The following is a 115,343-nucleotide window of genomic DNA, read 5'->3' on the forward strand; positions in this document are numbered from 1 at the left end:
CTGGTTGGGATTGGTCTGGGCACTCTGTTCTCCCGCTCCGTGCTGGCCTTTGAGGTGCTGAAATGGGCCGGGGCGGCGTATCTGATTTGGCTCGGCATTCAGCAGTGGCGCGCAGCAGGCTCCATTAACCTGAATACGCTCGCGCAGACGCAAAACCGCGGCCATCTGTTTAAGCGCGCGGTGTTCGTCAACCTGACCAACCCGAAGAGTATCGTGTTCCTCGCCGCCCTGTTCCCGCAGTTTATCGTGCCGCACCAGCCCCAGGTGATGCAGTACGTGGTGCTGGGCGCGACCACCATTATCGTCGATATCATCGTGATGATTGGTTACGCGACGCTGGCGCAGCGGATTGCGGCTTGGATTAAAGGGCCTAAGCAGATGAAGGCCCTGAATAAAGTCTTTGGCTCGCTGTTTATGCTGGTTGGCGCGCTGCTTGCGTCAGCGCGCCATGCTTAGCGAGAAATGATGAGATGAATGCCGAAGCCGGCGAACAGCGCGCCGGCGAAGCCATCAATCCACTTAGCGATACGCTGGTAGCCGCGGCGCATCGCCGGTAAGGCGAACAGGCTGGCCACGATGGTAAACCAGGCGAAGGTTTCAACAACGATCAGCAGGAAGATGCCCCAGCGTGCGCCCGCACCGACGCTATCACCGACAAACAGCGAGAACACCGAGCCGAAATAGATAATCGCTTTTGGGTTTGCCAGATTGGTCAGCAGCCCTTTTACAAAGCTGCGGCCGCCCGTTGCCAGCTCCACCTTTGGCTCTTCCGGTTTTTTCTGCTCTTTCTTCAGCGCCCCGCGCAGCATCTGGTAGCCCATCCAGCACAGGTACAGCCCGCCGCCAACCATAATGATGTTATGCAGCCAGGCCATCTTCGCCAGGATCAGGTTCAGACCGAGCAGCGCAACGGCCGCCCAGACCATAACGCCCATGGTGATACCGAGCACGCCCATCATCGCCTCTTTGCGGGAGCGGCTGACGGCCGTTTGTGACACGAAGAAAAAGTCCGGTCCCGGGCTCATCAGCGCAACAATGTGCACTAACGCCACGGTGAGAAATAGCATCAACATAATTAACTCGCGGGGAAATAATTCAGTGAGTCATCATCCTGGCACTTTTTCGCCCGGCTGACTACTCCTCATCATCACCATCGGCGTGAGAGCGGATGAGCGCCATAAACTCTTTACCAAAGCGCTCCAGTTTGCGCGTCCCCACGCCGTTGACGCTGAGCATCTCGCTGGCGCTGAGCGGCATCTGCTCGGCCATCTCAATGAGCGTCGCGTCGTTGAACACCACGTAAGGCGGGATGTTCTCTTCGTCGGCGATGGCCTTACGCAGCTTACGCAGTTTGGCAAACAGCTTGCGGTCGTAATTGCCGCCGTAGGATTTCTGCATCACGCGTGGCTTCAGTGCGATGACGCGCGGCACGGCGAGCTTGAGCTCAACGTCACCGCGCAGCACCGGACGCGCGGCCTCCGTGAGCTGAAGCGCGGAGTGCTGGGCAATGTTCTGCGTGGCAAAGCCGAGGTGAATGAGCTGGCGAATGATGCTCACCCAGTGCTCGTGGCTCTGGTCCTTGCCAATACCGTAGACAGGCAGCTTGTCGTGGCCCATATCGCGGATACGCTGGTTGTTGGCACCGCGCAGCACTTCCACCACGTAGCCCATCCCGAAGCGTTGATTCACACGGTAAATGGTCGAGAGCGCCTTACGCGCGTCCATCAGACCATCGTACTGTTTCGGCGGATCCAGGCAGATATCGCAGTTGCCGCAAGGCTCCTGGCGCCCTTCACCAAAATAGTTGAGCAGCACCAGACGGCGGCAGGTTTGCGCTTCAGCAAACGCGCCCATCGCGTTGAGCTTGTGGCGCTCAATATCCTGCAGCTGTCCCTGCGGTTTCTCTTCCAGACAGCGGCGCAGCCACGCCATATCGGCCGGATCGTAAAACAGCATCGCTTCCGCAGGCAGCCCGTCACGCCCGGCGCGACCGGTTTCCTGATAGTAGGATTCGATGTTGCGCGGGATGTCGAAGTGCACTACAAAGCGCACGTTCGGCTTGTTAATCCCCATCCCGAACGCCACCGTCGCAACCACGATTTGCAGGTCGTCGCGCTGGAATTTCTCCTGCACGTCGGCGCGGATGTGGTTCTCTAACCCGGCGTGATACGCGGCGGCACTAAAGCCGCGGTTTTGCAGACGCGCGGCGGTGTCTTCCACCTTCGCACGGCTGTTGCAGTAAATGATGCCGGACTTGCCGCGCTGCTCCTGGACGTAGCGCAGGAGCTGATCCAGTGGCTTGAACTTTTCCATCAGCATATAGCGGATGTTAGGGCGGTCGAAGCTGCTGACCTGAATATAGGGGTCGTTCAGCCCCAGCAGGCGAACGATATCCAGCCGCGTGGTGTCATCCGCCGTGGCGGTGAGCGCCATAAACGGCAGCTCGGGGAAGCGCTGACGCAGCTGGCCGAGGGCAGCGTATTCCGGGCGGAAATCGTGTCCCCACTGGGAGATACAGTGCGCTTCATCTACCGCCAGCAGCACCGGGTTCCAGTGCGCCAGATGATCGAGGAAGTTATCCAGCATCAGGCGTTCCGGGGCGATATACAGCAGGCGGATCTGCCCGGTGCGGCACCCGGCCATCACCTCTTGCTGCTGCTCCCGGGTTTGGGTCGAGTTAAGGCAGGCCGCCGCGACGCCGTTGGCGAGCAGCTGGTCAACCTGGTCTTTCATCAGAGAAATGAGTGGGGATACCACGACCGTCAGGCCGTTAAGCACCAGCGCGGGCACCTGATAACAGAGGGACTTACCGCCGCCGGTCGGCATCACCACCAGGCAGTCACGGCCTTCCAGCACCGTTTCAATGATGGTTTCCTGGCCGGGGCGGAACTGCTGGTAGCCAAAGGTTTCATGCAAAACCTGTTTAGCCAGCGACTCCTGATTCAATACTTCCGCCTGCGCCACGTTAACCCCATATGCCTGAAATGAAACAGGCGCTATTTTCAGCGCCTGAGAGAGAAACTTCAACGTTTAACGCAAAAACATTCGAGCAGCCTAGAGAATATCGTTCAGCATCACACCCACGCCGATGCGGGTCTGGTTGAAGTTGTAATCGATAAGCGACTCGCCGTAACCGCTGTACACCTGAGTATAGATGCGGACATGCTTCGTCATTGGATAGCTTAAGCCCACTTCCGCACCACCGTAGCCGGTGTTCCAGTTGTACTGACCTTTGGCGCTGAGCACGGCATCACCTAACTGGTAGCCGACCTTGAGCTGGTAATAGCCCATATATTTGGTGATATCCGGGTTGTCATCGGTTTCGCCCACCACATACCACGGCTTCACTTCCACCATCCAGTTACCGTTCTGCGCCATCAGACGCGTATAAGCACGGTTCCAGCTGCGCGAGGTAGGGTCAGAGCGACCGTTTGAATCGTGGTTAAAGCCCACTTCGACATCACGCAGCGTCCAACCCGCAAACTCATAATCCGTTGCAAAACCGAGGAACAGCTGCGGCTCATAGTTGGTTTCACGGAACGGTGAGGACTCTCCGCTGTTAGAGAACTGCCACCAGGATTTCTGCGTGTAAGACGCCCCGAGCACCGAGTTCGGCCCCAGAATACCGCGCCAGAACGGGAATGCCAGGCTGAGCTGGAACTTCACCTCATCTTTACGCGCATTATCAGACCAGTTATAGGAGCTTATCGCCTCTTTGTTGAGATCGCTGGTCTGGGTGTAAATCACGTAGTTGGTGTCATACGGATAGAGCGTGAACGGATTGTCATGTTCCTGAAGAAGGTTCGCGATAATGCTACCGTGAACGGCAGGTTTATCATGCACCTCTTTGATCGTCGCTTCCTGCGCATATGCTGTGAAGGGCAGCGCAACCGCCGCCAGTAACCAGGCCAGATACGTCCGCATCGGTGGTGTTCTCCTGCAAAAGAGTAAAATTACCTGAATAGTTATGTGGCGGACATTCTACAGACTTCTGCGACAACTGCTGCATCCTCGTTTCTGAAAGTGGCATTCCTTGTTGCCGCGGCATAAAATCAACATTTCGTTAACAATAAGGATGTGATGCCTCATGTCAGCCATGCTTACCGCCGAAGAAGTGTTAAAACTCGTGGGCGAGATTTTTGTTTACCATATGCCGTTTAACCGCGCGCTGGGACTGGAGCTGGAGCGTTACGAGAAAGACTTTGCCCAACTGAGCTTCAACAACCAGCCGATGATGGTGGGTAACTGGGCGCAAAGTATTTTGCACGGCGGTGTGATTGCCTCCGCACTGGACGTGGCGGCAGGTCTGGTCTGCGTGGGAAGTACGCTGACCCGCCATGACACCATCAACGAAGACGAACTTCGCCAGCGTCTGGCACGCATGGGTACTATCGACTTACGCGTCGACTATCTTCGCCCGGGGCGCGGAAATCGCTTTACCTGTACCAGCAGCCTGCTGCGCGCGGGGAATAAAGTCGCCGTGGCGCGCGTTGAGTTACACAACGAAGAACAGGTGTATATCGCCAGCGCAACCGCCACTTATATGGTGGGTTGAGGCGGCAAAATCGGGTAAAATTAATTCACTTTTTTGTAACGGATTTTCCCGATGGATGCTAAACAGACGCGGCAGGGCGTTTTACTCGCCCTTGCCGCTTATTTTATTTGGGGTATCGCCCCGGCGTATTTCAAGCTTATCGCCTACGTTCCGGCTGACGAGATCCTGACTCATCGCGTTATCTGGTCATTCTTCTTTATGATCGCGCTGATGAGCCTCAGCCGTCAGTGGTCGGGCGTCAAAACGCTGTTTAAAACCCCTAAAAAGGTCTTCCTGCTGGCGCTCTCAGCGGTGCTGATTGGCGGTAACTGGCTGCTGTTTATCTGGGCAGTGAATAACCATCACATGCTCGAAGCGAGCCTGGGGTACTTCATTAACCCGCTGGTAAACATCGTGCTGGGGATGATTTTCCTCGGCGAACGCTTCCGCCGGATGCAGTGGTTAGCGGTCCTTCTGGCCTTCTGCGGCGTACTGGTGCAGCTGTGGACCTTCGGCTCGCTGCCGATTATTGCCCTCGGCCTGGCGTTCAGCTTTGCCTTCTACGGCCTGGTGCGTAAGAAGATTGCGGTGGAAGCGCAGACGGGGATGCTGTTTGAAACCCTGTGGCTGCTGCCGGTGGCGGCGATTTATCTCTTCGGCATCGCCGACAGCGCCACCAGCCATATGGGCAGCAACCCGTGGTCGCTGAACCTGATGCTGATGGCGGCGGGCGTGGTGACCACCATTCCTCTGCTGTGCTTCACCGGTGCCGCGACGCGTCTGCGTCTCTCCACGCTGGGCTTCTTCCAGTACATTGGCCCGACGCTGATGTTCCTGCTGGCAGTGGTGTTTTACGGAGAGGTACCGGGGGCGGATAAGATGGTGACGTTCGCCTTTATCTGGGTGGCGCTGGCGATCTTTGTTGCGGATGCGATTTATACCCAACGCAGGGTGCGCAAAGGGCTGTGATGTTGCCCTCACCCTAACCCTCTCCCACAGGGAGAGGGAATTCGATCGTAGGGCGGGTAAGCGCAGCGCCACCCGCCAGATTTTTACAGCCAGTTCCGGCGTTTGAAATAGAGATACGGCGCCAGCCCCGCGAGGATCATAAAGATAATCGCCCCTGGGTAACCAAAGCTCCACTTCAGCTCCGGCATAAACTCGAAGTTCATCCCGTAGCTGGATGCCACCAGCGTCGGCGGCAGGAACACCACGGAAACCACCGAGAAGATCTTGATGATGCGGTTCTGCTCGATGTTGATAAAGCCCATCGCCGCCTGCATCAGGAAGTTGACCTTCTGGAACAGGGATTCGTTGTGCGGCAGCAGGGATTCGATATCTCGTAAGATCTCACGCGCCTGCTCCAGCTGACCGCCCGGCAGACGCGCCTTGCGCACCAGGAAGTTCAGCGCGCGCTGGGTATCCATCAGACACAAACGCACCTTCCAGCCGATATCTTCCAGCTCCGCCAGCGTGGAGAGCGCTTCGTCGTACTCATCGCCCTGATGGCCTTCCATGATCACGCGGCTCAGCTTTTCCAGATCGCTGTAGATGTTTTCAATTTCGTCCGCCAGCTGTTCAATTTTGGTCTCGAACAGATCGAGCAGCAGCTCGTACGCGTTGCCGTCCACCATCGCCTGGCTGCGGGCGCGCATGCGGTAGAGACGGAATGCCGGCAGCTCACGTTCGCGCAGGGTAAACAAACGGCCGTCGCGTATGGTAAACGCCACGGTGGAGTTACCCGCGTGGTCTTCCGCATCTTCAAAGAAGAAGAAGGAGTGAATGTGCAGACCGTCTTCGTCTTCAAAAAAACGGGCGGATGCTTCGATGTCTTCCAGTTCCGGGCGGGTTGCCAGGCTTTGCCCCAGCTCAGATTGTACGCGAAGGCGCTCATCGTCGTCCGGCTCGACCAGATCCACCCATACGGCATCAATGAGGGGCTGTGACTCTTCGGCTTCAAGCCGAGTCAGTCGGTTATTTTCGAGTTGAAATGCGCTCAACATGACCGGGACTCCCAATGCAAAAAATATCGGACAGTTCGGTGGGCACACAGAAACAAATTGGGTTTCAGACCATTAAACAGCCTGACTCAGCGCGACGGGAATAGAGCAGTCGCTGACAACCACTAAGGCCATCAGCAAGAGGAGATAGCCTTAGGAGTTGTTCCTGGATGACAGGGAATTGAGCCAGTATCTACTGGGTGTGTCCAAGGCGAATGTCCTCTTAGCGTAATCGTGCGCGCATGTTACGCCAGCTATAACTGTGGCGTCAACACGCAACGGAACGCTGAAGGGCATTAATTGACCTTCACTGTATAAGGCTAGCAGATTATTGCAAAATAATGATATTTTTCTGAATGTTAGACTGTTTCCAGCTTCGCATAGGCCGCCACCAGCCATTTGATCCCCTGCCCCTGGAACGCCACCTGCAGGCGGCTATGCTCGCCGCTGCCTTCCAGATTCACAATGGTACCTTCGCCAAACTTCGAATGGCGCACGCGCTGGCCCAGCTTGAAGCCGGTGTCGGTTTCCGCAATCGGCGAGCCCATGCGCTGATGGCTGACCGGACGGCTGATGCTCGCCCGCAGACGCACCTCCTCCACGCACTCCTCCGGCAGTTCGCCGATAAAGCGCGACGGACGGTGGTAGACCTCTTTACCGTACAGACGGCGGGTTTCGGCGTAGGTTAGCGTCAGCTTTTGCATCGCGCGCGTCACGCCCACGTAGGCCAGACGACGCTCCTCTTCCAGACGGCCGCCTTCATCCAGCGACATCTGGCTCGGGAACATCCCCTCTTCCATGCCAACGATGAACACCTGCGGGAACTCCAGACCTTTGGCGGAGTGCAGGGTCATCAGCTGAACCGCATCCTGCCAGGTGTCCGCCTGCCCTTCGCCCGCTTCCAGCGCGGCGTGGGAGAGGAACGCCTGCAGTGGCATCAGGTCTTCGTCTTCTTCGTTGTAGCTGAACTGGCGCGTCGCCGTGACCAGTTCCTCTAAGTTCTCAATACGAGTCTGGCCCTTCTCGCCTTTTTCCTGCTCGTACATGGTGCGCAGGCCGGAGTCTTTAATCACCCGGTCGGTCTGCACGTGCAGCGGCATGTCGGCGGTTTCCTGCGCCAGGGCGTCAATCAGCTCAAGGAAGCGCTGTAATGCGCTGGCGGCACGTCCGGCGAGGGCCTTTTCCTGCAGCAGCTCGCGGCACGCCTGCCACAGCGTCAGCTGGCGATCGCGCGAGGCCTGACGCACCACGTCCAGCGTGCGGTCGCCAATCCCGCGGGTCGGCGTGTTGACCACGCGCTCAAACGCCGCGTCGTCGTTACGGTTGGCAATCAGACGCAGATACGAGAGCGCATCTTTAATTTCCTGACGTTCGAAGAAGCGCATACCGCCGTAAATGCGGTACGGCATCCCCACCTGCAGCAGCGCCTCTTCCAGCACGCGCGACTGGGCGTTGCTGCGATAGAGAATGGCACACTGCTCCAGCGCGCCGCCGTTGTCCTGCCAGGTTTTGATGCGGTTGACCACGAAGCGCGCTTCGTCGAGTTCGTTAAACGCGCAGTAAATCGAAATCGGTTCACCGTCGACGCCGTCGGTCCACAGCTTTTTACCCAGACGCCCGTTGTTGTTCTCAATCAGGGCGTTGGCCGCGCTCAGAATGTTGCTGGTTGAGCGGTAGTTCTGCTCCAGACGGATAGTTTCCGCGCCGGGGAAATCGTTGAGGAAGCGCTGGATGTTCTCCACCTGCGCCCCGCGCCAGCCGTAGATCGACTGGTCATCATCGCCCACGATCATTACCTTGCCGGTATCACCGGCCAGCAGGCGGATCCACGCGTACTGGATGTTGTTGGTATCCTGGAATTCGTCCACCAGGATATTGGTGAAGCGTTCACGGTAGTGCTGCAGGATGTGCGGCTTGTTGAGCCACAGCTCGTGGGCGCGCAGCAGCAGCTCGGCAAAATCCACCAGGCCGGCGCGATCGCACGCTTCCTGATAGGCCTTGTAGACGTTCTGCCAGGTCTGCTCGACCGGGTTGCCGAAGCTCTGAATGTGGTGCGGGCGCAGCCCCTCGTCTTTCTGACCGTTGATGTACCACATCGCCTGACGCGGCGGCCACTGCTTCTCGTCGAGGTTCATCGCCTTGATCAGGCGCTTCAGCAGACGGAGCTGGTCTTCGCTGTCGAGGATCTGGAAATCCTGCGGCAGGTTGGCGTCCATGTGGTGCGCACGCAGCAGGCGGTGCGCCAGACCGTGGAAGGTGCCAACCCACATGCCACCCTGGCTGGTGCCCATCAGCTGGGCGATACGGTGGCGCATCTCCGCCGCCGCCTTGTTGGTGAACGTGACCGCCATGATGGAGTACGGTGAGCAGTTTTCCACGCTCTGCAGCCAGGCGATACGGTGAACCAGCACGCGCGTCTTACCACTGCCCGCTCCAGCCAGCACCAGCAGGTTGGTGCGCGAGGCGGCAACCGCGTCACGCTGTTTGTCATTAAGGCTGTCGAGCAGGTAAGAAACGTCCATTGGCACCGTCACGTCATGTCGGGCAGGCGAATAGCATTCGCCAAAACCCTGTTAATTTATACAGAACAATTGATGATTATATCAGCGTCGTGAGGGATGCCAACCGCGAAATTTCCACGTGCGGCAGAAGACGGCTATCGGAGGCATTCATCAGGTCAGCGTTTTCCGGCTTGATCCAGCAGGCCTGCATGCCGCAGCGAATAGCCCCGGCCACGTCCGTGGTCAGGTCATCCCCCACGTGCAGGATCTCACCCAGCGGCAGGTTAAGCTTATCTGCCGCCAGATGGTACATGTCACTGAACGGCTTCGCGCGCCCGTGAGGACCCGCACGCAGCACGAATTCAAAGTAATCACTCAGGCCAAACAGCTCGGGCTGGGCATTGCCGTTGGTGATGGCCACCAGCGGCCACTTTTCGGCAAGCTTCGCCAGCGTGTCGTGGGTTTCCTGCGGCACGTCGATACGGCTGCGCCATTTGGCGAAGTTTTCCATGGCCGCTTCGGCACCGATGGCCGCGTCCTGCACGCTCAGACCCACGTTGAGCATCGCCTGCTCTACCGCACGACGACGCCATTCGGTCACGTCGTGGTAAATATCCGGCTCGGTCTCCCGCAGGGACTGGCGCAGCTTCTGGAAATCCTTGCTCTGTATCGCCTTCAGCGCGGGATGGTAGTTCTGCACGAATGCCAGGGATTCCTGCTCGGTACGCAGGATCACCTCGCGGTTGTCATAAAGGGTGTCATCAAGGTCAAACGTCAGAGCTGAGATCTGACCGAGTGGGCGGTAAAAACGCATTATTTCCCCCGTTTGGCGCGTGGATGCGCCGCGTCATACACCGAGGCAAGGTGTTGGAAGTCTAAGTGGGTATAGATTTGAGTGGTAGACAGATTTGCGTGCCCGAGGAGCTCCTGCACGCCGCGAAGATCGCCGCTCGACTCAAGCATATGTGTTGCAAAGGAGTGGCGCAGCTTGTGCGGATGCACGTGGCTGTTCAGCCCCTGCTTAATGCCCCACTCCGCAAAGCGCTTCTGCACGTTACGCGCCGAGATCCGCTTGCCGAGTTTCGACAGGAACAGCGCATCTTCGTCAGAGCCAAACAGCCCGCGCAGGTCAAGCCAGTGCTCAATCCAGGAGACCGCATTGCGGCCAATCGGCAGGCGGCGCTCTTTGCTGCCCTTACCCATTACCCACACTTCGCCAGATTCCAGATCGAGATGCTTGAGGTCAAGGTTGACGAGTTCAGACAGACGCAGCCCGGCACCGTACATCACCTCCAGCATTGCGCGGTCGCGTACGGCAAGCGGATCGTTGAGGTCGATATCCAGCAGGCGGTTTACGTCGTCAACGTCAATATTTTTAGGCAGATGGCGCGGCGCCTTCGGCGTGGCGATCCCTTTTGCCGGGTTGGCTTTTAAGCCACCCTGACTGACCAGCCAGTCGAAGAAACTGCGCAGCGCTGAGAGCCTGAGCGCCAGGCTCGCCGGGCTGAGATTTTTTTTACGGCTACGCACGACGAACCCGCGTACCGTCGCAGCGTCACATTGTTGCCAGCTTTTCAGGCCGATCTCGTCGGCGATCTGCATGATGGCATCAAGCTGACGCTGATAGTTAAGCAGCGTAATGGGGCTGAGCTGGCGTTCCACGCCCAGATAGCGCAGAAAGCGCGAAACGTCAGTGGCGAGCAGTCCGTCCGTCATACGCGCTCAATCCAGCGCTCCAGCAGCTCGGGCAGCATCAGGGCGATCTCCTGCAGCAGGTGGGTGGCTTGCCCTTGCTCATAGTGATGCGCGTCGCGGCTGGTAAATAAGATAACGCCCAGATCGCCATCGCGCCCCATCAGCGACATCGCCACCGAGCCAATCGCTTTGGCCTCCGGCAACACCACCAGCAGCTCAGGTCCATTAAGCGGCCCCAGATAGTGGTGCTCATGGCCCAGACGCTGAATGCGCAGCGGTTCAAACGCCTGACGGCTCAGTGCCAGATGGGTAAACCCCGACGGCGCGCCAATGCGCCAGCGGTCAGGGAACAGGCGAATCGTTGCGCCTGCTAGCCCCAGCTCCCGAGCCCAGCGGTGGAAGCGGCTGAGGAACTCGTCAAGGCTGTGGGCCGACGCCAGACGCGCCTGCAGATGCAGCAGACGATAGAACAGGCTTTCGTTGGTGCTGGCCTGCTCCATCAGCAGCGTCATGTTCTCTTCAAGCTGGTTGATATGGTTGCGCGCGCGCGCCATATGCCATTCCACCAGCGACACGGTCCCGCGAACCGGATGCGGCACGCGCATCTCTTCGACAACGCGTGCATTGCGAACAAAAAACTCAGGATTGCGCAGCAGATAATCAATAACAGCTCTGTCGTCCAGTTCCGTCACTGTTTCCTGCAGTTCTTCCCCTGGTTGTTTCATAGATGGATAAACCCGTCATAGACATGTGCCGCCGGGCCAGTCATATACAGTGGATGACCCGGTCCTTTCCAGGCGATATCAAGCCGACCGCCCGGTAATTCCACGCGAACCTCTTCTGCCAGTAACCCCTGGGAGATGCCCACGGCCACCGCCGCACAGGCACCGCTTCCGCAGGCCTGAGTCTCACCCGCGCCGCGCTCGTAAACCCGCAGGCGAATGTGCTCGCGCTTCACCACCTGCATAAAACCGATGTTCGCGCGCTCCGGGAAACGTTCGTGGCTTTCCAGCACCGGGCCGAGCGTTTCGACCGCCGCGGTTTGCACATCATCAACCTGAATCACGCAGTGTGGGTTACCCATTGAGACGACGCCGCACAATACTGTCTGCTCGGCCGCACGCATAATATAGGTCTTTTCCGCTTTGTTTGCGCGAAACGGCACGACGGAGGGCTCAAAGTTAGGCTCGCCCATGTTCACGCGCACCAGTTCATCATCGGTGACGCTGAGCACCATGCGACCATTGGCCGTGCTGACGCGAATATCACGCTTGTTGGTCAGCCCTTTCAGACGGACAAAGCGGGCAAAACAGCGCGCGCCGTTGCCGCACTGGTTAACTTCGCTGCCGTCCGCGTTAAAAATACGGTAGTGGAAATCGAGGTCGGGGTCGTACGGCGGCTCAACCACCAGCAGCTGATCGAACCCCACGCCCAGATGCCGATCCGCCAGGCGACGGATCAGTTCCGGGGAGAAAAACACATTCTGCGTTACCGCGTCGACGACCATAAAATCGTTGCCAAGGCCATGCATTTTAGAGAACTGCATCATTTGCTCCATTGCGCGGGTACAGAACGTTGTCGTCAGAGATTAACCTGAGTCGGACCGCCGTTGTCGCCACGGTCGTTAGTGTTTGGCGTGGAAGACTCAATGCCGCTGTTAACCGGTTTCGTCGGCGGCGGTGCGGTTTTATCCGCAGGTGGGAAGTACAGTGGTCCCTTCAGTCCGCAGCCAGTCAGGCTAAACAGCGTGATGAGAACGGCAAGCGTTCGGAAAGCGTTTTTCATTATAAAATTGCCCGTAAGTTCAAATCTGTTTCTATCATCGCAGGAGAAGACACAAAAGCAAGAGTTTGCCGCTTTCCTGCAACGGGAATTATTTAGGGTTATACTGCCGGCATCACGAAAAACAGGAACAAAACCATGAACGACAGTGAATTCCATCGCCTTGCCGACAACCTGTGGATGACCATCGAAGAGCGTATTGACGACTGGGACGGCGACAGCGATATCGATTGTGAAATCAACGGCGGTATTCTGACCCTGAGCTTCGAAAATGGCAGCAAAATTATTATTAACCGCCAGGAGCCGCTTCACCAGGTCTGGCTGGCCGCGAAACAGGGCGGCTATCATTTCGATCTGAAAGACGGGGAATGGGTTTGCGACCGCAGCGGCGTAACGTTCTGGGATCTGCTGGAACAGGCGTCGACCGCGCAGGCGGGTGAGGCAGTGAGTTTCAGGTAGTTTTGTCGCCCGGTGGCGGCTACGCCTTACCGGGCCTACAACGGCTCGAACCGTAGGCCGGGTAAGCGTTAGCGCCACCCGGCGAAAAGACTCAGGAGAAATACTGCTGCAACAGCGGCGCGGTGTCCTGATTGGCAGGCGCGGCAGGCGTGACGGCCTGGGTCCGGAACGGGATCACCTGCGTACGACCGTCGACGTTCACAATCTGGTAGAACTGCGGCAGGTTAAAGTTGATAAAGCTTGAGCCGTAGGTGAAACGGTCATGCGAAGAGGAGTAGAAGCGGCTAACGTCGCGCACCAGCTCCTCTTTACTGCCTTCACAATGGTGATACACCTCGGCGCGGTTGGTCTCATCCAGAATGTAGATGTTGAACCCGGCATCGTCGCCCGACTCTTCAAAGAAGAACTGAATAATCCCTTCGCTGGCAAAGCCGTCCACCACCTGCGGCAGCTTAACGTGGTTGGTTTCCACCTGCACCGACAAGCCGTGCAGCTTGTTGTGCGAAATCGCGCCGTAGAATTCGATGGCGTTTTCCAGCTTCTGTACCGACACGTTCAGGCGCTCGAAGAAAAGGCCCCAGGTCTGACCGGAGACGCGCAGCGCTTTAAAGCGCCCGGTTTCCTGACGGGTACTGGAGAGACGCAGTTCGATACACTCAGAGACTAGCTGCTGCACGCGGGTACGAATCAACCCACGCAGGTGCTGGCTGTAGCAGAACACTTCCACGCTGTCCGGCGGCGCGGCATCCTGATGCATCTTGCCGAGAATGGTTTTCAGCGCTTCGATCATCGCCTGCTCGCCGTTGAAGTGCAGGGTACGCACTTCGTTCCACGAGTTGCGGTAGAGCAGGTCCACGCTGCCGACCAGACAGTTTTGCTGCTCGCCAAAGCTAAAGACGTCCAGCTTGCGGAAGTCAAAATGGACCACCTGATTGCGGAAGGCCGCCGTCGGGTCATATTCCAGGTTGACGATGATCGCCAGATGGCGAATCTCGCACGGGCTGTAGAGCGCTTTCGGCGTTGGGGCAGGCAGACGCAGCGGGAAGTGGTGCGACACATCCGCGACCATCTCCTGCAGCTTAGCGAGATCGACCACCTCGTTGCCTTTGATAAACAGGCGCGTACGCGAGGTCAGCAGGCCGTTAAACCAGGCCCAGGCCACCAGCTTGTTCAGATAGCGGTTATATTCCAGCGGCTGATGGCTGATGATTGAATCCATGCTTGGCGCACGGTTGTACAGATACCACCCGGTGCGGTTCGCGCGGCCCGGCGGTACATAGATAAAGGTCAGGTTCGGTTCTGACAGGTCAGGCGAAATCTGCGGGTTAACCAGGGTGACTTTGCCCGGCAGCGCTTCAAACGCGGCGTACAGCTTACGGGTCAATACCCCGATGTCCTGCGGGCTGGCGGAAACGCTGAGGTTGTTACGGCGCGCAAAGCGGATCAGATTACGGTAGCTTTGCATCATCGCATCGAGCAGTTCGTTATGCGCTTCGCGCACCTGATCGATTTTCCAGTTGGCCCGGTTGTCGAGCATGGACAAACGCGCTTCGTCCCATCCCCACTCTTTCACTAACTGACTGACCACTTCACGACGCCAGCCCACGCATGCGCGCTCGCGGCTCAGCTTCTCACAGACTTTGAGATAGAAACATCGACGCACCAGGTCAAGACGCGTGGTGTCATCAATGGCTTTCAGGTATTCGGTCACGCGCTCCAGCATCATGCAGTAGGCGTCCAGCCCGAAGGAGACGATTTCCCCGTCGTGCAAACGCTGCTTGATATCTTTCGCCAGCAGGCGCGGCGTAGGGTATTCCCAGGAATAGGCTTCAAGCAGCAGCGTTTTCAGCACCGCTTTGTACGGTGAGTCGATACTCTTATAGAGCTGCCAGAGGCTTGCGCCGAAATACTCTTCTGCTGACAGGGAACTCAGGCCGCCGAGATCCAGCCATTCGTTTGGCGTCAGTACGCCCTGCGCGTAAAGCGACATGACGTAATCATCGTAATGCTCTTCTTCTTCGCACGGGACCATATTCCACAAAATACGCTTCCCGGCCAGGCGCACAGCAGTACGGTAAAATTCATCCAGCAATAAGATGTGCTGAGTCGAGCCGCAGTCCTCACCACCCAGACTGCCGCTTTCGTTATGGCGGAAACGGTTTTCATCAATCAGGAAGAAGCTCACTTCCACACCGAGCGATGCCGCCCAGCTCTCCAGCAGGCTGCATTTACGCTGCAGCAGCTGACGCTCGTCGTTATCGAGCCAGGACTGATGGCAGACCCAGATGTCCAGGTCCGAAGAACAGCTTTGCCCTACCGATGAGGTGCTCCCCATTGAATAAACGCCGGTAATCGGCAGTTCACCTTTCGGGGACTCCTGTGGCGGCATGCCGCGGTAGAGTTCCAGCTCGTTCAAATAATGCTGTTGGGTTTCATCAGGCGTGAAAAGGCAAATGCCCTGGGGAACGTTACCATCAAGGTAGCCAGGCATCAGCGGGTGGTGATAGTGCAATAATGTCGGCAGCAGACTGTATACCTGCTGGAAAGCAGGGCCCATAGCAGCAAGCGCGCGATCCACACGCAGTTGATTTATGGCATCCAGTCTCTGTTTCAGAGTCTCAATATAGAGGTACAAGACGTATCGCCTGATGTTTCCGGGTGTCGCAGCTATTCAAAACACGAGTAACAGCGGACCCGCAGTATTTCAAAAAGATAACCGTTACCCTTTTTCGCCCTTATCATTTTTGGTGGTACCGACGAAAAAATGGTCTAAAACGTGATCAATTTAACACCTTGCCGGTTGACCGTAAAGAAAGATGCACTACATACAAGTGTAGCACCGTTCTGTACGTGTAAATTCCTGAATACGGCTATGGCTGGCGAATACGCCGCCTTGTCCCTCTCGCGCTTCATCAACCGTAAAACTGCCATCCCAGAGTCAACAATGTTAGGATGGTTAGCGATTGATAATGACGGTAACAAGCATGTTAGACAATGTTTTGAGAATTGCCACACGCCAAAGCCCTCTCGCGCTCTGGCAGGCACATTATGTGAAGCAGCGCCTTGAGGCCTGCCACAGTGGATTGCGCGTCGAGCTGGTGCCGATGGTCACGCGCGGTGACGTGATCCTCGATACGCCCCTGGCGAAAGTGGGCGGCAAAGGCCTGTTTGTCAAAGAACTGGAACTGGCATTGCTTGAGAACCGCGCCGATATCGCCGTACATTCGATGAAAGACGTACCCGTCGAGTTCCCGGAAGGGTTGGGGCTGGTGACCATCTGCGAGCGCGAAGATCCGCGCGATGCGTTTGTCTCTAACCACTATGACTCCCTCGACGCGCTGCCAGAAGGTAGCGTGGTTGGCACGTCCAGTTTACGCCGTCAGTGTCAGCTGGCGGAACGTCGTCCTGACCTGATCATTCGCTCGCTGCGCGGTAACGTCGGCACGCGTCTGGGCAAGCTGGATAACGGCGATTACGATGCCATTATCCTCGCCGTTGCCGGCCTGAAGCGTCTGGGGCTGGAGTCGCGCATTCGCGTGGCGTTACCGCCAGAGCTGTCGCTGCCGGCCGTGGGCCAGGGTGCCGTCGGCATCGAGTGCCGTCTGGACGATGCGCGTACCCGCGAACTGCTCGCACCGCTGAACCATGACGATACCGCTACCCGCGTAAAAGCCGAGCGTGCGATGAATACCCGCCTCGAAGGGGGATGCCAGGTTCCAATTGGCAGCTATGCTGAATTGACGAATGGCGAACTGTGGCTGCGCGCGCTGGTGGGTGCCCCTGACGGTTCGCAGATGGTGCGCGGCGAACGTCGCGGTAAAGCGCAAGATGCCGAGCAGCTTGGCGTTTCGCTGGCCGAAGAGTTACTGGATAACGGCGCCCGCGAGATTCTGGCTGACGTTTATAATGGAGAACCCCCTGCATGAGTATTCTCGTCACCCGCCCTTCTCCCGCAGGAGAGCAATTAGTGAGCCGTCTGCGCGCACTGGGGCAGGTGGCCTGGAGTTTTCCGCTCATAGAATTCTCCCCCGGTCGCGAGCTCTCTGCGCTCGCCGACCAGATGGATACCCTTCAGGACGGCGACCTGCTGTTTGCGCTGTCGCAACATGCCGTGGAATTTGCCCACGCGCAGCTGCAACAGCAGGGTTTGACCTGGCCAACCGCCCCCCGCTATTTCGCGATTGGCCGCACAACGGCCCTGGCGCTGCATACCGTAAGCAGCGCGGACGTTCGTTACCCGTTAGATCGGGAAATCAGTGAAGTCTTGCTACAATTACCTGAATTACAAACTGTTGCCGGAAAGCGTGCGCTCATTTTGCGCGGTAATGGTGGCCGCGAACTGCTGGGCGAAACGCTGCGTGAACGTGGTGCAGACGTGACGTTCATTGAGTGCTATCAGCGCTGTGCAAAACACTACGATGGCGCGGAAGAGGCGATGCGCTGGCACGCGCGCGGCATTAATACGCTGGTGGTCACCAGCGGTGAAATGTTACAACAGCTTTGGTCGCTGATACCGCTTTGGTATCGCGAAAACTGGTTACTCCGCTGTCGGCTTCTGGTCGTCAGTGAGCGTCTGGCGAACCAGGCCCGGGAACTGGGCTGGCAGGATATTCGGATCGCTGATAACGCCGACAACGATGCGCTGCTGCGCGCATTACAATAACTCTCAAATGGGAAGCCATAATGACGGAACACGACAAATCCTCCGCCGTGGTTGAAGAGACCAGGGAGACTGTGGAGACGACGCCACAGCCAGAGACGACAGAGAAAACCGCTGAGAAGAAAAACGGCAGCAACAAAACGAGCCTCACGCTGAGCGCGATTGCCATCGCCATCGCGCTGGCAGCAGGGGTTGGCCTGTACGGTCTGGTGAAACAACAGGGCGCTAACCAGACGTCCACCAGCGATGCGCTGGTGAATCAACTCACTGCCCTGCAAAAAGAGCAGGAGACGCAGAAAACCGAGCTGGAGGCCGTGATTAAGCAGCAGGCCGCTGCGCTTGCCGAAGCGAACAGCAAACAGGAAGAGTTGACCAAACAGCTGGGTGAAGTACAGCAGAAAGTCGCTACCATTTCCGGCACCGATGCCAAAACCTGGCTGCTCTCGCAGGCTGACTTCCTGGTGAAGCTCGCCGGACGTAAGCTCTGGAGCGATCAGGACGTCACCACTGCCGCGGCGCTGCTGAAAAGCGCCGATGCGAGCCTGGCAGACATGAACGATCCAAGCCTTATCACCGCCCGTCGCGCGATCACCGAAGACATCGCCAGCCTCTCCGCCGTCTCACAGGTGGACTACGACGGCATTATCCTCAAGGTGAATCAGCTTTCAAATCAGATTGATAACCTGCAGCTGGCGGATAACAACGACGACGACTCCCCGATGGATTCCGACGGTACCGAGCTGTCCAGCTCCCTGAGCGAATGGCGCATAAACCTGCAGAAAAGCTGGCAGAACTTTATGGACAGCTTCATCACTATCCGCCGTCGCGACGAAACCGCCGTGCCGCTGCTGGCACCGAACCAGGACATCTATCTGCGCGAGAACATTCGTTCCCGTCTGCTGGTGGCGGCGCAGGCCGTACCGCGTCATCAGGAAGAGACCTACAAGCAGGCGCTGGATAACGTCTCAACGTGGGTCCGCGCCTACTACAACACCGATGATGCGACGACCACCGCCTTCCTCGAAGACATTGATAAGCTGAGCCAGCAGAACATCACCATGAACGTGCCGGATAAGCTGGCCAGCCAGCCGATTCTGGAGAAACTGATGCAAACGCGCGTGCGTAATCTGCTGGCACAGCCGGGCGTACCGGCAGAGCAGACGAGCGGAGCAGCACCTGCTCCTGCGCCTGAAAGCGCGCCGCAAGGAGAGTAATGATGCTTAAAGTCCTCTTACTCTTCATCCTGCTGATCGCCGGGATCGTGCTGGGCCCCATGCTTGCGGGGCATCAGGGTTACGTCCTGATCCAGACCGATAACTACAACATCGAAACCAGCGTAACGGGCCTGACGATCATCCTGATCCTCGGCGTTGTGGTGCTGTTTGCGATCGAGTGGATCCTGCGCCGTATTTTCCGTACCGGTGCCCATACGCGCGGCTGGTTCGTTGGCCGCAAGCGCCGCCGCGCCCGTAAGCAGACCGAGCAGGCGCTGCTTAAGCTCGCAGAGGGTGATTATCAGCAGGTTGAAAAGCTGATGTCGAAAAACGCCGACCACGCCGAACAGCCGGTGGTGAACTATCTGCTGGCGGCCGAAGCAGCGCAGCAGCGCGGTGATGAAGCACGCGCCAATCAGCACCTGGAACGGGCGGCTGAGCTGGCTCACGGCGACCCGATTCCGGTGGAAATCACGCGCGTTCGTCTGCAGCTGGCACGTAATGAGAATCACGCGGCTCGCCACGGCATCGACCGCCTGCTGGAAGTCGCACCACGTCATCCGGAAGTGCTGCGCCTTGCCGAGCAGGCCTACATCCGTACCGGCGCCTGGGGCTCACTGCTGGACATCATTCCATCGATGGCGAAGGCCGAGGTGGGCGACGATGAACATCGTGACGAGCTTCAGCGTCTGGCGTGGATTGGCCTGATGGATCAGGCGCGCGCTGACCTGGGCAGCGACGGTCTGAAAACGTGGTGGAAGAATCAGAGCCGGAAAACGCGTCAGCAGGTTCCTCTGCAGGTGGCGATGGCGGAACATCTTATTGAATGTGACGATCACGACACGGCTCAGGAGATCCTCCTCGACGGTCTGAAGCGCCAGTACGACGATCGTCTGGTGATGGTGATCCCGCGCCTGAAAACCAACAATCCTGAGCAAATCGAAAAAGTGCTGCGTCAGCAAATTAAAACCGTTGGCGATCGTCCACTGCTGTGGAGCACGCTCGGCCAGTCGTTGATGAAGCACGGCGAATGGCAGGAGGCGAGCCTCGCCTTCCGTGCAGCGCTCAAGCAGCGTCCGGACGCGTTTGACTACGCATGGCTTGCCGATACGCTGGACAAGCAGCATAAGCCGGAAGAAGCGGCCGCCATGCGCCGTGATGGGCTGTTGCTGACGCTGCAAAATAACGGTACGCAGCAGTAATTAATCAGGAGGCCAGATGGCCTCCTTTTTTTATCGCCTTTCTCCTGCTACATTCTTTACACCCGCATCCGCAAACGAACCCGCCAATGTAACGATGTCTTTTCATTAACTTTTTTTCACACACGCGCACATTCTGCAGCGTGGATTAAATCGTTTTTGAAAGGAAATCGTCATGAACTCGCTTTTATATACGCTTATTGAAGCGCTGCGCGGCCACCGCTGGCTGCGCCTGCTTGCCTGTGCTTTTATCTTTTCTTCGTTGGGGAATGGCTTAACCCAGGTTGTGGTCTTCGGCTTGCTGTTAGCGTGGTCGGCCTCGCCTGCTCTGCTAACCCTTGCTTTTCTTTTCGCTACGGTACCGGGATTTATCGGCAGTACGATCGGCGAAAAGCTGTGCTCACGCTGTTCTCCAATATCCCTGCTGATACTGACCGAAGGGTTGGGCCTGCTGGCTCTGCTCTTTCCCCTGCTTGGTGTGGGTTATCACAGCGTTGCCGCATTACTCGCCGTACAATCCACCGAGGCGCTGCTCAGCGGGATGAGCTGGCCCGCGCTGACGTTGCTCTTCAAGCGCGGCCTCAGTGAAGCAGAGCTGCCTGCTGCGACCTGTCTGGAAAATGTGATTTTTGCCTCGCAGGTATTGTTAGGGACCGGCCTGGGCGTGGTGCTGTTCCAGAAGACTTCCGTGTTTACCCTGCTGACCATTGATGCCGCCAGCTTTCTCGGGTCACTGCTCATGCTATGGCTGGCTGGACGCCGGTTTTCTGCGCCATCACTCACGCCCCCCGAGGAAGAGGAAGCCCCTGCGGCATTACGCTGGCGGACGTTGACCGTTCGGCAGAAACGCAGCCTGCTCATCCTGCCGTCGCTGGCGGCCGTCGGCTCACCGGCCATGGCGCTGCTTCCGGCGCTGGCACAGCAAATCCATCCTCAGGATGCGGCGGGCCTTGCTCTGCCGCTGCTTTTCGCAAGGAGCATGGGACAACTTTGCGGCCCCATGCTGCTAAAAAAAGAGAGCCTGACGCGCTTTGCCGCTCACACGCCGCGCATCATCGTTTGTCTCGGTATCTTTCTGACCGGTTATGGTGTGCTGCCGTTTTTGTCCGGGTGGACGGCATGTGCGCTGAGCATGATCTTTATCGCGCATCTGGCCTCGAATATTCTCTTCGCAGCGGGCACGTTTGGCGTACTCAGTAGTTTTCATCTCACGCAAACCGCTTCAGCCAGCGGGAAAGCCTGGCGCTGGCAAACGCTCAGCGCCTCTCTTTTCACCGGTATTGCAGCGATGGTGGCTGTTGGGCTTGGCTCAGTGCTGGCGCTCTATACGGTCTCGTCAGTTGCCCTGCTATTGGTCGCCCTGATCATGCGCAGGTATCGGGAATAAGGCATAAAAAAACGCCTGCTATAAAAGCAGGCGTTAAAACAGGTCTGTAAGACAACATATGTGGTGCTTCACTCAACGTTATGTCCATGGTGTCTGATGAGGCCGAAGCGACATCTGTCAGTGGACGATAAGCACCGTAAATGGCTCTGCGTCATTCCTGAGTTTATGAGGCACTAAGGCGAACATAAGAGATGGAATGAGCATCTACACGCATATTATTGCACGTAACGTGCCAACATGACACCCAGAACTTTTACATGACGCAACATTTTAAGATAAAAGGAAATTATGCTGTTAAGTAACGTCTTAAGCTCTACAACGTGTCGGGAAAAGGCAGGAAGATGTCGCCAGGAGGAGACAGCAAAACCCATAAACAGTTATTTACCTAACTTTCAATGAGTTATATGTCGCTTGATTGCGACAATGAAAAAGGACGTTGTTGGGGAATGACGACAGGAATGAAGAATCACAGAAAACAAAAAACCCCGCCGAAGCGGGGTTCAAAATTGGTCGGCGAGAGAGGATTCGAACCTCCGACCCACTGGTCCCAAACCAGTTGCGCTACCAAGCTGCGCTACTCGCCGATGTACTGCTTTTTTGAATTTTTAGTTCAATTCATTTAAAAAGTCGTGGTGCGAGGGGGGGGACTCGAACCCCCACATCCAAAGGACACTAACACCTGAAGCTAGCGCGTCTACCAATTCCGCCACCTTCGCAATTCACAACTCTTTCAAATAATGGGGTGGCTAATGGGATTCGAACCCACGACAACTGGAATCACAATCCAGGGCTCTACCAACTGAGCTATAGCCACCACTGTATTCTTTCACGCGGTACTGACTACTTCTCAGACCACCGCAGCTCCAGCACCGGGTTAATGGTGCGCCCGACAGGATTCGAACCTGAGACCTCTGCCTCCGGAGGGCAGCGCTCTATCCAGCTGAGCTACGGGCGCTTAGCGCCGTTGCGGGGCTGGATATTACGTACCTCCGTCCCCGCTGTCTAGTGCTTTTTTGAAAAAAATGCGCGTTTGGTTATGGTTTGCACATTTTGCCGCTTATTCCTCCACTTTCTGCGTGGTGGCACGGCGGCCCAGGCCAAAAAGCTTATATGCAGCCGTCACAGCCGCCAGGAAGATCACCCCGACAAACAGCGACATGCGGGTATCTTCATTAAAGTACATCCCGATTAATACGCAAATCAGGAACGCCATCGTCAAATAGTTCGCATACGGGAACAGAATTGAGCGGAACGGATGGCTTTCAATCGCCTTTTTGTGCGCATGACGGAAGCGCAGCTGGCTGATGAGGATAACAAACCACGGCACCATGCCCGGCAGTACGCTGGCGCTGTAGACGTAAACGAACACGCGCTGCGGGTTAGGTATGATGTAATTCAGGCAAGAGCCAATCAGCAGGATCGCAATGGAGACCGCCACCCCCGCCACCGGCACCCCGGCACGTGAGACTTTACTCATCGCCGCAGGCAACTGGTTGTTCTTCGAGAGCGCATAGAGCATACGTCCGCAGCTGTACATCCCACTGTTACAGCCTGACAACGCTGCCGTCAGGACCACAAAGTTGATGATACCCGCCGCCGCCGTGATACCAATTTTGGCGAAGGTTAAAACAAACGGGCTGCCGGTCGTGCCAATTTCGTTCCACGGGAAGATGGTTACGATAACGAAGATTGCACCCACATAGAAAATCAGGATGCGCCACAGCACTTTGCCTACCGCGCTACGCAGTGTGACCTGCGGGTTTTTCGCTTCACCGGCGGTAATGCCGATCAGCTCCACGCCCTGATACGAGGCCACAACGATACACAGCGCCGTCAGGAAGCCCTTCCAGCCGCCAGCGAAGAAGCCGCCGTTTTCGGTCAGGTTGCCAAAGCCGATAGCGTGTCCACCGTTGCCAAAGCCGAAGAAAATCACGCCCAGGCCGACGACAATCATCACGATAATCGTGGTGACTTTGATCATTGCGAACCAGAACTCAATTTCACCGTAAAGGCGCACGGCGGCCAGGTTTGCCAGCGCCACCAGCCCCACGGCAATGAGCGCGGGTATCCACTGGACCATGTCCGGGAACCAGAACTGGACGTAGACCCCTATCGCGGTGATCTCTGAGATGCCCACCGCCATCCACATAAACCAGTATGACCAGGCCGTCAGGTAGCCAAAGAACGGGCTCATATAACGATGCGCGTAAACGGCGAACGAGCCGGTTACCGGCTCCAGGAAGAGCATTTCGCCCATGGAACGCATAATGAAGAAAACAAACAGCCCGGCAATAATATACGCCAGTAATACGGAAGGGCCTGCCCATTTGAGCGTACTTGCGGAGCCCATAAACAGGCCCACGCCGATAGTGCCGCCCAGCGCTATCAGTTCAATATGACGAGCTTCCAGTCCACGCTGTAGCTCCGGTTTTTTCTCTGCCATAGATCCTCAATTGTGTTTGCTGTTTCCCGGCTTAAGACCGGGTATTGTTTTTTAGGGGTACTAAAATACGGAGCGAATGGTTTCTTAAAATCGGCCAAATGGCAAACGATGCATTAAAAAAATGAATGCATTGCACAGATTGTCAGCAGTTTTGCAGGCGAGTTGCAGCGCGAATAGCATATCGCGCTACATTTTGATTACATTTTCCCGGTGTAATGCCAGGCGAGGTAGCGAAGCAGACGGATCTGTCGTTTAATGCGCGTCGGTTGCGATAGCAGGCGGTACAGCCACTCCAGTCCCAGATTTTGCCAGACCCTGGGCGCACGCTTAACGTGGCCGGTAAAGACGTCGTACGTACCGCCAACGCCCATGTAGAGGGCATCCGGACAGACCAGACGGCAGTCACGCATCAGGATCTCCTGGCGCGGGGACCCCATCGCCACGGTGACAATTTTCGCCCCGCTGTCACGAACGCGCTCAAACACTGCCAGCCGATCTTCCGGTTTGAAGTAACCATCCTGGCTGCCGACGATATTAACATTCCATTGACGACGCAGTTTCTCCTCCGTCTGGGCCAGTATCTCCGGCTTACCGCCAATCAGGAACACGGGCGTGTCCTGCGCACCTGCGCGGGCCATAAGCTGCTCCCAGAGATCGGCCCCCGACACGCGGGAAACATTAGCGTCAGGATACTTTTTACGGATAGAGCGGACCACGCTGATCCCATCAGCGTATTTAAATTCAGCCGCTTCAATCAGGCTTTTGACTTCCGCATTATCCTCAACCGCCAGCATTTTTTCCGCGTTGATGGCCACCAGCGTACCGGATTTCATCTGGCCGTCGGCGAACAGAAAGTCCAGCGCGTGCTGCATGTCGCGCCAGCCAATAAGCTGCAGGCCACGTAGCGCATAGCGCGGTGCAGAAATTTTATCAGTCATTACTATCCTTACTTAGACTTGCGACAGCGTTGTGCTGCCCTGCCGCTCGCGCTTGTGCACAAGCCCTGCGCTGTCAAACAGCCAGTACAGCAGTTTGGCCAGTAACAGGCAGACGCCGAAAACGACCATGAAGAACACCACGCGCGACACGAATGAATCCAACCCTTCGCGCGCCAGAACGATCATATTGAAAATGGCACCAAAGCAGAAACTGTGCAAAATGGCGGCTTTATAGCGGTTGGTCTCTTCGTTGCCCCGCACGTAAAGCCAGTCAAACCACTTGATAATCAGCCCCACGGCAACCGCCCCGGGCAGAATGAACCACGCCCCGCCCATCACCACCAGGGAACCAATCAGCGTTGGCGAGATTGCCAGACCGGAATGGTTGTTCAGCACTTCCCAGGTAAAATAGTTCGCGGTATTGAGCACCACACCAGGCCGGTCCGGCCATAGCCAGGAAGGGATAAAGACGTAGAAGTCGCGAACAATCGGCGCCAGCCCCTGGAAATCAATCTTGTCGTAGTTTTGCAGCAGTAATGCCAGGTTTTCCCACGGCGAGAACGTATCGCGCGTCAGGTAGAGGAACGTGTAAAACGCCTCATCTCCCGCCACGTTCATCCCGTAGCGCTTCAGTGCCAGCCAGAACATCCCCACTATGCCAAACACCCCTGCCGCAACCAGCATCCACAGCGAGATCCAGCCGCGAATGATGCCGATAAACAGGAAGATCGCGAAGGCGATAATAATGTTCGCGCGCGTACCGCCCACAATCATGTAGGTCAGGATGCCAAACGCGACGGTGCTGACCAGGAAGAACAGCCACGCTTTGCTGTCCTGACGCAGGAAAAAGATCACCAGCATCGCCGGAATGAAGAAGTAGAAGAAACGCTTAAGCGCCACGCCCGAGACTTCGGCCGAAAAAATCTGGCTATAGGAGTGGAGCTTAAACAGCAGGAAGCCGTTATGCATGAAGAAGATACCGACGCTGACCAGGGCGATGGTCATCAGCATCACCCACGTCAGGTGGGTCTCCACCCGATTCATGGTAAAAAGCGCCCGACGCGGGGCTGTAGCCTGCGCTGAACGCAAACGCGTTTTATAGGTAACGTAGTAGACCGCATAGAAACAGGTCGCCGCCAGAAGCGCCTGGAGCAGGATTTCCGGCGGCGCGACGCTCACGTCAAAACGGAAAACCAGAATGCTGGTGAGCGGGAAGCCGAAAAAGAAGGTCAGCAGAAACAGTAACGAGAAGAAAACGTTAAAGTTGAAGCGCACCCGGCGGAATTCAAACCAGGTAAGCGTGGCGATAAACAGGGTGCTCAGAAGCCAGACAACCAGTAAGCCGCTGAATTGCAACTGACTCATGCTTTGTCTCCTGACGCGATACGCAGCGCGCGGTGCCACGGCGTGAGGTAATTCGGGCTGAAAAAATCGATGCTATTTTTATCCACCAGCGTGAGCTGGCGCTGAGCTTCACGTACCACCTCGACATTTAGCGCATCTGAGGTAAACAGCACCGGAATATGCTGCTCGGCCATGTCCTGCCAGAACGGGTTGTCGCGGTTGAGCACGCACGGTACCCCCGCCTGAATCAGCAGACACAGCGTGCCGATTCCCTGCTGTCGGGCAAAGATGAAATAGCCAAGATCGCACTTTCTCAGCAGCGCAAGATATTCATCAAATTCCAGCTTATCGCTAAGGATGTGCAGATTTTCTGCGCTAAACAGCGCAAGTCCCTGTTGGCGAACCTCATCAATATAGGCGTCGTTGTTGGCGGGATAGCCCATCGGCACCACCACGTTCACCGTGTCGCCGAACTGCTGATGCACCGCCCTGAGCGCCGAAACGTGTTCGTTACTGCGATCGCCGGAATTCCCCACCAGGATCGTTAGCTTGCCTTCACGCACCGTGTCATTCGCCATGGTGTTCAGCGCCGGATCCATGCGGGTGGGAAAATAGAGGAGTTCGCCGCGCACGCTCGGGTGCTGTTTAGCAAAATAGTTGAGATCGCCACGGGTGGCAAACACACAGCCTACGCGCCCCTGCGCCATGCGGCGTAAGGGATAGAAAAGACGGAATTTCCAGCCGCGGGAGACTTCGTAGAGATCGGCTCCCCAGATATGCCAGCTGCACTGGGAGGGTTTAATCCCTCCGCTGAGAAGCGCCAGCCACAGGCCGGTATTAAACTGCCCGTGGAAAAAGAAACGTTGCTTACGATCCGCTTTGGCTTTGGCAACAACCGCCTTCGCCAGTGAGGCCTTATCCGGCCAGAAGCGAATAGCGAGCGCCGGAAATGCTGCGCTCAGGCCCTTATCCTGACCTGCAACCATAAACTCACGCGCATCGGGATTACCCGATGCCAGCTCGTCGTTGAAGAACCGCAAAACGGTCTGGTTATGGTGTGGGATATCCGATCCCAGGATGTGAATCAGTGCAGTCATGCGCGTTTACGCCACAATAAAAATACGCCGCAACAGGCAGCGAAATAAACGATATAGGTTGCCATGTAGGCCTGAGCCGCCCCCAGCGCACCGTATGCGGGTATCAGCCAGTGCGAGAACGAGGTCAGCAATGCAAACTGGCTAATTTCCGCCAGGATATACAGCCGCAGGGACGCCTTTGCAATCACCAGATAGCCGAAAACGTAAGCACCCACTTTCAGCACATCGCCCACCAGCTGCCAGGCAAACAGATCGCGCATGGCGGTGAACTTCGCCGAGAACAGCAGCCAGATGGCAACATCGCGCAATAACCAGACGGTAAAGCTGGCAACTGCAACCGCCGGCAATACAAAGCGCAGCGATCGGAAAATCTCACGGGTAATATCCTGCCTGGATGTCAGACGCGATAATGTTGGCAGCAAATAAACGCTAAAGGAAGCCGTAATAAACTGGAGGTAGGCGTCGGAAATGCTGCTTACGCCCTGCCAGATCCCCACTTCATCCCAGCTATAATGCGCCGCCAGCAGGTTTCGCATCATCACGTAGGCCACCGGCAGCGTGACGGAGGTAATGAGCGCCATCAGGGTAAATTTACCCAACTGACTGGCAAGCACTTTATCCCATTGCGGTTTCAGGTAGCTCAGCGGGATGACGCCCCGACGCATCAGCATAAGCGCCGCAGGCACAACAACCAGAGCCGGGACCAGCGCCAGTCCGAGCAGTGCGCCTTCATAGCCTCCCAGGCGATAGCAGAAGTAGTAGGCAATCACGCCGATGACGCTGCCCAGAATTAAGGCAAGCGCGTTCCCGGCAGCATCACGAAACCCTTTCATCAGCGCCAGCAGCAGGTTAGCCCAGGCAATGCCCATCTGAACCAACGCCACCAGACGCACCAGCCCCTGGTAATGGGTGTGTCCGAACAAGCCCTGGCTGATAGGGGCCGCTGCCAGCAGAAAGATAATCGCCATCAGGGTCGAAAAACCCGTGACCATCGCCGAAGAGGTGCCCACGACTCTGCGAAGCTGAGCCGCATCATCATGGTACTGCGCAACGTATTTGGTCACGCCGTTAAAAATACCGGCACCGGCCAGCACCCCAAGGACGGTGACAAGCTGGCGGAAATTACCCGCTAGTCCCACACCAGAGGGGCCAAATGAGACCGCCAGCAGCTTGACGACCAGCAGCCCGGCACCAATTTTTACAAGCGTGGACGCGGCGGTCCACACCGATGCTTTTGCCAGAGACATATCAGCCGAAATAACTCAGGAGGGTATTAATCACCGTACGCTGGTTAACTGGCGCGAGGTTGTAGAATAGTGGCAGACGAAGCAAACGCTCACTTTCTTTGGTGGTGTAACGGTCTTCACCCGCGAACACCCCAAACGTTTCACCCGCCGGGCTGGAGTGCAGCGGGATATAGTGGAATACCGCCATAATTTCGGCTTCTTTCAGCCAGGCAATGAGCTGGCTGCGGTCGTCGTTATCGCGTAGCTTGATGTAGAACATATGCGCGTTGTGGACGCAATCAGCCGGAATGGTTGGCAGCTCAATACGCCCGGCTTTGGCCAGAGGCTCAAGGGCATCGTAATAGGTTTGCCACAGGGAGAGACGCTGCAGGTTGATACGTTCCGCCGCTTCCAGCTGCGCCCACAGGTACGCCGCCTGCAGATCCGCCATCAGATAGCTTGAACCAATATCGCGCCAGGTGTATTTGTCCACCTGGCCGCGGAAGAACTGGCTGCGGTTGGTGCCTTTTTCGCGGATCACTTCCGCACGCTCCACGAGCGCCCGGTCGTTAATCAGCGTCGCGCCACCTTCTCCGCCTGCCGTGTAGTTTTTGGTTTCGTGGAAGCTAAAGCAGCCGATGTGGCCGATCGTACCCAGCGCGCGTCCCTTGTAGGTAGACATCACGCCCTGCGCGGCATCTTCCACCACAAACAGATTATGTTTTTTGGCGATGGCCATGATGGTGTCCATTTCACAGGCCACGCCCGCGTAGTGAACCGGCACGATCGCGCGTGTTTTATCGGTAATCGCCGCTTCAATCAGCGTCTCATCAATGTTCATGGTATCCGGTCGGATATCCACAAAAACGATTTTCGCCCCGCGCAGAACAAACGCGTTCGCGGTGGAAACGAAGGTATAGCTCGGCATGATCACTTCATCACCGGGCTGGATATCCAGCAGCAGTGCTGCCATTTCCAGCGATGCCGTACAGGACGGGGTCAGCAGCACTTTGGCGCTGCGAAAACGCTGTTCCATCCACTGCTGACAGCGACGGGTAAAACCACCGTCACCGCAGAGTTTGCCGCTGCCCATGGCAGACTGCATATAGTCGAGTTCAGTTCCGACGACGGGTGGTGCGTTAAATGGAATCATCTTGTCACCTGTATAACCAGTAGGCGGTGGCGTCGATGTTGGCACCACTCGCAATATAACGTTTAAGCGCGGCGGTGTTGCCCAGTTGGGTCGCGACCCGCAGCGTCACAAGCTGTTGCTCCTGCGCCCAGTGCAGCGCCGCCTGCATGAGTTTCTCACCCATGCCGCGCCCGGCTAATAAGCCGATACGCGCCTCGCGCTCGTTGAGCTTACGCAGCGAGACGAACCCCTGGATTTGACCGTCCCCTGCACGGAAAACCAGGCAGACGTGGTCAAAGGTGCCTTTGACGGCATTCTCTATCCACTGGGCATAGAAACGCCCGCTATCGTCAGGTGCATACCAGGGCGCACGAAAGCGGCTCTGCGCAAACGCCCGGGCCGCCATCCGACGCAGCACGGGGATATCCTGTTCCGTTGCAATTTCCGCGCCGGACGCATCGTGCCGGGTGAGGGTAATGGAAAGATCGACCTCACCTTCAACCAGCTGAAAGCCGTGCTGCTGGAGCGCGTCAAGCAGATCGACGCGCTCCGCCGGGATCTTCGCCTGCACCCGTTGCCAGGCGATAAAATTCGATTCAGCCAGTACCGGCGCGTCATCGCGCAGACGCACGATGGCCGACGGCAGGCCGAAAAAGGCACTCTCCCACTGCAGGGGCTCGAGTACCCCATTCAGGCTATTCAACGCCAGACACCTTTGGTATCCACAATATACTGCTGACGAACGGCATCGCCGGACGTCGCTTTAAACTCTTTATGATCTACCAGCAGCACCAGCACGTCCGCCGCCACCAGCGCGTCATCCAGCGCCGTCAGCGTGCAGTGCCCCGCCAGTTTTGCCGGTAATTCATGGATATTCGGCTCAACCACCAGCGTTTCGCCCTTGTGCCATTCGGCAATCATCTCGGCAATTTCCATCGCCGGGCTTTCACGCAGATCGTCAATATTGGGTTTAAATGCCAGACCAAAGCAGGCAATTTTCAGCTCGCTGGCGCGCTTGCCGCTCTCTGCCAGACAATCCGCTACCGTCGCTTTAACCTGATTGAGCACCCAGTGAGGCTTGCTGTCGTTCACTTCACGCGCGGTGCGAATCAGGCGCGCCTGCGCCGGATTCTGCGCCACGATAAACCACGGATCGACGGCGATACAGTGTCCGCCTACTCCCGGGCCTGGCTGGAGAATGTTGACGCGCGGATGGCGATTCGCCAGGCTAATCAGCTCCCAGACGTTAATCCCCTGATCGGCGCAGATCAGCGACAGTTCATTCGCAAAAGCGATATTGACGTCGCGGAAGCTGTTTTCCGTCAGTTTACACATCTCGGCGGTGCGGGAGTTGGTCACCACACACTCACCTTCCAGGAAAATCTTGTACAGCGCGCTGGCACGTTCGGAACAGACGGGCGTCATACCGCCAATGACGCGGTCGTTTTTAATCAGTTCGACCATCACCTGGCCCGGGAGTACGCGCTCCGGGCAGTAGGCGATATTGATATCTGCCTGCTCCCCCGCCTGTTGCGGGAAACGTAAATCAGGGCGCGCGTCGGCCAGCCACTGTGCCATCTGCTCGGTAGCACCAACCGGAGAGGTCGATTCCAGGATCACCAGTGCCCCTTTCTTCAGCACAGGTGCAATGGATTTTGCCGCCGCCTCGACAAAAGCCATGTCGGGCTCGTGGTCACCTTTAAAGGGTGTTGGAACGGCAATCAGGTAGGCATCTGCTTCCACAGGGGTCGTGCTGGCACACAGGAAGCCTCCGTCCACAGCCTCTTTCACCACGCGGTCAAGTTCGGGCTCGACAATATGAATTTCGCCACGGTTAATGGTTTCCACCGCGCGTGGGTTGATATCCACACCGACAACCTGTTTTTGACGAGAGGCAAACGCCGCCGCGGTGGGCAAGCCAATGTAGCCAAGACCAATGACAGAGATGGTAGTAAAACTCATAGCGATACCTGATTGTGTTTAAGTGCCTGCAAAATACGACCACAAGCCTGCCCGTCGCCATACGGATTATGGGCCCGGCTCATCGCCTGATACGCTTCATCGTCGTGCAGCAGGCGCGTGACCTCTTCGACGATGAGCTGTGCGTTGGTGCCGACCAGACGCACCGTACCGGCTTTGACGGCTTCCGGACGTTCGGTCGTTTCACGCATCACCAGAACCGGTTTGCCAAGGGAAGGTGCTTCCTCCTGAATACCGCCGGAATCGGTGAGGATCAGCCAGGCATGGTTCATCAGCCAGACAAACGGCATGTAGTCCTGCGGTTCGATCAGCAGAACGTTTTCGACGTGGCCCAGAATACGATTGACCGGCTCGCTGACGTTAGGGTTAAGGTGTACTGGATAGACAATTTGCACATCGTCGTTCTGCGCGGCGATTTCAGCCAGCGCATGGCAGATTTGCTCAAAACCCCGGCCAAAGCTTTCGCGTCGATGACCAGTGACCAGAATGGTTTTTTTGCCGTTGTGGAGGAACGGATAGCGGGCTGCGAGCTCTTTCTGAAGATCGCTATTTGCCAGGACGCGGTCACGTACCCAAATTAACGCGTCAATGACCGTATTGCCGGTCACAACGATTTTATTATCGGCGATATTTTCACGCAGCAGGTTTTGACGAGAGTTTTCCGTTGGCGCAAAGTGGTACATCGCCAGATGGCCCGTTAACGTGCGGTTGGCCTCTTCCGGCCACGGCGAATAAAGATTGCCAGTACGCAGCCCCGCCTCAACATGTCCCACGGGAATTCGCTGGTAGAACGCGGCCAGGCTTGTCGCCACGGTAGTGGTAGTGTCGCCATGTACCAGTACCACGTCAGGCTTGAATGACTCCAGGATCGGCTTGAGATCTTGCAGTATGCGGCAGGTTATTTCCGTCAAACCTTGCCCCGGTTTCATAATATTAAGGTCGTAATCCGGGACGATGGAAAAGAGCGTTAAGACCTGGTCGAGCATCTCCCGGTGCTGGGCCGTGACGCACACTTTTGCTTCAATATCAGGATCGCTGGCCAGCGCATGAACCAGAGGCGCCATCTTAATGGCCTCCGGCCTGGTGCCAAATACGGTAAGTACTTTCACATCGATTCTCTTCGATTAGACGATGAAGGCTGCAGCCTTCATCGTAGACGGCGTTCTTAGTTTGTACGACGACGCGTTAACGCCACGCCAGTACCAACGAGTGCGCCCACAATTCCCCACATGATCATCAGGAATGCGCGGCGCGGACTGTCGCGTTTTACAGGTTCTTCAGGCGTTCGCAAATAACGATAGGTCTGAAAACGCGGATCCAGGGATGGACCGACATTAAGCGTGTTAAGCATCGCGCGATTTTGATCGTAATCGAGGTCAAAATCAGGCCCAACGGCCTTCAGGTTTTCCAGACGCGCCTGCAGCATAGGGCGACCAAGGAGGAACATCTCTGAATCAGGCAGTTCATCAGCCGGTACGTCCGTCTCAGTACGGGAAATATTGTGCTGTTCCGCAATTTTCAGCGCCTGCTCAATATTGTGTACACGACGAGCAAAAATGGCTTTAGCCACCTCTTCCTGACGTTTCACCTGCGCTTTCATCTGGATGGTACGAGCCGCCCAGGCGCCTTTAAGCTCTTCGTTAAGATGGCTTGCGGCACGCTGGCTGGCAAACGCAACATACTGACGCAACAGGTTGTTGGCATCCGGCGCAGTTTCTGCAATCAGCTTGACGCTGTCATTCACGTTACGCAGCGCATCGCCCGGCATAAACTGGATATTGTTAATCAGATCGTCCAGCAGGGCGGCATCGGCTTTGGTGTTATCAACCCGACGCTGCTTGTAGTAATCCGTCTGGGACCAGAAATCGCGGCGGGTATCCCACGAAGCCAGCTGCATCACAAACTCTTTATAGGCTTCATCCATAACGGAGGCCTGGTCTGGCGTTGCAAGACTGGCTTTGATATCCAGATTTCGCAGGAATTGCTGCTGGGAATAGTATCCCCCGAGCATGTTAACCGTTGGTTTGTCCGTGATTGCCGTGGCGCTCCACTCTTGTTTTGCAAAGAATGTATAGGCCAGCGCTAACAGTGCAAACCCCAGCGCGATCCCGGCAATCCAAAGTTTGCCTGCCCATAACACGCGAAACAAACCCCGAATATCCAGTTCATTCTCAGTTACCACTGATTTCGCTCCCGCCAACGGTTGAGTCATCATAGTCCCGGTTTTATTTAGTTAATGTTGTATTTTTGCCACTGTTACGACGCATCCTGCGTTTAAGACGTTTAATAAATCGCGCCACTTTCCATGCGCGCTTAATGCAGTAGCCGTACAGGAAAAATGCCAGCAAGAATAATGCCAACATAACCCACTCAGGAATAATATGAGAATATTCTGCAGCTACACCAATCGCGGCTAAAATAGCGGCGGCCAGCGTAATCAGTACAAACGCCTGACGAGATGTAAAACCCGCGCGCATGATGAGATGATGAATGTGCTGGCGGTCGGGAGAGAAAGGACTCATTCCTTTGCGCAGGCGGCGGTACATAATCGCCACCATATCCATTAATGGAATGGCAATAATCCACAGCGCTGTTACAGGGCTTATCGGATGGGTCTGGCCCTGCGTGGTTTCAAGCAGGATCCAGATAACCGTAAAACCAATCAGCGTACTGCCCGCGTCTCCCATAAAGACTTTATAGCGACGGCCCAGCACACCGAGGTTTAAGAGGATATAAGGCAGAATGGCGGCAATCATGGCGAAACACCACATTGCCAGACTGTACTGGCCATCAAACCATAAAATAATGCCGATAGCGGCGAACGAGACGGATGACAACCCACCGAGCAGGCCGTCAATGCCATCCACCATGTTGAAAGCATTGATTGCCGCCCAGACAGCAAAGAGTGTCAGGAAGAAGCCAAATGGGCCCAGAACTAACTCCCAGGGGCCAAACACATAGCCGAGGCTTCGCAGATACAGTCCGCCCACAACCATCATCACCACGCCAATGCCCGCCTGAACGGTGGCGCGTATTTTCACCGCGATATCGAACCGGTCATCAAGGGCCCCGACTAACACCAGAACTCCGGCGCAGGCAATGTAGAGGGCGGCATGCGGGATATAATAATCGGCAATACCAAACGTGAAGCAAATCCCTGCATAGACAGAAATCCCGCCGACTAAAGGAATAAGTCCCTGATGGCGTTTACGAAAATTAGGCTTATCCACCAACCCTATTCGTTTTGCCACCTTGCGCGCAATGAACAAAAAACAGGTTGTGAATAAAAAAATACTGATCAGTTCAGTAACGGCGGTGAATAGATTCACAATGGATTGCTCTCAACAAATGTTAGTCCCGGAAGTATAACCATGAAGCCACAGCCTCAGAAGTAATAAAGATGGCTTCTTACAACTCCCTTTGTATATTTTTCAATCAATTATTTCTTCGGTTGCACAAACGGCCCTATTGTCGCACTGACCGGTCAAAATTGGGAGTAGGTGGTACTAGCGTATAGTCCATAAAAGAAAAACGCCACGTAAAAACGTGGCGTTCGCTGGCTTTATTTGCGTTACGAGCGTTTCATCATGTCGAAGAAATCGTCGTTGGTTTTGGTCATCGCCAGCTTGTTAATGAGGAATTCCATCGCGTCAATTTCACCCATTGGATGGATGATTTTGCGCAGGATCCACATTTTCTGCAGCTCTTCCTGCGTGGTGAGCAGCTCTTCTTTACGGGTACCGGAACGGTTGTAGTCGATAGCCGGGAAGACGCGTTTTTCAGCGATCTTACGAGAGAGGTGCAGTTCCATGTTACCTGTACCTTTAAATTCTTCGTAAATCACTTCGTCCATTTTTGAACCGGTATCGATCAGCGCCGTCGCGATGATGGTCAGGCTGCCGCCTTCTTCCACGTTACGTGCGGCACCGAAGAAGCGTTTCGGACGATGCAGGGCGTTGGCATCCACACCACCGGTCAGCACTTTACCGGACGCTGGGACCACGGTGTTGTAGGCACGCGCCAGACGGGTGATGGAGTCGAGCAGGATGATCACGTCTTTTTTGTGCTCAACCAGGCGTTTCGCCTTCTCGATAACCATTTCCGCAACCTGAACGTGGCGAGAGGCTGGCTCGTCGAAAGTAGAAGCAACCACTTCACCTTTAACCAGACGCTGCATCTCGGTCACTTCTTCCGGACGTTCGTCAATCAGCAGTACCATCAGCACGCAGTCTGGGTGGTTATAGGCGATGCTCTGCGCGATGTTCTGCAGCAGCATGGTTTTACCCGCTTTCGGCGGTGCCACAATCAGACCACGCTGGCCACGACCAATTGGTGATGCCAGATCCAGAACACGCGCGGTTAAGTCTTCGGTAGAACCGTTACCACGCTCCATGCGCAGGCGAGAGTTCGCGTGCAGCGGCGTTAAGTTCTCAAAGAGGATCTTATTACGCGAGTTTTCTGGTTTGTCGAAGTTAACTTCATTGACTTTCAACAGCGCAAAGTAGCGTTCACCCTCTTTAGGAGGACGAATCTTACCTGAAATGGTGTCACCAGTGCGGAGGTTGAAACGGCGGATTTGGCTGGGGGATACGTAGATGTCGTCAGGGCCGGCGAGGTAGGAGCTGTCTGCAGAGCGGAGGAAACCAAATCCGTCTTGCAATATCTCCAGCACACCGTCGCCAAAGATATCTTCGCCACTCTTAGCGTGCTGCTTCAGGATGGCGAAAATGATGTCCTGCTTGCGCATACGAGCCTGGTTTTCCAGCCCCATATTTTCGCCGAGAGTGATCAGCTCAGAAACCGGCGTATTCTTTAATTCGGTAAGATTCATAATGGTGTGGGTTCTTAAACTCGGGGTGATTCTCGAACTTAATGTTGTGAATGGTATGGCAGGGTCATCCATGCCTGTTTAGCGGCCATCAACTCATGTCTGTTCGCTGTCTGGTCACAGGGAAAGAACGCAGAACTGAAACGACAAGACGGATTGAGTGACAAGCCCGGAATTTAGCCACTTCACGCACTGTTCATGTCAACAACGGGAAGTATCGGGTAAAACAAGATTCAAACAACAAGATATGTTTAAAACGAAGTCATAGCTAACTTAGCACGACTTCAGCCGGGCGTCCAGAGTTCCACATCATTTAGCCGGGAGCTCTGAACGCACAGCGGAGAAACCTTACGCCAGGTTAGCGTCCAGGAACTCTTTCAGTTGACCTTTGGACAGCGCGCCCACTTTGGTCGCCGCCACTTCGCCGTTTTTGAACAGCAGCAGGGTCGGAATGCCACGGATACCGTATTTTGGTGCGGTGCCCGGGTTCTGGTCGATGTTCAGCTTGGCAACGGTCAGTTTGCCCTGATATTCGTCGGCGATCTCATCCAGAATCGGGGCGATCATTTTGCAAGGACCACACCATTCAGCCCAGAAATCGACGAGGATCAGCCCGTCAGCCTTAAGTACGTCCGTGTCAAAACTGTCGTCAGTCAGGTGAATAATTTTATCGCTCATATATAACTCCACAGGAATAAGCCTGGTACGTTGGTTTTGTCTCCACCAACGACGTGTTGATGTCGCATTAACCAACTAAAGGTTGACTTTATTTCACCGGATACGCTTTCGTAAAGCAATAGTAAGCTGATATTCTACCACACTATGAGCAAAACACATTTAACAGAACAGAAGTTTTCCGACTTCGCGCTGCACCCGAAGGTGATTGAAGCCCTTGAAAATAAAGGGTTTCATAACTGCACGCCCATTCAGGCCCTCGCGCTGCCGCTGACGCTGGCCGGTCGCGATGTTGCCGGGCAGGCGCAAACCGGTACCGGCAAAACGATGGCGTTTTTAACGTCAACGTTTCATTATTTACTTTCTCACCCAGCGATTGCAGACCGCAAAGTTAACCAGCCGCGCGCGCTAATTATGGCCCCGACGCGAGAACTGGCGGTACAGATCCATGCAGACGCTGAACCCCTGGCGCAGGCTACCGGCCTTAAGCTTGGACTGGCCTATGGCGGCGACGGCTACGATAAACAGCTGAAAGTGCTGGAAAGCGGTGTGGATATCCTGATCGGTACCACCGGCCGTCTTATCGACTACGCTAAACAGAACCACATTAACCTCGGTGCCATCCAGGTTGTGGTGCTCGATGAAGCTGACCGCATGTACGATCTGGGCTTCATTAAAGACATCCGCTGGCTGTTCCGCCGTATGCCTCCGGCCAATCAGCGCCTGAATATGCTGTTCTCTGCAACCCTCTCCTACCGTGTGCGCGAACTGGCGTTCGAACAGATGAACAACGCCGAATACGTGGAAGTGGAACCGGAGCAGAAAACGGGTCACCGCATTAAAGAAGAGCTCTTCTATCCTTCCAATGAAGAGAAAATGCGTCTGCTGCAAACGCTGATCGAAGAAGAGTGGCCCGATCGCGCCATTATCTTCGCGAATACCAAACACCGTTGTGAAGACATCTGGGGCCATCTGGCTGCAGATGGTCACCGTGTTGGCCTGCTGACCGGCGACGTGGCGCAGAAAAAACGCCTGCGCATTCTTGAAGAATTTACCCGTGGCGATCTCGATATTCTGGTCGCAACCGACGTGGCGGCACGTGGTTTACACATTCCGGCCGTAACGCACGTCTTTAACTACGATCTGCCAGACGACTGCGAAGACTACGTACACCGTATCGGTCGTACCGGTCGTGCGGGCGCAAGCGGTCACTCGATTAGCCTTGCGTGTGAAGAGTATGCGCTGAATCTTCCAGCCATTGAGACTTATATCGGTCACTCTATTCCGCAGAGCAAATACAATCCGGAAGCGCTGTTAAGCGAACTGCCGCCGCCTAAGCGTCTAACCCGCCCACGCTCCGGCAATGGTCCGCGTCGTTCAGGCGGCGCACCGCGTAATCGTCGTCGTTCAGGTTAAAAAACATGCTCAGCTCCACCTCGCTTTATGCGGCAATTGATCTCGGTTCGAATAGTTTTCATATGCTAGTTGTGCGCGAGGTGGCGGGAAGCATACAAACGCTGACGCGCATTAAGCGCAAGGTCCGCCTCGCGGCGGGCCTGAGCAGCGACAATCACCTCTCGCCTGAAGCCATGGAACGTGGCTGGCAGTGTCTGCGACTCTTTGCCGAGCGTCTGCAGGATATCCCGCATGCCCAAATCACCGTGGTCGCCACTGCGACACTCCGTCTGGCGGTTAACGCCGTGGATTTTATTGCCAGAGCGCAGGAAATTCTCGGTTGTCCGGTTCAGGTTATCAGCGGTGAAGAAGAAGCTCGCCTGATTTATCAGGGTGTTGCACACACCACGGGGGGTGACGATCGTCGCCTGGTAGTGGATATCGGCGGTGCCAGTACCGAGCTTGTGACCGGCACCGGCGCGCAGGCAACGTCGCTGTTCAGCCTGTCGATGGGCTGCGTGACCTGGCTTGAGCGCTACTTTACCGATCGTAATCTCGGGAAAGAGAACTTCGACGAGGCAGAGAACGCCGCGCGCGAAGTGTTACGCCCGGTGATGGACGAGCTGCGCTATCACGGCTGGAAAGTCTGCGTGGGTGCCTCGGGTACCGTACAGGCCCTGCAGGAAATCATGATGGCGCAGGGAATGGACGAGCGGATTACGCTTGCCAAACTTCAGCAGCTGAAACAGCGCGCTATTCAGTGCGGACGCCTGGAAGAACTGGAAATTGAAGGCCTGACGCTGGAGCGCGCGCTGGTTTTCCCGAGCGGACTGGCCATTCTTATCGCTATTTTCACCGAGCTGAACATCCAGTGTATGACCCTGGCCGGCGGCGCGCTGCGCGAAGGTCTGGTCTACGGGATGCTGCATCTGTCGGTCGATCAGGATATCCGCAGCCGTACCCTGCGCAACGTGCAGCGTCGTTTTCTGGTTGATATCGATCAGGCAGGACGCGTATCGCAGCTGGCGTCACGCTTCGCCGATCAGGTCGCTAACGTCTGGGATCTTGATCCTCTGAGCCGGGATTTATTGCTAAGCGCCTGTGCGTTACATGAAGTGGGGCTGAGCATTGATTTTAAGCAGGCACCGGCTCATGCAGCGTATCTGGTGCGCAACCTGGATTTACCGGGCTATACACCTGCGCAGAAAAAATTGCTGGCAACGCTGCTGCTGAACCAGACCAATGCCGTTGATCTCTCGTCTTTGCATCAGCAAAACGCCGTACCGCCGCGCGTGGCCGAGCATCTGTGCCGCCTGCTGCGTCTGGCGATCCTGTTTGCCAGCCGCCGCCGCGATGATTTGCTGCCAGCCATTAGTCTGGTGGCGGATGACGAGAAGCTTTCGCTGACGTTACCGGAGAACTGGATTGATCGTCACCCGCTTGGGGCAGAGATGATCGAGCAGGAGTGCCAGTGGCAGAGCTATGTGCACTGGGTGCTGGAAGTGAAGTAATGCGCTGAACATTGCCGGGTGGCGGCTTCGCCTTACCCGGCCTACTCATCATTATCCTTTCTCTTTGGCTTTTGCCAGCATGGCGCGGATGTTTGCCACGTTAGCCTGCCCCTTGTGCATCCGCTCTTCTGCGGTAATCACTTTGCGCTCCTGTTCCCAGATCACGTCATCCTGCGGCAGCTCCAGCAGGAAACGGCTCGGCTCCGGGCGGACAAGTTCGCCATACTGACGGCGCTCTTTACACAGTGTGAACGTCAACTCTTTCTGCGCGCGAGTGATCCCCACGTAGGCCAGGCGGCGCTCCTCGTCGACGTTGTCTTCATCAATGCTGCTCTGATGCGGTAACAACCCCTCTTCCATACCGACCAGATAGACATACGGGAACTCCAGACCTTTTGACGCGTGCAGCGTCATCAGCTGTACCTGATCGGCCTCTTCTTCGCTCTCGCCCCGCTCCATCATGTCGCGCAGGGTAAAGCGGGTGACCACCTGCGTCAGGGTCATCGGCTCGTCGATTTCAGAGCCTTCCAGCATTTCGGTCATCCAGCTGAAGAGTTGGTTAACGTTCTTCATGCGCATCTCAGCCGCTTTCGGGCTGGCCGACGTTTCGTACAGCCAGGACTCATAGTCGATGCCGTGAATAAGATCGCGCACCGCCGCCACCGGCTCGCGCTCCGCGAGACGTTGCACTTCGCCAAGCCAGTGGGTGAATCGCGTTAATGAATCATACCCGCGTCCGGTTAACGTCTGGCTCAGCCCCATGTCGAAGCTGGCGGTAAACATACTTTTGTTGCGGGTCATCGCCCACTCGCCGAGCTTTTGCAGCGTCGCCGGGCCAATCTCGCGTTTTGGCGTATTCACGATGCGCAGAAACGCGCTGTCGTCATCCGGGTTAGTGAGCACGCGCAGATAGGCCAGCAGATCTTTGATTTCTGGTCGTGAGAAGAACGACGTGCCACCCGAGATTTTGTACGGAATGCGGTTCTGCATCAGCATCTTTTCAAAGACGCGCGACTGGTGATTGCCGCGATAGAGGATTGCGTAATCCTTATATTCGGTTTTGTTGACGAAGTGGTGGGCGATGAGTTCGCCCGTCACGCGCTCCGCTTCATGATCCTCATTGTTGGCGCTGAGCACTTTCAGCTCCGTGCCGTAGCCCAGTTCGGAGAAGAGACGCTTCTCAAACACGTGCGGGTTATTGGCAATCAGGATGTTAGCTGCTTTCAGGATACGCCCGGAGGAGCGATAGTTCTGTTCCAGCTTAATCACCTGCAGCGCCGGGAAATCTTTGCTCAGCAGCACCAGGTTTTGCGGGCGCGCGCCGCGCCAGGAGTAAATTGACTGGTCATCATCGCCGACCACGGTGAAACGCGCGCGCTGCCCCACCAGCAGCTTCACCAGCTCGTACTGGCTGGTGTTGGTGTCCTGATACTCATCCACCAGCAGGTAACGGATTTTGTTCTGCCAGCGCTCGCGCACCTCTTCATTGCGCTGCAGCAGCAGCGTCGGCAGCAGGATCAGGTCGTCGAAGTCCAGCACGTTGCACGCTTTCATATGTGCATCGTACAGACCGTAGCAGTGGGCGAAGATGCGATCCCGTTCGCCTTTGGCGATCGCCGCGGCCTGGGCCGGCGTCATCAGATCGTTTTTCCAGTTCGAGATCGTCGAGATCAGCTGCTGCAACAGCACTTTATCATCTTCGATCAGCCCCTCGGTGAGCTCTTTGAGCAGCGCCACCTGATCGGTGTCATCGAAGAGCGAGAAGTTGGACTTCATTCCCAGCGCCGCATACTCGCGTTTGATGATATCCAGCCCCAGCGTGTGGAAGGTGGAGATCATCAGGCCGCGCGCCTCTTTACGGCCCAGCGTCTGACCGACACGCTCTTTCATCTCGCGCGCCGCTTTATTGGTAAAGGTGACCGCCGCAATGTGTCGCGCCTGATACCCGCAGTTGTGGATCAGATGGGCGATTTTGTTGGTGATCACGCGGGTTTTGCCCGAACCGGCCCCTGCCAGCACCAGGCATGGTCCAGTAACGAATTCGACCGCTTGTTGTTGTCCAGGGTTTAAACGCATGGGAGTATTGCTCAATCTTCGAACGGGGTGTGGATTGTAGCAGAAAGCCGGGCGCAGATTTACCGGCTAATGATAAAGTGGAGAAATCGCGTTTAACCCGTAGAGTAGAACCATGAAAAAGACCGCAGCAGCCCTGCATATTCTGGTAAAAGAAGAGAAACTGGCCCAGGAGATCCTGGCCAGGCTGGAGCGCGGCATCAGCTTTGATCATCTGGCGAAGCGTTACTCTAAATGCCCGTCCGGACGCAATGGCGGTGATCTTGGGGAGTTTCAACAAGGTGCGATGGTCGGCCCGTTCGATCAGGCGGTCTTTAGCTGCCCGCTTCTGAAGCCCTACGGCCCGGTTAAAACCAAATTTGGCTACCATATCATTAAGGTGCTTTATCGCCGCTGACGCGTGGTATATTGCGCCCCGATTTATCTCAACCTATTCAAGGCACGATCATGGCAAAAACAGCAGCAGCACTGCATATTCTTGTTAAAGAAGAGAAACTGGCTCTGGATCTTCTGGAGCAGATCAAAAACGGCGCCGACTTCGGCAAACTGGCGAAGAAGCACTCTATCTGTCCGTCAGGCAAACGCGGCGGCGATCTGGGTGAATTCCGCCAGGGTCAGATGGTACCGGCGTTCGATAAAGTGGTCTTCTCCTGCCCGGTGCTGGAGCCAACCGGCCCGCTGCACACGCAGTTCGGCTACCACGTGATTAAAGTGCTGTATCGCAAATAAAAAAGCCGGGTGGCGGCGGCGCCTTACCCGGCCTACATCTTACGGTTTTGTAGGTCGGGTAAGCGAAGCGCCACCCGACAAGATTTTTAGCCCGCTACCGCGATACGCTTCATATCGGTCATGTAGCCACGCAGTTTGTGACCCACTTTCTCGATCTGGTGGCTGCGAATCGCTTCGTTCACGTCGCGCAGTTGCGCGTTATCCACGGCACCTTCTGCAATCGCTTTGCCCAGATCGCCCGTCTGCAGAGTGGTCATAAACTCTTTCAGCAGCGGTACGCAGGCGTAAGAGAACAGGTAGTTACCGTATTCTGCGGTATCAGAGATCACCACGTTCATTTCGTACAGACGCTTACGGGCGATGGTGTTCGCAATCAGCGGCAGCTCGTGCAGTGATTCGTAGTACGCAGACTCTTCGATGATGCCGGAATCGACCATGGTTTCGAACGCCAGCTCAACGCCTGCTTTCACCATCGCGATCATCAGGACGCCTTTATCGAAGTACTCCTGCTCGCCGATTTTACCTTCATACTGCGGCGCGGTTTCGAACGCGGTTTTACCGGTCTCTTCACGCCAGGTTAGCAGTTTCTTATCGTCGTTCGCCCAGTCTGCCATCATACCGGAAGAGAACTCGCCGGAGATGATGTCGTCCATGTGTTTCTGGAACAGCGGCGCCATGATGGTTTTCAGCTGTTCAGACAGCGCGTAAGCACGCAGTTTTGCCGGGTTGGACAGACGGTCCATCATCAGCGTAATACCGCCCTGCTTCAGCGCTTCGGTGATGGTTTCCCAGCCGAACTGAATCAGTTTTTCCGCGTAGGCCGGGTCAGTACCTTCTTCCACCAGCTTGTCGAAGCACAGCAGAGAACCGGCCTGCAGCATGCCGCACAGAATGGTCTGCTCACCCATCAGGTCAGATTTCACTTCGGCAACGAAGGACGATTCCAGCACGCCCGCACGGTGGCCGCCGGTCGCCGCTGCCCATGCTTTGGCAATCGCCATGCCTTCGCCTTTCGGATCGTTTTCCGGGTGAACTGCGATAAGCGTCGGCACGCCGAAGCCACGCTTGTACTCTTCGCGTACTTCCGTACCTGGACACTTCGGTGCCACCATCACTACGGTGATGTCTTTACGGATCTGCTCGCCCACTTCAACGATGTTGAAGCCGTGGGAGTAACCCAGCGCGGCGCCGTCTTTCATCAGCGGCTGTACGGAACGCACAACGTCTGAGTGCTGTTTGTCCGGGGTCAGGTTAACCACCAGATCCGCCTGCGGGATCAGCTCTTCGTAGGTACCCACTTTGAAGCCGTTTTCGGTCGCTTTACGCCAGGAAGCACGCTTCTCGGCAATCGCTTCTTTACGCAGGGCGTAGGAGATATCCAGACCGGAGTCACGCATGTTCAGGCCCTGGTTCAGACCCTGTGCGCCACAGCCGACGATGACCACTTTTTTACCCTGAAGGTAGCTCGCGCCATCGGCAAATTCGTCGCGCGCCATGAAGCGGCATTTGCCCAGCTGCGCCAGCTGCTGGCGCAAGTTCAGTGTATTAAAGTAGTTAGCCATGGGTGATACCTCGTGATGTTGTGTGTCTTATTGTTCGGTTCGCGTTTCAGCGAGAATGTACCCACATTACAACAGGAAATTTATTGCGGAAATTGATATATTCACAACGTCACGTTGCAATTTTTGCAATATAAAAAGAGGGAGTGGAATCAGTGGATTTACGCGATCTGAAAATGTTCCTGCACCTGGCGGAAAGCCGTCACTTTGGCCGCAGCGCGCGGGCGATGCACGTTAGCCCCTCCACGCTTTCGCGCCAGATCCAGCGCCTCGAGGAAGACCTCGGCCAGCCGCTGTTCGTGCGCGACAACCGTACCGTCACCCTCACGGAAGCGGGCGAAGAGTTGCGCATTTTTGCCCAGCAGACGCTGTTGCAGTACCAGCAGCTGCGTCACTCGATTGACCAGCAGGGGCCGTCGCTTTCCGGTGAGCTGCATATTTTCTGCTCCGTGACCGCCGCCTATAGCCATCTGCCGCCCATTCTCGACCGCTTCCGCGCGGCGCATCCGTCGGTTGAAATTAAACTCACCACCGGCGACGCCTCCGACGCAATGGAGAAAGTGGTGACGGGCGAAGCGGATCTCGCCATTGCCGGGAAGCCGGAAACCCTGCCGGGTGCGGTAGCGTTCTCAATGCTGGAGAATCTGGCAGTAGTACTGATTGCCCCCGCCCTGCCCTGCCCGGTGCGTAATCAGGTGTCGGTGGAAAAACCGGACTGGTCCACGGTGCCGTTTATCATGGCCGATCAGGGGCCTGTGCGCCGCCGCATTGAGCTGTGGTTCCGCCGTCAGAAAATCAGCAACCCGTCGATTTACGCCACGGTCAGCGGCCATGAAGCGATGGTGTCGATGGTGGCGCTGGGCTGCGGCGTGGCGCTGCTGCCGGAAGTGGTGCTGGAAAATAGCCCGGAACCGGTGCGCAATCGCGTAATGATTCTGGAGCGCAGCGACGAGAAGACGCCGTTTGAGCTTGGCGTGTGCGCACAAAAAAAGCGGCTGCATGAGCCGCTTATTGATGCGTTCTGGACGATATTGCCGAACCACTAAAGCCGGATGGCGCTGCGCTTACCCGGCCAGCCCTTAGCCCGCGAGGAAGAAGCGGAAGGCCGGGTTATGGGTTTCGTCGTGACACTCATAGCCCAGTTCGTTCAGCCGCGTTTCGAAATCCGGCTCATGCTCGCCCAGTTCAAACGCCGCCAGCACGCGCCCGTAGTCGGTGCCGTGGCTGCGGTAGTGGAACAGAGAGATGTTCCAGTGCGTGCCCAGCGTGTGCAGGAACTTGAGCAGCGCGCCCGGCGATTCCGGGAACTCGAAGCTGAACAGACGTTCCCTGAGCGGCTTCGATGGACGCCCACCGACCATGTAGCGCACGTGCAGCTTCGCCATCTCGTCGTCAGAGAGATCGACCACGCTGTAGCCGCCTTCATGCAGCAGGTTGAGGATCTCTTTGCGCTCCTCTACGCCACGGCTCAGACGCACGCCGACAAAAATACAGGCGTCTTTGGCATCGGCAAAACGGTAGTTAAATTCCGTCACAGAACGACCGCCCAGCAGCTGACAGAACTTCAGGAAGCTGCCCTTCTCTTCCGGGATGGTCACCGCCAGCAGTGCTTCACGCTGTTCGCCCAGCTCGCAGCGCTCGGAAACGTAGCGCAGGCCGTGGAAGTTCACGTTGGCACCAGACAGCACGTGCGCCAGCCGCTCGCCGCGAATGTTGTGCTGCGCGATGTATTTTTTCATCCCCGCCAGCGCCAGCGCGCCGGAAGGTTCCGCCACCGCACGCACGTCTTCGAACAGATCTTTCATTGCCGCGCAGATAGCATCGCTATCCACCGTGACGATATCGTCGAGATACTCCCGACACAGGCGGAACGTTTCGTCCCCAATGCGCTTCACCGCCACGCCCTCGGCAAACAGCCCGACGCGCGGCAGATCTACCGGATGACCCGCATCCAGCGCCGCTTTCAGGCAGGCAGAGTCTTCCGCTTCAACGGCGATGACTTTAATCTGCGGCATCAGCTGTTTGATCAGCACCGCCACGCCCGCGGCCAGGCCGCCGCCGCCGACCGGCACAAACACGCGGTCGAGATGGGCATCCTGCTGCAGCAGTTCAAGCGCCAGCGTGCCCTGCCCGGCAATCACCATCGGGTGGTCGAACGGCGGCACCCAGGTGAAACCCTGCTGCTGCGCCAGCTCGATCGCTTTGGCTTTTGCTTCGTCGAAGTTAGCCCCGTGGAGCAGCACTTCGCCGCCGAAACCTCGCACCGCATCGACTTTGATGTCGGCGGTAGCGACCGGCATCACGATCAGCGCTTTCAGCCCCAGACGGGCAGACGAGAACGCCACGCCTTGCGCATGGTTACCTGCCGAGGCGGTAATCACGCCGCGCGCTTTTTGCTCGTCGGTCAGCCCGGCCATCATCGCGTAGGCGCCGCGCAGCTTAAAGCTGTGCACCGGCTGGCGGTCTTCACGCTTCACCAGAATGACGTTGTCGAGGCGCGAAGAGAGTTTTTCCATTTTCTGCAGGGGCGTAACCTGCACGGCTTCATAGACCGGCGCGCGAAGCACCGCTCTCAGATATTCCGCCCCCTCTGGGGCGGCGGATAAGGGTTGTGACTCGGCCATCATTAACCCCCAAGTTTCGATTTATCGCGCACCGCGCCTTTATCTGCACTGGTGGCAAGGCTCGCGTAGGCGCGCAGGGCGAAGGATACTTCGCGCTGGCGATCTTTCGGCGTCCAGGCTTTGTCGCCGCGGGCCTCCTGGGCTTCACGACGGGCCGCGATCTCCTGGTCGGTAAGCTTGAGCTGAATGCCGCGATTCGGAATGTCGATTTCGATCAGGTCGCCGTCTTCGATGATGGCGATGTTACCGCCGCTTGCCGCTTCCGGCGAGACGTGACCGATGGAGAGACCGGAGGTCCCGCCGGAGAAACGTCCGTCGGTGATCAGCGCGCAGGCTTTACCGAGGCCCATCGATTTCAGGAAGGTGGTTGGGTAGAGCATCTCCTGCATACCCGGGCCGCCTTTTGGCCCTTCGTAGCGGATCACCACCACGTCGCCTTCCACCACTTTACCGCCGAGGATGGCGTCTACCGCTTCATCCTGGCTTTCGTACACTTTTGCCGGACCGGTGAATTTCAGGATGCTGTCGTCCACGCCTGCGGTTTTCACGATGCAGCCGTTTTCCGCAAAGTTACCGTACAGCACGGCCAGGCCGCCGTCTTTGCTGTAGGCGTGTTCCAGCGAGCGGATACAGCCTTCGGCGCGGTCATCGTCCAGGGTGTCCCAGCGACAGTCCTGCGAGAACGCCTGGGTGGTGCGAATACCGGCAGGACCCGCGCGGAACATTTTTTTCACCGCGTCGTCTTTGGTCAGCATCACGTCGTACTGGTCCAACGATTCCGGCAGCGTCAGGCCGAGGACGTTTTTCACGTCACGGTTCAGCAGCCCGGCGCGATCCAGCTCGCCGAGGATACCGATGACGCCACCGGCACGGTGCACGTCTTCCATGTGGTACTTCTGCGTACTCGGCGCGACCTTACACAGCTGCGGCACTTTGCGGGACAGCTTGTCGATATCGCTCATGGTGAAGTCGATTTCGGCTTCCTGCGCGGCGGCCAGCAGGTGCAGAACGGTATTGGTGGAACCGCCCATGGCGATATCCAGGGTCATGGCGTTCTCGAACGCCGCTTTGCTGGCGATGCTGCGCGGCAGCGCGCTGGCGTCGTCCTGCTCGTAGTAGCGTTTGGTCAGCTCAACGATACGTTTACCGGCATTGAGGAACAGCTGCTTACGGTCGGCGTGGGTCGCCAGCAGCGAGCCGTTGCCCGGCTGAGAAAGGCCCAGCGCTTCAGTCAGGCAGTTCATGGAGTTGGCGGTGAACATACCGGAACAGGAGCCGCAGGTCGGACACGCGGAGCGCTCAACCTGGTCGCTCTGCTCGTCAGAGACTTTCGGATCCGCACCCTGGATCATCGCATCAACCAGGTCGAGCTTGATGATTTTGTCGGAGAGCTTGGTTTTCCCCGCTTCCATTGGGCCACCGGAGACGAAGATCACCGGAATATTCAGGCGCAGGGAGGCCATCAGCATCCCCGGGGTGATTTTGTCGCAGTTGGAGATACAGACCATTGCATCGGCGCAGTGGGCGTTAACCATGTACTCCACCGAGTCGGCGATCAGCTCGCGCGACGGCAGTGAATAGAGCATGCCCCCGTGACCCATCGCGATACCGTCATCCACCGCAATGGTGTTGAACTCTTTCGCCACGCCGCCGGAGGCCTCGATTTGCTCGGCAACCAGCTTACCCAGATCGCGCAGGTGCACGTGGCCCGGAACGAACTGGGTGAAGGAGTTCACCACGGCGATAATTGGCTTACCGAAATCGGCGTCGGTCATTCCGGTGGCGCGCCACAGTGCGCGGGCACCCGCCATGTTACGGCCGTGGGTGGTGGTGGCTGAACGATACTTAGGCATGCTTTATTTACTCCCGTCTGACTATGTAATGGGACGGTGCGTGCCGTCCCAAATTTATACTTAGTGATTAACCTGATCCAACCAGCCGTATTTATCTTCTGTTTCGCCGGTGAAGAGGCCAAAGAACGCTTGCTGAATGCGTTTGGTGACCGGGCCACAGCGGCCTTCGCCCACCTGGATACCGTCTACGCTGCGCACCGGCGTGATTTCAGCCGCGGTACCGGACATAAAGACTTCATCCGCCAGGTACAGGGATTCGCGAGATAGCACCTGCTCGCGCACTTCGATACCCAGATCTTTCGCCAGCTTGATGATGGCATCACGGGTGATGCCCGGCAGCGCGGACGAGGTGAACGGCGGCGTGAACAGGATGCCGTCTTTCACTTCAAACAGGTTTTCACCTGCGCCTTCGGAGATGTAGCCGTTTACGTCCAGGGCGATACCTTCCTGATAGCCGTGACGGCGCGCTTCGCTACCGACCAGCAGTGAAGAGAGGTAGTTACCGCCAGCTTTCGCGGCGGTCGGGATGGTGTTTGGCGCAACGCGGTTCCAGGAAGAGACCATTGCGTCGATCCCCTGCTCCAGGGCTTCTGCACCCAGGTAGGCACCCCATGGGAACGCGGCAATGATCACATCCGTGGTATAGCCCGCTGGCGGGTTCACGCCCATACCGACGTCGCCCACGAAGACCAGCGGACGAATATAGGCGCTGGTCAGGTTGTTCTTACGGATCACGTCGCGGCAGGCTTCCATCAGCTCATCCACGCTCTGAGATACCGGGAAACGATAAATTTTGGCTGAGTCATGCAGACGCTGCATGTGTTCGCGATGGCGGAACACCACTGGCCCTTTGTGAGAATCGTAGCAGCGGATGCCTTCAAACACGGAGGTACCGTAATGCAGCGCGTGGGACATCACGTGGACCTTCGCGTCCTCCCAGCGAACCATCTCACCGTTGAACCAAATGTAATCAGCTTTTTTTGTTGTCATTTTTTCTTCCTGTCACGCTTAAGCGCGGATTTGTTGTGATGTGGTTGTGCTCTGGCAGATGGCAACATGGGCAACGTCTACCAGCTTTGATAACTGACTAAACAGTAAGTCGACCGACCGCGGGCTGGCAACGGTTAATTCGATACTGATATTCCGGGCGTCAGTGGCCGTCTCCATATTCATAGAGCAAATCTGAAAACCACGATGACGCACCACGCGCAAAACGCGTTCTAAGGTTTCCGGGTTGAAGCGAGCCTGTACGGCGACCTGATGCTGCATCATGATAATTTCTCCATCATTTGTGAGTTACTGGCACCAGGCGGTACCAGCGGCCAAACGTTCTCGAGTTCATCGATTGAGACATGAAGCAGGTAAGGCCCATCGCTGTTCAGCATGGTGTCGAGCGCCGCTTCAACCTGATCTTTACGGGTGATGTGCTGACCAGGAATGCCAAAGGCGCTGGCCAGGGTGAGGAAATCGGGGTTATCGGTGAGCGTCGTTTCGCTGTAACGCTCCTGGAAGAACAGCTGTTGCCACTGGCGAACCATCCCTAAACGCTGGTTGTCGAGCAACACGATCTTCAGCGGCAACTGCTTGCGCTTAACGGTGCCGAGCTCCTGAACGTTCATCATGAAGGAGCCGTCACCGGAGATACAGATTACGGTATCGTTCGGGCGGGCAACCTGTGCGCCAACGGCGGCTGGCAGGCCGAAGCCCATCGTCCCTAACCCGCTGGACGTGATGAAGTTTTCCGGGCGGGTGTAGGTCATGTGCTGCGCGGACCACATCTGATGCTGGCCTACGTCGGTGGTGACGACGCTGCCAGCCGGTTTACGGTCGGACAACTGCTTCAACAGCAGCGGCGCGTAGATAGCCTCGCCGGGGTGGTCGTAACGCCAGGCGTGCTCGGCGCGCATGTCTGCGGTGTGCTGACGCCATGCATTGATATCCAGCGGCTGCTGCAATGCCGGTAACAGCGCGTTGAGATCGCCCTGCAGGGCGACATGCGCCTGACGCAGCTTGTTCATCTCCGCCGGGTCGATATCCATATGAATCACTTTGGCGTTCGGCGCAAAGGTATTCAGCTTGCCGGTGACGCGGTCGTCAAAACGGGCACCTACGGCGATGAGCAAGTCGCACGCCTGCACCGCCAGGTTTGCCGCTTTGGTGCCGTGCATCCCCAACATGCCCAGATAGTATGGGTAATCCGCGTCGACGGCACCGAGACCTTTCAGCGTGCAGGTCGCTGGCATCTGCGTTGTTGCGATAAATTCGCGCAGGGCTGGGACAGCCTGCGCCATGCCGACGCCACCGCCGACGTACAGCATCGGCTGTTTCGCCTGCGCCAGCATCTGACGGGCCTCTTCAACTTCCGCATCCGGAAACGCATTGTCGCTTTCAACGGTTGAGAAGTGCGGTTCCAAATCGCCGAATGCCACCTGGATATCTTTCGGGATATCGACCAGAACCGGACCAGGACGACCTGAGTTTGCCACTTCGAACGCTTCTGCCATTACGCGCGGCAGCTCTTCCAGAGACTGGACGAGGAAGCTGTGTTTGGTGCAGGCCAGCGATAAACCGAGGACGTCCACTTCCTGGAAAGCGTCGGTACCGATGAACGGAGACGCCACCTGCCCGGTGATGGCGACAACGGGAACGGAATCCAGCAGCGCGTCAGCCAGGCCGGTGATGAGGTTAGTTGCGCCCGGGCCTGAAGTCGCTATACATACGCCCGTTTTACCTGTCGCGCGGGCATAGCCGATGGCTGCCATCGCTGCGCCCTGCTCGTGTCGGCACAAGAGATGTTCCACGCCGCCGTCATACAGTGCATCGTAAATCGGCATAATTGCGCCACCCGGATAACCGAATACTGTTTCGACTCCCTGCGCGCGCAACGCATGTACTACCCACTGTGCCCCATTCATAGTTAGTTCCCCGTCATAAATCGGGAGAAACAGAATTTTATGCTAGTCGTCATTCTCTGCTCCTCGTTTACGTTTTTTAGTCATAAAAAAACCCCCGGACCTTTCGGTGCGGGGGTCTTAGTTCGTTAAGGCTTGATTTCTAAGCCTTTCCTCGTCCAAGTGCAGCCCCGCACGGTGGGATAATAATCACCACCACGCTAATCACGACCAGGCTAATCACTCGTAGAAGGGCTGTCATTTTCAGTTCTTTTTGCATCTTGTTCGAAGGAATACCTAAAGAGTTATCACAGTTTTTAATTCAAACACAAGATTTATTTATGACGGATTTGGTTAGTCCGCGAATCATATTTCTTAAAAGCGTTGTTTTATATACGGAAATTAGAAAATGAATATTTTTCATTTTTTTACAGTGGCGCTAACCGTCAAAACAGGATTTTTTACGTTCTGCGAGGAGGTTTCCACGATTATGATTTTGTTGCAATGCACCATTAAAATCCCTGAACAAGCAGCGTAAATTCACGAAATGGCGCTAAACAAATATAACGAGCACTGACATAGTCACACCAGGAGGTAGTGCAAATGTCACTGTCAGTTGTTTATACGCGTGCGGCTCTCGGGGTAAAGGCACCGCTTGTTTCCGTAGAGGTGCATTTGAGTAATGGGCTGCCCGGACTCACGCTTGTCGGGTTACCTGAAACGACGGTTAAAGAGGCCAGGGATCGCGTTCGCAGCGCAATAATAAATAGCGGTTATGCCTTCCCCGCGAAGAAGATCACCATCAACCTTGCTCCTGCCGATCTGCCTAAAGAGGGGGGACGATACGATTTACCTATCGCAATTGCCCTTCTCGCGGCTTCTGAGCAGCTTAATACGACACGGCTAGGCTCGTATGAGTTCGTTGGCGAACTCGCGCTTACAGGCGCGTTAAGAGGCGTTCCCGGGGCGATATCGGGAGCGCTGGAAGCCATACGTGCAGGGCGGCAAATCATTGTCGCCAATGAAAACGCATCAGAAGTGAGTCTTATCGCCGAGAAGGGGTGTCTCATCGCGGGGCATTTACAGGAAGTTTGTGCATGGCTGGAAGGGCGACATGAACTGTCCGAGCCGGAGGAGTGTGATGATGTTATAGCGGATGCTCCAGAGGATCTCAGCGAGATTATGGGGCAGGAGCAAGGGAAACGGGCGCTGGAGATTACGGCTGCAGGGGGACACAATCTTCTGTTAATTGGTCCGCCGGGTACGGGTAAAACCATGTTGGCGAGCAGGTTGAGTGGGTTGCTTCCACCGCTCAATAATCATGAAGCGCTGGAAAGTGCCGCCATATACAGCCTCATCAGTTCTGCATCGTTGCAAAAACAGTGGCGCCGTCGCCCTTTTCGTTCCCCACATCATAGTGCTTCACTGACGGCAATGGTCGGCGGTGGGTCTATCCCCGGGCCGGGTGAGATCTCGCTGGCACACAATGGCATTCTGTTTCTTGATGAATTGCCGGAGTTTGAGCGCCGCGTGCTGGATGCACTGCGGGAGCCCATTGAATCCGGCGAGATACATATCTCACGCACGCGGGCCAAAATAAGCTATCCCGCGCAGTTTCAGCTGGTCGCCGCGATGAACCCCAGCCCGACGGGTCACTACCAGGGCAACCATAACCGCTGTACGCCAGAGCAGACATTGCGCTATCTCGGTAAGTTATCCGGTCCGTTCCTCGACCGTTTCGATTTATCTCTCGAAATCCCGCTTCCTCCCCCGGGGCTGCTCAGGCAAACGGGCATCACGGGTGAAAGCTCAGCAGCGGTACGCGAGCGGGTGATTGCAGCCCAGAAACGGCAGTACGTCCGTCAGAACAGGCTAAATGCGCGGCTCGATAATGCCGGGATCCGGCAGTTTTGTTCTCTTAACATTGAGGATGCGGGATGGCTGGAGGAGACGTTGACGCGGTTCGGGCTATCCATACGTGCGTGGCAGCGTTTGTTGAAAGTGGCCAGAACCATTGCTGACGTGGAGGGGTGCACTGACATTGAGAGGAAACATTTGCAGGAGGCGCTGAGCTATCGCGCTATCGATCGTTTGCTGCTGCATCTGCAGAAGTTGCTGGCATAAAAAAAGGGGCCGTAGCCCCTTCTTATCATCTTAGTCATCAGACTCGGTGTAGTCTTCTGCACCTTCCATCTGCGGCTTACCGCCAGACAGCGTATGGAAGCGCTTTGGACGCTTAATGCGCGCCATGTACTTGATCCACACACGTTCCGCTTCAGACTGCGGCTCACGCTCACCACGGCAAACAGAAACAAACTGTTTTTCGTCTTCGGTTGCAGGTTCACGCTTACCCAGATCCAGCTCGTTAAAGGCATAACCATGGCGCTCAAGCAGTTGAGCTTCTTTGATGGTGAAATCGCCGTGACGAGAGAACCCGCGCGGATAATGTTTATTGTCGAAAAAACGATTAGTCGTCGTAAAGCTTTCCGCCATCCTACACGCTCCTAATTCTTTGGCCGAGCTATTTATGGCGCGGAGTATTAGTTACGCTTGACAGAGTGTAAAACAAAACATTTAAATCATAACGACAAATAATTTTGCGGAGAAAGATGTGGATACGGAATTGCTTAAAACTTTCCTTGAAGTGAGCAGAACACGCCACTTTGGGCGAGCAGCGGAAGCCCTTTACCTGACGCAGTCAGCCGTCAGTTTTCGTATTCGACAGCTGGAAAATCAACTGGGTGTGAATCTTTTTACCCGCCATCGTAACAATATTCGCTTAACGCCTGCCGGCGAGAAACTGCTGCCGTACGCTGAAACGCTCATGAATACCTGGCAGGCGGCACGCAAAGAGGTGGCACATACGTCGAGGCATAATGAGTTCTCGATAGGGGCCAGCGCTTCCCTGTGGGAATGTATGCTAAGTCAGTGGCTTACCCGGCTTTATCATTCACACAGTCACCTGCAATTCGAAGCCAGGATTGCGCAACGGCAGTCGCTGGTTAAGCAACTTCATGAGCGCCAGCTTGATCTTCTGATCACAACCGAAGCCCCCAAGATGGACGAATTTAGCAGCCAGATTGTGGGTCAGTTTGGACTGGCGCTTTATGCCTCTGAACCTTCGATGATGAAGGCAGACCTGACCTATTTGCGGCTGGAATGGGGGCCTGATTTTCAGCAGCATGAGACGGGATTGATTGCACCTGATGATGTTCCGCAGCTAACGACCAGCTCTGCGGAGATCGCCTGTCAGCAGCTGCCCTTGCTGAGAGGTTGTACCTGGTTACCTGTTCGCTGGGCAGATACTAAAGCGGGGCTGCATACGGTGCTGGATTCCACCACGCTTACCAGGCCGCTGTATGCGATTTGGCTGCAAAACAGTGATAAGCAATCACAGATAAAAGATCTGTTAAAAATCAATGTAATGGATTGATACATCAGCCAGCAGGAATGCTGGCTGAAAAATTAAGAAGAGCGTTTTCTGCAGCGCTTCAGGCAAAAAAAAATCCTTTGCCGAAGCAAAGGATTCTATATGGCAGGGGCGGAGAGACTCGAACTCGCGACACCCGGTTTTGGAGACCGGTGCTCTACCAACTGAGCTACGCCCCTAAAGTTTTTGCCATTAAGCCTGCCGATAGGGCAGGCTTAATGTCTTAATAAGTGGCGGAACGGACGGGACTCGAACCCGCGACCCCCTGCGTGACAGGCAGGTATTCTAACCGACTGAACTACCGCTCCACCGAAGACTGCTTGTAACCACCGGATTTATGCACCGGCTTACTACTTAATTTGATGCCTGGCAGTTCCCTACTCTCACATGGGGAGACCCCACACTACCATCGGCGCTACGGCGTTTCACTTCTGAGTTCGGCATGGGGTCAGGTGGGACCACCGCGCTAAAGCCGCCAGGCAAATTCTGTTAATCTGTATCAGGCTGAAAATCGTGTCTGTCTCTTCGCCAAAACACCTTCGGCGTTGTAAGGTTAAGCCTCACGGTTCATTAGTATCGGTTAGCTCAACGCATCGCTGCGCTTACACACCCGACCTATCAACGTCGTCGTCTTCAACGTTCCTTCAGGAGACTTAAAGTCTCAGGGAGAACTCATCTCGGGGCAAGTTTCGTGCTTAGATGCTTTCAGCACTTATCTTTTCCGCATTTAGCTACCGGGCAGTGCCATTGGCATGACAACCCGAACACCAGTGATGCGTCCACTCCGGTCCTCTCGTACTAGGAGCAGCCCCCCTCAATTCTCCAGCGCCCACGGCAGATAGGGACCGAACTGTCTCACGACGTTCTAAACCCAGCTCGCGTACCACTTTAAATGGCGAACAGCCATACCCTTGGGACCTACTTCAGCCCCAGGATGTGATGAGCCGACATCGAGGTGCCAAACACCGCCGTCGATATGAACTCTTGGGCGGTATCAGCCTGTTATCCCCGGAGTACCTTTTATCCGTTGAGCGATGGCCCTTCCATTCAGAACCACCGGATCACTATGACCTGCTTTCGCACCTGCTCGAGCCGTCACTCTCGCAGTCAAGCTAGCTTATGCCATTGCACTAACCTCCTGATGTCCGACCAGGATTAGCTAACCTTCGTGCTCCTCCGTTACTCTTTGGGAGGAGACCGCCCCAGTCAAACTACCCACCAGACACTGTCCGCAACCCGGATTACGGGTCTACGTTAGAACACCAGCCATTAAAGGGTGGTATTTCAAGGACGGCTCCACGCAGACTGGCGTCCACGCTTCAAAGCCTCCCACCTATCCTACACATCAAGGACCAGTGTTCAGTGTCAAGCTATAGTAAAGGTTCACGGGGTCTTTCCGTCTTGCCGCGGGTACACTGCATCTTCACAGCGAGTTCAATTTCACTGAGTCTCGGGTGGAGACAGCCTGGCCATCATTACGCCATTCGTGCAGGTCGGAACTTACCCGACAAGGAATTTCGCTACCTTAGGACCGTTATAGTTACGGCCGCCGTTTACCGGGGCTTCGATCAAGAGCTTCGCGTTACCGCTAACCCCATCAATTAACCTTCCGGCACCGGGCAGGCGTCACACCGTATACGTCCACTTTCGTGTTTGCACAGTGCTGTGTTTTTAATAAACAGTTGCAGCCAGCTGGTATCTTCGACTGATTTCAGCTCCACCCGCAGGGGCTTCACCTACATATCAGCGTGCCTTCTCCCGAAGTTACGGCACCATTTTGCCTAGTTCCTTCACCCGAGTTCTCTCAAGCGCCTTGGTATTCTCTACCTGACCACCTGTGTCGGTTTGGGGTACGATTTGATGTTACCTGATGCTTAGAGGCTTTTCCTGGAAGCAGGGCATTTGTTACTTCAGCACCGTAGTGCCTCGTCATCACACCTCAGCGTTAAAAGGTACCGGATTTACCTGGAACCTCCGCCTACATGCTTAAACCGGGACAACCGTCGCCCGGCTAACATAGCCTTCTCCGTCCCCCCTTCGCAGTAACACCAAGTACAGGAATATTAACCTGTTTCCCATCGACTACGCCTTTCGGCCTCGCCTTAGGGGTCGACTCACCCTGCCCCGATTAACGTTGGACAGGAACCCTTGGTCTTCCGGCGAGCGGGCTTTTCACCCGCTTTATCGTTACTTATGTCAGCATTCGCACTTCTGATACCTCCAGCATGCCTCACAGCACACCTTCAACGGCTTACAGAACGCTCCCCTACCCAACAACACATAGTGTCGCTGCCGCAGCTTCGGTGCATGGTTTAGCCCCGTTACATCTTCCGCGCAGGCCGACTCGACCAGTGAGCTATTACGCTTTCTTTAAATGATGGCTGCTTCTAAGCCAACATCCTGGCTGTCTGTGCCTTCCCACATCGTTTCCCACTTAACCATGACTTTGGGACCTTAGCTGGCGGTCTGGGTTGTTTCCCTCTTCACGACGGACGTTAGCACCCGCCGTGTGTCTCCCGTGATAACATTCTTCGGTATTCGTAGTTTGCATCGGGTTGGTAAGCCGGGATGGCCCCCTAGCCGAAACAGTGCTCTACCCCCGAAGATGAATTCACGAGGCGCTACCTAAATAGCTTTCGGGGAGAACCAGCTATCTCCCGGTTTGATTGGCCTTTCACCCCCAGCCACAAGTCATCCGCTAATTTTTCAACATTAGTCGGTTCGGTCCTCCAGTTAGTGTTACCCAACCTTCAACCTGCCCATGGCTAGATCACCGGGTTTCGGGTCTATACCCTGCAACTTAACGCCCAGTTAAGACTCGGTTTCCCTTCGGCTCCCCTATACGGTTAACCTTGCTACAGAATATAAGTCGCTGACCCATTATACAAAAGGTACGCAGTCACACCACGAAGGTGCTCCCACTGCTTGTACGTACACGGTTTCAGGTTCTTTTTCACTCCCCTCGCCGGGGTTCTTTTCGCCTTTCCCTCACGGTACTGGTTCACTATCGGTCAGTCAGGAGTATTTAGCCTTGGAGGATGGTCCCCCCATATTCAGACAGGATACCACGTGTCCCGCCCTACTCTTCGAGTTCACAACCTGTGCATTTTCGTGTACGGGACTATCACCCTGTACCGTGCGACTTTCCAGACGCTTCCACTAACACACAAGCTGATTCAGACTCTGGGCTGCTCCCCGTTCGCTCGCCGCTACTGGGGGAATCTCGGTTGATTTCTTTTCCTCGGGGTACTTAGATGTTTCAGTTCCCCCGGTTCGCCTCGTTAACCTATGTATTCAGTTAACGATAGTGTGACGAATCACACTGGGTTTCCCCATTCGGACATCGCCGGGTCAAAGGTTCATATCACCTCGCCGGCGCTTTTCGCAGATTAGCACGTCCTTCATCGCCTCTGACTGCCAGGGCATCCACCGTGTACGCTTAGTCGCTTAACCTCACAACCCGAAGATGTTTCACTTCTGATTGCGAAAATTTGAGAGACTCGAACACACCTTAGAGATGTGTCGTTTCAATTTTCAGCTTGATCCAGATTTTTAAAGAGCAAAACTTCGCAGTGCACCTTTTCAGGTTCACTCTGAAGTTTTCTTGTTTTCGCAGTAAAAGATGGTGGAGCTATGCGGGATCGAACCGCAGACCTCCTGCGTGCAAAGCAGGCGCTCTCCCAGCTGAGCTATAGCCCCATCGTTTTGCTAACCTCTTCAAATTTGCTTCGCAAATTTGGTAGGCCTGAGTGGACTTGAACCACCGACCTCACCCTTATCAGGGGTGCGCTCTAACCACCTGAGCTACAAGCCTGTAGAGGTTTTTTACTGCTGTTTTTCATCAGACAATCTGTGTGAGCACTACAAAGGCAGGTTCTTTAAGGTAAGGAGGTGATCCAACCGCAGGTTCCCCTACGGTTACCTTGTTACGACTTCACCCCAGTCATGAATCACAAAGTGGTAAGCGCCCTCCCGAAGGTTAAGCTACCTACTTCTTTTGCAACCCACTCCCATGGTGTGACGGGCGGTGTGTACAAGGCCCGGGAACGTATTCACCGTAGCATTCTGATCTACGATTACTAGCGATTCCGACTTCATGGAGTCGAGTTGCAGACTCCAATCCGGACTACGACGCACTTTATGAGGTCCGCTTGCTCTCGCGAGGTCGCTTCTCTTTGTATGCGCCATTGTAGCACGTGTGTAGCCCTACTCGTAAGGGCCATGATGACTTGACGTCATCCCCACCTTCCTCCAGTTTATCACTGGCAGTCTCCTTTGAGTTCCCGGCCTAACCGCTGGCAACAAAGGATAAGGGTTGCGCTCGTTGCGGGACTTAACCCAACATTTCACAACACGAGCTGACGACAGCCATGCAGCACCTGTCTCAGAGTTCCCGAAGGCACCAAAGCATCTCTGCTAAGTTCTCTGGATGTCAAGAGTAGGTAAGGTTCTTCGCGTTGCATCGAATTAAACCACATGCTCCACCGCTTGTGCGGGCCCCCGTCAATTCATTTGAGTTTTAACCTTGCGGCCGTACTCCCCAGGCGGTCGACTTAACGCGTTAGCTCCGGAAGCCACGCCTCAAGGGCACAACCTCCAAGTCGACATCGTTTACGGCGTGGACTACCAGGGTATCTAATCCTGTTTGCTCCCCACGCTTTCGCACCTGAGCGTCAGTCTTTGTCCAGGGGGCCGCCTTCGCCACCGGTATTCCTCCAGATCTCTACGCATTTCACCGCTACACCTGGAATTCTACCCCCCTCTACAAGACTCTAGCCTGCCAGTTTCGAATGCAGTTCCCAGGTTGAGCCCGGGGATTTCACATCCGACTTGACAGACCGCCTGCGTGCGCTTTACGCCCAGTAATTCCGATTAACGCTTGCACCCTCCGTATTACCGCGGCTGCTGGCACGGAGTTAGCCGGTGCTTCTTCTGCGGGTAACGTCAATCGATGAGGTTATTAACCTCACCGCCTTCCTCCCCGCTGAAAGTACTTTACAACCCGAAGGCCTTCTTCATACACGCGGCATGGCTGCATCAGGCTTGCGCCCATTGTGCAATATTCCCCACTGCTGCCTCCCGTAGGAGTCTGGACCGTGTCTCAGTTCCAGTGTGGCTGGTCATCCTCTCAGACCAGCTAGGGATCGTCGCCTAGGTGAGCCGTTACCCCACCTACTAGCTAATCCCATCTGGGCACATCTGATGGCAAGAGGCCCGAAGGTCCCCCTCTTTGGTCTTGCGACGTTATGCGGTATTAGCTACCGTTTCCAGTAGTTATCCCCCTCCATCAGGCAGTTTCCCAGACATTACTCACCCGTCCGCCGCTCGTCACCCGAGAGCAAGCTCTCTGTGCTACCGCTCGACTTGCATGTGTTAGGCCTGCCGCCAGCGTTCAATCTGAGCCATGATCAAACTCTTCAATTTAAGTTTGATGCTCGTGAATTAAACTTCGTAATGAATTACGTATGTTCACTCAGAGACTTGGTATTCATTTTTCGTCCGAGGACGTTAAGAATCCATGTCACTTTGAGTGCCCACACAGATTGTCTGATAAATTGTTAAAGAGCAGTTGCAACGTGGCGTTAAGCTCACCGTTGCGAGGTCCCGTATATTACGTTTTCCTCATTCAGAGTCAAGTGATTATTTTCGCTTTTCTCTGCTGGCGTTCATCTCTGAACCCCGCTAACCCGGCGGCCTGTAAGCCGTTGTTCCGTGTCAGTGGAGGCGCATTATAGGGAGTTCTCAGACGTTGACAACCCCTCTTTTAAAAAAAACTTTCAACCGTCTCTTTTTTGCTCAAAACCGTGCTACAGCGCCAGTTTTTCGAGCGTTTCAAAGCCATAACGGCGTAAAACGGGTAAAAGTTGCTCAGTCTCTTTCGTGATGGCCATACAAAACGCGATATTCGCATCGGTAGATTTCGCATCCGGCGCTTCATGCTCCAGCAACCAGGCCGTACGACGGGCAATAGCCGCACCGGAATCCACCAGGCGTGTCCCCTCCGGCAGCACCTCCAGTAGCTCTTCCTGTAATAGCGGGAAGTGGGTACAGCCCAGCACAACGGTATCCGGAGGTTCGGGCATCCGCAGCCACGGACGTAGAATACGACGCAGCTCCTCGAGTGATACCGCCTTGCCATGCAGCTTCGCTTCAGCCATCTCCACCAGCTCAGCCGAACCCAGCATCGCTATCTGGCATTCGTTTGCAAAACGGTCGATCAGCTCGCGGGTATAAGGACGCTTTACCGTACCTCGCGTGGCCAGCAAGCCCACAATGCCGTTCGCCGTCAGACGCGCGGCAGGCTTTATTGCAGGAACGACGCCCACAACCGGGAACTGGAATTTTTCACGCAGGGCGGGAAGAGAAACGGTGCTCGCCGTATTACAGGCGATGACGGCCAGCGCAAGGGGATAGCGCTTTTGTACCGCAGTGACGATTTCCACCACACGCTCAACAATAAAATCTTCGCTCTTTTCCCCGTACGGGAAAGCGACGTTATCGAAGGCGTAGATGTAATGGAGATCCGGCAGAAGATGCCGAATCTCATCATAGACCGAAAGCCCACCGACGCCGGAATCAAACACCAGCACGGTGGGACGCGGATTAGAAGGTGTAGCTGCCAGACAAGGTGTATTCCCGTCCTGCAGTTTGGTAGCCATAAACTGTCTCGTAATCTTTATCGAACAGATTGGCTATTTTACCACGAACTGTGAGATGTGAGGTGACAGGATACGAAACTGCGACATCCCACAGACTAACACCGCCCATTTTCACGCGTTCTGACGAATAGGTGTCTGGATCAATCGCGACATCATAGCGAGTGCCCAGATAACGGTAGGCAAGGTTCCAGTCGAGATCCCATACATGCCAGTCAAGCTGGTACTTAACCTGCTGCTTAGAACGACGGGCCAGTACTTCGTTGGTTTTGGCATTACGCGGGTCGACATAATCGTAGGAAATCTGATGCCCGACCGGGCCAGTATCGAACTGTGCCGTCGCTTCCACACCTTTAATACGTGCTTCGTCAACATTGTAGTAACGATACGTATGCGGATCGCTGCTAATAAGATTATCAATGTCATTGCGATAACCGGTGATACGCCAGTTGACCGGTCCCGTCAGGCCTTCAAAGCCCCCTTCCCACTGCTTACTCTCCTCTGGTTTAAGGTCCGGATTACCGTAAGAGGCACTGTGGATCTGGCTCATGGTCGGTGCTTTAAATGCGGTACCGTAGGAGGCAATGACGCGATAGCCATCCACAAACTCCCACGCTGCGCTGGTTTGCCACGTGCCATGGTTGCCGAAGTTAGAGTTATCGTCATTACGCGCCGCCGCTTCAAGCGTCACGCTGCTGAACTGCTGCATCGCCGAAACAAACACGCCGGTATTGCGTTGCTCGTAACCTTTCTCCAGATAGCCCGTTCCAGCCTGGGTCTTCTGCTTTTGCCAGTCCAGACCTGCGCCAATGTTGCCGTGACCGACTTCTACGGTGTTGAGCCATTGGGTGGTGTACTGCTTCACGTCATCCATGGTGGCGGAATCAGCGTAACGCCCTTTCTTCGGATCATAGTTCTGATCTTTACTGCGACCATAGCCCGCCACCAGCTGTGACTGGAAAATCCCCTGGTTGTAACGCAGACCGGTATCCCAGTTCTGGCTGTAGAGCTGGCGAGTATCAGGTCGTCCATCCACCATAAAGTTGGCGTCGTAGTGATCGTAACCGTCATACGCGGTGCGGTTGTCATAACCAAAGCCACGGAAGAAGCCGCTCACGCTGTCGGTAATCTGCTGTTCCACGGAGCCGTACAGCGATTTACTCATAAAGCCATCGCGGTCAGGCTGGCGCGGCGCATCTTTTGCGGCGATGTCAAAACCACGGGTATAGGTGTAGTTACCCGCCATGGTGATTTTGGTTTTATCCAGCACCTGCTGGAAAGCGCCATCATAGGTCTGATATCCCTTAGAGCCAACGCCCGCTGAGATTTCTGCACCCGGCTTATCACGTCCGGTAATGATGTTAATCACGCCACCAATCGCGTCGGAGCCATACAGGGCTGAACGCGGACCACGGATGTACTCAATACGCTGAATCAGCGAGGTCGGGATTTGGCTCAGATCGGGAACGTTGCTGATCCCGGCGTTATTCAAAGGAATACCGTCAACCAGCACCAGCACATGGCGAGATTCCGTTCCGCGAATAAAAGTCGAAGAGTTCGAGCCCATTCCACCGCTTTGCGCGATATCCACGCCAGGCAGACGTGACATGATTTCCACCACGCTCTTTGCCTGCCAGCGCTCAATTTCTTCACGCGTCACGACGGACGTCGGTGCCAGAACAGTTTTTGCCGGTTGTTCAAAACGATTTGCCGTGACCACCAACGAGTCGGCGCTGTCCTGCGCCCAGCCCGAAAATGCCGTGACGGACAACGCCGTCAACAGCGATACTTTTTTAATCATTGTTAAAGCATCCACAATATAAGAAGGATGCCGCAGGCCTCATCGATAGCACGCGATGATGAAACCAAATGCGACGTGATCCCGGCAGGTCTTCGGGCTAGGTGGCTATATAAGGATGAAGACTTCCCATTTTCACAGTGTCTACAACGCTCATCCCGCCAGTCTTTACCGCTGCGCGTCAGCTCCAGATTTACACTGGATTCCCTTTTCACTCTCAGGAGACCGGAAACAGAATGCTACAATTAGACACGTATGGATGTCCAGACAGCTATTGGCCATTAAATCTGGACATCCCCTGAACAATGCCTACAATCGCCGCGTAATTCTTTATCACTCAGGACGCATCATGACCCCAGAACACCTCCCGACAGAACAGTACGACGCGCAGCTGGCAGAGAAAGTTGTCCGCCTGCAAAGTATGATGACGCCTTTCAACGCGCCCGTTCCCGAGGTGTTCCGCTCTCCTGTCAGCCACTACCGCATGCGCGCCGAGTTCCGCATCTGGCACGACGGTGACGACCTGTACCACATCATTTTCGATCAGCAGACAAAGTCCCGTATCCGCGTGGACAGCTTTCCGGCGGCGAGCGAGCTCATTAACCAGTTAATGACGCTGATAATGGACGGTGTGCGTAACAATCCGGTACTGCGTAACAAGCTTTTCCAGATTGACTACCTGACCACGCAAAGCAATCAGGCGATTGTCTCTCTCCTGTATCACAAAGCGCTTAACGACGAGTGGCGCGAGCAGGCGGAAGCGCTGCGCGATGCGCTGCGCGCGCAGAACATCAACGTTCACCTGATTGGCCGCGCGACCAAAACCAAAATCATGCTGGATCAGGACTACATCGACGAGCGCCTGCCGGTAGCGGGTAGAGAGATGGTTTACCGTCAGGTCGAGAACAGCTTCACCCAGCCGAACGCCGCGATGAACGTGCAGATGCTGGAGTGGGCGCTGAAGGCGACGGAAGGGTCAACGGGCGATCTGCTTGAGCTCTACTGCGGTAACGGCAACTTCTCGCTGGCGCTGGCGCGTAACTTCGATCGCGTGCTGGCAACGGAAATCGCCAAGCCGTCGGTGGCCGCCGCGCAGTACAACATTGCCGCCAACCATATCGACAACGTGCAGATCATTCGCATGGCTGCTGAAGAGTTTACCCAGGCCATGAACGGCGTTCGCCAGTTTAACCGCCTGGAAGGGATCGATCTGAAGAGCTACCAGTGTGAGACGATTTTTGTCGACCCGCCGCGCAGTGGCCTGGACAGCGAAACAGAGAAGATGGTGCAGGCGTACCCGCGTATTTTGTACATCTCCTGCAATCCGGAGACGCTGTGTAAGAATCTCGAAACATTAGGCCAGACGCACAGTATTGAACGTCTGGCGCTGTTCGATCAGTTCCCGTATACGCACCATATGGAGTGCGGTGTACTCCTCACGGCGAAGTAATGTGGCCTTGTAGGGCAGGGCAGGTAAGCGAAGTGCCACCTGCCAAAAAAGCCGGATGACGCTTCGCTTATCCGGCCTACAATGACAAAACCCTTTACTCTGGTAACTGGCTCTTACGGCTACGCATGCGCGAGCCAATCCAGAACACCAGCGCCACAGACAGTACCGCAGGGAAGAAGTTAGAGCCGATATCCGGATATTCCGCGCGAACCACGGTGCTGTACAGCAATACGCCCAGAATAAAGCAGGCGGCGGCCAGCCCCGGTAACCCCACCGGCATGGTGCGGTTCAGGTAACGTTGATGCAGGCAGTACACCGTCAGCACCAGCGCAATAAGCGGGAAAATCGAAAACGGCACGATTGAGCTAAAAATAGCGGCAAACGTACCATTAATGGATAAGCCAGCGATCAATGCCAGCAACAGCGTCCCTTTATCCTGACCTGACTGTTTCATTACTCACCTTCACTCTTCGGTTTGATGTGCCAGTTTCTCTTGTTCACGGCGATACCAGTAGTACGCGCCTTTGGAGATCATCCTGAGCTGTAATACCAGTCGCTCTTCGAGCTGCTTGCGTTGTTCAATGCTGACATCCAGCGCTTCGGCACCCGCGCTGAATACAATCGTCACCATCGCCTCGGCCTGTGCTTCAGTAAACGCACGCGGCATATGGTTTTCGAGTTCAAGATAGTCGGCAAGTTCCGCGATGAAGTGCTGAATTTCGCGCGCGACGGCGGCACGAAACGCTGCCGATGTGCCCGAACGCTCGCGCAGAAGCAGACGAAACGCGTTGGGATTGTTGCCGATAAATTCCATAAAGGTCGATACGGAGGTGCGGATCACGCTGCCCCCTTTGGCGATACGCTGACGCGCCTGGCGCATCAGCTGACGCAGCATCAGGCCGCTCTCGTCGACCATGGTCAGGCCCAGTTCATCCACATCACGGAAGTGACGATAGAAGGACGTTGGCGCAATCCCGGCCTCGCGTGCGACTTCGCGCAGGCTCAAACTGGCAAAACTCCGCTCGGCACTCAGTTGACTGAATGCGGCTTCCACCAGCGAACGCCGGGTTTTCTCTTTTTGTTGTGCTCTTACGCCCATCACGATAGTTGAATCCTTCCAAAGGCCTGATGGCACTATACCAGAGAATAAAATTAATCTGTTTGCCTGGCTTTGTGAATGATTGTTTACGTGCGGTTTGTGCTCCACTGCCGGAAAAAAGCACAACGATAATTGGGTTACTCTGGCAATGATGTTATGATTCTGTTGCTTTTATGTATAAGAACAGGTAAGCCTTGCCATGCCACATTCCTACGATTACGACGCAATAGTTATTGGTTCCGGCCCCGGCGGCGAAGGCGCTGCTATGGGTCTGGTGAAACAGGGAGCCAGAGTAGCGGTCATCGAGCGCTACCATAATGTCGGCGGCGGTTGCACCCACTGGGGCACCATCCCTTCGAAAGCCCTCCGCCACGCCGTTAGCCGCATTATCGAATTTAACCAGAACCCTCTTTACAGCGACCATTCCCGACTTCTTCGTTCATCTTTTGCCGACATCCTGAATCACGCGGATACCGTCATTAACCAGCAGACGCGTATGCGTCAGGGGTTTTATGAGCGTAACCACTGCGAAATTTTGCAGGGCAACGCGCATTTTGTGGATGAACACACCCTGGCACTCGAATGCCACGACGGGTCGGTTGAAACCATCACGGCTGAAAAATTTGTAATTGCCTGCGGCTCACGTCCTTACCATCCGGCCGACGTGGACTTCTCGCACCCGCGCGTCTACGACAGCGATTCGATTCTGAGCCTGCACCATGAACCCCGCCACGTCATTATCTATGGCGCAGGGGTTATTGGCTGCGAATATGCGTCGATCTTCCGTGGAATGGACGTCAAAGTTGACCTGATCAACACCCGCGACCGCCTGCTGGCGTTCCTCGATCAGGAAATGTCAGATTCGCTCTCCTACCACTTCTGGAACAGCGGCGTGGTGATTCGCCACAACGAAGAGTACGAGAAGATCGAAGGCTGTGACGACGGGGTGATCATGCACCTGAAGTCCGGCAAGAAGCTGAAAGCGGACTGCCTGCTGTACGCCAACGGCCGTACCGGCAATACCGATTCCCTGCAGCTGGAAAATATCGGACTCGAGACCGACAGCCGCGGTCAGCTGAAGGTCAACAGCATGTATCAGACCGCCCTGCCACACGTTTACGCGGTCGGCGACGTGATTGGCTACCCAAGCCTGGCCTCAGCTGCTTACGACCAGGGACGCATTGCCGCACAGGCGCTGGTAAAAGGCGAAGCGACGGCGCATCTGATTGAAGATATCCCGACGGGCATCTACACCATCCCGGAAATCAGTTCCGTAGGGAAAACCGAGCAGCAGCTGACGTCAATGAAGGTGCCTTACGAGGTGGGTCGTGCGCAGTTTAAACATCTGGCGCGGGCGCAAATCGTGGGGATGAGCGTGGGAACGCTGAAGATCCTGTTCCACCGCGAGACGAAAGAGATCCTCGGCATTCACTGCTTTGGTGAACGCGCCGCGGAAATCATTCATATCGGACAGGCGATAATGGAGCAGAAAGGTGGTGGTAACACCATTGAGTACTTCGTTAACACCACCTTTAACTACCCGACCATGGCGGAAGCCTACCGGGTAGCGGCACTAAACGGCCTGAACCGCCTGTTTTAACGCGCTGTCGAAATGGCCATCCATCGAACCACGGATGGCCTCTGCCAGCTGCTCATAGCGGCTGCGCAGCGGTGAACCCGGACGATATACCAGGCCGATAGTGCGACGCGGCTCCGGCTTGATGCACGGCAAATAGACCACGCCATCACGCTTACGCTCGCGCGGCACGGCCAGCGCAGGCAGCAGCGTTATACCGCTTCCCGCCGCGACCATGTTACGCAGCGTTTCCAGGCTGGTTGCGCGGAAATGGGTATCCTCATCCGCACCCGCTTCGAAGCAGAAGCCCATCGCCTGATCGCGCAGGCAGTGGCCATCTTCCAGCATCAGCAGCTTTTCACCCGCCAGATCGGCCATCGGCACGCGATCGCGGTTCGCCCACGGGTGATCTTCATAGATCGCCAGCATCATCGGCTCATCGAACAGCGGCACTTCAATAAAGGCCTCACTCTCTTTTACCAGTGCCAGAATGGCGCAGTCGAGCTTGCCGCTATCTAACTGCGCCAGCAGCTGATGGGTTTGCGCTTCGTGCAGGTACATTTCGAGTTTCGGGAACGTCTGGTGCAGCATCGGAATGATGTGCGGTAACAGATACGGGCCAACGGTTGGGATCAGGCCAATATGCAGCGGTCCGGACATGGCCTCCCCCTGCTGGCTTGCCATTTCCTTGAGCACTTTGACCTCGCGCAGCACGGTGCGCGCCTGATCCACCAGCAGAAGACCTGCCTGTGTGAACAGAACCTTACGACTGGTGCGCTCCAGCAGCATCACGCCCAGCTCGTCTTCCAGCTTGCGGATCTGGCCGCTCAGCGTGGGCTGGCTGACGTGACAGGAATCTGCCGCGCGGCGAAAGTGACGATGCTCGGCTAACGCTACCAGGTATTCAAGATCACGAATATTCATTATTCATCCTCCGTCGCCACGATAGTTCATGGCGATAGATAGCATAGCAACGAACGATTATCCCTATCAAGCATTCTGTTGAATAATACACCACATAGACGAGGCGGCACGTGTTTGACCCTTGACGTCCCCGCACCGTCAGCGAGTTTCTCTCAAAACTCGAACAACTAAAGCCAACGTGAACTTTTGCGGACCCCGTGGTCCGCTTTTTTTTGCGTAAAAAAGCCCGGCGCTAAGCCAGGCTCCATTTTTCTCTCTCTCCCTGTGGGAGAGGGCCGGGGTGAGGGCACAAGCCCGCACGGTTCAAACCAGCCGGTTTTTCGCATCCGCAATCGCCTGCGCCACCTGCTTCGGCGACACGCCGCCTTTCGCGGCACGCTTGTCCAGACAGGACTGCAGCGCCAGAATCGGATACACATCATCCCCGATAACCGCACTGAACTTCTGCAGATCGGCCAGCGCCAGATCCTCCAGCGGTTTACCCTGACGAATGGCTTCCACAACCGCTTCACCGACAATATGGTGCGCTTCACGGAACGGTACGCCCTTCGCCACCAGATAATCCGCCAGTTCGGTAGAGTTCGCATAGCCCTGCTGCGCCGCTTCCTGGCAGCGCGGACGTTTCACCTGAATGCCATCCAGCACCAGCGCGCCCATATGCAGACAGTCCAGCCAGGTGTCGAGCGCGTCGAACAGCCCTTCTTTGTCTTCCTGCATGTCTTTGTTGTACGCCAGCGGCAGCCCTTTCAGGGTCATCATCATGCCGGTCAGCGCACCCTGCACGCGGCCACATTTGCCTCGGATCAGCTCGAGCGCGTCCGGGTTTTTCTTCTGCGGCATCAGGGATGAACCTGAGGTCACGCGGTCGGACAGCTCGACGAACCCGGCTTCACCGGAGTTGAAGAAGATAAGGTCTTCGGCAAAGCGCGACAGGTGCACCATCCCGATAGAGGCATTGGAGAGCAGCTCCAGCACGTGGTCTCGGTCAGAGACGCTGTCCAGGCTGTTACGGGTGGCGGAGGCAAAGCCCAGCCAGCCTGCCAGCTGTTCACGGTCGATTTCGTAAGCGGTACCCGCCAGCGCGCCGCTGCCCAGCGGGCTGACGTCCAGACGTTTCAGGGTATCCTGCAGACGGCTTTCATCACGCGCCAGCATCTCAACGTAGGCCAGACACCAGTGCGCAAAGGTCACCGGCTGCGCGCGCTGCAGGTGGGTATAACCCGGCATCACCGCGTCCTGGTTGTTCTGCGCGGTTTCCACCAGCGCGCTCTGCAGCTGACGGTTGGCCGCCAGCAGTTCGCTAACGGTATCTTTACACCACAGCTTCAGGTCGGTGGCGACCTGGTCGTTACGGCTGCGGCCGGTGTGCAGCTTTTTACCCAGTTGGCCGACCTTATCGATCAGTTTGCCTTCCACCCAGCTGTGAATATCTTCGGCATCGCTCTGCAGGATTTGCTGCGGATCCAGACGCACCTCTTCCAGCAGATTGTTCAGCGCTTCTTCCAGCTGTAATTGTTCGTCTGCGGTCAGTACGCCTACCGTTACCAGCGCTTTGGACCAGGCCACAGAGCCGACAATATCCTGTTCGGCCAGGCGGTAGTCGAAGCGCAAAGAGTCGTTGAACTGTTTGAACCGCTGATCCGCTGCCTGTGTAAAACGCCCACCCCAAAGTGCCATAACATGCTTCCTTAATATCTTTGAATTTCATTGCCCGGTGGCGCTGCGCTTACCGGGCCTACAAAACATTAAATCGATTACGCTAAAATACGCGTGCCAATCGGCGTGCCGTTAAACAGCGCCGGGAGCTGCTCCGCGTGGCGCCATGAGGCGATATCCACCGGGCGGCCCAGCGTGCGTGCCGCATCCAGCGCGGCGTTCACTTTGACGATCATGCCGTCGGTAATAATGCCCTGAGCAATCAGCTGCTCGGCTTTCTCCGCCGTCATTTCCGCAATGCGCTGGCCTTTACCGTCCAGAATACCGCTCACGTCGGAGAGCAGGATCAGGTCCGCGCCCAGCGTTGCCGCCAGCGCGGTCGCCGCCTGGTCAGCGTTAACGTTCATCAGCTCGCCCTCTTCGGTCACGCCGATGGAGCTCACCACCGGCAGGAAACCGCCTTCCAGCAGCGTGTTAATCAGCTTAGGCGAACCTGGCTGCGCCAGTCCAACGTGGCCGAGTTCTTCGTCGAGCTGGGTCACTTTTACGCTGTCGCCATCGCCCAGATAGAGGCCCACGGACGCAATATGGTGTTTCTTCGCCCACGCCAGCAGCGTTTTGTTCGCCGTACCCGCCAGCGCGCCGGTAATGATGTCAATCTGGTCAGCAGGCGTCACGCGCAGGCCGTTCTTCTTTTTCACCGGCAGGTTGAGCCCTTTCATCAGCTCATCCACCACGCAGCCACCGCCGTGCACAATCACCAGCGGACGTTGATGTGATTCGCGATAGTTCACCAGCGCGGTAAACAGACGCTCCAGCGCTTCTTCGCTGTCCAGCAGTACACCACCGAGTTTGATAATTAATGGGTTCATCATCACACCTTAAATAAGAGCCTGCGTTTCCGGGAAACCGAAACGAATATTTGCACACTGCATTGCCTGTGCGGCAGCGCCTTTCAGTAAGTTATCTTCTGCGGCCACCACGATGAGATGCTCACCCTGAACGGCAAAGCCGATATCGCAGAACGGCAGACCGACCACGTTTTTCAGCGCCGGCACGCCTTTGTCGTACAGGCGCACCAGCGGTTTATCCGCATACGCCTGCGTGAAGACCTCGCTCACCTGCTCTTTGGTCACGCCCGGTTTCAGGCGGCAGGTGATGGTTTCGAGGATCCCACGCGGGAAGCTGCCCAGGTGCGGGGTGAAAATGACGTCCGCGCCCAGATGCGTCGTGATTTCAGGGTGATGACGGTGATTAAACACGCCATACGGCTGAAGGCTCACTTCGCAGAAGCTATTGGAGATCGCCGCCTTGCGTCCTGCACCGCTCACGCCGCTGGTGGCGTTGATCACCGGCCACTGGTTCAGATCCAGCAGGCCCGCGTCGATCAGCGGCTTCAGGGAAAGCTGCGCCGCCGTCGGGTAGCAGCCCGGAACGGCAATCAGGTCCGCTTCTTTCAGTTTATCTGCGCTCCACTCCGCCAGGCCGTACACCGCTTTTTCAAGCAGATCCGGGTGCTGATGGGTGAAACCATAATATTTTTCGTAAAACGCGCCGTCGTTAACGCGGAACGCGCCGGAGAGGTCGAAGACCACGCAGCCGGCCGCCAGAAACTGCGGCGCCAGGTCGTGGCTGACCTCATGCGCGGTGGCTAAAAACACCACGTCGACGCCGTCGGTAAACTCGCTGATGTCAGACATGGGCTGCAGCGGCAGATCGACCATGCCCTTAAGCTGCGGATGCAAATCGGAAATTAACTTTCCTGCATCATTGCTTTGCGCTGACACGGTCAAAGCGGTTATGGTCATATGTGGATGGCGATTCACGTAGCTTACAAGCTCTGCGCCCGCATAACCGCTAGCGCCTACAATCAGCGTATTCAACATCGGGTTCCTTTATGCTCAACGTTAATGTATTTTTATTCACATTTATTGCATGAATATTGATACTATCACGACCTAAGGTGTGTCAACAATGAAAATGAACTTACCGCCATTTATCGAGATCTACCGCGCCCTGATTGCCACACCGTCCATCAGCGCAACGGAAGAAGCGCTGGATCAGAGCAATGAGTCTTTAATCAATCTGCTGGCGGGTTGGTTTAGCGATCTTGGGTTTAACGTTGAGGTTCAGCCCGTCCCCGGCACTCGCCACAAATTTAACCTGCTCGCCAGCACCGGAACCGGTGCGGGCGGCCTGCTGCTGGCCGGTCATACCGACACCGTGCCGTTTGACGATGGCCGCTGGACGCGCGATCCGTTCACCCTGACCGAGCACGACAACAAGCTCTACGGTCTGGGCACCGCCGACATGAAAGGCTTCTTCGCCTTTATCCTCGACGCGTTGCGTGACGTGGACGTGACGAAGCTGAAAAAACCGCTCTACATTCTGGCGACCGCTGATGAAGAGACCAGCATGGCGGGCGCGCGCTACTTCTCTGAAAACACGTCGATTCGCCCGGATTGCGCCATTATCGGTGAGCCGACGTCTCTGCAACCGATCCGCGCGCACAAAGGCCATATTTCTACCGCCGTGCGCGTGCTCGGCCAGTCCGGCCACTCCAGCGATCCGGCGCGCGGCGTGAACGCCATCGAGCTGATGCATGACGCCATCGGCCGCATCATGACCCTGCGCGACGATCTGAAAGAACGCTATCACTACGAGGCGTTCACCGTGCCGTATCCGACGCTGAACCTCGGCAGCCTGCACGGGGGTGATGCCTCCAACCGTATCTGCGCCTGCTGCGAACTGCACATGGATATTCGCCCGCTGCCGGGCATGACCCTGAGCGATCTTGACGGCCTGTTGAATGAGGCGCTGGCCCCGGTGAGCGAGCGCTGGCCGGGTCGCCTGACGGTCTCCGAACTGCATCCGCCGATCCCGGGTTATGAATGCCCGCCGGACCATCAGTTGGTTGAAGTTGTGGAAAAACTGCTCGGTGAGAAAACCGACGTGGTGAACTACTGCACCGAAGCGCCGTTTATTCAGACGCTGTGCCCGACGCTGGTTCTTGGTCCTGGCTCCATCAACCAGGCGCACCAGCCGGATGAGTATCTGGAAACCCGCTTTATCAAACCCACCCGCGAACTGATTACCCAGGTTGTGCATCACTTCTGCTGGCATTAAAACCGCACCGAAGAGTCCCCTCTCCCTGTGGGAGAGGGTTAGGGTGAGGGCAACAAATCGCATGATCTCCGTCACATTCCCATAAGCATCTCTTATCTGACGCAATGCGAATTAAATTTCGTAAATTGCCCGCATTTATTCGTTTGCTGAACCGTTTTCGCAGCAATTGACGACGGGGGTTTTACGTGGCTTTATAAAGGGAGATGACAAAATAATGTCCAGAAGATTTTCGCCTGGGCATAAACAAAAATGATGGGGTGACTGGGTTTTTATGAACGAACAATATTCCGCGTTGCGTAGTAATGTCAGTATGCTCGGCAAAGTGCTTGGAGATACCATCAAAGATGCGTTGGGGGAGAACATCCTCGACCGCGTTGAAACCATCCGCAAGCTGTCTAAATCTTCCCGCGCCGGTAACGAGGCCAGTCGTCAGGAGCTGCTCACCACTTTGCAGAACCTCTCTAACGATGAGCTGCTACCCGTTGCACGCGCATTCAGCCAGTTCCTGAACCTGGCCAACACCGCTGAGCAATACCACAGCATTTCGCCAAACGGCGAAGCGGCCAGCAACCCGGAAGTCATTGCCCGCACCCTTCGTAAACTGAAAGACCAGCCAGACCTCAACGAGGCCACCATCAAAAAAGCGGTGGAGTCGCTTTCGCTGGAGTTGGTGCTGACCGCACACCCAACCGAAATTACCCGTCGCACCCTGATCCACAAAATGGTGGAAGTGAACAACTGCCTCAAGCAGCTGGATAACAAAGACATTGCCGACTACGAACGCAACCAGCTGATGCGCCGTCTGCGCCAGCTGATTGCCCAGTCCTGGCACACCGATGAAATTCGTAAGCATCGCCCAAGCCCGGTCGACGAAGCCAAATGGGGTTTTGCGGTGGTGGAAAACAGCCTGTGGGAAGGGGTACCGAACTACCTGCGCGAGCTGAACGAACAGCTGGAAGAGAACCTCGGCTACCGCCTGCCGGTTGATTTTGTTCCGGTGCGCTTCACCTCCTGGATGGGCGGCGACCGCGACGGCAACCCGAACGTGACCGCGGAAATCACCCGCCACGTCCTGCTGCTGAGCCGCTGGAAAGCGACCGACCTGTTCCTGAAAGATATTCAGGTATTGATCTCCGAGCTGTCGATGGTTGAAGCGACGCCGGAACTACGCGCGCTGGCCGGCGAAGAAGGCGCCAGCGAGCCGTACCGTTTCCTGATGAAAAAACTGCGTGGTCAGCTGATGGCCACTCAGGCCTGGCTGGAAGCGCGCCTGAAAGGCCAGCGCCTGCCAAAACCAGAAGGCCTGCTCAGCCAGAACGAACAGCTCTGGGAGCCGCTTTACGCCTGTTATAAATCACTGCAGGCCTGCGGGATGGGTATCATCGCTAACGGCGAACTGCTCGACACCCTGCGTCGCGTGAAGTGTTTCGGCGTGCCGCTGGTGCGTATCGACGTACGTCAGGAAAGTACCCGTCATACCGAAGCGCTGGGCGAGCTGACCCGCTATCTCGGCATCGGCGATTATGAAAGCTGGTCCGAAGCTGACAAGCAGGCGTTCCTGATCCGCGAGCTGAACTCGAAGCGCCCTCTGCTGCCGCGCAACTGGGAGCCAAGCAACGAAACCCGCGAAGTGCTCAACACCTGTAAAGCGATCGTTGATGCGCCGAAAGGATCGGTGGCCGCCTATGTGATCTCCATGGCGAAGACCCCGTCCGACGTGCTTGGCGTTCACCTTCTGCTGAAAGAAGCGGGAATCGACTACGCCCTGCCGGTCGCCCCGCTGTTTGAGACCCTCGACGACCTGAACAATGCCAACGACGTCATGAGCCAGCTGTTGAATATCGACTGGTACCGCGGCTTTATTCAGGGCAAACAGATGGTGATGATTGGCTATTCCGACTCCGCGAAAGACGCGGGCGTGATGGCAGCATCCTGGGCGCAATATCAGGCACAGGACGCACTGATCAAAACCTGCGAGAAAGCCGGTATTGAACTGACCCTGTTCCACGGACGCGGTGGTTCAATTGGCCGTGGCGGCGCACCGGCGCACGCAGCGCTGCTGTCGCAGCCGCCGGGAAGCCTGAAAGGCGGCCTGCGCGTCACCGAGCAAGGCGAGATGATCCGCTTCAAATACGGCCTGCCGGAAGTGACCATCAGCAGCCTGTCGCTCTATACCAGCGCGATCCTGGAAGCCAACCTGCTGCCACCGCCGGAGCCGAAAGCCTCCTGGTGCCATATCATGGACGAGCTGTCGGCTATCTCCTGCGATCTGTACCGCGGCTACGTGCGTGAAAACAAAGATTTCGTCCCTTACTTCCGCTCAGCCACCCCTGAGCAGGAGCTGGGTAAACTGCCGCTGGGCTCACGTCCTGCGAAGCGTCGCCCAACCGGTGGCGTAGAGTCTCTGCGCGCGATCCCGTGGATCTTTGCCTGGACGCAGAACCGCCTGATGCTGCCCGCCTGGCTGGGTGCCGGTGCTGCGCTGCAAAAAGTGGTGGAAGACGGCAAACAGAACGAACTGGAAACCATGTGCCGCGACTGGCCATTCTTCTCTACCCGTCTGGGAATGTTGGAGATGGTCTTCTCGAAAGCTGACCTGTGGCTGGCGGAATACTACGACCAGCGTCTGGTGAAACCTGAACTGTGGGCGCTGGGTAAAGAGCTGCGCGAACTGCTGGAAGGCGACATCAAAGTGGTGCTGGACATCGCCAACGACTCACATCTGATGGCGGACCTGCCGTGGATTGCAGAGTCTATTCAGCTGCGTAACATTTACACCGACCCGCTGAACGTCCTGCAGGCAGAGCTGCTGCACCGTTCACGTCTGGCGGAAGAAGAAGGGAAAGAACCGGATCCACGCGTTGAACAGGCGCTGATGGTGACGATTGCGGGCGTTGCGGCGGGTATGCGTAACACCGGCTAATGCTTTATGCCCGGCGGCGCTGCGCTTGCACGGGCCTACGTTAAGTAGGCCGGGTAAGCGTTAGCGCCACCCGGCAATACCCTGGTATCCACCATGCACCACGACATTACCCGCATCCTGACGGACCTGATCAACAGCGCAACGCCGCTGCGTCAGGTGCATTTTGCAAACCCAGCGATCTCCGCCCCCGAACTTGCCTTGCAGGTCGATTTTCCGCGTCTGGAGATTGTGATCGAAGGTTCGATGAAAGACCAGGCTGCCTGCGTTTTACAGCAGGGTGATGTTTTATATGTCCCGGCTGGCGGCTGGAATAATCCACAATGGCAAGCCCCCGCAACAACGCTGAGCATCCTGTTTGGCAAACAGCAGCTTGGGTTTAGCCTTTTGCACTGGGATGGTGTAGACGTTCGTAACCTGGCGAAGCAGCACGTTGCCCGCCGCGGTCCGCGCATTGGCTCGCTTCTCTTACAGACGCTCCATGAAATGCAGATGCAACCGCACGAGCAGCAAACCGCGCGGCTGATTATCGCCAGCCTGCTTAGCCACTGCGTCGACCTGCTGGGGAGTCAGATCCAAACCGCCTCCCGCAGTCAGGCTCTGTTTGAAGCGATTCGGGTCTATATTGACGAACACTTCGCCACTCCGCTTACCCGGGAATCCGTCGCGCAGGCGTTTTATATCTCCCCAAACTACCTGTCGCATCTGTTCCAGAAAACGGGCGCAGTAGGTTTCAATGAATACCTGACGCATACCCGGCTTGAACACGCGCGCCAGCTGTTGAAAGGGTATGATTTAAAAGTGAAAGAGGTGGCGCATGCCTGCGGATTTGTCGACAGCAACTACTTCTGCCGGTTATTTCGCAAGAACACGGAGCGTTCGCCGTCAGAATACCGTCGCCAGTATCACAGTCAGCTCACCGGAAAGGCAGCTAGTCCAGAATGACCTGAGTATGCTGCGGAGCGGATAGCATTTTACGCACCGCTCCCATCACCTTTTGTGGGTCACGTAAAAAGGCGTTAATACCGCACTTCACGTAGCGCGTATGCTCGAAACGTTCACTGCCCGCCAGTTCGATATCAGTAATGAGCAATACGACATCGGCACGCCGGATGTCCTCTTCCGTAAGCTCGCTCTCAACGCCCAGCGCTCCCTGCGTCTCGATGTTAACGCTCCACTTCTCCTGCTGGCAGAGCTTTTCCAGCCGTTCGGCAGCCATATAGGTATGTGCGACGCCACTGACGCACGCGGTCACCGCCACCAGATGACGTCCCGCTATCACTGTCATGTTCAGCCTCCCAGGGTAACATTGAAACCTTCGCGCTCGGCCAGTAGACGCATCGCTGACACCTCATCTTCTGTCGGCGGGCTCGCTTGCCGCATTCCCCACTTCTGCCCCAGCAGGCGGTATTTTGGCTCCCCATACTGATGGAAGGGCAATAAATGCAGCTGCCGTATTCCTGAAGGTAGCAGGAAAGCCAGCACGCGCGCCATGTTCGTTTCGTTAAGCGTATAGCCAGGAATAAGCGGGATGCGGGGAATCACGTTTATCCCTTCAGCCACCAGCTGACGGAAATTATCCAGCACTCTGGAAAGATTCATTGCCACAATTGATTGGGCCAGCGCCGTGTCCATGATCTTCAAATCAAACAGCACTTCATCACACTGGCGCGCCAGCGGCATTAGTCGGGACAACGGCGCATCGCCTGCCGTTTCGATGGCCGTATGCACGCCGAAACGACGCAACCTCTGTAGAAACTTTGTCGCGAAAGACGCCTGCAGCAACACTTCCCCGCCCGAAAGCGTCACCCCGCCTCCCGAGGAACGAAAGAAGACATCGTCTTTCATTACCTCGTTTTCCAGCTCATCCAGGGTCACATCTCTTCCGATATGCCCGAAGGCACCGGACGGGCATTCATCTGCGTCCCGCAGGCAGGGAACACAGTGCAGGCATTTACTCTCCCGACGCACCGTTTCGATTTTCGGCGAGATCGACTCCGGATTCGCGCACCACGGACAGCGGTGAGGGCAGCCTTTAAAAAAAACCACCGTACGGATGCCGCGTCCGTCATTTAATGAGTAGCGCTGGATATTGAAAATACGCGCCACGTCGACGCGCGTTTCAACCACGTCACAGCAGATGCGCTGTGCGGCGGATAATGTCATCCTGGATCTCCTTCGATAGCTCAACAAAGAAGGCGCTGTACCCTGCAACGCGTACCACCAGCCCGGCAAAATCCTGCGGACGCTGTTGCGCTTCACGCAGTGTTTCCGCATTCACCACGTTGAACTGGATATGCTGCAACTTAAGCTGGGTGAAGGCGCGAAGGAAATCCGCCAGCTTTTGCAGCCCGGCATCGCCTTCCAGCGTCGCAGGGGTGAATTTAACGTTTAGCAGCGTGCCGTTAGATAACAGATAGTTATCCAGCTTACTTACCGATTTCAGTATCGCCGTCGGGCCCTGCATATCTTGTCCAAGCATCGGCGAGAGCCCACCGTCTGCCAGTTGTTCCCCGGCAAAACGGCCATCGGGCGTTGCCCCCACCACCGCCCCCAGCGGCACGTGTGCCGATACGGTATAAGAACCCGGGGTGAACTGCCCGCCGCGCGGGTTGCGGTATTTTTCGACCTCTTTACAGTAGTGGCGCAGCAGTTCAGCGCTGATGTTGTCGACATCATCGATATCATTGCCGTATTTTTCGAAGCGATTGATCAACCGGGCGCGGATTTTTTTGCCCTCAGGCGTGGCAAAGTTAGCGTTTAACACGGCTAACAGCGCGTCAAAACTTAAGCGCTGCTGTTCAAAAACCAGCCCCTTCAGGGCGTGCAGCGAGTCGCTCAAATTCGCTATCCCGATGCCCTGTACGCCGGAAAAGTTATAGCGCGCGCCACCGTCGGTGATGTCTTTCCCTGATGCTAAGCAATCGCTGATAAAAGAAGAGAGCAACGGCACCGGAGCCCAGTCACGATGGCCGATATCGCAGATATTGCTCCCCTCGACCATCAGCGCAATGTAGTGATTAATTTTGGCGCGAATATGCTCCAGCAAGCCTTCATAACTCAGCGCTGCGTTGCCTTCGTTCTCCTGCATCGCGATTTCCATCACCTTCAGCAGGTTAAACATCGCGATATCGTGCAGACCGTAGGTTTTACCCGGAATTGACAGCTCTACACAGCCAACCACCGCGTAGTCGCGCGCATCTTCCAGCGACACTCCCCTGTTGAGGAAGGCAGGCACCACCACTTCATCGTTAAAGATCTGCGGGATGCCGGTACCCAGGCGGATCGTCTCCGCCGTTTTAAGCAGGAAGGGCCGGTCGATAAGTTCGTTAACCCGCACGCCGAGGTTCGGTTGAGGAAGCTGAACGCTCTGGTAAGCATCCAGACACAGGAAGGAGAGCACGTTAACCGCGCTACGCCCGCTCTCCGTCAGGCCGCCCAATAGTGCGGTATACCCGGTCGGGAACCCGGCAAAATAGCGGGCGCTGCTGGTGGAGCGTAAAAGCACCACGTCATTGCACTTCACCCACAGCGATTCCAGAATCTCTTTCAGGAACGCGGGTTCTTCGCCCTGTGAGAGCGAGGCCTGATAAAAGGGCAGCATGTACTGGTCAAAGCGCCCGATGGAGAGCGAGCTGGCGTTAGATTCATACTGCAAAATGACGTTCATGTACCAGAAGAGCTGACACGCCTGCCAGAACGTTTGCGGCTTATGCTGCGCGTTGTGGCGCGAGATTTCTGCCATCTTCCGTAATTCTTCACGCCGTGAAGCTTCATCACAGACGGTAGCAAGGGTTTCAGCCAGCGCGGCGTAGCGCAGAATATGACGCTGGGACGCTTCAAGCAGAATCAGTGCGGCGGCATAGAACGTGTTCTGCGCATCGCGGGCGCAGTGTTCGCGCAATTCCTCCACCAGCACACCCAGGCCGTTATTGAGCAGGCGCGGATAATCAATAATGATATGCCCCTGCCCTTTGTCCGTTTGGTTGACGCTGAAAATTTGCGTCCCCACAGCGGCTTTCACCTCATCCGTCATCTGGCTGTTAATGAAATCCTTCATCGACCGTTTTTCCCAGTAGGGATACAGCACGTCACGGTAGATCTGCTTATCCTCATCGCTGATTTCAAAGCGATCCTGCGGACGCGTGGCAAACTGGTCCAGCTCCTTAAGCAGCCAGTAGGGATCCATCTCAGGAGACATAATGCCCGCACGCGGTTTAACGGTCCGGTTTCCGGCAATCAGTTCCTCATCACGAATCGCGATGTTCACATGGTCAAGAATGTACGCCGTGGCTTTTGCACGCCTGAGGATAACCGGCTCACCCTCCGTCTGCTTATGGCTGGCGGTATAGAGCAAAGCACGCTCAAGCGAGATTTCACGTGGGCTGGCAAAAAGTGCGTCTTTCAAACGCTGGGTACGATTCGTCATGAGGGAACTCCTGTAACGGAAAACGAGCCCGCCCCGAAGGGCGGGAGAACGTCAGGCGGTTTGCGCCAGGTGGGCATCAATTTTGTTCATGATGGCGTCAGCGCGTTTCACCGCGTCGCTGATGTTGACGCGCACGATGGTTTTCCCGGTAAAACGTTCTTCGAACTTAATGCCAATATCTTTGGTCAGGATCACCATATCCGCTGCGGCGATATCCTCAGCATTCAGTTCGTTCTCAAGACCAATCGACCCCTGCGTTTCAACCTTCACTTCCCAGCCTTTGGCTTTAGCGGCGCTTTCCAGCGCTTCGGCCGCCATGTAGGTATGGGCAACGCCTGACGGGCATGCGGTTACTGCGATAATTCGGGCCATGTTCTCTTCCTCACTCAGTTAATTTCGAAATCCAGATCCAGGTCGTCCTCTTTTTCATCGACCTGTTTTGCATTCTTGCGGGCAATACTCTTCAGCACGTTGACGCTAATGGCAGTCACCACAGCCCCTACGGCAACCGCCGCGATGTAGCCCAGTTTGCCCTCCACCACAGGGAGAACGATAAGCCCGCCCCATCCGGCATAACATTGCGCGCCCATCACGGCAGCCGTCACTGCGCCGCACGCGGATCCCAGCATGATGGAGGGAATGACACGCAGAGGGTCGGCTGCGGCGAACGGAATGGCCCCTTCGGTGACCCCCACGCAGCCCATCACTAATGCAGCCTTGCCCGCTTCGCGCTCTTCACCGGTAAAATTCTTGCGATTAATCAACGTCGCCAGGCCTAAGCCCAGAGGAGGCACGCAGATGCCTACCGCCGCAATCGCCACCACGGTGTAGACGCCCTGAGCAACGCAGATCAGCATGAAGGCATAGGCGACTTTATTAATCGGGCCGCCCATGTCGAAGGCCAGCATCAACCCCATGATGATGGCCAGCACGACGATGCTGCCCTGCTGCATCCCTTGCAGCCACTGGGTTAAGCCCGTCGTCAACGCACCAACAGGTTCGCCCAGACCCCACATCATGATGCCCGCGGTAACAAAGGTGCCGATGATAGGGATGATGAAGATAGGCATGACGGAGCGCAGGACTTTCGGGACCGGCAGTTTTTTCAGATACCAGACCACAATCCCGCCGAGGATCCCGGCAATAATGGCGCCGAAGAAACCCGCACCGAAGCTGTTACCAACCCACGCGGCAATAGCACAGGGAGCAAGCGCGGCGCGCTCGGCAATGGAGTAGCCAATATAGGCGGCCAGGAAAGGTACCATCAGCGTTAACCCCGCCACGCCGATATCGAATAGCTTTTTGAGGTTGGGATCGGTTGCGGCATCCGGTACCGCGCCCTTGCCGTACAGCATGACTGAAACCGCCAGCAAAATACCGCCCGCGACCACGAACGGGATCATGTGCGACACCCCGGTCATCAGATGCTGCCGCGTGTTCTTGAGAATATGCACCAACTCTTTCATATGTCGCTCCAGGCCTAAAACCATAAAGATGTTGTGGCAAACAATAGGCAATCAGAAAGACGGCGGACAGGAGACAAAAAGGCCATTTACTGGATTTTTGTAATGTCGAAATAAAAATGCGATCCGCCTCGACATTTCGAATCACTCCGGCGTTAAGCAAAAATTAATAACCTGTGAGTCAAATCTCACTTTTCGCGTGATATTACATTTATCCAGTGTTTGGCAGATTTGTCACATGGCGCGCATAACCACCACGCTCGTATGCTGTTCCCCAATGAATGTTGATTGCTTTCAGGAGTGTGTATGGCTCTGGTAGTGGAATTTACCTGTGAATTACCCAACGGGGTTCACGCGCGTCCGGCAAGTCATGTGGAGACGCTGTGCAATACGTTTATCTCACAGATCGAATGGCATAATCTGCGCACCGACCGAAAAGGGAATGCCAAGAGCGCACTGGCACTTATTGGCACCGACACGCTGGCAGGCGACGCCTGTCGTCTGGTGATCCACGGTGAAGATGAGCAGAGCGCCCATCAACAGCTGGAACAATGGCTCCGGGAAGAGTTTCCACACTGTGATGCACCGCTCGCAGAAGCCATCAATATTGAGCGCGATCCGCTGCCAGAATCCCTCGCGCGCCTTAATCCAACGCTTTTCCGCGCCCTGCCCGTTTGCAGCGGTAGCGCCCAGGGCGTGTTGACCTTGCTGACCTCGCTGGATCTCAATGCACTGACGGATTTACCCGACGCGAAAAACGTGGAAGAAGAGCAGTCAGCGCTGGATAGCGGCCTCACCCTGCTGGTGAAAAATATTGAGCTGCGCGCGCTGGACAGCGACAGCACCGCCAACGCCATTCTTGAAGCCCATCGTTCGCTGGCTACGGATACCTCTTTGCGCCAGCATCTTCTTGCGGGCGTAAGCCAGGGGCTAAGCTGCGCGCAAGCGACAATCGCCACAGCCAACCATTTCTGCGATACGTTCTCTCGTTCCAGCAGCAGCTACTTACGGGAACGTGCGCTGGATGTGCGCGATGTCTGCTATCAACTTTTACAACAGATTTATGGTGAACAACGCTTCCCCGCACCGGGACAGCTCACTCAACAGAGTGTTTGTCTGGCTGATGATCTTACGCCCGGCCAGTTCCTGGAACTCGATAAAACCTTACTTAAGGGGCTGCTGTTAAAAAGCGGCGGAACCACCTCGCACACCGTCATTCTTGCACGTTCCTTTAATATTCCGACGCTGGTGGGCGTCGACAGTGAAAGCCTGCTGCAGTGGCGCAATAAATCCGTATTTATTGATGGCAATGCCGGTGCGGTCGTGGTCAACGCCAGCGATGCGGTGGCACGCTACTACCGCCAGGAAGCACGAGTACAACAGGCACTACGCGAGCAGCAGCGTATCTGGCTCGATCGGGAAGCCAGAACCGCCGATGGCCTGCGCGTTGAGATTGCCGCGAACATCGCCCACGCGGTGGAAGCGCAGGCAGCATTCGGGAACGGCGCCGAGGGCGTTGGCCTGTTTCGCACCGAAATGCTGTATATGGACCGCAGCAGCGCACCCGGTGAAAACGAGCTGTACAACATTTTCTGTCAGGCGCTGGAGAGTGCAAACGGGCGCAGCATTATCGTGCGCACCATGGATATCGGCGGCGATAAGCCGGTGGCGTACCTGAATATCCCGGCCGAAAACAACCCGTTCCTCGGCTACCGCGCCGTACGCATTTACGAAGAGTATGCAGCGCTTTTCACCACCCAGCTTCGGGCGATCCTGCGCGCCTCTGCTCACGGCAGCCTGAAGATCATGATCCCGATGATCTCTTCTATGGAAGAGATCCTGTGGGTGAAAGAGAAACTTGCCGAAGCGAAACAGCAGCTCCGGGCTGAACATATTCCATTTGATGAAAAAATCCCGCTCGGCATCATGCTGGAAGTGCCTTCGGTAATGTTCATCATCGATCAGTGCTGTGAAGAGATTGATTTCTTTAGCATCGGCAGCAATGACCTGACGCAATATCTGCTGGCCGTCGACCGCGACAACGCCAAAGTCACACGCCACTACAACAGCCTGAACCCAGCCTTCCTGCGGGCGCTGGATTACGCGGTGCAAGCCGTCCATCGCCAGGGGAAATGGATTGGCCTGTGCGGCGAACTGGGTGCAAAAGGTTCGGTGCTGCCATTGCTGGTGGGTCTGGGTTTGGACGAACTGAGCATGGGGTCACCCGCCATTCCGGCAACCAAAGCGCGTATGGCACAGCTTGATAGCCGCGCCTGCCGCCAGTTGCTGAATCAGGCCATGGCGTGTCGCACTTCGCTTGAAGTGGAACACCTGCTGGCGCAGTTCCGCATGAACCAGCAGGACACGCCGCTGGTGTCACCACGCTGTATTTCGCTGGATAACGACTGGAACAGTAAAGAAGAGGTCATGAAAGGCATGACCGATAACCTGCTGCTCGCCGGACGTTGCCGCTACCCCCGCAAGCTGGAGGCCGATCTGTGGGCGCGCGAAGCCGTATTCTCTACCGGTCTTGGCTTCAGCTTCGCCATTCCGCACAGCAAGTCTGAGCACATTGAGCAATCCACCATCAGCGTCGCACGCCTGAAATCGCCCGTCATGTGGGGCGATGAAGAAGCACAATTCATCATCATGCTGACGCTGAACAAACACGCCGCGGGCGATCAGCATATGCGTATTTTCTCCCGTCTGGCACGCCGCATCATGCATGACGATTTCCGCAGCGCGCTGGTCAACGCCAGCTCAGAAGAGGCCATCGCCTCCCTGCTGCAACACGAATTAGAACTCTAACGAGGAAGAGTAATGGAACTGTATCTGGATACCGCCAACGTGGCGGAAGTCGAACGTCTGGCGCGCATCTTTCCTATTGCGGGCGTCACCACCAACCCAAGCATTATCGCCGCCAGCCGCGAATCAATCTGGGACGTGCTGCCGCGTCTGCAAAAAGCCATCGGACCGGAAGGCACGCTGTTTGCCCAAACCATGAGCCGCGATGCCGAAGGCATGGTGGCGGAAGCCAAACGTTTGAGTAATGCCATACCGGACATCGTGGTGAAAATCCCTGTCACGGCTGAGGGCCTTACCGCGATCAAGGCGTTGAAAAAAGAGGGGATAACCACGCTGGGGACCGCCGTTTATAGCGCCGCTCAGGGCTTGCTCGCCGCACTCGCAGGGGCGAAATATGTCGCGCCGTACGTAAACCGCGTTGATGCGCAGGGCGGTGACGGCATTCGCATGGTGCAGGAGCTGCAGTCTCTGCTGGAGCTGCACGCGCCGGAAAGCAAGATGCTGGCCGCCAGCTTCAAAACGCCGCGTCAGGCGCTGGACTGTCTGCTCGCCGGATGTGAAGCAATCACGCTTCCCTTAGACGTAGCGCAACACATGCTCGGCACACCAGCGGTAGAGTCAGCCATAGAGAAGTTCGAGCAGGACTGGAAAAACGCGTTTGGTAACCTCAACCTCTAAGGGAGAACTGTTATGGACCGTATCATTCAATCGCCGGGGAAATATATCCAGGGCGCTGATGTGCTTACCCGTCTCGGCGACTATCTGAAACCCCTGGCCAATCGCTGGCTGGTTGTCGGCGATAAATTTGTGCTGGGTTTTGCCGAAGAGACCCTGCGTCAGAGTTTTAAAAAAGCCGAACTGCATGCCGAAATCGCGCCGTTTGGCGGCGAATGTTCACAAAATGAAATCGATCGCCTGAAAAAGCTGGCCGACAGCGCCGACTGCATGGCGGTGCTGGGCATTGGCGGCGGTAAAACGCTGGATACCGCCAAAGCGCTGGCTCATTTCATGGACGTACCCGTCGCCATTGCGCCAACTATCGCCTCCACCGATGCGCCGTGCAGCGCCCTTTCCGTCATTTACACCGACAGCGGTGAGTTCGATCGCTACCTGATGCTGCCGCACAACCCGAACATGGTTATCGTCGATACCAAGGTGGTGGCGGGTGCGCCGGCACGTCTGCTGGCCGCCGGGATTGGCGATGCGCTGGCGACGTGGTTTGAAGCACGCGCCTGCTCGCGCAGCGGTGCGACCACCATGGCGGGCGGCAAATGTACTCAGGCAGCACTCGCGCTGGCCGAGCTGTGCTACAACACGCTGGTTGAAGAGGGTGAAAAAGCCATGCTGGCGGCGGAACAGCATGTGGTTACACCGGCGCTGGAACGCATTATCGAAGCCAACACCTATCTCAGCGGCGTAGGCTTTGAAAGCGGCGGGCTGGCGGCAGCACACGCTATTCATAACGGCATGACGGCAGTGCCGGACGCGCATCACTTCTATCACGGCGAAAAAGTGGCGTTTGGTACGCTGACGCAGCTGGTACTGGAAAACGCGCCGGTAGAAGAAATAGAGACCGTCGCCGCGCTTTGTCACAGCGTTGGGCTGCCGATCACGCTGGCACAGCTGAACATCAAAGAGGATATTCCGGCCAAAATGCGTCTGATCGCGGAAGCGTCCTGTGCGGAAGGAGAAACCATCCACAACATGCCCGGCGGCGTAACGCCGGATCAGGTGTATGCGGCACTGCTGGTAGCCGACCAGTATGGGCAGCGGTTCCTGCAGGAGTGGGAGTAAATAGCGTGAATAAAAATCCCCGCATCAGCGGGGATTTTTTTGCCCGTAGGCCGGGTAAGCGTTAGCGCCACCCGGCACAAGGGTTACTGCAGGTCAAACCGGTCCAGATCCATCACCTTCGCCCATGCGGCAACGAAGTCGCGGACAAACTTCTCATGCGCATCATCGCTGGCGTAAACCTCTGCCAGCGCGCGCAGAACGGCGTTCGAACCGAAGACCAGATCGGCGCGGGTGGCGGTATATTTCACTTCACCGCTGGCGCGATCGCTTCCAGCAAACAGCTCATTGGATTCGTCGGTCGCCTTCCACTGCGTGTTCATGTCCAGCAGGTTCACGAAGAAATCGTTGCTCAGCACGCCCTCGCGGTCAGTGAACACTCCATTCTTGCTGCCATCAAAGTTGGCACCCAGAACGCGCAGGCCGCCGATCAGCACCGTCAGCTCCGGTGCGGTCAGCGTCAGCTGCTGGGCCTTGTCGATCAGCAGTGACTCCGTGGTGGACACATCCACCTGCGCACGGTAGTTGCGGAAACCATCGGCAACCGGTTCGAGCAGGTTAAACATCTCGATATCCGTCTGATCCTGACGCGCATCCACGCGGCCTGGGGTGAACGGTACGGTGACGTACACGCCTGCGGCTTTTGCGGCCTGCTCAACGCCTACCACGCCCGCCAGCACGATGATATCGGCCAGTGAGGCTTTGTTGGTGGTGCGCTGAATAGCTTCCAGAGCCGGCAACGCGCGAACCGCCGCGGCGTTCACATCCCAGTCGCGCTGAGGCGCCAGCGCCAGACGCGCGCCGTTAGCGCCGCCACGCTTATCGCCACCGCGGAAGGTTGAAGCAGACGCCCAGGCTACGGAAACCAGCTCGCTCACGGACAGACCGGACGCCACAATCTCCGCCTTCAGGCTTTCAATGTCTTCTTTCGACGGATTAAACACCGCCTGCGGGAGCGGGTCCTGCCAAATCAGATCTTCTTTCGGCACTTCAGGGCCGATGTACCGCGCTTTTGGCCCCATATCACGGTGGGTCAGCTTGAACCAGGCACGCGCGAAGGCTTCGTTGAAAGCCTGCGGATCGTTCAGGAAGCGGCGGGAAATTTTCTCGAATTCCGGGTCAAAACGCAGCGTCAGGTCGGTGACCAGCATGGTAGGCTTGCGTTTTTTCGATGGGTCGAACGGATCGGGCATTATTTCCGGTGCATCTACGGCTTCAAACTGAATCGCCCCTGCCGGGCTGCGGGTCTGCACCCATTCGTATTTGAACAGGTTCTCGAAGAAGTAGTTGCTCCACTGGGTCGGGGTTTGCGACCAGATGACTTCCAGACCGGAGGTAATGGCATCTGCACCCACGCCCGTGCCGAGCGTGCTCGCCCAGCCCAGGCCCTGCGCTTCAATTGGTGAGGCTTCCGGGTCGGTACCCACGTGGGTGGCTTCACCCGCGCCGTGAGTCTTGCCGAGGGTGTGGCCGCCTGCAATCAGCGCGACGGTCTCTTCATCGTTCATGCCCATGTTGCCGAAGGTCGCGCGAATCGCTGCCGCCGCTGACAGCGGTTCACCGCTGGCGTTTGGCCCTTCCGGGTTCACGTAGATCAGGCCCATTTCGGTGGCGGCCAGAGGACGCTTCGCCAGCGCTTCCGGATCGCGGTGGGTCAGCCAGGCTTTTTCATCACCCCAGTTCACGTCCAGATCCGGTTCCCAGACATCTTCACGCCCGGCACCGAAACCAAAGGTGCGGAAGCCCGAATTCTCCAGCGCCACGTTACCCGCGAGGATAAACAGGTCAGCCCAGGAAATTTTTTGTCCGTATTTTTGCTTGATGGGCCACAGCAGACGGCGCGCCTTATCCAGGCTCACGTTATCCGGCCAGGAGTTCAGCGGCGCAAAGCGCTGTTGACCGCGTCCTGCGCCACCGCGTCCGTCAACGGAACGATAGGTACCCGCGCCATGCCAGGCCATACGGATAAACAGGCCCGCATAGCTGCCCCAGTCGGCAGGCCACCACGGTTGGGAGTCGGTTAAAAGTGCTTTGAGATCGCCTTTCAGCGCGGAGTAATCAAGCTTGCTAAATTCTTTGCGGTAGTCAAAGTCTTCACCCAGCGGGTTCGAACGATTGGAATGTTGGTTAAGAAGATCGATGCGGAGTTGTTTTGGCCACCAGTCGCGGCTGCCTGTACCTGCGCCCGCGCTGTGATCGACGCCGCCCTGATGGAACGGGCATTTGCCGACTGATGCCGCTTTATTGGTTTCGTCTGACGTGCTCATCGCTATGCTCCCTTTTACAGTGTTACCGTTACGATATACGCCCTTGTTGATAAGGTATAGTTGAGATAACCCACAGATTCGATAGTTAAATCCGTTTAATTTCCCATGGAAAATACATGAGTTTTGTACGTCAAAGGCAGCATTGCTGATATGGCAGGAAAATAAAACCCTTATAAATCAAAAAACCCTCCGAAGAGGGCTCTTTTTTGTTACACGCCTGGTCTAACGCCGAGCGTGTGGCATATGGCGTAACTCATCTCAGCACGGTTCAGCGTGTAGAAGTGGAAATCCTTCACCCCTTCACGACTTAAGATCTTCACCATGTCCATCGCGATATTTGCGCCCACCAGCTTGCGTGTTTCCGGGTCATCGTCCAGCCCCTCGTACATTTTAGACATCCAGAGAGGAATACGCACATTGGTCATATCAGCAAATTTCTTCGCCTGTTTGAAGTTAGAGACCGGCAGAATACCTGGGATAATTTCAACGTCGATGCCCGCGGAGACGCAGCGGTCACGGAAGCGCAGATAGCTTTCCACATCAAAGAAGAACTGAGTAATGGCGCGGTTCGCGCCGGCATCCACCTTACGCTTGAGGTTAAGCAGATCGGCCTGAGCGCTTTTCGCTTCCGGATGCACTTCAGGATAAGCGGCCACGGAGATATCAAAGTCCGCCACCCCCTTCAACAGCCCCACCAGATCGGCGGCATACATGTCCGGCTTACCGTTCCCAGGAGGCAGGTCACCGCGCAATGCAACAATATGACGGATACCGTTATTCCAGTAATCCTGGGCGATGGCGCGCAGCTCGTCGCGGGTGGCGTCGATACAGGTGAGGTGCGGGGCCGCTTCGAGACCGGTGCGATCTTTGATGCCTTTAATGATGCTGTGCGTACGGTCACGCTCGCCGGAGTTCGCACCGTAGGTCACGGAGACAAACTTCGGTTTCAGGCTGCTGAGACGATCGATAGAGCTCCACAGGGTTTGCTCCATTTCACTGGTGCGCGGCGGGAAAAATTCAAAAGAGACGTTAATCTGGCCGTTTACTTCGGCCAGGCTCTGATTCAGTGCTTCCCGCTGGTTGGCGTGAAAAAAGCTCATACCTTACCTCTATCAATCGCGTGTCATTGTCTGTTGTGTTGTGAACTTCTATACGTTTAGACGTCCAGATGTAAAAATGACGGAAAAGCGGAGGGACGTCAATAGAAATAATCAACAATAACGGTGAGGTTTGCTCAGGGAATATGAGAAAAATTCAAGATGAGGGTGAGTGCGGTCTGATGCCCTCACCCTAACCCTCTCCCACAGGGAGAGGGAAATGCAGATGTTACAGCAGCTTAGCCAGACGGTTGATGTCGGACTGGATGGCCCCGGCGGTGACATCGCGCCCCGCGCCCGGACCGCGGATCACCAGTGGGTTATCGCGGTACCAGCGGCTTTCGATGGCGAAGACGTTATCGCACGGCAGCAGCGCCGCCAGCGGATGTTCAGGACGCACCGCCTCGACACCGACTCGCGCTTTTCCGTTGGCCTCGAAACGCGCCACGTAGCGCAGCACCAGCCCCATCTCGTTCGCCGCTTCCAGACGCTGCACCATTTGCTCGTTAAGCTCTTCTCCATTTTCAAAGAAATGGTCCACAGAACCTTCTTCACAGCCGGCAGGCACCAGCGATTCGACGCGTACGGAATCCGGTTCGATGTCATAACCGGCTTCACGCGCCAGGATCACCAGCTTGCGCATCACGTCTTTACCGGAGAGATCAACGCGCGGATCGGGTTCCGTTAAGCCCTGCTGCCACGCCTGATCCACCAGGTCGGTGAACGGTACGGTGCCGTCAAACTGCAGGAACAGCCAGGAGAGCGTGCCGGAGAAGATACCGCTCAGCGCCAGAATGCTGTCGCCGCTTTCAATCAGGTCACGCACGGTGTGGTTAACCGGCAGCCCCGCACCAACGGTGGCGTTGTAGAGCCAGTGACGACCGGTTTTTTCAAACGCGTCGTGGATCTGACGGTATTTATCGGTGCTGCTTGCTCCCGCCAGCTTGTTCGCACTGATGACGTGGAAGCCGTGGCTGGCAAAATCAAGATACTGATCGGCAAGCTGTTCGCTGGCGGTCACGTCCAGAACCACCAGATCGTCATACGGGTGCGCGCGCATCCACAGGAACAGCGACTCTTCATCCTGCTCGACGGCTTCATCATTAAAGAAGGCAAGCGCGCGACTGGCATCCAGCCCTTCGTAGTTCAGCAGGCTGCGGCGGCTGTCCACCACGCCTGCGAGAATGAATTCGAACCCGGTACGCGCCGAGAGCGTGACCTGTTCGCGGGCGAACAGCTCCAGCCAGCGGGAACCGATGTTGCCTTTACCAAACAGCACCAGGCCGATGCGTTTTTCCGCGCGGAACAGGGAGGTATGCAGACCCTGAATCAGGCTTTCGGTTGGCCCTTTGCGCAGAACGGCCACCAGGCTGATGCCCTCTTCCGACTGCCAGGTGAACTCCACCGGCTGGCCTTTCAGCTGCTGCCAGAAGCGGTGGCAGTGCAGCGGGTTACGGGTGACGCCCGCGCCCACCATCGCCACCAGCGCCAGCCCCTGACGCAGGCGAAGCTCGCCCGGCAGGCCCGCTTCATCCAGAATTTTCAGGGCGCTGTCCGCCACTTCAGCGGTATAGCAGAACTGCAGCAGCTGGCGGTCATTGTGAACGCCAACGGCCAGCGGGCGTACCTGAGCACGCTTTAACACCAGGTCAATCTCTTTATGCGCCAGTTTGAAGTCCTGGCCCGCAGGCACCTGGAACTCAATCAGGCAGATGTCGTCGTGGCTGGTGACAATACGCGCCCCGGTGCCGGACGCCAGCACGCGCTCAATGCGCGTGGAGCCTTGATCCGGGGTGTAGCTGCAGCGCAGCTGGAGGTCGATATCGCTACCGGAAACCGGCTGCAGCGTGCGCGCGTGTAGCACCGGTGCGGCCAGACGCGCCAGCTCGCTGGCTTCATCCAGGCGCAGCAGCGGCAGCAAGCAGGCATCTTTTACTTTGCGCGGGTCCGCGCTGTAAACACCAGCCACGTCGCTCCAGATGGTGACGCGGGACACGCCCGCCAGGGCACCGATTTGCGTTGCCGAGTAGTCGGAGCCGTTACGGCCCAGCAGCACGGTTTCACCCGCGTTGCTGCGGCTGATAAAGCCGGTAACCACAATGCGTTTGCCCGGATGCTGCACCAGCAGCTGTTGCAGCAGCGGGTAGGACAGGCCTTCATCCACCTGCGGCTGCGCGGCGCGTTCGGCGCGCAGGAAATCACGCGCGTCGAGCCAGGCCGCCTCCACGCCCAGATGTTGCAGAACGGCGGCCATCAGGCGCGCGGACCACACTTCACCGTGGCCCACCACTTCGGCATACACCGCATCGGTGATCCCGCTGTCCAGCAGAGCGGCCAGACGCTCAAGGTCATGGGTAAAGGCGCTGATCAGCCCGTCCGCCACGTCCGCAGGCAGCAGGCCAGCAATCAGCTCGCTCTGGTAACGACGTAAGGACTGTTGCACCTGATGCGCAGAAAGGCGATCGGTCTGGCTCAGTTTCAGCCAGCTAATCAACTGGTTGGTGGTGCTGCCCGCCGCCGAGACAACCATCATGTCACCCGGCTGTGAATATTCCGTCATAATCCCTGCGACACGCAGGTAACATTTCACATCAGCAAGACTACTACCACCAAACTTGTGCAGCTGACGACCCTTCGCCCCTGCCTGCGCTATCACACTCATGATTACCCCTTGGCTGCGATCCGGAAGCCATTTTCCAGATCGGCAATTAAATCTTCAGAATCTTCAATACCGGTTGAGATCCGCAGCAGCGTCTCAGAAATCCCGGCGGCGGCACGTGCTTCCGGTGCCATACCTGCGTGCGTCATGGTCGCGGCGTGGGAGATCAAGCTTTCAACCCCACCTAAGGATTCCGCCAGCGTAAACAATGACAGCCCGCTCAGGAAGCGACGCAGCGTTTGCTCGTCACCGTCCAGTTCAAAACTTAACATCGCGCCAAACCCTTTCTGCTGGCGCGCGGCAATCTCGTGCCCCTGATTTTCCGGTAGCGACGGGTGATAGAGCTTCTTCACCAGCGGCTGGTCTTTCAGGAAATCGACAATCGCCTGGGCATTGCGCTGCGCTACTTCCATGCGCGGCGACAGCGTGCGAATGCCGCGCAACAGCAGATAGCTGTCGAAGGCACCCGCGGTGACGCCAATATTATTGGCCCACCATGCCAGTTCGGTGACAACGTCGGGATCTTTGGCAATCACCACGCCCGCTACCACATCAGAATGACCGTTCAGATATTTAGTGCATGAATGCAATACCAGATCGGCACCCAGTGCGAGTGGGTTCTGAAGGGCCGGACTGAGGAACGTATTATCCACTACACTTATCGCTCCCGCATCCCTTGCGAGCTGACAAATTTTCGCAATATCGACAACGCGCAACAATGGATTGCTTGGACTTTCCACCAGAACCAGCTTTGGCTTCTCTGCCAGCGCCTGTTTCAGCGCCTGTTCATCGTTTTGATCGACAAACAGTACGCGATAGCAGCCGCGTTTTGCCAGGCTATCAAACAGGCGATAGCTGCCGCCGTAGCAATCGTGCGGCGCAACCAGCAGGTCACCTGGTTTCAGGAACACGGTGGTCACCAGGTGAATGGCGGACATCCCCGTATTGGTTAATACGGCGCCTGCGCCACCTTCCAGCTCGGCCAGCGCGCGCTGGGTCACGTCACGCGTAGGGTTGCCACGACGCGAGTAATCATGCGCGCGGGGTTCATTAAATCCGGTGAAGTTGTAGGTACTGGAAAGATGAATGGGCGGGACAACGCAGCCGTACTGCTCGTCATCATTTAATCCGCTACGCACTGCGATAGTGGCCTGTTTACGCGTCATGGTGAGGGCTTCCTGGCGAATGAGGTGAAAAGTCAGGCACCAGAGTAAACATTGAAAGTATGGACGTCAATACATCTGGACATCTAAACTTCTTTGCGTATAGATTGAGCAATGCGCAAATAGCCGTTAAAATTATATGCTTTAGTGCACGCTGCAGCGGCAATATCCGTGCCACGGTATCGTCTCTACGGTAAACTAGGCAAGATTGCGGTTCAAAACGAGTGGTTACAGGTTTTGCACCTTTAGATAAATGACTGAGAGGATTAAAGGTATCTCATGGCTGAATGGAGCGGCGAATATATCAGCCCATACGCTGAGCACGGTAAGAAGAGTGAACAAGTAAAGAAAATTACGGTTTCTATTCCTCTGAAGGTGTTGAAGATCCTCACCGATGAACGTACGCGTCGTCAGGTGAACAACCTGCGCCACGCAACCAACAGCGAGCTGCTGTGCGAAGCGTTTCTGCATGCGTTTACCGGTCAACCGTTGCCGAACGATGAAGATCTGCGTAAAGAACGCAGTGATGAAATCCCGGAAGAGGCGAAGGTGATCATGCGTGAACTGGGTATTGACCCGGAGACGTGGGAATACTGAGAAGCGGATACAAAAAAGGCACCTTGCGGTGCCTTTTTTTCGGGAAACTTACTTAGCGCCCGGGATGCTGAAACGCTTGTTGAAGCGGTCAACACGGCCACCGGTTGCAACATCACGCTGCTTACCAGTGTAGAACGGGTGGCATTTGCCGCACACGTCCAGGTTCAGATCGTGACCCACGGTAGAGCGGATCTGGATAGAGTTACCGCAAGAACAGTTTGCAGTAATCATTTCGTATTTCGGGTGAATATCTTTTTTCATGGGAGAACCTCAGTTAAGGCCGCGTCGCTCTTCCAGCCCTAACGCCAGACACCACGCGATGTTGATTGTAAGTTCTTTGGCGTAAAGTACACCAAAGGCGGCGAATCATACAGAATTTGACCAACGTATGCAAACTGATCCGCACGCCGCTTTCACTAATGTGTATACTAACGCGCCACTTTTCAAGTCAGGAAGATTCGATGCCCGTCGCTCACGTTGCCCTGCCCGTTCCGCTTCCCCGCACCTTTGACTACCTGCTGCCCGACAGCATGAGCGCCAAAGCGGGCTGTCGCGTGACCGTGCCGTTTGGCAAACAGCAGCGCGTGGGAATTGTTGTCTCCGTCAGCGATCGAAGCGAACTGCCGCTCAATGAACTAAAGTCGGTGGTTGAGGTGCTCGACAGCGAGCCCGTTTATTCCGCCAGCACCTGGCGACTGCTGCTGTGGGCGGCGGATTATTATCATCATCCCATTGGCGACGTCCTGTTCCACGCCCTGCCCATCATGCTGCGCCAGGGCAAAAGCGCCAGCCATGCGCCGATGTGGTACTGGTTTGCTACGGAAGATGGCCAGGCCGTCGACATTAACAGCCTCAAGCGCTCACAGAAACAGCAGCAGGCCCTGGCGGCGCTGCGTCAGGGGAAAATCTGGCGGCATCAGGTCGACGAACTTGAAGTCAGCGAAACGGCGCTACAGGCATTAAGAAAGAAAGGGTTGAGCGACCTGGCAAGCGAAGCGCCTGCCCTTTACGACTGGCGCGAGAGTTTCTCCGTTTCAGGGGATCGGCTGCGTCTGAATACCGAACAGGCCACCGCCGTGGGCGCGATTCATAGCGCCTCCGATCATTTCTCCGCCTGGCTGCTGGCGGGCGTGACGGGCTCCGGCAAGACGGAAGTCTACCTGAGCGTGCTGGAAAACGTGCTTGCGCAGGGCAAACAGGCTCTGGTGATGGTGCCGGAAATTGGCCTGACGCCACAAACCATCGCCCGCTTTCGCGAACGCTTTAATGCGCCGGTTGAGGTGCTGCACTCCGGCCTGAACGACAGCGAACGCCTCAGCGCCTGGCTGAAAGCGAAAAACGGCGAAGCGGCGATTGTGATTGGCACCCGCTCGTCGCTGTTTACGCCGTTTAAAAATCTTGGCGTTATCGTGATCGACGAAGAACACGACAGCTCCTATAAACAGCAGGAAGGCTGGCGCTATCACGCCCGCGATCTGGCTGTTTATCGCGCCCACAGCGAGCAAATTCCTATTATTCTCGGCTCCGCCACGCCTGCGCTCGAAACGCTGCACAACGTGCGCCAGCGTAAATACCATATGCTGCGCCTGACGCGTCGCGCGGGGAATGCCCGTCCGGCCATTCAGCACGTACTGGATCTGAAAGGTCAGCAGGTCCAGGCCGGGCTTGCGCCTGCACTGATTACCCGCATGCGCCAGCATTTGCAGGCGGGCAATCAGGTGATCCTGTTTCTTAACCGTCGCGGATTTGCACCTGCCCTGCTGTGCCACGACTGCGGATGGATTGCCGAGTGCCCGCGCTGCGACCACTACTATACCTTCCACCAGGCCCAGCGGCATTTACGCTGCCACCACTGCGACAGCCAGCGTCCGGTGCCGCGCCAGTGTCCGTCATGTGGCTCAACGCATATCGTGCCGGTGGGTCTGGGAACGGAACAACTGGAACAGGCCCTTGCGCCCTTCTTCCCCGACGTGCCCCTGTCCCGAATCGACCGGGACACCACCAGCCGCAAAGGGGCGCTGGAGCAGCAACTGGCGGAAGTGCATCGCGGCGGCGCGCGCATCCTGATTGGCACTCAGATGCTGGCAAAAGGCCACCACTTCCCGGACGTGACGCTGGTCGCCCTGCTGGACGTGGACGGCGCGCTGTTCTCGGCAGATTTCCGCTCAGCCGAGCGCTTCGCTCAGCTTTATACCCAGGTGGCAGGGCGCGCCGGGCGTGCTGGTAAACAGGGCGAAGTGGTGTTGCAAACGCACCACCCAGAGCACCCGCTACTGCAAACCCTTCTGCACAAAGGCTATGACGCCTTTGCCGAGCAGGCGCTGGCCGAACGCCAGACCATGCAGCTGCCGCCGTGGACCAGCCACGTCATCATCCGCGCGGAAGACCACAACAACCAGCAGGCGCCGCTTTTCCTGCAGCAGCTGAGAAACCTCCTGCAGGCCAGTCCGCTGGTGGATAATCAGCTGTGGATTTTGGGCCCGGTGCCGGCACTCGCCCCAAAACGCGGCGGACGTTTTCGCTGGCAAATTTTGCTCCAGCACCCCTCTCGCGTTCGTCTTCAGCATATCGTCAGCGGCGCGCTGGTGCTGATTAACACCCTGCCCGAAGCGCGAAAAGTGAAGTGGGTACTGGACGTCGATCCCATCGAAGGCTGAAGACGGATCGAAAAATTTAACGCTCCTCACACTTTTTATGAAAATTCTGTAACCGATTCCATTAACTATCTGTAAAAATGGTGATGTCAGAAGTTCGGTGTTCAGGCGAGGAGAAGACGTTGAAGTCCAGGAAAGAGGTTGCACCGGCGACCATGAAAGACGTTGCCCAGAAAGCGCAGGTCTCTACGGCAACGGTATCCCGCGCATTAATGAACCCGGATAAAGTCTCCCAGGCGACCCGTAACCGGGTGGAGCAGGCTGCGCTTGAAGTGGGCTATTTCCCACAGGCGATGGGGAGAAACGTCAAACGCAATGAGTCGCGCACTATCCTGGTGATTGTACCGGACATCTGTGACCCTTTCTTCAGCGAGATTATCCGCGGTATTGAAGTCACCGCAGCGGAACAGGGTTACCTGGTGCTGATTGGCGACTGTGCTCACCAGAACCAGCAGGAAAAAACCTTCATCGATCTCATTATCACCAAGCAGATCGACGGCATGCTGCTGCTTGGCTCTCGCCTGCCGTTTGATGCCAGCATTGAAGAGCAGCGTAATTTACCGCCGATGGTCATGGCCAACGAGTTTGCGCCAGAGCTGGAGCTGCCGACGGTCCACATTGATAACCTCACCGCCGCATTCAACGCCGTAAACTATCTCCAGGAACTGGGGCATAAGCGTATTGGCTGTATTGCCGGACCGGAAGAGATGCCGCTGTGTCACTACCGCTTACAGGGCTACGTTCAGGCGCTGCGCCGTACCGGCGTCACCGTCGATCCACACTACATTGCGCGCGGTGATTTTACCTTCGCTGCGGGTGGACAGGCGCTGGAGAAACTTCTGGACCTGCCTGAGCCGCCAACCGCCGTATTTTGTCACAGCGACGTGATGGCGCTGGGTGCATTATCGTATGCCAAACGCCGCGGCCTTCGCATACCGAAAGATTTATCGATCATCGGATTCGATAATATTTCGCTTTCGGAATTTTGCGATCCGCCGCTCTCAACGGTCGCTCAGCCGCGCTATCAAATCGGCCGCGAAGCAATGCTTCTGCTGCTGGATCAGCTTCACGGTCAAACAGTTAGCAGCGGCTCGCGGTTGCTGGACTGCGAACTGATTGTTCGCGGCACGACCCAGGCATTGACTTAAAGTAAACGTCTTTCGGATACCCTTATCTGGTCAAAGCCCCGCCGCTTAAGTAACATGGCGGGCTGACGAACGAATAAATACAGCGAAACGATAGTGGCACAACGAGATTATGTACGTCGCGGCCAGCCGGCACCTTCGCGACGCAAAAAGAGTAGCTCAAGGAAAAAGCAACGTAACCTGCCTGCTGTCTCGCCAGCAATGGTCGCTATTGCTGCGGCTGTAGTCGTCGCCTTTATTGGTGGCCTGTACTTTATCACGCACCATAAAAAAGAAGAGTCTGAGGCGCTTCAGGCCAGTAAAGTCGCCGGAAACGGCCTTCCTCCGAAGCCTGAAGAGCGCTGGCGCTATATCAAAGAGCTGGAAAGCCGTCAGCCTGGGGTACGTGCGCCAACCGAACCTTCTGCGGGTGGTGAAGTACAGAATGCGAATCAGCTGACGGATGAACAGCGTCAGCTGCTGGCACAAATGCAGGCCGATATGCGCCAGCAGCCTACGCAGCTGAACGAAGTGCCGTGGAATGAGCAGACGCCAGCGCAGCGCCAGCAAACGCTACAGCGACGTCAGGCACAACAGCAGATTCAGCAGCAACAACAGCAGCAGTGGGCGCAAACCCAGCCGGTGCAGCAGCCTAAAACGCAGCCGCGGGTAACGGAACAGCCATACCAGCAGCAGACGCGTACGGTGCAGTCTCAGCCTGTCCAACAGCAGCCGAAAACTCAGCCGCAGAAACAGGCGGCTCAGCCGTATCAGGATCTGCTCCAGACGCCAGCGCATACCACCGCGCAGCAGCCGAAAACGCAGCAGGCCGCACCGGTCACCAAAGAGACCGAAGCGCCAAAGCAGACGGCCGAGAAAAAAGACGAGCGCCGCTGGATGGTACAGTGCGGTTCGTTCAAAGGTGCCGAGCAGGCGGAAACGGTACGTGCTCAGCTGGCCTTTGAAGGGTTTGATTCGCGTATTACCACCAATAACGGCTGGAATCGCGTGGTGATTGGTCCGGTCAAAGGCAAAGAAAATGCCGATGGCACCATTTCGCGTTTGAAAGTCGCCGGCCACACAAACTGCATTCGACTCGCCTCCGGGGGTTGAAACCCCCGAAATCCCCCCCATCTATCATTTAATTCAGCCCTGAGCACAGGCTCAGGGCTTCTGTTTCCCGATTCTGTAACCAGGGGGTCTGCTCGTGACAACAATAGTAAGTGTACGCCGTAACGGCCATGTGGTAATCGCCGGTGATGGCCAGGCCACGCTGGGTAATACCGTCATGAAAGGCAACGTGAAGAAAGTGCGCCGTCTCTACAACGACAAAGTGATCGCCGGTTTTGCAGGCGGCACGGCGGATGCCTTCACGCTGTTTGAACTGTTTGAACGCAAACTGGAAATGCACCAGGGTCATCTGGTGAAAGCTGCCGTTGAGCTGGCGAAAGACTGGCGTACCGACCGCATGCTGCGCAAGCTCGAAGCGCTGCTGGCGGTCGCCGATGAAACCGCATCGCTTATCATCACCGGTAACGGTGACGTGATTCAGCCGGAAAATGACCTGATTGCCATCGGCTCTGGCGGCCCTTATGCCCAGGCTGCTGCCCGCGCGCTGTTGGAAAATACCGATATGAACGCGCGTGATATCGCGGTGAAGGCGTTGGATATTGCAGGTGATATCTGCATCTATACCAACCACAACCACACCATCGAAGAATTGACCTCCAAAGCGTAAGGATCTCCCATGTCTGAAATGACCCCACGCGAAATTGTCAGCGAACTGAACAAACACATTATCGGCCAGGATAACGCCAAGCGCTCCGTGGCTATCGCCCTGCGTAACCGCTGGCGTCGTATGCAGCTTGACGAAGAGCTGCGCCACGAAGTCACGCCGAAGAACATTCTGATGATCGGCCCGACCGGCGTCGGTAAAACCGAAATCGCCCGTCGTCTGGCGAAGCTGGCCAACGCGCCGTTCATCAAAGTTGAAGCCACCAAGTTCACCGAAGTGGGCTACGTGGGTAAAGAAGTGGACTCCATCATCCGCGATCTGACCGACTCGGCGATCAAAATGGTGCGCGTCCAGGCAATCGAGAAAAACCGCTATCGCGCGGAAGAGATGGCCGAAGAGCGCATTCTCGACGTGCTGATCCCACCGGCAAAAAACAACTGGGGCCAGGCAGAACAGCAGGCGGAACCGTCCGCTGCGCGTCAGGCGTTCCGCAAGAAGCTGCGTGAAGGCCAGCTGGACGACAAAGAGATTGAGATCGATCTCGCTGCCGCACCAATGGGTGTGGAAATCATGGCGCCTCCGGGCATGGAAGAAATGACCAGCCAGCTGCAGTCCATGTTCCAGAACCTGGGCGGCCAGAAGCAGAAAGCGCGTAAGCTGAAAATTAAAGACGCAATGAAGCTGCTGATTGAAGAAGAAGCCGCGAAGCTGGTGAACCCGGAAGAGCTGAAGCAGGACGCTATCGACGCGGTTGAGCAGCACGGTATCGTGTTTATCGACGAGATCGACAAAATCTGTAAGCGCGGCGGCAACAGCTCCGGCCCGGATGTATCCCGCGAAGGCGTTCAGCGCGACCTGCTGCCGCTGGTAGAAGGCTGCACCGTCTCCACCAAGCACGGCATGGTGAAAACGGACCACATCCTGTTTATCGCATCAGGTGCCTTCCAGGTTGCCAGCCCGTCGGATCTGATCCCCGAGCTGCAGGGCCGTCTGCCTATCCGCGTTGAGCTGCAGGCGCTGACCACCGAAGATTTCGAACGTATCCTGACTGAGCCAAACGCCTCTGCTACCGTACAATACAAAGCGCTGATGGCGACCGAAGGCGTGAACCTCGAGTTCACCGAAGACGGTATCAAACGTATTGCTCAGGCTGCATGGCAGGTGAACGAAACCACCGAAAACATTGGTGCGCGTCGTCTGCATACCGTGCTGGAACGCCTGGTCGAAGATATCTCTTACGACGCGAGCGACCTGAACGGTCAAACCGTTACCATTGACGCAGAATATGTGAGTAAACATCTGGATGCGTTAGTGGCAGATGAAGATCTGAGCCGTTTTATCCTATAATCGCGGTTACTGGATTCTCATCACGTTTAATGGGGGCTAATGCCCCCATTTTTATTGGCTAAATACTTATGACTGACATCAGCCGTACTCAGGCGTGGCTCGAAAGTCTGCGCCCTAAAACACTTCCTCTGGCCTTTGCCGCGATTATCGTCGGCACCGCCCTTGCCTGGTGGCAGGGTTATTTTGATCCGCTGGTCGCCGCGCTGGCATTGATTACCGCCGGCCTGCTGCAAATCCTCTCCAATCTCGCCAACGACTACGGTGACGCGGTAAAAGGCAGCGACAAGCCGGACCGCATAGGGCCACTGCGCGGAATGCAGAAAGGGGTGATTAGCCAGGCGCAGATGAAGCGCGCGCTGATTATCACCGTGGTGTTGATCTGCGCATCCGGCCTGGCGCTGGTGACGGTGGCGTCTAAGACTCCCAGCGATTTCATTGGCTTCCTGGTGCTGGGTTTACTGGCCATTATCGCGGCCATCACCTACACCGTCGGCACGCGACCTTACGGTTATATTGGGCTCGGTGATATCTCCGTACTGGTTTTCTTCGGCTGGCTGAGCGTGATGGGAAGCTGGTACCTGCAGGCGCATACGGTGATCCCCGCCCTGTTCCTGCCCGCGACCGCCTGCGGCCTGCTGGCAACGGCGGTGCTCAACATCAACAACCTGCGCGACATCGACAGCGATCGCGAGAACGGTAAAAATACCCTGGCCGTGCGTCTGGGGCCGGTGAATGCGCGCCGCTATCATGCCTGCCTGCTCACTGGCGCGCTGGTTTGCCTGGCGCTGTTTAACCTGATTTCGTTGCAGAGCGTGTGGGGCTGGCTGTTTGTGCTTGCCGCGCCGCTGCTGATTAAGCAGGCCCGCTTTGTGATGCGTGAACTCAGCCCGTCCGCCATGCCGCCGATGTTGGAGCGCACGGTAAAAGGCGCGCTGCTGACTAACCTGTTGTTCGTCATCGGGATTGTCTTAAGCCAGACGCTCAGTTAGCTGACAAATATCAATTAACAATTGATGATTTTGCCAACAACGCATTTCGCACGATATACTGAACACATTCGCAGCAACTGAGCGTTAAACCTATGAAATACGATACCTCCGAGCTTTGTGACATCTACCAGGAAGATGTCAACGTCGTTGAACCGCTGTTCTCCAACTTTGGTGGGCGGTCGTCGTTTGGCGGACAGATCGTCACGGTGAAATGTTTCGAGGACAACGGGTTGCTGTACGATCTGCTCGAACAGAACGGCCGCGGCCGCGTACTGGTGGTCGATGGCGGCGGTTCCGTGCGCCGTGCATTGATTGATGCTGAGTTGGCCGGCATTGCCGTCCAGAATGAATGGGAAGGCCTTGTGGTATACGGCTCCGTGCGCCAGGTGGACGATCTGGAAGACCTGGATATCGGGATTCAGGCCATCGCGGCCATACCGGTAGGGGCGGCGGGTGACGGCATCGGCGAAAGCGACGTGCGCGTCAATTTCGGCGGCGTGACCTTCTTCTCCGGCGACCATCTCTACGCCGATAATACCGGCATTATCCTTTCCGAAGATCCGCTGGATATCGAGTAGTAAAACCGTAAGCATGACCATAAAAAAACCGCCAACAGCAATGTGGCGGTTTTTTTGTCCCTCGGGATTCGCGGTCCGTTGGGAGGATTTACAGCTCCACACCAGGGACTTTTATCATACCTCTCAATAAATGGCAGGCAATCCCTTAAACCCTTTATAAAATCCTAATTTTATTTGCACATCTTAACGGCGAGGCTGATGTTAACTATGATGCTGCGTCCCTTTCCGCCATCTCGCAAATGGGCATCGGTCCAGGGAAAGGTGTATTCACAACCGTAAAACAGCCCACACCAGGGCTTGTGTCCACCGACTTATCACCGGTGGTGAACGGTGGAGCGGTTAGCTGCAGGGACCGCATAATGAAACGCTATTTATGTATCGCGTTCATTGTCGCCAGCGTACTCGTTGTAAAGAGTGATGAACCGAATGTGTTCGTTGCTTTTGCTATGACAGCGCAGGACAAGTAGCGTTAAGGCCGCCTCTGGCGGCCTTTTTTATAACTGGCATAAAAAAAGCCGGGTAGCGGCATCGCCTTACCCGGCCTGGTCAGTTCATCCCTATGGGAATCAGACTTCTTCCATACGTCCCAGCAGCGCCTGCAGGCGATCCTGCCAACCGTTCTGCTGTTCGCGCAGCTGGTTGTTTTCGCGCTCCAGTTCTTCGCGGCCGTGCTGCGCGTTCTGAACTTCCTGCGCGAGGCTGTTGTTCTTCTCTTTCAGCTCTTCAATTTCCATCTGCAGCAGGGTGATGGTGTCAATCGCCTGCTGTACTTTCGATTCCAGTTTCTCAAACACTTCTAAAGACATGATGCTACCTCTCCTGAATTGCAAGGCGACGCTTTAACATAAACGCGCACGACATATACCGTCGATTGTATGGAGCGCGGCGCTCTGTGTCCAGCGACACACCGCGCAGATCGCGGTTTGCAACACTTTTAGGTCTGGTCCTGGTGCGTTCGCGTCATATACCCCTAAATTGTTAACTGATTCGTTAATGAAATGATTCAGCTCACATTCCTGTACCAATCCTGTACTGCTGCAAAAATGTGCTTTATGGCGCGAAAACGCTCATTTTATTGACACAGACCACACATTTTGATTTCGATATTTCTCGTTTTTGCTCGTTAACGATAAATTAACACTATGTCTACAGGGCATCGTGGCTGTCACGGGCGGCCATGCTAACAATAAACATCAATTTCTTCAGGATTCCGATTATGAGTCAGACATCAACCTTAAAAGGCCAGTGCATTGCCGAGTTCCTTGGTACCGGGTTGTTGATATTCTTCGGAGTGGGCTGTGTCGCTGCACTGAAAGTGGCGGGTGCCAGTTTTGGTCAGTGGGAAATCAGTATCATCTGGGGTCTGGGCGTGGCGATGGCCATCTACCTGACCGCAGGAGTGTCTGGTGCACATCTTAACCCGGCGGTGACAATCGCACTGTGGCTGTTCGCGTGCTTCGACGGACGCAAAGTTGTTCCTTTCATTCTTTCTCAGTTTGCCGGCGCGTTTTGCGCAGCGGCGTTAGTTTACGGGCTTTATTACAATCTTTTCATCGACTTCGAACAGACGCATCATATGGTACGCGGCAGCGTCGAAAGTCTGGATCTGGCAGGCATCTTCTCAACCTATCCAAACCCGCATATCAATTTTGTGCAGGCGTTCGCAGTTGAAATGGTGATTACCGCTATTCTGATGGGCGTTATCCTGGCGCTGACCGACGACGGAAACGGCATTCCGCGCGGCCCGCTGGCCCCCCTGCTGATTGGCCTGCTGATTGCGGTGATTGGCGCCTCCATGGGCCCACTGACCGGCTTCGCGATGAACCCGGCACGTGATATCGGACCAAAAGCGTTCGCCTTTATCGCAGGCTGGGGCGACGTCGCCTTCACCGGCGGCAAAGACATTCCTTACTTCCTGGTACCGCTGTTTGCGCCGGTTGTCGGGGCTGCGCTGGGTGCGTTTAGCTACCGCAAATTAATTGGTCGCCATTTACCGTGCGACACCTGTGTGGAAGAGGAGAAGGAAACGACTTCTACCGCACAACAAAAAGCTTCGCTGTAATCTGACTACGGGACACATACCATGACCGAAAAAAAATATATCGTTGCGCTCGACCAGGGCACTACCAGCTCCCGCGCTGTCGTAATGGATCATGACGCGAACATCGTCAGCGTGTCACAGCGCGAATTTGAGCAAATTTATCCTCGTCCAGGCTGGGTAGAACACGACCCGATGGAGATCTGGGCGTCACAAAGCTCCACGCTGGTCGAAGTGCTGGCGAAAGCCGATATCAGTTCCGACGAGATTGCCGCGATTGGTATCACTAACCAGCGTGAAACGACGATTGTCTGGGAACGTGAAACCGGTAAGCCTATTTACAACGCCATCGTCTGGCAGTGCCGCCGTACCTCTGAGATCTGCGAACAGCTGAAGCGCGACGGCATGGAAGAGTACGTGCGCAGCGCCACCGGTCTGGTGGTTGACCCGTATTTCTCCGGCACCAAAGTGAAATGGATCCTCGACCATGTGGAAGGTTCACGCGAGCGTGCGAAACGCGGCGAGCTGCTGTTCGGTACCGTTGACACCTGGCTCATCTGGAAGATGACCCAGGGACGCGTTCACGTTACCGACTACACCAACGCCTCGCGCACCATGCTGTTCAACATCAACACCCTGGAGTGGGATGACAAAATGCTGGACGCGCTGGATATCCCACGCGCGATGCTGCCTGAAGTGCGCAAGTCTTCAGAAGTGTACGGTCAGACCAACATCGGCGGCAAAGGCGGCACCCGTATTCCTATCGCCGGTATTGCCGGTGACCAGCAGGCGGCGCTGTTCGGCCAGCTGTGCGTCAAAGAAGGGATGGCGAAGAACACCTACGGCACCGGCTGCTTTATGCTGATGAACACCGGCGAGAAAGCGGTGAAATCAGAAAACGGCCTGCTGACTACCATCGCCTGCGGCCCGCGCGGCGAAGTGAACTATGCCCTGGAAGGTGCGGTGTTCATGGCCGGCGCGTCTATCCAGTGGCTGCGCGACGAGATGAAGCTGATCAGCGATGCGTTCGATTCCGAGTACTTCGCGACCAAAGTGAAAGACACCAACGGCGTGTACGTGGTACCTGCGTTCACCGGTCTGGGCGCACCGTACTGGGATCCGTATGCACGCGGCGCGATTTTCGGCCTCACGCGCGGTGTGAACTCTAACCACATTATTCGCGCCACCCTGGAATCCATCGCCTACCAGACGCGCGACGTGCTGGAAGCGATGCAGGCTGACTCCGGCATTCGTCTGCACGCCCTGCGCGTGGACGGCGGTGCGGTAGCGAATAACTTCCTGATGCAGTTCCAGTCCGACATTCTGGGCACCCGCGTTGAGCGTCCTGAAGTGCGTGAAGTGACGGCGCTGGGCGCGGCGTATCTTGCCGGTCTGGCAGTAGGCTTCTGGCAGAACCTGGACGAGCTGCAGGAAAAAGCGGTGATCGAACGCGAATTCCGCCCGGGCATCGAAACCACCGAGCGTAACTTCCGCTACAGCGGCTGGAAGAAAGCGGTGAAACGCGCCCTGGCGTGGGAAGAGCACGACGAGTAAGCCCCCCAAAGGGGAGAGGGGACTTAAAACCCCCCTCCCCACTCTGTGATAAACTTCGTGCAATTCCTTTTGATTGCACGAGTACCTCATGAAACGTGAACTTGCTATCGAGTTTTCCCGCGTCACCGAAGCGGCCGCCCTTGCAGGCTATAAATGGCTGGGTCGTGGCGACAAAAATACCGCAGACGGCGCAGCCGTCCATGCCATGCGCATTGTCCTTAACCAGGTCAACATCGACGGCACCATCGTGATCGGCGAAGGCGAGATCGACGAAGCGCCAATGCTCTATATTGGTGAAAAAGTCGGTACCGGCAAAGGCGATGCCGTGGATATCGCCGTCGACCCGATCGAAGGTACGCGCATGACGGCAATGGGTCAGGCCAACGCCCTGGCGGTGCTGGCCGTAGGCGATAAGGGCTGCTTCCTTAACGCGCCGGATATGTACATGGAAAAGCTGATTGTCGGGCCTGGCGCAAAGGGCGCAATCGACCTCAGCCTGCCGCTGGAAGAGAACCTGCACAACATCGCCAAAGCCCTGGGCAAACCCCTTAGCGAACTGACCGTGACGATTCTGGCCAAACCGCGCCACGACGCCACCATCGCTCAGATGCAAAAGCTCGGCGTGCGCGTGTTTGCTATTCCTGACGGTGACGTTGCCGCCTCGATCCTGACCTGCATGCCGGACAGCGAAGTAGACGTGCTGTACGGCATCGGCGGCGCGCCGGAAGGTGTCGTCTCTGCGGCAGTGATCCGCGCGCTGGACGGCGACATGCAGGCTCGTCTGCTCCCCCGTCATGAGGTAAAAGGCGACAGCGAAGAGAACCGCCGTATCGGGGAAAACGAGCTGGCGCGCTGCGAAGCGATGGGCATCGAGGCCAATAAAGTGCTGGCTCTGGACGAGATGGCCCGTAGCGACAACGTTGTCTTCTCGGCGACCGGCATCACCAAAGGCGATCTACTGGACGGTATCACCCGCAAGGGCAATATGGCGACCACCGAAACGCTGCTGATCCGCGGTAAATCACGCACCATTCGCCGCATCCAGTCTATCCACTATCTCGACCGCAAAGACCCGGACGTACAGACGCACATTCTGTAAAACCGTTTGATCGATAGAGCTTTCCGGCCCTGACGGGCTGGAAATTGTCACCACAAGTACGGAAGATAGAACAGAGAAACAGCACAGGAGAAGATCATGGCGGACTGGGTAACAGGTAAAGTCACGAAAATAGAGTTCTGGACCGATGCGCTATTTAGTCTCACCGTCCATGCTCCCGTCCACCCGTTTAAAGCCGGGCAATTCGCCAAGCTGGGGCTGGATGTCGACGGCGAACGCGTGCAGCGCGCCTACTCTTACGTTAACGCGCCTGATAACCCGGATCTCGAGTTCTATCTGGTCACCGTTCCGGACGGTAAGCTCAGCCCGCGCCTTGCCGCCCTCAAGCCCGGCGACGACGTGCAAATTGTGAGTGAAGCGGCAGGCTTCTTTGTGCTCGAAGAGATCCCTGATTGTGACACGCTCTGGATGCTGGCAACCGGTACGGCCATCGGCCCTTATCTCTCTATTTTGCAGTACGGCAAAGATCTGGAGCGCTTTAAAAACATCGTGCTGGTGCACGCTGCGCGCTACGCTGCAGACCTGAGCTACCTGCCGCAGATGCAGGCGCTGGAACAGCAGTACGGCGGAAAGTTAAAGATTCAGACGGTGGTCAGCCGTGAAACCGTAGCAGGAGCGCTGACCGGTCGCGTGCCGGCGTTAATTGAGAGTGGAGCCCTGGAAGACGCGGTGGGTTTGCCGCTGAACGCTGAAACCAGCCACGTCATGCTGTGTGGCAATCCGCAGATGGTTCGCGACACGCAGCAGCTTCTGAAGGATACCCGGCAGATGACGAAACATCTTCGCCGCCGACCGGGCCATATGACCGCCGAACACTACTGGTGATCAGCGGTATTTCACCTCAACGGTGTCTTTACCGTATTTGTTTTCGCTCTGGGTGCCAATAAACGCGCCCAGATCGACAATCATCATCACGAAGATGACCGACGGCAGCAGCCTGCCCACAACCCACGGCAGGATGGACGGCAGCATCGCCCAGTTTCCCGCCACCAGCATCCACGCCAGAATAATCAGAAATGCCCACGCGCCGGAACGTCCGCGATCGTGCAGCCGTTTCACGACGACAGCCGCCGTTGGCCATAGCAGACAGACCAGCGCGAAGGCCGCCGTTTGCGTGCTTAGCCATGCGTTATAGGCAACGAAAAACAGAAGCAGCATGGCGACAATCCACGTCACCATCCAGATCCAGAAATCACGGCGTCCAATACGCCCTTTGAACGAAAACAGCCACTGCTGTATGGTCATGTAAGGTTCCTTATTATCGTATAGCGCGCATTTTACCCTGGAGTTGTGACCTTTTGACAAGCCGACCAGATATCGTTTTAATCATGAGCACTTACGGCCAGGGGCAATGTTGATGAAAAGTTCGGCACGTTCTCTCTTCCTGTGTTTAGCGCTGCTCAGCGTGGGTTATCCCCTGCACGCCGCCGAAACCACTGCCCCGACCACAGCTCCGTATCTGCTGGCGGGCGCGCCGTCATTCGATCAGTCCATCAGCGAGTTTCGTGAAACCTTCAATCAGGCCAACCCTACGCTGCCGCTGGATGAGTTTCGTGCCATCGATGGCCCCCGCGACACGCCTACCTTGACCCGTGCGGCAAGCAAGATTAACGAGAATTTGTATGCCTCCACGGCGCTGGAGCGCGGGACGTTAAAAATCAAAAGCATGCAAATCACCTGGCTGCCAATACAGGGGCCAGAGCAGAAAGCTGCTAAGGCGAAAGCGCTGGAGTACATGAGCGCGGTATTGCAGGCCTTTACCCCTGCGCTGACGAAAAAGCAAAGTCAGCAAAAGCTGCAAAAACTCCTTACCGCCGGGAAAAACAAGCGTTACTACGCCGATACTGAAGGCGCGATCCGCTATGTTGTAGCGGACAACGGCGAAAAAGGACTGACCTTCGCTGTTGAACCGATTAAGCTGGCACTATCTGACACTCTCGACGGGGCGAATTAATGACAAAAAGCAAAGCCTTTCGAGGGAAAATCTCTATACTGATTCACAGACCATGCTGCCCGACAGGGTGGCCATATTCCTTAATTCGCTTATTGAGCGTGGAGAATTGAAATGCGACATCCTTTAGTGATGGGTAACTGGAAACTGAACGGCAGCCGCCACATGGTAAACGAACTGGTTGCGAACCTGCGTAAAGAGCTGGCTGGCGTGACGGGCTGCGCGGTTGCTATCGCTCCGCCGGATATGTACCTGGATCTGGCTAAACACGCCGCTGACGGCAGCCACATCATTCTGGGCGCGCAGAACGTTGACGTTAACCTGTCTGGCGCGTTCACCGGTGAAACCTCCGCTGAAATGCTGAAAGATATCGGCGCGAAATACATCATCATCGGCCACTCCGAGCGTCGCACCTATCACAAAGAATCTGACGAGTTCATCGCGAAGAAATTCGCCGTGCTGAAAGAGCAGGGTCTGATCCCGGTTCTGTGCATCGGTGAAACCGAAGCAGAAAACGAAGCGGGCAAAACCGAAGAAGTGTGCGCACGTCAGATCGACGCTGTGCTGAAAACCCAGGGCGCGGCAGCGTTCGAAGGCGCGGTAATCGCTTACGAGCCTGTCTGGGCGATCGGTACCGGCAAATCAGCAACCCCTGCGCAGGCTCAGGCGGTTCACAAATTCATTCGTGACCATATTGCGAAAGCCGACGCCAAAGTCGCTGAGCAAGTGATCATCCAGTACGGTGGTTCCGTTAACGCTTCCAACGCTGCTGAGCTGTTCACCCAGCCAGACATCGATGGCGCGCTGGTTGGCGGTGCATCCCTGAAAGCGGACGCTTTCGCGGTGATCGTTAAAGCGGCAGAAGCGGCTAAACAGGCGTAATTGCCTTTGTGGCGGGTGGCGCTTGCGCTTACCCGCCCTACAAAAACGCTACAACTTACCTAACACGCTAAACCACAGATAATCCAGCGGCAGCAGCACCAGATAAGTTGCCACCGCCAGCGCCAGACAAAGCACCATCCCCGCCCTTGCAGGCACCTTCCCGAGCCCCATCGCCACCACAATCGGCGACGCCTGATACGGCAGCAGCGGCGTAGAATAGCCCAGCACCTGAATCATGATCACCGACAGCAGCGGGAAGCCGGTCGCATCCGAGAAGCTCTGCGCCAGGGTGGTGTAAAGCGCCGGCACGCCGTTGGCGGTCATAATGAAGTTGAGTGCGGTGGTGATCCCGGTCAACGCCAGGAAACTGGTGAACGGTCTATCTGCATCCAGCGGCATAATGCGGAGCAACGCCTCGCCCACCGCCGTTCCGATGCCGGTTTGGGTCACGACGATCGCCAGCCCCAAAATACCGGCAACGTAGATACAGGTGCGCATATTCACCCCCGCAGAAAACTCCTCCCCGGTGATAAAACCTATACGCGGTAGCATAACGATGATCGACGCCGCCAGCCCCGTCCACGCGGGTCCCACGCCGTGCCAGCTCTCCGTCACCCACATCCCCAGCACCACCGCCAGCAGCCAGGCGAGACGCTTTTCGTCCCGCCCCATAGGCTCAGAGGGCGCCTGTTCCTTCGGCGGTTTCGGGCTACCGGGAAATAGCCAGCAGATCAGGCCAATCAGGATCAGGCCTTTGAGAATGCCCAGCACCGGCGTGTGCAGCAGCAGATACGGGACATAGTTCAGATGGATGCCGTACGAACCTTCCGCAGCACCGCTCATCACCAGATTAGGGACGTTAGCGGGCAGAATCGTCGCCGAAAGCTGGAAAGTCCCGAACCCTACCGCCAGCGCCAGACCAAACCAGGCGCGGGAGCCGTCGGCGATACCGGCGCGTTTTGCCATCGCCGCGACAATCGGCATCAGCAGCGCAATACGTCCCATGTTCGACGGCATCACAAACGCCAGCGCATAGCTCAGCAGCACCACGCTTGCCACCATCAACACCCAGGAGTCGGTGAGCTTTGCCGAAAGCGCCCGGGCGGCCCTGTCCGCCAGTCCGGTTTTACGGATCGCCACGCCGAGCACAAAGCCGCTGAATACCAGCCAGAAAGCCGACGAGGCAAAACCGCCGAAGATGACCTCCGGCGGGGCGATTCTGGCGGTCATCGCCGCCGTGAAGAACAGCAGCGCGGTGATGAATTCCGGCAATAACGACGTCGCCCACAGAACGATGGTGACGCCAACAATCAGTGAGGGTAGCAGCAGAGGATACGTTAACCAGAGCGACATACCTGTCTCCTGTAGAATTTTTCAGCAAGTCTACGGTGACAGGCAGCCCGAGTAAACGCGATTTATGGTGGGGTTACTTCAGGATAGCGCATTGATGATCCTGCAATTCCTCTGCCGACGCGCGGTTGAGCATCAACAGATTACGCTCGGTCGCCAGCAACACAAACGAGCCATCCGACTGCTGCGCCATCGCCAGGGCAAAGCGCCCCATATGGTCGCGCGCTTCCGGCAGCTCTTCCGCCAGCATTATGAACGGGCTGCGCTGCACCAGTTCATTTTCCGTCACCCGGCGAGCAAGATACTCATGTCCTTCCAGCCCTCCGGGAAGAGGCAGCCACTGGGTGCTGATTTCTCCCTGTGCCGCGTTGAGCTTCTCGCGCACGTCCGGGCGCAGGCAGGAGATATGAATATGGAAATGGTTCTGCGTGCGCCCTGTCGGCGAGTTAATCGTCAGCGAAATGGCGCTGTCAGGCACCTCGGAGCCGCGCTTCAGAGTCATAAAGCTGCGCGACTGCCAGGCCAGCCAGAAAAAGTTCGGCGTATGAGATTCGGTCAAAAGCGGGCTTTCGGTGCCGTTGATGCGGTAGGTTGGCATCAGCAGGTACTGCAGCGGCCCGTTGCGATCTTTAAACACCACGTAGCCTGCGTCCGTTTTCACCTGCGCACACGGTGCCGGGTTACGGTTCTGGATCTGATTCGGCACACACTGGTCGAGAACGATATGTCGCAACGCATTCGGATTACCCGCTTTCATCCAGTACACGCCGCCAGCGGCAAGGGCGATGACAATGAGGATCAATAAGATAATTTTTTTCACAACGCGTTCCCTGTTTTCAATAGAGGCAAAAGAGTAACGCAAAATGATGACCAAATAAAAAACCCGGCGGATTTCTCACGCCGGGTCACCGTGTCATGGGCTAATCTTAGCGCTGGCTGATCTGGTCGAAAGTGCCACCGTTAGAGAAGTGCTCTTTCTGCGCTTTGGTCCAGCCGCCGAACTCGTCATCAATGGTGAAGAGTTTCAGTTTAGGGAAGACGCTTTCGTATTTCTTCGCAACGGCCGGATCGCGTGGACGATAGAAGTTTTTCGCCGCAATTTCCTGGCCTTCTGGAGAGTACAGATACTTCAGGTAGGCTTCCGCCACCGGTTTGGTATCTTTCTTCTCAACCACTTTATCGACCACGGAGACGGTCGGTTCAGCCAGAATTGATTCGCTTGGAGTCACGATCTCGAATTTGTCTTTACCCAGTTCGTTAGTGGCCAGCAGGGCTTCGTTTTCCCATGCGATCAGCACGTCGCCAATCCCACGCTCGACGAAGGTGTTGGTGGCGCCACGTGCGCCGGAGTCCAGCACCTCAACGTTTTTATACAGCGCTTTCACGAATTCCTGCGCTTTGGCCTGGTCGCCATTGTTGTGGTGCAGCGCGTAGCCCCATGCGCCCAGGTAGTTCCAGCGAGCGCCGCCAGAGCTTTTCGGGTTAGGCGTGATGACTGATACGCCCGGCTTAATCAGGTCATTCCAGTCATGGATCTGTTTCGGGTTGCCTTTACGTACCAGGAAAACGATGGTCGACGTGTATGGCGCGGAGTTATCCGGAAGGCGTTTGATCCAGTTTTTGTCGATACGGCCACGCTCGGCGATCGCGTCAACATCGTAGGCCAGCGCCAGGGTCACCACGTCGGCTTCAATCCCGTTGATGACGGAGGTCGCCTGCTTGCCAGAACCACCGTGGGACTGGCGAACCACGACATTGTCGCCGGTTTCCTGTTTCCAGTGTGCCGCAAACGCTTTGTTGTATTGCTCGTACAGTTCACGCGTCGGGTCGTATGACACGTTCAGTAACTGGATGTCCTTAGCCAGAACGCTGGTCGATGCCAGCAATAATGTTAAACCCACGCCCCATTTATTCATCGCCCAGCTCTCTTGTGTAGTGTTTTGATGAATGCAGCGTGCCAGAAAGCGAATCGAGGATTAAAGAATAAAAAAAGATTGGCTATAACGTAGTGGAATAAAAAAGCGTGTACACATAAAAAAGCCGGGTGGCGGCTTCGCCTTACCCGGCCTACGAACCGTGCTTTTGCAGGCCCGGTAAGCGCAGCGCCACCGGGCAAAAAACGCCGATCAGTACAGTTTTTTCGCGCAGTCCAGCCAGTCACCTTTGAACGGACGCTTCATGTTTTCAATCGCGTCGATGATATCATGGTGAACCAGTTTTTCGTTCTGAATACCGACGCAGCGGCCGCCGTGACCCTGCAGCAGCAGATCGATAGCGTACGCGCCCATACGGGACGCCAGAATACGGTCGTAAGGGCCTGGGGAACCGCCACGCTGGATGTGACCCAGTACGGTCGCGCGGGTTTCGCGTTTGGTTTCGGCTTCGATGTACTTCGCCAGCTCGTCAACGTCACAGATGTGCTCGGTGATAGCCACGATGGCGTGTTTTTTACCTTTCGCGATGCCCGCTTTGATTTCAGCCACCAGATCTTCACGGCTAAATTCGACTTCTGGCACGACGATAAATTCGCAACCGCCCGCAATGGCTGCCGCCAGCGTCAGGTCGCCGCAGTAACGGCCCATCACTTCAACGATAGAGATACGCTGGTGAGAAGACGAGGTGTCACGCAGACGGTCAATCGCTTCAACAACGGTACCCAGCGCGGTAAAGAAGCCGATAGTGTAGTCAGTACCTTTGATGTCGTTGTCGATGGTGCCCGGCAGACCGATGCACGGGAAACCCATTTCGGTCAGACGTTTTGCACCCATGTAGGAGCCGTCACCACCGATAACCACCAGGGCGTCCAGGCCGCGTTTCTTCATGTTTTCGATAGCCACTTCACGAACGTGTTCATCACGGAATTCCGGGAAGCGCGCAGAACCGAGGAAAGTACCGCCACGGTTGATCATGTCAGACACGCTGTAACGGTCGAGCTGAACCATACGATCTTCATACAGGCCCAGATAACCGTCATAAACGCCAAAAACTTCCAGGCCTTCCGTCAGCGCTGCACGGACAACACCACGAATTGCCGCGTTCATGCCCGGCGCATCACCGCCGCTTGTCAACACACCGATTTTCTTAATCATGACTACCTCTGAACTTAGGAATGCAAAATTGAAATCTGTTGCCGGAAGAAACTTATCGACCAACGAATACTGCAAATAGTATATCAATCCCTTCCAGCTGAATTGATTCAGGTCAGACCAAATGGCGGTAATTTATACACAAAATGCTGGCCTGGCTCACTTTTTTACAACGAATTACGAAAGCCCTACATGACCGGGTACAACCGAGCAGGGATCCTGGTGAATGATGACGTCTGAACCAGGAAAACGCTGCAAAATCGCCTGCTCGACCTGCTCAGCTATCACGTGAGCCTGAACCAG

At 56.2% G+C, this 115,343-nt stretch carries 98 protein-coding genes, 8 tRNA genes, 3 rRNA genes and 1 riboswitch (2 of these 110 running past the window's edge); of the genes, 38 read left to right on the forward strand and 71 right to left on the reverse strand.

Features of this window, described 5'->3' with window-relative positions:
- Positions 1-456, forward strand: partial view of a homoserine/homoserine lactone efflux protein gene (gene rhtB / locus AC4IC4_RS22005; RefSeq protein ID WP_008501533.1) — the 3' portion only. 165 nt of this gene lie to the left of the window's left edge; the window shows 456 of its 621 coding nt (coding positions 166-621); the start codon falls outside the window, past its left edge; the stop codon is at positions 454-456.
- Here rhtB and rhtC read toward each other — a convergent pair.
- The 3 genes from rhtC to pldA all read right to left on the reverse strand — a co-directional run bounded on the left by rhtC (position 453) and on the right by pldA (position 3,924).
- Positions 453-1,073, reverse strand: coding sequence for a threonine export protein RhtC (gene rhtC / locus AC4IC4_RS22010; RefSeq protein ID WP_024907989.1), 621 nt, complete (start codon positions 1,071-1,073; stop codon positions 453-455). The genes rhtB and rhtC overlap by 4 nt on opposite strands.
- 61 nt (positions 1,074-1,134) lie before the next feature.
- Entirely contained in the window at positions 1,135-2,964 is a 1,830-nt protein-coding gene (gene recQ / locus AC4IC4_RS22015; protein ID WP_047345452.1) for an ATP-dependent DNA helicase RecQ, read from the reverse strand.
- Between the two features lie 90 nt (positions 2,965-3,054).
- Positions 3,055-3,924 (reverse strand): phospholipase A, encoded by an 870-nt coding sequence (gene pldA, locus AC4IC4_RS22020; protein WP_491471891.1) that lies wholly within the window; start codon positions 3,922-3,924, stop codon positions 3,055-3,057.
- A 163-nt stretch (positions 3,925-4,087) separates the two neighbouring features.
- Between pldA and yigI the strand changes: the two genes are divergently transcribed.
- Together yigI and rarD are read left to right on the forward strand one after the other, a co-directional pair.
- Positions 4,088-4,555 (forward strand): acyl-CoA thioesterase YigI, encoded by a 468-nt coding sequence (gene yigI, locus AC4IC4_RS22025; RefSeq protein WP_008501538.1) that lies wholly within the window; start codon positions 4,088-4,090, stop codon positions 4,553-4,555.
- 51 nt (positions 4,556-4,606) lie between these two features.
- Positions 4,607-5,503, forward strand: a complete 897-nt coding sequence (gene rarD, locus AC4IC4_RS22030) for an EamA family transporter RarD (protein WP_417928093.1) — start codon at positions 4,607-4,609, stop codon at positions 5,501-5,503.
- An 83-nt stretch (positions 5,504-5,586) separates the two neighbouring features.
- On the opposite strand, the gene corA is transcribed toward rarD, so the two are convergent.
- The 8 genes from corA to lptM all read right to left on the reverse strand — a co-directional run bounded on the left by corA (position 5,587) and on the right by lptM (position 12,515).
- A complete protein-coding gene (corA, locus tag AC4IC4_RS22035) occupies positions 5,587-6,537 on the reverse strand; it encodes a magnesium/cobalt transporter CorA (protein WP_008501540.1) in 951 nt (316 codons plus the stop codon).
- Positions 6,538-6,687: 150 nt separating this feature from the next.
- Complete coding sequence (gene ysgD / locus AC4IC4_RS22040; protein WP_212743980.1) at positions 6,688-6,744, reverse strand: YsgD/CorL family protein; 57 nt, start codon at positions 6,742-6,744, stop codon at positions 6,688-6,690.
- 149 nt (positions 6,745-6,893) lie between these two features.
- Entirely contained in the window at positions 6,894-9,056 is a 2,163-nt protein-coding gene (gene uvrD, locus AC4IC4_RS22045) for a DNA helicase II (protein ID WP_491471892.1), read from the reverse strand.
- Between the two features lie 76 nt (positions 9,057-9,132).
- Entirely contained in the window at positions 9,133-9,849 is a 717-nt protein-coding gene (gene yigB / locus AC4IC4_RS22050) for a 5-amino-6-(5-phospho-D-ribitylamino)uracil phosphatase YigB (RefSeq protein WP_491471893.1), read from the reverse strand.
- A complete protein-coding gene (gene xerC / locus AC4IC4_RS22055; RefSeq protein WP_024907983.1) occupies positions 9,849-10,751 on the reverse strand; it encodes a tyrosine recombinase XerC in 903 nt (300 codons plus the stop codon). The genes yigB and xerC overlap by 1 nt, the downstream gene beginning before the upstream one ends.
- Positions 10,748-11,455, reverse strand: a complete 708-nt coding sequence (locus AC4IC4_RS22060) for a DUF484 domain-containing protein (RefSeq protein WP_491471894.1) — start codon at positions 11,453-11,455, stop codon at positions 10,748-10,750. The genes xerC and AC4IC4_RS22060 overlap by 4 nt, the downstream gene beginning before the upstream one ends.
- Positions 11,452-12,276, reverse strand: a complete 825-nt coding sequence (gene dapF, locus AC4IC4_RS22065; protein WP_024907981.1) for a diaminopimelate epimerase — start codon at positions 12,274-12,276, stop codon at positions 11,452-11,454. The genes AC4IC4_RS22060 and dapF overlap by 4 nt, the downstream gene beginning before the upstream one ends.
- A gap of 35 nt (positions 12,277-12,311) precedes the next feature.
- The gene (lptM, locus tag AC4IC4_RS22070; RefSeq protein WP_032646076.1) at positions 12,312-12,515 is read right to left on the reverse strand and encodes an LPS translocon maturation chaperone LptM; all 204 of its coding nucleotides are present in this window, start codon (positions 12,513-12,515) and stop codon (positions 12,312-12,314) included.
- 135 nt (positions 12,516-12,650) lie between these two features.
- Between lptM and cyaY the strand changes: the two genes are divergently transcribed.
- On the forward strand, positions 12,651-12,971 hold the full coding sequence (gene cyaY / locus AC4IC4_RS22075; protein WP_024907979.1) for an iron donor protein CyaY: 321 nt from the start codon (positions 12,651-12,653) through the stop codon (positions 12,969-12,971).
- Between the two features lie 91 nt (positions 12,972-13,062).
- Here cyaY and cyaA read toward each other — a convergent pair whose 3' ends face one another.
- Positions 13,063-15,606: a class I adenylate cyclase gene (cyaA, locus tag AC4IC4_RS22080; protein ID WP_023309629.1), complete on the reverse strand. Its 2,544-nt coding sequence runs from the start codon at positions 15,604-15,606 to the stop codon at positions 13,063-13,065.
- 349 nt (positions 15,607-15,955) lie between these two features.
- On the opposite strand from cyaA, the gene hemC reads away from it, so the two are divergent.
- The 5 genes from hemC (at position 15,956) to AC4IC4_RS22105 (ending at position 21,431) form a co-directional block, all read left to right on the forward strand.
- Entirely contained in the window at positions 15,956-16,897 is a 942-nt protein-coding gene (gene hemC, locus AC4IC4_RS22085; protein WP_032646077.1) for a hydroxymethylbilane synthase, read from the forward strand.
- On the forward strand, positions 16,894-17,634 hold the full coding sequence (gene hemD, locus AC4IC4_RS22090) for a uroporphyrinogen-III synthase (RefSeq protein WP_024907976.1): 741 nt from the start codon (positions 16,894-16,896) through the stop codon (positions 17,632-17,634). Before hemC ends, hemD begins: the two co-directional genes overlap by 4 nt.
- A 20-nt stretch (positions 17,635-17,654) precedes the next feature.
- Positions 17,655-18,845, forward strand: coding sequence for a uroporphyrinogen-III C-methyltransferase (hemX, locus tag AC4IC4_RS22095; protein WP_032646078.1), 1,191 nt, complete (start codon positions 17,655-17,657; stop codon positions 18,843-18,845).
- Positions 18,846-18,847: 2 nt separating this feature from the next.
- Complete coding sequence (hemY, locus tag AC4IC4_RS22100; protein WP_008501551.1) at positions 18,848-20,047, forward strand: protoheme IX biogenesis protein HemY; 1,200 nt, start codon at positions 18,848-18,850, stop codon at positions 20,045-20,047.
- A gap of 172 nt (positions 20,048-20,219) precedes the next feature.
- Complete coding sequence (locus tag AC4IC4_RS22105) at positions 20,220-21,431, forward strand: MFS transporter (protein ID WP_032646080.1); 1,212 nt, start codon at positions 20,220-20,222, stop codon at positions 21,429-21,431.
- Between the two features lie 507 nt (positions 21,432-21,938).
- On the opposite strand, the gene AC4IC4_RS22110 is transcribed toward AC4IC4_RS22105, so the two are convergent.
- The 17 genes from AC4IC4_RS22110 to trxA form a co-directional block, all read right to left on the reverse strand.
- Positions 21,939-22,015, reverse strand: a tRNA-Pro gene (locus tag AC4IC4_RS22110).
- Positions 22,016-22,061: 46 nt separating this feature from the next.
- Positions 22,062-22,147: transfer RNA gene (locus tag AC4IC4_RS22115), tRNA-Leu, on the reverse strand.
- Positions 22,148-22,169: 22 nt separating this feature from the next.
- A tRNA-His gene (locus tag AC4IC4_RS22120) sits at positions 22,170-22,245 on the reverse strand.
- 64 nt (positions 22,246-22,309) lie between these two features.
- A tRNA-Arg gene (locus AC4IC4_RS22125) sits at positions 22,310-22,386 on the reverse strand.
- A gap of 102 nt (positions 22,387-22,488) precedes the next feature.
- Positions 22,489-23,874 (reverse strand): bifunctional threonine/serine APC transporter ThrP, encoded by a 1,386-nt coding sequence (thrP, locus tag AC4IC4_RS22130; protein ID WP_024907972.1) that lies wholly within the window; start codon positions 23,872-23,874, stop codon positions 22,489-22,491.
- Positions 23,875-24,071: 197 nt separating this feature from the next.
- Positions 24,072-24,812 (reverse strand): lipopolysaccharide N-acetylmannosaminouronosyltransferase, encoded by a 741-nt coding sequence (gene wecG, locus AC4IC4_RS22135; protein WP_491471895.1) that lies wholly within the window; start codon positions 24,810-24,812, stop codon positions 24,072-24,074.
- Between the two features lie 12 nt (positions 24,813-24,824).
- Complete coding sequence (gene wzyE / locus AC4IC4_RS22140; protein ID WP_048989608.1) at positions 24,825-26,177, reverse strand: ECA oligosaccharide polymerase; 1,353 nt, start codon at positions 26,175-26,177, stop codon at positions 24,825-24,827.
- Positions 26,174-27,253: a TDP-N-acetylfucosamine:lipid II N-acetylfucosaminyltransferase gene (locus tag AC4IC4_RS22145; protein WP_420277583.1), complete on the reverse strand. Its 1,080-nt coding sequence runs from the start codon at positions 27,251-27,253 to the stop codon at positions 26,174-26,176. Before AC4IC4_RS22145 ends, wzyE begins: the two co-directional genes overlap by 4 nt.
- Positions 27,250-28,500 (reverse strand): lipid III flippase WzxE, encoded by a 1,251-nt coding sequence (gene wzxE / locus AC4IC4_RS22150; RefSeq protein ID WP_491471896.1) that lies wholly within the window; start codon positions 28,498-28,500, stop codon positions 27,250-27,252. The genes AC4IC4_RS22145 and wzxE overlap by 4 nt, the downstream gene beginning before the upstream one ends.
- 1 nt (position 28,501) lies before the next feature.
- Positions 28,502-29,632 carry a dTDP-4-amino-4,6-dideoxygalactose transaminase gene (gene rffA / locus AC4IC4_RS22155; RefSeq protein ID WP_491471897.1) on the reverse strand — a complete coding sequence of 377 codons (1,131 nt, stop codon included), beginning with the start codon at positions 29,630-29,632 and terminating at the stop codon, positions 28,502-28,504.
- A 4-nt stretch (positions 29,633-29,636) separates the two neighbouring features.
- Positions 29,637-30,314, reverse strand: a complete 678-nt coding sequence (rffC, locus tag AC4IC4_RS22160; protein WP_491471898.1) for a dTDP-4-amino-4,6-dideoxy-D-galactose acyltransferase — start codon at positions 30,312-30,314, stop codon at positions 29,637-29,639.
- Complete coding sequence (gene wecC, locus AC4IC4_RS22165; protein ID WP_491471899.1) at positions 30,311-31,573, reverse strand: UDP-N-acetyl-D-mannosamine dehydrogenase; 1,263 nt, start codon at positions 31,571-31,573, stop codon at positions 30,311-30,313. The genes rffC and wecC overlap by 4 nt, the downstream gene beginning before the upstream one ends.
- Entirely contained in the window at positions 31,570-32,700 is a 1,131-nt protein-coding gene (gene wecB, locus AC4IC4_RS22170; protein WP_491471900.1) for a non-hydrolyzing UDP-N-acetylglucosamine 2-epimerase, read from the reverse strand. Before wecB ends, wecC begins: the two co-directional genes overlap by 4 nt.
- 56 nt (positions 32,701-32,756) lie before the next feature.
- Positions 32,757-33,803, reverse strand: coding sequence for an ECA polysaccharide chain length modulation protein (gene wzzE, locus AC4IC4_RS22175; protein ID WP_491471901.1), 1,047 nt, complete (start codon positions 33,801-33,803; stop codon positions 32,757-32,759).
- Between the two features lie 13 nt (positions 33,804-33,816).
- Entirely contained in the window at positions 33,817-34,920 is a 1,104-nt protein-coding gene (gene wecA, locus AC4IC4_RS22180; RefSeq protein ID WP_024907962.1) for a UDP-N-acetylglucosamine--undecaprenyl-phosphate N-acetylglucosaminephosphotransferase, read from the reverse strand.
- A 242-nt stretch (positions 34,921-35,162) separates the two neighbouring features.
- On the reverse strand, positions 35,163-36,422 hold the full coding sequence (gene rho / locus AC4IC4_RS22185; RefSeq protein ID WP_008501566.1) for a transcription termination factor Rho: 1,260 nt from the start codon (positions 36,420-36,422) through the stop codon (positions 35,163-35,165).
- Between the two features lie 345 nt (positions 36,423-36,767).
- Entirely contained in the window at positions 36,768-37,097 is a 330-nt protein-coding gene (gene trxA / locus AC4IC4_RS22190) for a thioredoxin TrxA (protein ID WP_006179218.1), read from the reverse strand.
- A 144-nt stretch (positions 37,098-37,241) separates the two neighbouring features.
- Between trxA and rhlB the strand changes: the two genes are divergently transcribed.
- Positions 37,242-38,510: an ATP-dependent RNA helicase RhlB gene (gene rhlB, locus AC4IC4_RS22195; protein WP_021242834.1), complete on the forward strand. Its 1,269-nt coding sequence runs from the start codon at positions 37,242-37,244 to the stop codon at positions 38,508-38,510.
- Between the two features lie 5 nt (positions 38,511-38,515).
- Positions 38,516-40,000 carry a guanosine-5'-triphosphate,3'-diphosphate diphosphatase gene (gppA, locus tag AC4IC4_RS22200; protein WP_024907961.1) on the forward strand — a complete coding sequence of 495 codons (1,485 nt, stop codon included), beginning with the start codon at positions 38,516-38,518 and terminating at the stop codon, positions 39,998-40,000.
- 51 nt (positions 40,001-40,051) lie between these two features.
- On the opposite strand, the gene rep is transcribed toward gppA, so the two are convergent.
- Positions 40,052-42,076, reverse strand: coding sequence for a DNA helicase Rep (gene rep, locus AC4IC4_RS22205; protein WP_032646096.1), 2,025 nt, complete (start codon positions 42,074-42,076; stop codon positions 40,052-40,054).
- Between the two features lie 112 nt (positions 42,077-42,188).
- On the opposite strand from rep, the gene ppiC (AC4IC4_RS22210) reads away from it, so the two are divergent.
- Both ppiC (AC4IC4_RS22210) and ppiC (AC4IC4_RS22215) read left to right on the forward strand, forming a co-directional pair.
- Positions 42,189-42,470, forward strand: a complete 282-nt coding sequence (ppiC, locus tag AC4IC4_RS22210) for a peptidylprolyl isomerase PpiC (RefSeq protein ID WP_048989374.1) — start codon at positions 42,189-42,191, stop codon at positions 42,468-42,470.
- Positions 42,471-42,520: 50 nt separating this feature from the next.
- Complete coding sequence (gene ppiC / locus AC4IC4_RS22215) at positions 42,521-42,802, forward strand: peptidylprolyl isomerase PpiC (RefSeq protein WP_008501570.1); 282 nt, start codon at positions 42,521-42,523, stop codon at positions 42,800-42,802.
- 86 nt (positions 42,803-42,888) lie between these two features.
- Here the strand turns inward: ppiC (AC4IC4_RS22215) and ilvC are convergent, their stop codons facing one another.
- Positions 42,889-44,364 carry a ketol-acid reductoisomerase gene (gene ilvC, locus AC4IC4_RS22220; RefSeq protein WP_021242831.1) on the reverse strand — a complete coding sequence of 492 codons (1,476 nt, stop codon included), beginning with the start codon at positions 44,362-44,364 and terminating at the stop codon, positions 42,889-42,891.
- 152 nt (positions 44,365-44,516) lie between these two features.
- On the opposite strand from ilvC, the gene ilvY reads away from it, so the two are divergent.
- Entirely contained in the window at positions 44,517-45,407 is an 891-nt protein-coding gene (gene ilvY / locus AC4IC4_RS22225; protein WP_023333829.1) for an HTH-type transcriptional activator IlvY, read from the forward strand.
- A gap of 33 nt (positions 45,408-45,440) precedes the next feature.
- Here ilvY and ilvA read toward each other — a convergent pair whose 3' ends face one another.
- From ilvA to ilvL, 7 genes are all read right to left on the reverse strand, one after another.
- Positions 45,441-46,985 carry a threonine ammonia-lyase, biosynthetic gene (ilvA, locus tag AC4IC4_RS22230; protein ID WP_039267211.1) on the reverse strand — a complete coding sequence of 515 codons (1,545 nt, stop codon included), beginning with the start codon at positions 46,983-46,985 and terminating at the stop codon, positions 45,441-45,443.
- 2 nt (positions 46,986-46,987) lie between these two features.
- Positions 46,988-48,838: a dihydroxy-acid dehydratase gene (gene ilvD, locus AC4IC4_RS22235; protein WP_032646098.1), complete on the reverse strand. Its 1,851-nt coding sequence runs from the start codon at positions 48,836-48,838 to the stop codon at positions 46,988-46,990.
- Positions 48,839-48,898: 60 nt separating this feature from the next.
- Positions 48,899-49,828 carry a branched-chain-amino-acid transaminase gene (gene ilvE / locus AC4IC4_RS22240; protein ID WP_023309654.1) on the reverse strand — a complete coding sequence of 310 codons (930 nt, stop codon included), beginning with the start codon at positions 49,826-49,828 and terminating at the stop codon, positions 48,899-48,901.
- 18 nt (positions 49,829-49,846) lie between these two features.
- Positions 49,847-50,110 carry an acetolactate synthase 2 small subunit gene (gene ilvM / locus AC4IC4_RS22245; RefSeq protein WP_024907956.1) on the reverse strand — a complete coding sequence of 88 codons (264 nt, stop codon included), beginning with the start codon at positions 50,108-50,110 and terminating at the stop codon, positions 49,847-49,849.
- Positions 50,107-51,753, reverse strand: coding sequence for an acetolactate synthase 2 catalytic subunit (gene ilvG / locus AC4IC4_RS22250; RefSeq protein WP_491471902.1), 1,647 nt, complete (start codon positions 51,751-51,753; stop codon positions 50,107-50,109). The genes ilvM and ilvG overlap by 4 nt, the downstream gene beginning before the upstream one ends.
- Positions 51,754-51,755: 2 nt before the next feature.
- Positions 51,756-51,806: a peptide IlvX gene (gene ilvX / locus AC4IC4_RS22255; protein WP_201405605.1), complete on the reverse strand. Its 51-nt coding sequence runs from the start codon at positions 51,804-51,806 to the stop codon at positions 51,756-51,758.
- An 86-nt stretch (positions 51,807-51,892) separates the two neighbouring features.
- Positions 51,893-51,991, reverse strand: a complete 99-nt coding sequence (gene ilvL, locus AC4IC4_RS22260; RefSeq protein ID WP_001311244.1) for an ilv operon leader peptide — start codon at positions 51,989-51,991, stop codon at positions 51,893-51,895.
- Positions 51,992-52,332: 341 nt separating this feature from the next.
- On the opposite strand from ilvL, the gene AC4IC4_RS22265 reads away from it, so the two are divergent.
- Entirely contained in the window at positions 52,333-53,853 is a 1,521-nt protein-coding gene (locus tag AC4IC4_RS22265) for a YifB family Mg chelatase-like AAA ATPase (RefSeq protein ID WP_491471903.1), read from the forward strand.
- A 30-nt stretch (positions 53,854-53,883) separates the two neighbouring features.
- Here the strand turns inward: AC4IC4_RS22265 and AC4IC4_RS22270 are convergent, their stop codons facing one another.
- Positions 53,884-54,222 (reverse strand): MaoP family protein, encoded by a 339-nt coding sequence (locus AC4IC4_RS22270; protein WP_008501577.1) that lies wholly within the window; start codon positions 54,220-54,222, stop codon positions 53,884-53,886.
- A gap of 118 nt (positions 54,223-54,340) precedes the next feature.
- Between AC4IC4_RS22270 and hdfR the strand changes: the two genes are divergently transcribed.
- Complete coding sequence (gene hdfR / locus AC4IC4_RS22275) at positions 54,341-55,162, forward strand: HTH-type transcriptional regulator HdfR (RefSeq protein ID WP_024907953.1); 822 nt, start codon at positions 54,341-54,343, stop codon at positions 55,160-55,162.
- A gap of 100 nt (positions 55,163-55,262) precedes the next feature.
- On the opposite strand, the gene AC4IC4_RS22280 is transcribed toward hdfR, so the two are convergent.
- From AC4IC4_RS22280 to btuB, 9 genes are all read right to left on the reverse strand, one after another.
- A tRNA-Trp gene (locus AC4IC4_RS22280) sits at positions 55,263-55,338 on the reverse strand.
- Positions 55,339-55,390: 52 nt separating this feature from the next.
- Positions 55,391-55,467, reverse strand: a tRNA-Asp gene (locus AC4IC4_RS22285).
- A gap of 56 nt (positions 55,468-55,523) precedes the next feature.
- Positions 55,524-55,639 (reverse strand): 5S ribosomal RNA (gene rrf / locus AC4IC4_RS22290).
- Between the two features lie 69 nt (positions 55,640-55,708).
- Positions 55,709-58,612: ribosomal RNA gene (locus AC4IC4_RS22295) — 23S ribosomal RNA — on the reverse strand.
- A gap of 170 nt (positions 58,613-58,782) precedes the next feature.
- Positions 58,783-58,858, reverse strand: a tRNA-Ala gene (locus AC4IC4_RS22300).
- 38 nt (positions 58,859-58,896) lie between these two features.
- Positions 58,897-58,973, reverse strand: a tRNA-Ile gene (locus tag AC4IC4_RS22305).
- Between the two features lie 70 nt (positions 58,974-59,043).
- Positions 59,044-60,583: ribosomal RNA gene (locus tag AC4IC4_RS22310) — 16S ribosomal RNA — on the reverse strand.
- Together the 16S, 23S and 5S rRNA genes with 4 tRNA genes alongside form the textbook arrangement of a ribosomal RNA operon.
- A gap of 383 nt (positions 60,584-60,966) precedes the next feature.
- Positions 60,967-61,818: a glutamate racemase gene (gene murI, locus AC4IC4_RS22315; protein WP_048989427.1), complete on the reverse strand. Its 852-nt coding sequence runs from the start codon at positions 61,816-61,818 to the stop codon at positions 60,967-60,969.
- Entirely contained in the window at positions 61,763-63,616 is a 1,854-nt protein-coding gene (btuB, locus tag AC4IC4_RS22320) for a TonB-dependent vitamin B12 receptor BtuB (protein ID WP_491471904.1), read from the reverse strand. Before btuB ends, murI begins: the two co-directional genes overlap by 56 nt.
- A gap of 66 nt (positions 63,617-63,682) precedes the next feature.
- Positions 63,683-63,858, reverse strand: a riboswitch (cobalamin riboswitch).
- A 104-nt stretch (positions 63,859-63,962) separates the two neighbouring features.
- Here btuB and trmA point away from each other — a divergent pair.
- Positions 63,963-65,063, forward strand: a complete 1,101-nt coding sequence (gene trmA / locus AC4IC4_RS22325; RefSeq protein WP_473701775.1) for a tRNA (uridine(54)-C5)-methyltransferase TrmA — start codon at positions 63,963-63,965, stop codon at positions 65,061-65,063.
- 94 nt (positions 65,064-65,157) lie between these two features.
- On the opposite strand, the gene AC4IC4_RS22330 is transcribed toward trmA, so the two are convergent.
- Both AC4IC4_RS22330 and fabR read right to left on the reverse strand, forming a co-directional pair.
- On the reverse strand, positions 65,158-65,517 hold the full coding sequence (locus AC4IC4_RS22330) for a YijD family membrane protein (protein ID WP_008501783.1): 360 nt from the start codon (positions 65,515-65,517) through the stop codon (positions 65,158-65,160).
- Positions 65,518-65,526: 9 nt separating this feature from the next.
- Positions 65,527-66,165 carry an HTH-type transcriptional repressor FabR gene (gene fabR / locus AC4IC4_RS22335; protein WP_008501784.1) on the reverse strand — a complete coding sequence of 213 codons (639 nt, stop codon included), beginning with the start codon at positions 66,163-66,165 and terminating at the stop codon, positions 65,527-65,529.
- Between the two features lie 196 nt (positions 66,166-66,361).
- On the opposite strand from fabR, the gene sthA reads away from it, so the two are divergent.
- Positions 66,362-67,762, forward strand: coding sequence for a Si-specific NAD(P)(+) transhydrogenase (gene sthA / locus AC4IC4_RS22340; RefSeq protein WP_008501785.1), 1,401 nt, complete (start codon positions 66,362-66,364; stop codon positions 67,760-67,762).
- Here sthA and oxyR read toward each other — a convergent pair.
- The 4 genes from oxyR to argC all read right to left on the reverse strand — a co-directional run bounded on the left by oxyR (position 67,736) and on the right by argC (position 72,204).
- Positions 67,736-68,662: a DNA-binding transcriptional regulator OxyR gene (gene oxyR / locus AC4IC4_RS22345; RefSeq protein ID WP_023333839.1), complete on the reverse strand. Its 927-nt coding sequence runs from the start codon at positions 68,660-68,662 to the stop codon at positions 67,736-67,738. The genes sthA and oxyR overlap by 27 nt on opposite strands.
- 303 nt (positions 68,663-68,965) lie before the next feature.
- Positions 68,966-70,339 carry an argininosuccinate lyase gene (gene argH, locus AC4IC4_RS22350; protein WP_061716300.1) on the reverse strand — a complete coding sequence of 458 codons (1,374 nt, stop codon included), beginning with the start codon at positions 70,337-70,339 and terminating at the stop codon, positions 68,966-68,968.
- Positions 70,340-70,416: 77 nt separating this feature from the next.
- Entirely contained in the window at positions 70,417-71,193 is a 777-nt protein-coding gene (gene argB / locus AC4IC4_RS22355; RefSeq protein WP_090420882.1) for an acetylglutamate kinase, read from the reverse strand.
- Positions 71,194-71,199: 6 nt separating this feature from the next.
- On the reverse strand, positions 71,200-72,204 hold the full coding sequence (gene argC / locus AC4IC4_RS22360; protein WP_032648489.1) for an N-acetyl-gamma-glutamyl-phosphate reductase: 1,005 nt from the start codon (positions 72,202-72,204) through the stop codon (positions 71,200-71,202).
- 88 nt (positions 72,205-72,292) lie between these two features.
- Here argC and argE point away from each other — a divergent pair, with 88 nt between their 5' ends.
- The 3 genes from argE to AC4IC4_RS22375 all read left to right on the forward strand — a co-directional run bounded on the left by argE (position 72,293) and on the right by AC4IC4_RS22375 (position 77,309).
- Positions 72,293-73,444 carry an acetylornithine deacetylase gene (gene argE / locus AC4IC4_RS22365; protein ID WP_008501790.1) on the forward strand — a complete coding sequence of 384 codons (1,152 nt, stop codon included), beginning with the start codon at positions 72,293-72,295 and terminating at the stop codon, positions 73,442-73,444.
- Positions 73,445-73,715: 271 nt separating this feature from the next.
- On the forward strand, positions 73,716-76,367 hold the full coding sequence (gene ppc, locus AC4IC4_RS22370; protein ID WP_024909175.1) for a phosphoenolpyruvate carboxylase: 2,652 nt from the start codon (positions 73,716-73,718) through the stop codon (positions 76,365-76,367).
- Between the two features lie 93 nt (positions 76,368-76,460).
- Entirely contained in the window at positions 76,461-77,309 is an 849-nt protein-coding gene (locus AC4IC4_RS22375) for a helix-turn-helix transcriptional regulator (protein WP_491471905.1), read from the forward strand.
- On the opposite strand, the gene AC4IC4_RS22380 is transcribed toward AC4IC4_RS22375, so the two are convergent.
- The 5 genes from AC4IC4_RS22380 to AC4IC4_RS22400 are packed head-to-tail and all read right to left on the reverse strand — an operon-like array spanning position 77,296 to position 82,259.
- Positions 77,296-77,652, reverse strand: a complete 357-nt coding sequence (locus AC4IC4_RS22380) for a PTS fructose-like transporter subunit IIB (protein WP_024909177.1) — start codon at positions 77,650-77,652, stop codon at positions 77,296-77,298. The two genes, AC4IC4_RS22375 and AC4IC4_RS22380, sit on opposite strands and share 14 nt — an antisense overlap.
- Before the next feature lie 2 nt (positions 77,653-77,654).
- A complete protein-coding gene (locus tag AC4IC4_RS22385) occupies positions 77,655-78,530 on the reverse strand; it encodes a [formate-C-acetyltransferase]-activating enzyme (RefSeq protein WP_491471906.1) in 876 nt (291 codons plus the stop codon).
- Entirely contained in the window at positions 78,496-80,793 is a 2,298-nt protein-coding gene (locus tag AC4IC4_RS22390) for a formate C-acetyltransferase (protein ID WP_491471907.1), read from the reverse strand. Before AC4IC4_RS22390 ends, AC4IC4_RS22385 begins: the two co-directional genes overlap by 35 nt.
- 51 nt (positions 80,794-80,844) lie before the next feature.
- Positions 80,845-81,165 (reverse strand): PTS fructose-like transporter subunit IIB, encoded by a 321-nt coding sequence (locus tag AC4IC4_RS22395; RefSeq protein WP_024909180.1) that lies wholly within the window; start codon positions 81,163-81,165, stop codon positions 80,845-80,847.
- 14 nt (positions 81,166-81,179) lie between these two features.
- On the reverse strand, positions 81,180-82,259 hold the full coding sequence (locus tag AC4IC4_RS22400) for a PTS fructose transporter subunit EIIC (protein ID WP_024909181.1): 1,080 nt from the start codon (positions 82,257-82,259) through the stop codon (positions 81,180-81,182).
- 303 nt (positions 82,260-82,562) lie between these two features.
- Here AC4IC4_RS22400 and ptsP point away from each other — a divergent pair, with 303 nt between their 5' ends.
- From ptsP to gldA, 3 genes are read left to right on the forward strand one after another with little or no spacing between them, the layout of a single operon-like run.
- On the forward strand, positions 82,563-85,064 hold the full coding sequence (gene ptsP, locus AC4IC4_RS22405; protein WP_491471908.1) for a phosphoenolpyruvate--protein phosphotransferase: 2,502 nt from the start codon (positions 82,563-82,565) through the stop codon (positions 85,062-85,064).
- 12 nt (positions 85,065-85,076) lie between these two features.
- Positions 85,077-85,739: a fructose-6-phosphate aldolase gene (fsa, locus tag AC4IC4_RS22410; protein WP_032648478.1), complete on the forward strand. Its 663-nt coding sequence runs from the start codon at positions 85,077-85,079 to the stop codon at positions 85,737-85,739.
- 12 nt (positions 85,740-85,751) lie between these two features.
- Positions 85,752-86,855, forward strand: a complete 1,104-nt coding sequence (gene gldA / locus AC4IC4_RS22415) for a bifunctional L-1,2-propanediol dehydrogenase/glycerol dehydrogenase (protein WP_024909184.1) — start codon at positions 85,752-85,754, stop codon at positions 86,853-86,855.
- A gap of 83 nt (positions 86,856-86,938) precedes the next feature.
- Here the strand turns inward: gldA and katG are convergent, their stop codons facing one another.
- The 4 genes from katG to metB all read right to left on the reverse strand — a co-directional run bounded on the left by katG (position 86,939) and on the right by metB (position 94,041).
- On the reverse strand, positions 86,939-89,119 hold the full coding sequence (katG, locus tag AC4IC4_RS22420) for a catalase/peroxidase HPI (protein ID WP_024909185.1): 2,181 nt from the start codon (positions 89,117-89,119) through the stop codon (positions 86,939-86,941).
- A 209-nt stretch (positions 89,120-89,328) separates the two neighbouring features.
- A complete protein-coding gene (gene metF, locus AC4IC4_RS22425; protein ID WP_491471909.1) occupies positions 89,329-90,219 on the reverse strand; it encodes a methylenetetrahydrofolate reductase in 891 nt (296 codons plus the stop codon).
- 226 nt (positions 90,220-90,445) lie between these two features.
- Entirely contained in the window at positions 90,446-92,878 is a 2,433-nt protein-coding gene (locus AC4IC4_RS22430) for a bifunctional aspartate kinase/homoserine dehydrogenase II (RefSeq protein WP_024909187.1), read from the reverse strand.
- A 2-nt stretch (positions 92,879-92,880) separates the two neighbouring features.
- On the reverse strand, positions 92,881-94,041 hold the full coding sequence (gene metB, locus AC4IC4_RS22435; RefSeq protein WP_024909188.1) for a cystathionine gamma-synthase: 1,161 nt from the start codon (positions 94,039-94,041) through the stop codon (positions 92,881-92,883).
- A 276-nt stretch (positions 94,042-94,317) separates the two neighbouring features.
- Between metB and metJ the strand changes: the two genes are divergently transcribed.
- On the forward strand, positions 94,318-94,635 hold the full coding sequence (gene metJ, locus AC4IC4_RS22440; protein WP_015966498.1) for a met regulon transcriptional regulator MetJ: 318 nt from the start codon (positions 94,318-94,320) through the stop codon (positions 94,633-94,635).
- 48 nt (positions 94,636-94,683) lie between these two features.
- On the opposite strand, the gene rpmE is transcribed toward metJ, so the two are convergent.
- Positions 94,684-94,896 carry a 50S ribosomal protein L31 gene (gene rpmE, locus AC4IC4_RS22445; protein WP_003862040.1) on the reverse strand — a complete coding sequence of 71 codons (213 nt, stop codon included), beginning with the start codon at positions 94,894-94,896 and terminating at the stop codon, positions 94,684-94,686.
- Between the two features lie 200 nt (positions 94,897-95,096).
- Between rpmE and priA the strand changes: the two genes are divergently transcribed.
- The 7 genes from priA to rraA all read left to right on the forward strand — a co-directional run bounded on the left by priA (position 95,097) and on the right by rraA (position 103,062).
- The gene (gene priA, locus AC4IC4_RS22450; protein ID WP_491471910.1) at positions 95,097-97,292 is read left to right on the forward strand and encodes a primosomal protein N'; all 2,196 of its coding nucleotides are present in this window, start codon (positions 95,097-95,099) and stop codon (positions 97,290-97,292) included.
- A gap of 119 nt (positions 97,293-97,411) precedes the next feature.
- Complete coding sequence (gene cytR / locus AC4IC4_RS22455) at positions 97,412-98,437, forward strand: DNA-binding transcriptional regulator CytR (RefSeq protein ID WP_023309683.1); 1,026 nt, start codon at positions 97,412-97,414, stop codon at positions 98,435-98,437.
- Positions 98,438-98,530: 93 nt separating this feature from the next.
- Positions 98,531-99,526: a cell division protein FtsN gene (gene ftsN, locus AC4IC4_RS22460; protein WP_157189880.1), complete on the forward strand. Its 996-nt coding sequence runs from the start codon at positions 98,531-98,533 to the stop codon at positions 99,524-99,526.
- Positions 99,527-99,620: 94 nt separating this feature from the next.
- Positions 99,621-100,151: an ATP-dependent protease subunit HslV gene (gene hslV / locus AC4IC4_RS22465; protein WP_008501802.1), complete on the forward strand. Its 531-nt coding sequence runs from the start codon at positions 99,621-99,623 to the stop codon at positions 100,149-100,151.
- Positions 100,152-100,160: 9 nt separating this feature from the next.
- Entirely contained in the window at positions 100,161-101,495 is a 1,335-nt protein-coding gene (gene hslU / locus AC4IC4_RS22470; protein ID WP_023309685.1) for an ATP-dependent protease ATPase subunit HslU, read from the forward strand.
- A 68-nt stretch (positions 101,496-101,563) separates the two neighbouring features.
- Entirely contained in the window at positions 101,564-102,484 is a 921-nt protein-coding gene (gene menA / locus AC4IC4_RS22475; RefSeq protein ID WP_491471911.1) for a 1,4-dihydroxy-2-naphthoate polyprenyltransferase, read from the forward strand.
- 92 nt (positions 102,485-102,576) lie between these two features.
- Positions 102,577-103,062: a ribonuclease E activity regulator RraA gene (gene rraA / locus AC4IC4_RS22480; RefSeq protein WP_023309687.1), complete on the forward strand. Its 486-nt coding sequence runs from the start codon at positions 102,577-102,579 to the stop codon at positions 103,060-103,062.
- A 566-nt stretch (positions 103,063-103,628) separates the two neighbouring features.
- On the opposite strand, the gene zapB is transcribed toward rraA, so the two are convergent.
- Positions 103,629-103,868: a septal ring assembly protein ZapB gene (zapB, locus tag AC4IC4_RS22485; RefSeq protein ID WP_010436935.1), complete on the reverse strand. Its 240-nt coding sequence runs from the start codon at positions 103,866-103,868 to the stop codon at positions 103,629-103,631.
- A gap of 410 nt (positions 103,869-104,278) precedes the next feature.
- On the opposite strand from zapB, the gene AC4IC4_RS22490 reads away from it, so the two are divergent.
- The 4 genes from AC4IC4_RS22490 (at position 104,279) to fpr (ending at position 108,596) form a co-directional block, all read left to right on the forward strand.
- The gene (locus tag AC4IC4_RS22490) at positions 104,279-105,124 is read left to right on the forward strand and encodes an MIP/aquaporin family protein (RefSeq protein ID WP_014885705.1); all 846 of its coding nucleotides are present in this window, start codon (positions 104,279-104,281) and stop codon (positions 105,122-105,124) included.
- A 21-nt stretch (positions 105,125-105,145) separates the two neighbouring features.
- Positions 105,146-106,654: a glycerol kinase GlpK gene (gene glpK / locus AC4IC4_RS22495; protein WP_014885706.1), complete on the forward strand. Its 1,509-nt coding sequence runs from the start codon at positions 105,146-105,148 to the stop codon at positions 106,652-106,654.
- Positions 106,655-106,742: 88 nt separating this feature from the next.
- Positions 106,743-107,753: a class II fructose-bisphosphatase gene (glpX, locus tag AC4IC4_RS22500; RefSeq protein WP_032662725.1), complete on the forward strand. Its 1,011-nt coding sequence runs from the start codon at positions 106,743-106,745 to the stop codon at positions 107,751-107,753.
- A 96-nt stretch (positions 107,754-107,849) separates the two neighbouring features.
- A complete protein-coding gene (gene fpr, locus AC4IC4_RS22505) occupies positions 107,850-108,596 on the forward strand; it encodes a ferredoxin--NADP(+) reductase (RefSeq protein ID WP_061716293.1) in 747 nt (248 codons plus the stop codon).
- Here fpr and AC4IC4_RS22510 read toward each other — a convergent pair whose 3' ends face one another.
- Entirely contained in the window at positions 108,597-109,016 is a 420-nt protein-coding gene (locus tag AC4IC4_RS22510) for a DUF805 domain-containing protein (RefSeq protein ID WP_023333860.1), read from the reverse strand. It abuts the gene before it with no gap.
- Positions 109,017-109,128: 112 nt separating this feature from the next.
- Between AC4IC4_RS22510 and AC4IC4_RS22515 the strand changes: the two genes are divergently transcribed.
- Complete coding sequence (locus tag AC4IC4_RS22515; RefSeq protein ID WP_024909195.1) at positions 109,129-109,725, forward strand: DUF1454 family protein; 597 nt, start codon at positions 109,129-109,131, stop codon at positions 109,723-109,725.
- Positions 109,726-109,836: 111 nt separating this feature from the next.
- Positions 109,837-110,604, forward strand: coding sequence for a triose-phosphate isomerase (gene tpiA, locus AC4IC4_RS22520; RefSeq protein WP_014172206.1), 768 nt, complete (start codon positions 109,837-109,839; stop codon positions 110,602-110,604).
- 48 nt (positions 110,605-110,652) lie between these two features.
- On the opposite strand, the gene AC4IC4_RS22525 is transcribed toward tpiA, so the two are convergent.
- The 5 genes from AC4IC4_RS22525 to fieF form a co-directional block, all read right to left on the reverse strand.
- Complete coding sequence (locus tag AC4IC4_RS22525) at positions 110,653-111,957, reverse strand: SLC13 family permease (RefSeq protein WP_148769945.1); 1,305 nt, start codon at positions 111,955-111,957, stop codon at positions 110,653-110,655.
- 73 nt (positions 111,958-112,030) lie between these two features.
- A complete protein-coding gene (locus AC4IC4_RS22530; protein WP_032648501.1) occupies positions 112,031-112,774 on the reverse strand; it encodes a CDP-diacylglycerol diphosphatase in 744 nt (247 codons plus the stop codon).
- 106 nt (positions 112,775-112,880) lie between these two features.
- On the reverse strand, positions 112,881-113,870 hold the full coding sequence (locus tag AC4IC4_RS22535) for a sulfate ABC transporter substrate-binding protein (RefSeq protein ID WP_491471912.1): 990 nt from the start codon (positions 113,868-113,870) through the stop codon (positions 112,881-112,883).
- Between the two features lie 210 nt (positions 113,871-114,080).
- Positions 114,081-115,043 (reverse strand): 6-phosphofructokinase, encoded by a 963-nt coding sequence (gene pfkA, locus AC4IC4_RS22540; protein WP_023309696.1) that lies wholly within the window; start codon positions 115,041-115,043, stop codon positions 114,081-114,083.
- A 174-nt stretch (positions 115,044-115,217) separates the two neighbouring features.
- Positions 115,218-115,343, reverse strand: the final stretch of a protein-coding gene (gene fieF / locus AC4IC4_RS22545; protein WP_024909199.1) for a CDF family cation-efflux transporter FieF. It continues 768 nt past the right edge of the window; the window shows 126 of its 894 coding nt (coding positions 769-894); the start codon falls outside the window, past its right edge; its stop codon occupies positions 115,218-115,220.

Source organism: Enterobacter sp. Taxon_2 (assembly GCF_058355295.1).

Excerpts from the sequence above, each read along its gene's own strand:
- rhtC (WP_024907989.1), bottom strand. The coding sequence starts at position 1,073 with ATGTTGATGCTATTTCTCACCGTGGCGTTAGTGCACATTGTTGCGCTG.
- pldA (WP_491471891.1), bottom strand. The coding sequence starts at position 3,924 with ATGCGGACGTATCTGGCCTGGTTACTGGCGGCGGTTGCGCTGCCCTTC.
- yigI (WP_008501538.1), top strand. The coding sequence starts at position 4,088 with ATGTCAGCCATGCTTACCGCCGAAGAAGTGTTAAAACTCGTGGGCGAG.
- rarD (WP_417928093.1), top strand. The coding sequence starts at position 4,607 with ATGGATGCTAAACAGACGCGGCAGGGCGTTTTACTCGCCCTTGCCGCT.
- corA (WP_008501540.1), bottom strand. The coding sequence starts at position 6,537 with ATGTTGAGCGCATTTCAACTCGAAAATAACCGACTGACTCGGCTTGAA.
- uvrD (WP_491471892.1), bottom strand. The coding sequence starts at position 9,056 with ATGGACGTTTCTTACCTGCTCGACAGCCTTAATGACAAACAGCGTGAC.
- yigB (WP_491471893.1), bottom strand. The coding sequence starts at position 9,849 with ATGCGTTTTTACCGCCCACTCGGTCAGATCTCAGCTCTGACGTTTGAC.
- xerC (WP_024907983.1), bottom strand. The coding sequence starts at position 10,751 with ATGACGGACGGACTGCTCGCCACTGACGTTTCGCGCTTTCTGCGCTAT.
- AC4IC4_RS22060 (WP_491471894.1), bottom strand. The coding sequence starts at position 11,455 with ATGAAACAACCAGGGGAAGAACTGCAGGAAACAGTGACGGAACTGGAC.
- dapF (WP_024907981.1), bottom strand. The coding sequence starts at position 12,276 with ATGCAGTTCTCTAAAATGCATGGCCTTGGCAACGATTTTATGGTCGTC.
- lptM (WP_032646076.1), bottom strand. The coding sequence starts at position 12,515 with ATGAAAAACGCTTTCCGAACGCTTGCCGTTCTCATCACGCTGTTTAGC.
- cyaY (WP_024907979.1), top strand. The coding sequence starts at position 12,651 with ATGAACGACAGTGAATTCCATCGCCTTGCCGACAACCTGTGGATGACC.
- hemC (WP_032646077.1), top strand. The coding sequence starts at position 15,956 with ATGTTAGACAATGTTTTGAGAATTGCCACACGCCAAAGCCCTCTCGCG.
- hemD (WP_024907976.1), top strand. The coding sequence starts at position 16,894 with ATGAGTATTCTCGTCACCCGCCCTTCTCCCGCAGGAGAGCAATTAGTG.
- hemX (WP_032646078.1), top strand. The coding sequence starts at position 17,655 with ATGACGGAACACGACAAATCCTCCGCCGTGGTTGAAGAGACCAGGGAG.
- hemY (WP_008501551.1), top strand. The coding sequence starts at position 18,848 with ATGCTTAAAGTCCTCTTACTCTTCATCCTGCTGATCGCCGGGATCGTG.
- AC4IC4_RS22105 (WP_032646080.1), top strand. The coding sequence starts at position 20,220 with ATGAACTCGCTTTTATATACGCTTATTGAAGCGCTGCGCGGCCACCGC.
- thrP (WP_024907972.1), bottom strand. The coding sequence starts at position 23,874 with ATGGCAGAGAAAAAACCGGAGCTACAGCGTGGACTGGAAGCTCGTCAT.
- wecG (WP_491471895.1), bottom strand. The coding sequence starts at position 24,812 with ATGACTGATAAAATTTCTGCACCGCGCTATGCGCTACGTGGCCTGCAG.
- wzyE (WP_048989608.1), bottom strand. The coding sequence starts at position 26,177 with ATGAGTCAGTTGCAATTCAGCGGCTTACTGGTTGTCTGGCTTCTGAGC.
- AC4IC4_RS22145 (WP_420277583.1), bottom strand. The coding sequence starts at position 27,253 with ATGACTGCACTGATTCACATCCTGGGATCGGATATCCCACACCATAAC.
- wzxE (WP_491471896.1), bottom strand. The coding sequence starts at position 28,500 with ATGTCTCTGGCAAAAGCATCGGTGTGGACCGCCGCGTCCACGCTTGTA.
- rffA (WP_491471897.1), bottom strand. The coding sequence starts at position 29,632 with ATGATTCCATTTAACGCACCACCCGTCGTCGGAACTGAACTCGACTAT.
- wecC (WP_491471899.1), bottom strand. The coding sequence starts at position 31,573 with ATGAGTTTTACTACCATCTCTGTCATTGGTCTTGGCTACATTGGCTTG.
- wzzE (WP_491471901.1), bottom strand. The coding sequence starts at position 33,803 with ATGACTCAACCGTTGGCGGGAGCGAAATCAGTGGTAACTGAGAATGAA.
- rho (WP_008501566.1), bottom strand. The coding sequence starts at position 36,422 with ATGAATCTTACCGAATTAAAGAATACGCCGGTTTCTGAGCTGATCACT.
- trxA (WP_006179218.1), bottom strand. The coding sequence starts at position 37,097 with ATGAGCGATAAAATTATTCACCTGACTGACGACAGTTTTGACACGGAC.
- rhlB (WP_021242834.1), top strand. The coding sequence starts at position 37,242 with ATGAGCAAAACACATTTAACAGAACAGAAGTTTTCCGACTTCGCGCTG.
- gppA (WP_024907961.1), top strand. The coding sequence starts at position 38,516 with ATGCTCAGCTCCACCTCGCTTTATGCGGCAATTGATCTCGGTTCGAAT.
- rep (WP_032646096.1), bottom strand. The coding sequence starts at position 42,076 with ATGCGTTTAAACCCTGGACAACAACAAGCGGTCGAATTCGTTACTGGA.
- ppiC (WP_048989374.1), top strand. The coding sequence starts at position 42,189 with ATGAAAAAGACCGCAGCAGCCCTGCATATTCTGGTAAAAGAAGAGAAA.
- ppiC (WP_008501570.1), top strand. The coding sequence starts at position 42,521 with ATGGCAAAAACAGCAGCAGCACTGCATATTCTTGTTAAAGAAGAGAAA.
- ilvC (WP_021242831.1), bottom strand. The coding sequence starts at position 44,364 with ATGGCTAACTACTTTAATACACTGAACTTGCGCCAGCAGCTGGCGCAG.
- ilvA (WP_039267211.1), bottom strand. The coding sequence starts at position 46,985 with ATGGCCGAGTCACAACCCTTATCCGCCGCCCCAGAGGGGGCGGAATAT.
- ilvD (WP_032646098.1), bottom strand. The coding sequence starts at position 48,838 with ATGCCTAAGTATCGTTCAGCCACCACCACCCACGGCCGTAACATGGCG.
- ilvE (WP_023309654.1), bottom strand. The coding sequence starts at position 49,828 with ATGACAACAAAAAAAGCTGATTACATTTGGTTCAACGGTGAGATGGTT.
- ilvM (WP_024907956.1), bottom strand. The coding sequence starts at position 50,110 with ATGATGCAGCATCAGGTCGCCGTACAGGCTCGCTTCAACCCGGAAACC.
- ilvG (WP_491471902.1), bottom strand. The coding sequence starts at position 51,753 with ATGAATGGGGCACAGTGGGTAGTACATGCGTTGCGCGCGCAGGGAGTC.
- ilvL (WP_001311244.1), bottom strand. The coding sequence starts at position 51,991 with ATGACAGCCCTTCTACGAGTGATTAGCCTGGTCGTGATTAGCGTGGTG.
- AC4IC4_RS22265 (WP_491471903.1), top strand. The coding sequence starts at position 52,333 with ATGTCACTGTCAGTTGTTTATACGCGTGCGGCTCTCGGGGTAAAGGCA.
- AC4IC4_RS22270 (WP_008501577.1), bottom strand. The coding sequence starts at position 54,222 with ATGGCGGAAAGCTTTACGACGACTAATCGTTTTTTCGACAATAAACAT.
- murI (WP_048989427.1), bottom strand. The coding sequence starts at position 61,818 with ATGGCTACCAAACTGCAGGACGGGAATACACCTTGTCTGGCAGCTACA.
- btuB (WP_491471904.1), bottom strand. The coding sequence starts at position 63,616 with ATGATTAAAAAAGTATCGCTGTTGACGGCGTTGTCCGTCACGGCATTT.
- trmA (WP_473701775.1), top strand. The coding sequence starts at position 63,963 with ATGACCCCAGAACACCTCCCGACAGAACAGTACGACGCGCAGCTGGCA.
- AC4IC4_RS22330 (WP_008501783.1), bottom strand. The coding sequence starts at position 65,517 with ATGAAACAGTCAGGTCAGGATAAAGGGACGCTGTTGCTGGCATTGATC.
- sthA (WP_008501785.1), top strand. The coding sequence starts at position 66,362 with ATGCCACATTCCTACGATTACGACGCAATAGTTATTGGTTCCGGCCCC.
- oxyR (WP_023333839.1), bottom strand. The coding sequence starts at position 68,662 with ATGAATATTCGTGATCTTGAATACCTGGTAGCGTTAGCCGAGCATCGT.
- argH (WP_061716300.1), bottom strand. The coding sequence starts at position 70,339 with ATGGCACTTTGGGGTGGGCGTTTTACACAGGCAGCGGATCAGCGGTTC.
- argB (WP_090420882.1), bottom strand. The coding sequence starts at position 71,193 with ATGATGAACCCATTAATTATCAAACTCGGTGGTGTACTGCTGGACAGC.
- argC (WP_032648489.1), bottom strand. The coding sequence starts at position 72,204 with ATGTTGAATACGCTGATTGTAGGCGCTAGCGGTTATGCGGGCGCAGAG.
- argE (WP_008501790.1), top strand. The coding sequence starts at position 72,293 with ATGAAAATGAACTTACCGCCATTTATCGAGATCTACCGCGCCCTGATT.
- ppc (WP_024909175.1), top strand. The coding sequence starts at position 73,716 with ATGAACGAACAATATTCCGCGTTGCGTAGTAATGTCAGTATGCTCGGC.
- AC4IC4_RS22375 (WP_491471905.1), top strand. The coding sequence starts at position 76,461 with ATGCACCACGACATTACCCGCATCCTGACGGACCTGATCAACAGCGCA.
- AC4IC4_RS22380 (WP_024909177.1), bottom strand. The coding sequence starts at position 77,652 with ATGACAGTGATAGCGGGACGTCATCTGGTGGCGGTGACCGCGTGCGTC.
- AC4IC4_RS22385 (WP_491471906.1), bottom strand. The coding sequence starts at position 78,530 with ATGACATTATCCGCCGCACAGCGCATCTGCTGTGACGTGGTTGAAACG.
- AC4IC4_RS22390 (WP_491471907.1), bottom strand. The coding sequence starts at position 80,793 with ATGACGAATCGTACCCAGCGTTTGAAAGACGCACTTTTTGCCAGCCCA.
- AC4IC4_RS22395 (WP_024909180.1), bottom strand. The coding sequence starts at position 81,165 with ATGGCCCGAATTATCGCAGTAACCGCATGCCCGTCAGGCGTTGCCCAT.
- AC4IC4_RS22400 (WP_024909181.1), bottom strand. The coding sequence starts at position 82,259 with ATGAAAGAGTTGGTGCATATTCTCAAGAACACGCGGCAGCATCTGATG.
- ptsP (WP_491471908.1), top strand. The coding sequence starts at position 82,563 with ATGGCTCTGGTAGTGGAATTTACCTGTGAATTACCCAACGGGGTTCAC.
- fsa (WP_032648478.1), top strand. The coding sequence starts at position 85,077 with ATGGAACTGTATCTGGATACCGCCAACGTGGCGGAAGTCGAACGTCTG.
- gldA (WP_024909184.1), top strand. The coding sequence starts at position 85,752 with ATGGACCGTATCATTCAATCGCCGGGGAAATATATCCAGGGCGCTGAT.
- katG (WP_024909185.1), bottom strand. The coding sequence starts at position 89,119 with ATGAGCACGTCAGACGAAACCAATAAAGCGGCATCAGTCGGCAAATGC.
- metF (WP_491471909.1), bottom strand. The coding sequence starts at position 90,219 with ATGAGCTTTTTTCACGCCAACCAGCGGGAAGCACTGAATCAGAGCCTG.
- AC4IC4_RS22430 (WP_024909187.1), bottom strand. The coding sequence starts at position 92,878 with ATGAGTGTGATAGCGCAGGCAGGGGCGAAGGGTCGTCAGCTGCACAAG.
- metB (WP_024909188.1), bottom strand. The coding sequence starts at position 94,041 with ATGACGCGTAAACAGGCCACTATCGCAGTGCGTAGCGGATTAAATGAT.
- metJ (WP_015966498.1), top strand. The coding sequence starts at position 94,318 with ATGGCTGAATGGAGCGGCGAATATATCAGCCCATACGCTGAGCACGGT.
- rpmE (WP_003862040.1), bottom strand. The coding sequence starts at position 94,896 with ATGAAAAAAGATATTCACCCGAAATACGAAATGATTACTGCAAACTGT.
- priA (WP_491471910.1), top strand. The coding sequence starts at position 95,097 with ATGCCCGTCGCTCACGTTGCCCTGCCCGTTCCGCTTCCCCGCACCTTT.
- hslU (WP_023309685.1), top strand. The coding sequence starts at position 100,161 with ATGTCTGAAATGACCCCACGCGAAATTGTCAGCGAACTGAACAAACAC.
- menA (WP_491471911.1), top strand. The coding sequence starts at position 101,564 with ATGACTGACATCAGCCGTACTCAGGCGTGGCTCGAAAGTCTGCGCCCT.
- rraA (WP_023309687.1), top strand. The coding sequence starts at position 102,577 with ATGAAATACGATACCTCCGAGCTTTGTGACATCTACCAGGAAGATGTC.
- zapB (WP_010436935.1), bottom strand. The coding sequence starts at position 103,868 with ATGTCTTTAGAAGTGTTTGAGAAACTGGAATCGAAAGTACAGCAGGCG.
- AC4IC4_RS22490 (WP_014885705.1), top strand. The coding sequence starts at position 104,279 with ATGAGTCAGACATCAACCTTAAAAGGCCAGTGCATTGCCGAGTTCCTT.
- glpK (WP_014885706.1), top strand. The coding sequence starts at position 105,146 with ATGACCGAAAAAAAATATATCGTTGCGCTCGACCAGGGCACTACCAGC.
- glpX (WP_032662725.1), top strand. The coding sequence starts at position 106,743 with ATGAAACGTGAACTTGCTATCGAGTTTTCCCGCGTCACCGAAGCGGCC.
- fpr (WP_061716293.1), top strand. The coding sequence starts at position 107,850 with ATGGCGGACTGGGTAACAGGTAAAGTCACGAAAATAGAGTTCTGGACC.
- AC4IC4_RS22510 (WP_023333860.1), bottom strand. The coding sequence starts at position 109,016 with ATGACCATACAGCAGTGGCTGTTTTCGTTCAAAGGGCGTATTGGACGC.
- AC4IC4_RS22515 (WP_024909195.1), top strand. The coding sequence starts at position 109,129 with ATGAAAAGTTCGGCACGTTCTCTCTTCCTGTGTTTAGCGCTGCTCAGC.
- tpiA (WP_014172206.1), top strand. The coding sequence starts at position 109,837 with ATGCGACATCCTTTAGTGATGGGTAACTGGAAACTGAACGGCAGCCGC.
- AC4IC4_RS22525 (WP_148769945.1), bottom strand. The coding sequence starts at position 111,957 with ATGTCGCTCTGGTTAACGTATCCTCTGCTGCTACCCTCACTGATTGTT.
- AC4IC4_RS22535 (WP_491471912.1), bottom strand. The coding sequence starts at position 113,870 with ATGAATAAATGGGGCGTGGGTTTAACATTATTGCTGGCATCGACCAGC.
- pfkA (WP_023309696.1), bottom strand. The coding sequence starts at position 115,043 with ATGATTAAGAAAATCGGTGTGTTGACAAGCGGCGGTGATGCGCCGGGC.